Below are 115,343 nucleotides of genomic sequence, written 5' to 3'. Positions count from 1 at the left end.
TGCCTATGTAAAAGGGAAAGAGTTTGCGCCTCAAGGTGAAGCCTTTGAGAAAGCTGTTGCTTACTGGAAAACACTTCCTACTGATGCCGATGCTACTTTTGATAAAGAATATACGTTTGATGCTGAAGACATCGAACCTATGGTTACTTATGGTACCAACCCTGGAATGGGTATAAAAATAAATGCCAAAATCCCAGATTTAAGCGATGCTTCTTTTGAAAAGTCTTTGGAATATATGGACTTTAAAAAAGGAGAACTTATGCTAAACAAACCTATTAACTACGTGTTTATAGGAAGTTGCACCAACTCCCGAATTGAAGATTTTAGAGTTGCTGCCAACTATATAAAAGGTAAGCAAAAAGCCCCAAATGTAACTGCTTGGTTAGTTCCTGGAAGTAAGCAAGTAGAATCTCAAATAGAAGAAGAAGGCTTAAAAACAGTATTTGAAGCTGCTGGTTTTGAATTAAGACAACCTGGTTGCAGTGCATGTTTAGCCATGAACGATGATAAAATTCCTGAAGGCGAATACTGTGTTTCAACATCAAATAGAAATTTTGAAGGTAGACAAGGACAAGGCGCAAGGACTATTTTAGCAAGTCCACTAGTTGCCGCTGCAACTGCTGTAGAAGGAAAAATTGTTGATGTCACTAAAGCGTTAAGCCTAGAAGAAGAATTGATTTAAACATGGAAAAATTTACAACTTTACATAGTACTGCCATTCCGTTGGAAATTGAGAATATTGACACCGATCAAATTATTCCAGCGCGTTTTTTAAAGGCAACCGACAAACAAGGTTTTGGCGATAATGCATTTAGAGATTGGCGTTTTGATAAACAAGGAAACATCAACGAAGCCTTTGCTTTAAACAACCCAAAATATCATGGTAGCATATTGGTTGCTGGAGACAATTTTGGTTGCGGTTCTAGTCGTGAGCATGCTGCTTGGGCGCTTGCTGGTTATGGTTTTAAAGTAATTGTTTCTAGTTTTTTTGCCGATATTTTTAAAGGCAATGCTTTAAACAATGGCTTGTTGCCTTTACAAGTTTCTGAAGGGTTTTTAAAAGATTTGTTTGAGGTTATTAAAACCAATCCTGAAACAGTATTAACCGTGAATTTAGAAGCGCAAACCTTAACGGTTGATGGCTCAAATTTGCAAACCGATTTTGACATTGATCCTTACAAGAAAACTTGTATGATTAATGGCTATGATGATATTGATTATCTATTAAGTAAAAAAGAACAAATAGAAGCTTTTGAACTATCGCGTTAGCGATTGAGGCATTTGTTGAAGCTCTCCAGATGGTTACAATCTGGAAGCGACTGCCGAAAGCGCGACCCTTGTGGTAACGCCCAAAAAAGCAACAAAATAATAACTAAATAAAGAGAGCAGCGTGATTTGCTTTCGAAGGAAATGACTATGAAATTAAATATTGCAGTTTTATCAGGAGATGGTATTGGTCCAGAAGTTACAAAAGAAGCCATCAAGACATTGAAAGCGATAGCTCAAGAGTTTGACCATACGTTTAATTTTAAATCGGCTTCAGTTGGCGCTATTGCTATTGATGAAACTGGAGAACCGCTTCCTGATGCTACGCTAGATTTGTGCAAACACAGCGATGCTGTATTGTTTGGTGCCATTGGCGACCCAAAATATGATAATAATCCTAATGCAAAAGTGCGTCCGGAACAGGGATTACTTAAGCTACGTAAAGAGCTTGGTTTGTATGCAAACATTAGACCTGTTAAGGCTTACGACATGCTTTTAAGTCAGTCGCCATTGAAGGAAGAAAACATTAAAGGTACTGACATTAGTATTTATCGTGAATTGACTGGTGGTATTTATTTTGGTGAAAAACAATTAAGTGAAGATGGTAATATCGCTTCAGATTTGTGTGAATATTCTCGTGAAGAAATTGAGCGTATTACGCATTTAGCTTTTAAAGCTGCACAAACAAGACAAAAAAAGGTAACACTTGTTGATAAAGCCAATGTATTGGAAACGTCTCGTTTATGGCGCAATGTTGTAAAACAAGTTGCTGAAGACTATCCTGATGTAGTATTAGACTTTTTGTTTGTAGATAACGCTGCGATGCAATTGATATTAAATCCAAAACAGTTTGATGTTATTTTAACCGAAAATATGTTTGGTGATATTATTAGTGATGAAGCCAGTGTTATTGGTGGTAGCATTGGATTATTAGCTTCGGCATCGGTTGGTGATAAACACGCGATGTTTGAACCTATTCATGGATCGTATCCGCAAGCTACCGGAAAAGGTATTGCAAACCCTATAGCTTCTATTTTATCGGCTGCTATGTTACTTGATCATTTTGAGTTACATGAAGAAGCTGAAATGGTTAGAGAAGCTGTTGAAAAATCATTACAACTAGAAATCACAACACCTGATTTAAACAGTAAAAACAATACTATAACAACAAGTAAAGTTGGAGACTTTATTGAAGACTTTATTAATAACCCTAAAGATAGTAACCTAAATTTCGCGAATATTCATTTGGGTCAATCTACTATTATTTAGAGTGATTAATTATTTTTGATTAAAATCAGAAAAGCACCTTAAAAAAGGTGCTTTTTTTATTTCGGAAACTTCTCTTTTATCTTGTTCAGGCACAAATTACCAATACTTCCAATGTGTGTATGCTCTTTTGAGGTGTCTGGACTATAGGTTCCGCTTTGTACATCACCACCAATTTTTTGATAGGCTTCTCTAAAACTCATACCGTTTTCAACTAGTGTATTGATGTTGTCCACCGTAAATAAATACTGATATTTTTCATCGTTTAAGTCAATAGATTTTACTTCTATTTGTTTTATAGAATAGTTGAAAATCTCTAAAATATCTTGCATATCCATAATGGCAGAAATCATATTTTCTTTCAACAATTGATAATCTCTGTGATAACCACTTGGCAGATTATTGGTAATCAAAACCATCTCATGATGTAAGGCTTGAATTTTATTGCTCTTTCCTCTAATCAATTCGAAAACATCAGGATTTTTTTTATGAGGCATAATACTACTTCCTGTAGTTAACTCATCCGGAAAACTTATGAAACCAAAATTCTGACTCATATATAGGCAAATATCCATAGCAAAACGCGCCAATGTATTGGCTAAACTACCTAATGCTAATGCAATGGTACGTTCACTTTTTCCTCTACTCATTTGCGCTGCAACGACGTTGTATTTTAAAGTTGAAAACCCTAAAAGTTCTGTTGTTAATTGTCTGTCAATTGCAAATGAACTTCCGTAACCAGCTGCAGAACCTAGCGGATTTTGATCAACAGTTTTTAAAGCAGCATCTAACAAATACACATCGTCAATTAAGACTTCTGCATAGGTTGAAAACCATAACCCAAAAGATGATGGCATGGCAACTTGTAAATGCGTGTAACCTGGTAATAGTGCTTTTTTATGCGTTTCAGCTAACTCTAAAAGCGTTTCAAAAAAGTCTTTTGTTTTAGATTTTATATTGATTAATTCAGCTTTATAAAACAATTGCAATGCCACCAAAACTTGATCATTTCTAGAGCGTGCTGTATGGATTTTTTTACCAACGTCACCATAGGTTTTGGTGAGTTCAAATTCAATTTTTGAATGTACATCTTCAAACTGATTGTCTATGGTAAATGTTCCGTTTTCAATTTGTGATGCTAAATCCTGAAGTCCTTTTTCTAATTGTTGTAATTCTTCAGCAGTTAAAACACCAATCGTTTGCAACATTTTAGCATGCGCTAATGAGGCTTGAACATCGTACTTTGCGATATGCAAATCGATTTCACGATCATTACCAACTGTAAATTGTTCTATTTTTTTGTCTATGCTTATGCCTTTATCCCAGAGTTTCATAATTTATTCCTGCGAAAGCAGGAATCTCTGCTTTCTTTTTAGTTTAATTTTCTTTTTTGGATTCCGCATCAAGTGCGGAATGACAAACCTTTTATAAAATAACGCGATTCAACAATTCAATATAAATCTTTATGCCTTCTTCAATTTCATTGATATAAATAAATTCGTCTGCACTGTGTGATCGTGTACTATCTCCTGGTCCTAGTTTTAACGACGGACAGCTCAACACTGCTTGGTCTGATAAAGTTGGCGAACCGTAAGTGTTTCTTCCAATTTCAATACCAGCTTTTACCAAAGGATGATCAATTGGAATAGACGACGAATTCAGTTTTATACTTCGAGGAATGATGCTATCACAAGGCGCTTCTTGTTGTAAAACATCTACAATCTCTTGATTGGAATATTTATCATTCACACGAACATCTACCACCAAATCAACATTTGCAGGAACAGCATTGTGTTGCTTACCAGCATTGATTTGCGTCACAGTCATTTTTACAACACCCAAAGCTTCTGATGTTTTTGTAAACTCATAATTTTTAAACCATTCTAATACTGAAATCGTGTTATAAATTGCATTGTCATCGTTAGGATGTGCTGCATGACTTGGTGTGCCTTTTACTACAGCATCAAACACAACCAGACCTTTTTCGGCTACAGCCAAATGCATCAAGGTTGGTTCGCCTACAATAGCGACATCAACGTTCGGAATAACACTTAACATGCTATTCAAACCATTGTCACCACTGCTTTCTTCTTCGGCTGAAGCAACAATAACTAAATTGTATTTCAGATTTTTTTGCCCATAGAAATAAGCAAATGTTGCAAGCAAACTTACCAAACAACCACCAGCATCGTTGCTTCCTAAACCATACAATTTCCCATCTTCAACAATTGCTTTAAACGGATCTTTAGTATAACCATTATTTGGTTTTACCGTATCGTGATGCGAGTTTAAAAGCAACGTTGGTTTGGTCTCATCAAAATGTTTATTGATTGCCCAAACGTTATTCTTTGTGCGTTGATATGGTATGTTATGAAGCTGAAACCATTGCTCAATAAGTTGTGCAGTTTGGTCTTCTTCAGATGAAAACGAAGGTGTTTCTATCAGTTGTTTTAACAACGAAATGGCTTGTTCTGTTAACGTTGAAATCATTTTGAAATGGTTGTGTAGGTTGAATTTTTATCGAAAAGCATCTCTGGTTTTCCAATGCATACTTTTTGTACATTATGATTGACAGCATGCATACAATTATTAATTTTTGGCAGCATACCTTCCGATATAATTTGATTGTCTATCAATTGCTGAACGCTTTTTGAAGTTATTGATTCTATCACTGAATGGTCGTCATTAATATCTTTTAAAACACCGTTTTTTTCGAAACAGTAATACAATTCTGTTTTGAAAATTTGAGATAAACTAATAGCTAATTCTGATGCAATAGTATCTGCATTGGTGTTTAATAATTGTCCGTTTTTATCATGTGTAATGGCGCAAAACACTGGTGTTGCGTCATTTTCTAAAAGTAATTCTAAAGTTTTTGTATTCACTTGTTTTACATCTCCAACAAAACCGTAATCTATTGTTTTTACAGGTCTTTTGTCTGATACAATTGTGTTGCCATCTGCACCAGAAAACCCGATTGCATTACAGTTATTTGCTTGTAATTGTGCAACTATATTTTTATTGATTTTACCTGCGTAAACCATCGTAATAATATCCAAAGTTTCAGCATCGGTAATACGTCTGCCATCAATCATTTTTACTTCTACTTGCATTTGATTCGCAAGTTTTGTTGCTAATTTTCCGCCACCATGAACTAATAATTTTAGTCCTTCAATCTTGGAAAACTCTTTTAAAAACGTTTGTAATGCATCTTCGTTATCGATGATGTTTCCGCCTATTTTTATGACTTTTAGTGTTTTCATCTTAAACCTTCTAAAATCTGCTTCAACACAATTTGAGCTGCAAATGTTCTGTTATTGGCTTGCTTAATTACCACTGAATTTTCACTATCTAAAACTGCATCTTCAACAACAACATTACGTCTTACTGGTAAGCAATGCATAAATTTGGCGTTGCCCAACTTATCTTTTGTCATCATCCAATTTTCATCTTGATTTAATACTTTTCCATAGTCATTAAAATTGCTCCAGTTTTTCACATACACAAAATCGGCATCTTGCAACGCTTCTTTTTTGTTGTAATTGATTGGTGTTTCTTTAGTAATATTTTTATCTAACTCATAACCTTTTGGGTGTGTAATGGTGAAATCAATCTCTAAATTTTGCATCATTTCTACAAACGAATTCGCCACAGCTTGTGGTAACGCTTTAGGATGTGGTGCCCAAGACAATACAACTTTAGGTTTTGGTTTTTCTGCCAATTCAGTAATCGTAATCGCATCTGCCAAAGCTTGTAATGGATGCGCTGTCGCACTTTCCATGTTAACGATTGGTACTGTAGCATATTTTTCAAAACTTTTTAAAATGTATTCGCTTTGGTCTTTGGCTTTATCTGTTAATGTTGGAAATGCTCTAACCGCAATAATGTCTGCATACTGCGAAATCACTTGCGCTGCTTCTTTAATGTGTTCTGATGTGTTGGCATTCATAACGGTTCCGTCTTCAAATTCTAATTGCCAAGCATCGTTTACATTTAAAACCATCACATCCATTCCTAAATTCTTTGCTGCTTTTTCGGTACTTAATCTGGTACGTAAACTGGCATTAAAAAATAGCATGACCAAGGTTTTATGTTTACCTAAATCTTGAAATTCATAAGGATTCATTTTTAATAAAATAGCTTCCTTTATAGTTTCGTTTAGGTTAGAAATGTCTTTTATTTCGGTGTATTTTTTCATAATAATTAGGTCTCGACTGCGCTCGACCTGACAGTAAAATGTCTCCTCGAGCGCAGTCGAGAGGTTTTTATGTATTTAACTCAATTTTCAATGCTTCAAAAAAGTCATCAATGTGTTTTTTCTGAATGGTTAATGGTGGAAGAATTCGTAAAAGATTAGGGTTTTTGGCGCTTCCAGTAAACATGTGATGTTTATGAATCAGTTGTTTTCTTAATTCTGAAACAGGGAAATCAAACTCTAATCCTAACATTAATCCACGACCTTTAATACTTTTCAAGCTTGGTAATTCTTTAGCTTTTTCAATAAAATAAGCTGAAATTTCATTTGCATTTTCAAGCAGTTTTTCTTCCTCTAAAACTTCTAAAACCGAAAGTGATGCTGCGCAAGCCAAATGATTGCCGCCAAAGGTTGTTCCTAACAAACCAAAGCTAGGCTTGATGTTTGGATGAATTAAAATACCACCAATAGGAAAACCGTTGCCCATTCCTTTTGCGATAGAAATAATATCTGGTGAAATTTTATGCTTTTGAAAAGCAAAAAAATCGCCAGTTCTACCAAAACCAGATTGCACTTCGTCTGCGATCAAAATCGTGTTGTATTGCTTGCATAACGCTTCCAAACCTTGATAGAATTCAGTAGTGCTTTCGTCTAATCCGCCAACACCTTGAATACACTCGATAATTACTGCACAAGTTTTATCTTCCTTTAAAATATTTTCAACTGAAATTAAATCGCCTAACTCTACAAAATCAACTTCTAGTTGGGCATTGATTGGCGCCACAATTTTAGGATTATCTGTTGATGCAACTGCTGCAGAAGTACGACCATGAAATGAATTTTTAAAGGCTAACACTTTACTTTTTCCGTTGTGGAATGATGCTAATTTCAAAGCGTTTTCATTCGCTTCTGCACCAGAATTACACAAAAACAGTTGATAATCTTTACAACCTGAAAGCGCTTCTAACTTATCTGCCAAAGCTACTTGCACCGGATTTTGAATTGCATTACTGTAAAAACCCAATTTTGACACTTGATTAGAAATTGCAGACACATATTTTGGATGCGAATGTCCAATAGAAATCACTGCATGTCCACCATATAAGTCCAAATATTCTACATTATTTTCGTCGTAAACATAGACGTCTTTAGCCTTTACAGGTGTAATATCAAAAAGTGGATAAACGTTAAACAAACTCATATTTGTTCCTTTTTAATGTTGTTAATTTTATTAAACGACGCGACCATGCCTTGAATTAAAGACGAGCTTAATCCTTTGTGTTCCATCTCATTTAAACCTTCAATGGTACAACCTTTTGGCGTAGTCACAAGATCAATTTCTTCTTCTGGATGATTGCCATTTGTGATTAGTAAATTAGCTGCGCCTTCACAAGTGTACATCGCTAATTCTTGCGCTTCTTTTGAGTCAAATCCCAACTGAATTGCCGCTTGTGTCGTCGCTCTAATCAAGCGCATCCAAAATGCTATTCCGCTAGCGCAAACTACTGTAGCTGCTTGCATTTGCGCTTCAGGAATTACTAACGAATGTCCCAAACGATTAAAAATAGCTTGAGCAATTTTAATCCGTTTTTCACCTTGTGCATTGCTACATAAACAGGTCATAGATTTGCCAACAGCAATTGCTGTATTTGGCATAGCGCGAATGATAAACTGATCAGTCCCAATTTGTGCTTCAATTTTAGGAATCGTATAACCTGTAATTGTAGAAATCACGACATGCTTTTCGGTTAAAAAAGGTTTAATTTCATTTAAAATCGATTCGAAATGCGCTGGCTGAACCGCAAAAATCAAAATATCCGATTGTTGTACAGCCAAAACGTTATCAGTTGTAATCGTCACGTTTTTATAACCATCAAATTCAGATATACTATCTATATTTCGTTTGGTTAAATACAACGTCGTAATCGCATTGTTGGTGATTAATCCTTTGGCTATCGATTTCCCTAAATTTCCTGTACCTATGATTGCTATTTTCATTTGTTTGGTTGTTTTGTCATTCCTGCGCAGGCAGGAATCTATTTTCAAATTGTTCTTGTTGGCGTTACCACAAGGGTCGCGCTTTCCGTTATATCTTTTTATTTGACAACTTCTCGACTGCGCTCGAAGAGACAAATAAAAAGGATGCCACTTCAATCGCTAACGCACTGACGTCGTTTTAAAAATAACTCGCCTTTAATTTTAAACCAGCTGTTTCTTCAAAACCAAACATTAAATTCATGTTTTGCACGGCTTGTCCTGATGCGCCTTTTAGTAAATTATCAATTATGCTCGTCACCAATAATTTATCCTCGTGTTTATGTAAATGAAGTATGCAATTATTGGTGTTAACTACTTGTTTTAAATGAATGTTTTCATCTGAAATCAAAGTGAATTTTGCGTCTTTATAAAAGTCATTAAACAGCTGTTTGACATCTTCTATACTACCATCAAATTTTGTGTAAAGCGTTGCAAAAATTCCTCTTGAAAAATCACCTCGATTTGGCATAAAGTTGATCTGTGTATTGAAATTATCTTGTAACAATTTTACCGACTGATTAATTTCACCTAAATGCTGATGTGTAAAAGGTTTGTAATACGAAAAATTGTTATTTCGCCATGTAAAATGCGTAGTCGCAGATAATGATGTTCCTGCACCAGTTGCACCTGTAACTGCATTTACGTGCACATCTTCGATTAATGATCTTGCATTTGCTAAAGGCAATAATGCTAATTGTATGGCAGTTGCAAAACAACCAGGATTTGCAATATAATCCGCTTGTGTTATGTCCGATTTATTTAATTCAGGTAGACCGTAAACGAATGTTTTACCATCGAAAATTTTATCGTTTTCGAGTCTAAAATCGTTGCTTAAATCTATAATTTTGGTTTCAGCTGAAAATTCATTTTTACTTAAAAACGCTTTAGAATTTCCGTGACCTAAACATAAAAAGACAACATCTACATTTGGATTAATTTCATTTGAAAACGATACATCTTCACCAATTAAATCTTGATGTACTTTACCAATAGTATTGCCTGCATTGGATGTGCTGTACACAAAATCTATATTCACTTCAGGATGATTGATTAATATTCTAACCAACTCGCCTGCTGTGTAACCTGCGCCACCAATTATTCCTGCTTTAATCATAACTCTTGATTTACTTGTTGATAGATTTTGTTTTGATTACCAAAGATTTTAATGAATCCTTTAGCGTCTTCTGCAGTCCAACCTTTGTTTTCTTCTCCGTAACTTCCAAACTTCGCACTCATTAAATCATGTTTTGAAGAAATACCGTCTAATGTGAAATGGTATGGTTTTAAAGTCACAACCACTTCACCAGAAACTTTATCTTGACTACTTTCTAAAAAGGCCTCCATGTTTCGCATTACAGGATCTAAATATTGACCTTCATGTAAATGCATTCCATAAAAATTAGACAGATAATCCTTATGCTGTAATTGCCATTTGGTTAACACATGTTTTTCTAATAAATGATGTGCTTTAATGATGATTAAGGCAGCAGCAGCTTCAAAACCTACACGACCTTTTATACCAACAATGGTGTCTCCAACATGAATATCGCGACCAATTGCATAGGCAGACGCTAACGTATTTAAGACTTCAATATTAACTTCTGGACTGTTTTCGATTCCGTTTACAGCAACCAATTCACCTTTTAAAAAGGTTAACGAGACTTTTTCTGGATCAGAATGTTTTAATTGTGAAGGATAGGCTTCGCTAGGTAAAGGTTTTTCCGAAGTTAAGGTTTCTGATCCACCAACACTTGTTCCCCAAAGTCCTTTATTGATTGAGTACTTTGCTTTTTCCCAAGACATATCAATACCATTTTCTTTTAGATAATCAATTTCTTCCTGTCTGGTTAATTTTTGATCTCTGATAGGTGTGATAATTTCGGTTTCTGGTGCTAAAGTTTGAAAAATCATATCAAAACGCACTTGATCGTTTCCTGCGCCAGTACTACCATGCGCAATATATTTTGCATCTATACTTTTAGCGTATTTAATAATTTCGATTGCTTGGATAATACGCTCTGCACTTACCGATAATGGATACGTATTGTTTTTAAGTACGTTTCCAAAAATTAAATACTTAATTACTTTATTATAGTAAGACGCAATAGCGTCTATATTTTTGTAAGTAGCTACACCCATTTTAAAGGCGTTTGCTTCTATTTTGTTAATTTCTTCTTTTGTAAATCCGCCTGTATTTACACTTACCGCATGCACATCGTAACCTGCTTTTGATAGGCTAACTGCGCAATACGATGTATCTAATCCGCCACTATATGCTATGACTAATTTTTTACTCATTTTGCTTTTCTTTTTTTAGAAATCTGGTTTGTTTAATGCTTTTTAATCGCGTCCAGACTTTTTTATCGAATTTATGATTACTGGTTTTTTTCTCTTTTAATGGATCGTATAGCATACCAGTACACAAACACATTTTTTGTTCTGTACGTTGTAAAACGTCATAGTTTTTACAGGTTTGACAACCATTCCAAAAGGTTTGATCATCTGTTAATTCTGAAAACGTCACAGGTTTATAACCTAATTCGCTATTCATTTTCATTACAGCTAAACCTGTTGTGATACTAAATACTTTTGCGTTTGGGAATTTGGTACGCGAATGCTCAAAAATTTTCTTTTTGATTTGTTTAGCCAATCCTATATTTCTGAAATCTGGATGAACAATTAGTCCAGAATTTGCTACAAATTTTCCGTGACTCCATTGTTCTATGTAGCAAAAACCAGCAAATTTATCGCCATCTAAAGCAATGACAGCATTACCATTTTCCATCTTGGTAATGATATATTCTGGCTTTCGTTTTGCAATACCTGTACCCCTTACTTTTGCAGCTTCGGCAATGGTTTCACAAATAATTTCGGCATAAACGCTATGCGATTTGTTAGCAATAACAATTTCCATAATACAGACCGTGATAACGGTTATATTTTATTAATAAATTCTAGTTTTTGTTTTTTTTTTGAGATTCCTGTTTTATCAGGAATTATTTTTTTGAAAGAGGAACTGGACACACCTAAAGTTCCGAAAAATTAGACATACCCTTACGGGCGACGTGGAAAACGTCGACGTACTAAAACATGGTTATTAAGAGTAATAACTTGATGTTTTAAAAATGATATCTGTAAAGGGTTGTTCAATGTGGTAAAAAATAAAAATGTGTAACTAATTTGCTTGGTTTTGAGCATTAGCGACGTCGCTCACGAAGTGTTGAGCGTGTGGGTTGAATTTCCCTATTTCTATTTTTTGTTAAATTCATAGTGCTAAACTATAAATAAATTAAATACGACGGTTTAAAAATTGTTGATTTTAATCAAATTTTATGATTTTGTCAAAATAAGCACTTTTAATTGCTTAAAATTTAAAAAATTAGACTAAAAACTGAAATAAATCAGGCTTATTATTGAGATAGTCACCATAAAAATTTCTGTTTTTCATTTTGGTGATTAATGGTTCTAAATCTTCTTGAGATTTTAGCTCAATACCAACCACTGCCGAACCAGTATCGCGATTGGATTTTTTTGTATACTCAAAATGCGCAATATCATCGTTTGGACCTAAAATATCTACCACAAATTCTTTTAAAGCTCCAGCACGTTGTGGGAATTTCACAATGAAATAGTGCTTCAAATTTGAATACAACAATGCACGCTCTTTTATTTCAGCAGTACGTGTTATATCATTATTGCTACCACTTATTACACAAACAACATTTTTTCCTTTGATGTCTTCGGCAAACACATCTAAAGCAGCAATACTCAACGCGCCAGCAGGCTCAACTACAATAGCCTCTTTATTGTAAAGCTCTAAAATAGTCTGACAAATTTTCCCTTCAGGAATGGTAATCATATCGTCTAAATTCTGCTTACAAATATCAAAAGTTTTATCACCTACCTTTTTTACTGCAGCGCCATCTACAAAGTTCTCAATGTGTTCGAGCTCTGTATTCTCATCATTTTTAATTGATGTTGACATTGATGGTGCTCCAGTAGGTTCAACACCAATAATTTTTGTATTTGGAGACAATTGCTTAAAAATAGTTGACAAACCAGATGCTAATCCGCCACCACCAACAGGCACAAAAACATAATCTATAGGTTTTGGCGCTTGGTTAAACAATTCCCAACCTACGGTTGCTTGTCCTTCAATAACTTTTTCATCATTAAATGGATGAATAAAAGCCTTGCCTGTTTCTTGTTGCTCTCGCATAGCAGCATGGTAAGAATCATCAAACGTATCACCTTCTAAAACGACATTAATATAATCTTCGCCAAACATTTTTACCTGTTCAATTTTTTGGTTTGGTGTTGGCGAAGGCATATAAATTGTACCGTGAATTTTAAGCAATTTGCAAGATAAAGCCACACCTTGCGCATGATTTCCTGCACTGGCACAAACCACACCATTTTTTACTTCACTTTGAGACAATGAAGCCATTTTATTGTAAGCACCTCGAATTTTATACGAACGTACCATTTGCAAATCTTCGCGCTTAAACAAGATGTTGCTACCGTACAGTTTTGAATAGTATAAATTTGAGGTTAACGGTGTTTGATTTACTACCGATTTCAATTTATCAGCAGCAGCAATTACCGCTTCTAATGTTGGAAAATATGTGGTTTGTGTATCTTTCATTTGTTGTATTAAGATAAAACAGCTTCGGCTTTTATAGCTTCGGTTTTTATCACTTTCATGGCTGTCATTGCTGTACGTAAACGTTTACCTACAGTTTCGATAGAGTGACTTCTTATAGCTTCATTTACTTTTATCAATTCAATATTATCAACATCATTTTTAGTTGCAAATGGTTTCCCGACAACATCGGTTGAAACAGTTTTCATGAAATCTACCAATAATGGTTTTGCTGCATGATCGAATAAATAGCAACCATATTCGGCAGTATCTGAAATCACACGATTCATTTCGTATAACTTTTTACGAGCAATGGTATTTGCGATTAATGGTAACTCATGAAGCGATTCGTAATACGCAGAATCTTCAATAATCCCAGCACTAACCATTGTTTCGTAAGCTAATTCAACACCTGCTTTTACAAACGCAACCAATAATGTTCCGTGGTCAAAATACTCTTGTTCTGAAATAGTTTCAGACGTTAAAAGTGTTTTTTCAAAAGCTGTTTCGCCTGTAGCTTCACGCCACGTTAAAAGGTTAATGTCATCATTTGCCCAATCTTCCATCATGGTTTTAGAAAAATGACCAGAAATGATATCATCCATATGCTTTTGGAACAATGGTGCCATTATCACTTTCAATTCTTCAGAAAGTTTAAACGCTTCAATTTTTGCTGGGTTAGACAATCTATCCATCATATTGGTAATACCACCATGTTTTAAGGCTTCGGTAATAGTTTCCCAACCGTATTGAATCAATTTTGCTGCATATTCTGGCTCGATACCTTCTTCAACCATTTTATCGAAACATAAAATAGAACCTGTTTGCAACACACCACACAAGATGGTTTGCTCACCCATAAGATCGGACTTTACTTCAGCAACAAAAGAAGATTCTAAAACACCAGCGCGATCGCCACCAGTAGCCACAGCATAGGCTTTTGCTTGTGCCAACCCTTTTCCTTGCGGATCATTTTCTGGATGTACCGCAATAAGTGTTGGCACACCAAAACCACGTTTGTACTCCTCACGAACTTCGGTTCCAGGGCATTTTGGTGCCACCATAATTACGGTTAAATCTTCACGGACTTGCGTACCTTCTTCAACAATATTAAATCCGTGCGAGTAGCTTAATGTCGCTCCTTTTTTCATTAAAGGCATGACAGCGTTAACCACATTGGTGTGTTGTTTATCTGGTGTGAGGTTAAGTACTAAATCGGCAGTTGGAATTAACTCTTCGTAAGTTCCAACGTTGAAACCATTATCGGTTGCTTGTACATACGATTGGCGCTTTTCGGCAATGGCTTGTGGTCTTAAAGCATAAGAAATATCTAATCCAGAATCTCTCATATTTAAGCCTTGGTTAAGTCCTTGTGCACCGCAACCAACGATTACGATTTTCTTTCCTAATAAAACTTCAACGCCATCTTCAAATTCTGACGCTTCCATAAATCTACATTTTCCTAATTGTGCTAACTGTTCTCTTAATGATAATGTGTTAAAATAATTTGACATGATGTGTGTTTTAGTTTTTGAACGCTAGTAGCATTTCTGATATTTTCATTTCGTCTTTGGTCACAGCAATACGTCCTGATCGTACAAATTGCATGATGCCAAAAGGTTTTAATTTTTGATGTAATTCGTCTAACTCTTGTCGTCTTCCTGATTTTTCAAGGACAAAGAATTTCTTATTTACAGTAACAATATTAGCGTTACTGTCTTTAATGATGTTTTGAATTTGACGTTCGTCAAATAGCAAATCTGATTTTATTTTGAACAAGCAAGATTCTTGATGAATGGTTTCATCATCTGTATGATAAAACGCTTTAATGACTTCAACTTGCTTTTCTATTTGACCGATGATTTTCTTGATTTGTTCTTCGGTAACTTTTACAACGATTGTCCAGCGCGATACGCCTTTTATTTCGGAAACAGAAGACACAATACTTTCAATATTGATATGACGACGTTGAAAAATTGCCGAAATTCGGTTTAACAATCCAATATTATTTTCGGTGTAAATAGATACAGTATATATTTGGTTTTCTTGACTCATAATTAACTTAATCTTACATCTGAAACCGAAGCTCCAGTTGGTATCATTGGAAATACGTTATCTTCTTTTTCTACACAAACTTCTAGGAAGTAAGCCGAATCGCTTGCGATCATTTCTTTAACGGCATCAGCTAATTCTTCTCGTTTTGTGACGCGTTTAGCATCTATATGATAGCCTTTTGCAATCTGAACAAAATCTGGATTAACCAATTCGGTTGATGCATAACGTCTATCAAAAAACAGTTGTTGCCATTGACGAACCATTCCCAAGAAATCGTTATTTAAAACAACTATTTTCACAGGAACACGCGTTTGAAAAATAGTGCCTAATTCTTGAATGGTCATTTGATAACCACCATCTCCAATTATAGCCACAACTTCACGATTTGGCGCAGCCATTTTTGCACCAATTGCAGCTGGTAACGCAAATCCCATTGTACCCAAGCCACCAGAAGTAATGTTGCTTTTAGAAACTTTAAAATCGGCATAACGACAAGCAATCATTTGATGTTGACCAACGTCGCTAACAATAGCTGCTTCTCCTTTGGTTTCAGTATTGATTTGCTTTAAAACTTCACCCATTGTTAAGCCTTCTTTGGTTGGGTGCAAATCGTTTTTTATGACTTTTTCAAATTCAACATCATATAGCTTTTTAAACTCATTGTGCCAATTATCATGTGATTTTGCTTCTAAAAGAGGCAACAAAGCCGCTAAACTTGTTTTGGCATCACCTAAAACAGCAATGTCAGTTTTCACGTTTTTATCAACTTCAGCAGGATCAATTTCAAAATGAATAACTTTAGCTTGTTTTGCATAGGTTGCTAAATTTCCTGTAACTCGATCATCGAAACGCATACCAATTGCGATAAGCACATCGCACTCGTTGGTTAATTTATTAGGTGCATAATTACCATGCATACCAACCATACCAATATTTAAAGGATGTGATGTTGGAATTGCAGAAGCACCTAAAATAGTCCAAGCCGAAGGGATTCCTGCTTTTTCAATCACTGCTTTTAATTCTTCTTCAGCTTCACCCAAAATAACGCCTTGGCCCCAAACAATCATTGGTTTTTTCGCACTATTGATTAAGTCCGCAGCTGCTTTTACTTGCTCTGGTTGCGTTTCTGGAACAGGTTTATAACTACGAATTGCTTCGCAAGTTTTATATTCAAAATCGAATTCTTCAAATTGAGCATCTTTAGTAATATCGATTAACACAGGTCCAGGTCTTCCACTTTTAGCAATGTAAAATGCTTTTGCAATCACTTCAGGAATTTCAGATGCTTTTGTGATTTGATGATTCCACTTGGTTACTGGTGTAGAAATACCAATAATATCAGTTTCTTGAAACGCATCACTACCTAATAAATGTGATGCGACTTGACCTGTAATACAAACCATAGGTGTTGAATCTATTTGCGCATCGGCAATACCAGTAATTAGATTCGTAGCACCAGGACCAGACGTAGCCATTGCCACACCAACTTTTCCCGAAATGCGTGCAAAACCTTGAGCCGCGTGTGTTGCTCCTTGCTCATGGCGTGTTAGTACATGATGTAGTTTGTCTTGATACTTATATAATTCGTCATAAATTGGCATAATTGCACCACCAGGATAACCGTAGACCGTTTCGACGCCTTCTGCTAATAAACAACGCACCACAGCTTCACTTCCAGAAATGCGCGTTGATGTTACCACTTGTTTTTCGTCTTTTGTGATTGTTTGAGTATTCTCCATAGTCTACGTATTTAAAACTCATCTGTTACGCAACCTTGTGCAGCAGATGATACAGTTCTTGCATATTTGTAAAGTACACCTCTATCAAACTTTAATTTTGGTGCGACCCATTTTTCTCTTCGTTTTGCTAATTCTTCTTCTGAAACTTCTAATGAAATGGAATTGGTTTCTGCATCGATGGTTATCATATCTCCATCTTTAACCAAAGCGATTGTGCCACCTTCTTGAGCTTCTGGGGCAATATGTCCCACAACAAAACCGTGAGTTCCACCAGAAAAACGACCATCGGTAATTAAAGCGACTTCTTTTCCTAAACCAGCTCCCATAATAGCCGCAGTTGGTTTTAGCATTTCAGGCATTCCTGGACCACCTTTAGGACCTTCATATCGAATAACAACCACATCGCCTTTTTCTACTTTTCCATCGCGAATACCATCATTTGCTGCATATTCGCCTTCAAACACTTTTGCTTTTCCGATAAATTTTAAACCTTCTTTTCCTGTGATTTTAGCCACACTTCCTTCAGTGGCTAAATTTCCATAAAGCATACGTAAATGTCCTGTAGGTTTTATAGGTTCTTCTAGTGGCTTTATAACATCTTGCCCTTCGGTTAAATCATCAACATCCAATAAATTTTCAGCCACAGTTTTTCCAGTAACCGTTAAGCAATCACCATGAAGCAGTCCTTTTTTTAGTAAATATTTCATAACCGCAGGAATACCTCCAACAGCATGAACATCTTCCATAAGATATTTTCCGCTAGGTTTTAAATCGGCTAAAAATGGTGTGGTATCACTTATACGCTGAAAGTCTTCGAGTGTGAATTCTATTTTTGCTGCTCTAGCAATTGCCAAAAAGTGTAAAACGGCATTTGTAGATCCGCCAAGAATCGTTACCAATCGCACCGCATTTTCTAAAGATTTTTTAGAGATAATATCTGATGGTTTTATATCTTTTTCCAACAATAACCTAACAGCTTCTCCAGCTTTTACAGCCTCTTCTTTTTTCTCATTCCCTGTTGCAGGATTGGATGAGTTGAACGGTAACGCCATACCTAATGCTTCAATAGCCGAAGCCATTGTGTTTGCTGTATACATACCGCCACAAGCACCAGCTCCTGGACACGCTTTTTGAATTATGCTTTTGTATTCAGTTTCTGGTAATGTTCCTGCTACTTTTCCGCCCCAAGCTTCAAAGGCTGAAACTACATCTAATTTTTGTCCGTTGTGACAACCCGAATCAATAGTTCCACCATACACCAAAATGCTAGGTCTGTTTAAACGAATCATCGCCATTAAAGCCCCAGGCATATTTTTATCACAGCCTACAACAGTTACCAAACCATCATAACTCATGGCTTGCACCACTGTTTCCATAGAATCGGCAATAATATCACGAGAAGGTAATGAATAACGCATTCCAGGTGTTCCCATTGAAATACCATCACTAACACCAATGGTGTTAAAAATCAATCCAACAACATCTTCATTTTGCGTGCCTTGTTTTACCAATTTCGCCAAATCATTCAAATGCATATTACATGGGTTCCCTTCATAACCTGTGCTTGCTATACCTACTATTGGTTTTTCAAAATCAGCATCTGTCAATCCTATGGCATGCAACATGGCTTGTGCTGCAGGTTGAGTTGGATCTTGTGTTACGGTTTTACTGTATTTGTTTAATTTACTCATTATGTTTATTAATCTTCTAACCTTTTGGTTGTTCTAAAGTAATTTTTTGCAATGTTCTTTCTTTTTCATTGTAATATTTTCATCTAAACTCAACACTTTTAACAAGTATTTAAATAACTGAAAATCAATACTTTAGTTTAATGTGATTATGATGTTCAAAATTTGAATTTGATGCATAAAAAAATGCCTTCCGAAAAGAGGAAGGCATTTTTTTATAAAATATTACAACAATACCATTCCTCATCGATGCGAAATAATCACAACGATAATAATAGAAATGATATTAATAATTTGTCTGTTCATTTTTGTCTTATCAAATATGACACGTTTATTTAAAAAAAGCAAATCAAGAATTAAATTCTAGGTAAATCACCATCGCCTTTAAGTGGTAAATCTGATTTTCCCATAAGATATTTATCTACATGATGCGCTGCTTGTCTTCCTTCGGAAATCGCCCAAACTATTAACGACTGACCACGACGCATATCACCAGCTACAAACACATTATTAACATTGGTTTGATAGTTGGTTTCTGGCGCTTTTATATTAGTTCGCATATCGGTTTCTAGTCCAAACTGTTCTACCAAAGTTGTTTCGGAACCTGTAAAACCTAACGCTAAAAGTACCATATCGCAATCCCAATGTTTTTCACTATTAGGAACTTCTCGTAATTGAGGTCTTTGCCCTGGAGTTTTTACCCATTCTACCTCACAAGTCACCAAACCTGTTAAGTTTCCATCGATATCTTTTTTAAATGCTTTTGTTGAAATACTAAACACGCGCTCAACACCTTCTTTATGTGATGTACTTGTTCGTAAACGCATAGGCCAAAAAGGCCAAGGTTGAGCTTCTGGACGATCGATAGTTGGCTTACTTAATATTTCAAAATTAGTTACACTAACTGCTCCATGACGATTACTTGTTCCTATACAGTCACTTCCTGTATCGCCACCACCAATAACAATAACACGCTTTCCTTTTGCAGAAATTTCAGCTTCTTCAAAATTTTCACCACTAACACGTTTGTTGTTTTGCTTTAAAAAATCCATAGCTTGATAAACGCCTTTTGCATCAGCTCCTTGAATTGGCAAACCACGACGAACCGTTGCACCACCACAAAGCACGACAGCATCATGTTCTTTTTTTAACGCACTTGCATCTACATTAACACCAACATGCGCATTGGTTTCAAAAAGAATACCTTCTTCTTTCATAACCTCAACACGACGATCAATGATGTTCTTTTCCATTTTAAAATCTGGAATTCCATAACGAAGTAAGCCTCCTACTTTTGCATCGCGCTCATAAACCGTCACTGAATGACCAGCACGATTAAGCTGCTGCGCAGCTGCTAAACCTGCAGGTCCTGAACCTATAACCGCAACTTTTTTTCCTGTTCTAGATTTTGGTGGTTTTGCTGTAATCCATCCATTTTTAAAGGCTTCTTCAACAATGTTTTTTTCAATATTTTCAATAGTTACTGGATCTTCGTTAATTCCAAGCACACAAGCTTCTTCGCAAGGCGCTGGACACAAACGCCCTGTAAACTCTGGAAAGTTATTGGTTGCATGTAAAATTTCGGCTGCTTCTTTCCATTTTCCGTTATAAACCTTATCGTTAAAATCTGGTATTAAATTTCCTAAAGGACAACCACTATGACAGAAAGGGATACCACAATCCATACAGCGAGCGCCTTGATTTTCCACTCGACTTTTTGCCATTTTAACAGCAAACTCCTCATAATTTTTTAAACGCTCTTCTACAGGTTTGTAATCTTCAACCTCTCTTTTATATTCTAAAAATCCTGTTACTTTTCCCATGATTTATTGCGTTACTAATTTTTCTTGTTCTAATTTGATTAATGCCTGACGATATTCCTCTGGAAGTACTTTTAAAAATTTAGGCAAGTAGTTTTCCCATTGTTCTAAAATGCGTTGCGCTAAAGGACTTAACGATGCATTGTAGTGGTTTTCAATCAATTCTTTTAACTGTTTGATGTCTTCTACATTTGTAACTGGATCGATATTTAATCCTTCGCCATTACATCTACTTTCAAAAGTTTTATTTTCGTCTAAAATATAAGCGATTCCACCACTCATTCCAGCGCCAAAGTTCCTTCCTACTTCACCTAAAATCACAGCAACTCCACCTGTCATATACTCACAACCATGGTCGCCAATACCTTCAACAACCGCTTGCGCTCCAGAATTTCTAACACAGAAACGCTCTCCTGCCTTTCCGTTTATATAAACTTCACCAGAAGTTGCACCATACAAGGTTACGTTTCCTGTAATAATGTTATCCTCCGGAACAATGGTTGAATCTTCAGGAACACGAACAACTAATTTAGCCCCTGACAACCCTTTCCCCATATAATCATTGGTATTTCCATTGACAATCATGGTCAATCCTTTGGTTGCAAAAGCTCCAAAACTTTGTCCTGCTGAACCTGTAAAGTTTAAATTTAACGTATTTTCAGGCAAGCCTTGAGCACCATAAATTTTGGACACTTCGTTACTTATTATTGCACCAACAGCACGATTTACATTTCGGATATTGAAATCTAAATATGTTTTCTCCTTACGGAATAACGCTGGATGCGATTTCTCAATAATTTTAAAATCTAAATGCTTTTCTAAATCGTGATCTTGCGTTGTTGTATTATATAGTTTTGTTCCTGGTTTTGCAGGTACTTGATGAAGAATTGGTGTTAAATCTAAACCTTTGGCTTTGTAATGCTCTATAGCTTTTGTTCGACTTAATTTTTGCACTTGACCAACCATTTCATCTACAGTTCTAAAACCAAGTTTTGCCATGATTTGACGTAATTCTTCTGCAATGAAATACATGTAATTCACAACGTGTTCTGGTTTTCCTTTGAACTTTTTACGAAGCTCTGGGTTTTGCGTTGCAATGCCGACAGGACACGTATTAAGATGACACACGCGCATCATGATGCAACCCGAAGCTACCAAAGGTGCTGTTGCAAAACCGAATTCTTCAGCTCCTAACAAACACGCTATCGCTACATCTCGCCCTGTTTTTAATTGTCCGTCGCATTCTAAAACCACACGATTTCTCAAATCATTCATCACCAACGTTTGTTGCGCTTCAGCAATTCCTAATTCCCAAGGTAAACCTGCGTGCTTTAAAGATGTTAGTGGTGATGCTCCTGTTCCGCCATCAAAACCAGAAATTAAAACAACATCTGCTTTAGCTTTTACAACACCAGCAGCAACTGTTCCTACTCCAACTTCTGACACTAATTTCACATTAACACGTGCTTCTCTATTAGCAGATTTCAAATCGTAAATAAGTTGCGATAAATCTTCAATAGAATAAATATCGTGATGTGGTGGTGGTGAAATCAATCCTACATAAGGTGTGGAATTTCTTGTTTTGGCAATTGCCGGATTTACTTTTGGTCCTGGCAATTGTCCGCCTTCACCTGGTTTTGCACCTTGCGCTATTTTAATTTGTATTTCGTTGGCATTGGTTAGATAGTTAGAAGTCACGCCAAAACGACCTGAAGCCACCTGCTTTATTGCACTGTTTTTCCAGTCGCCAGCAGCATCTTTATAAAAACGTGTTTCATCTTCACCACCTTCTCCAGAGTTACTTTTACCACCAATACGATTCATTGCAATGGCTAAATTTTCATGAGCTTCTTTACTGATAGAACCATAAGACATAGCTCCTGTTTTAAAACGTTTCACAATTTCTGTCCAAGGCTCAACTTCTTCAATAGGAATTGGGTCGTAATTTGTAAATTCAAACAATCCACGAATAGTCATTAATGCTTTAGATTGATTGTTTACTAACTCTGAATATTCTTTATAGGTTGTTGGATTATTTTCTCTAACTGCTTGTTGTAATTTTGCAACCGATAACGGATTAAACATGTGCTTTTCGCCATTACGTCTCCAACGGTATTCGCCACCAATTTGCAAGTCTAAATCGCCAGCAATATCCTGCGTTTCAAAAGCCACTTGATAGCGTTTGTAGATTTCCTTTTCAAGCTCCATAAGTCCAACGCCTTCAATTCGCGTTGGTGTATTAGGGAAATATTTATTTACGACATTTGAGTTGATTCCGATACATTCAAACAGTTGCGCGCCTCGATAAGAATTTAATGTTGAAATCCCTATTTTGTTCATCACCTTTAAAATACCTTGACCAACGGCTTTGTTGTAATTTTGAATTGCTTCTTCAAACTCTAAATTTAAATCTGACAAATGACTTTCTATAATTTCATTTACCATATACGGATTGATTGCGCTAGCTCCAAACCCAAACAATAATGCAAAATGATGCACTTCGCGAGGTTCGGCAGACTCAATTATCAAACTTACTTTTGAACGTTTACCTAAACCATACAAACCATGGTTTACATAAGAACAAGCCAATAAAGCTGGAATTGGCGCTTTTCCTTGAGTGACATTTCTATCAGAAAGTACAATAATACTCACACCATTATCTATAGCTTTTGATGCTTGTTGCACCAATCTTTCAAGTGCTTTTTCTAGACCATTTGCACGTTCATTAACATCATAAAGCATTGAAATAACCTCAACACTATAATCTTCTTTGCCTTTGTAATTAATGAGTTTATCTAAATCTTGTTTTGAAATAACCGGATTTTGAATTTTTAATTTTCGACAGTGCTTTTCGTTAATATCAAACAGATTGTAATCGCTACCAAGTGTTAAACTGATATCTGTAATCATTTCTTCTCGAATACCATCTAAAGGCGGATTGGTAACCTGTGCAAACAACTGCTTAAAATAATTATAGATTAACTGCGGACGCTCTGACAACACTGCAACTGGCGTATCAGAACCCATAGAACCAATTGGCTCTTTTGCTTTGGAAGCCATTGGCAGAATAATGGTATTTACATCTTCTTGCGTGTATCCAAATATATGCTGACGTGTGTTTAGTTCAATTTCGTTATGTGTGATTTCATAATCACTATACTTTATATCTTTTAATCTGGTTAAATTTTCATCCAACCACTTACGATAAGGATACTTACTAACAATTTTATTTTTGATTTCTTCGTCATTTACAATACGACCTTCGTTCATATCAACCAAAAACATTTTTCCTGGTTCTAAACGTCCATGATATTCAACATTTTCAGGCTTAATATCCATAACTCCGGTTTCAGAAGACATAATCACGTAACCCGATTTTGTAACCGTATATCTTGATGGTCTCAATCCGTTTCTATCTAAAACCGCACCTATATAATTTCCATCCGTAAACGGAATAGACGCAGGACCATCCCATGGTTCCATAAGGCAAGAGTTGAATTCGTAGAAGGCTTTTTTCTCGTCAGACATGTCCTTGTATTTTTCCCAAGCTTCTGGCACCAACATCATCATAACTTCAGGAAGCGAACGACCTGTCATTAATAACAATTCTACAACCATATCCATTTGAGCAGAATCGGATTTCCCATCTAAAACCGTTGGGAAAATCTTTTTTATATCTGGTCCAAACCAATCGCTTTGCATAAGTTCTTCACGAGAAAACATACGCGACACATTTCCACGACGTGTATTGATTTCACCATTATGACACATATAACGGAACGGTTGTGCTAAATCCCAAGTTGGAAATGTATTGGTTGAAAATCGTTGATGCACCAAAGCCAGTTTAGCATCCAATAACGGATTCATTAAATCCTTATAATATAAACTGATGTCTTCGGGCTTTAAAAGTCCTTTATATATAATGGTTTTTGTAGATAAGCTTGGAAAGTAGAAATATGACGCTTGTGATAGTTTTGACCCATAAATATCATGCTCTGCAATTTTACGCGCAGCGAAAAGTTTTAAGTTGAACTCAAACTCGGTTTGTTCCTCGCTTGCTTTACCAACAAACACTTGTTTTATAGAAGGCTCTGCAGTTGCAGCAACTTGCCCTAAAACCGAACTATCTACAGGCACATTTCTCCAGCCCAAAATTTTAAGTCCCTGATTATTTATAGCATCCTCGAAAACATTAATACAATATTGCATTTGGTTTTCCTTTTTTGGTAAAAACATATTACCAACAGCATAACTACCTAACTCTGGAAGATTAAAATCACAGCTTTCCTTAAAAAACACATGAGGCACATCAATTAAAATACCTGCTCCATCTCCTGTTTTACCATCGGCATTTACAGCTCCTCGATGTTCCAGCTTAACAAGAATTTCTAATGCTTTGTGAATAATACCGTTAGAGCGATTACCTGTTAAACTACAAATAAATCCTGCTCCACAATTATCGTGTTCAAACTCTGGTAAATATAGTCCTTGTTTTTCCATAATAACCTACTACTTTTTGCTAATTTTAAACTTAGGACTTACTAATATATAAGGTATTTCACCATAAATAATAACGCTTGCTTTATTATTACGATATCCATATTTTAAAGGTTTTATAATTAGAATATCTCAAAAAACCACCTCTTAAAATATAAAATTCGCAATGATTATTTTTCAATAAAAAATTCATTTTAATGAATATCAATCAATCAAAATGAATTTTACATGCTATATTTTCATCTTTTTTTGAATAATATTAAATTTTTATTAAAAAATACATTTTCAAATTCTCAAAAAAATTAATATAAATTATTTAACCCTAATTTTTTTAGGGTATAAATTCATTATATAATAAAAATACACTTACACACCCTATTTTTTTAGGGGCAAATAATGTTTTTGCATAGTTTTACTTTTCTAAACAAAACTAACTTATTATGAAAAAAAGAATTACTCTCGTTTTGCTATTAATGACTGTAGTGAATTTTAACTTGAAAGCTCAAGAAGAAGAAACTGAGGACAAGAAAAAATTCTCATTTAATGGTAGTATCGACGCATACTATCGAGTTAATTTTGGAGCACCCAACGACGAAAACGCCATTTATCCAGGTTCCTCTTTTGCTAATTTACCTGGTTTTGCCTTAGGTATGGCTAATGTTGTAGCTTCATACGAAGGCGCAAAGGTAGGCTTTGTTGCCGATTTAGTCTTTGGACCAAGAGGTGAAGACGCTATTTTCAATTCTCCTTTATTAAGACCAGGAGGAAGTTCCAATATTGTAAATCAGCTATATGCTTATTGGAATGTAAGCGAAACTGTAACTCTTACTTTTGGTAATTTCAACACTTTTTTAGGCTATGAAGTTATTTCTCCAACAGGAAATTTCAACTATAGTACTTCTTACCTATTTTCTTATGGCCCTTTTAGCCATACAGGTCTTAAAGCCGACTTTGCCATTTCAGACGACTTTAGCTTTATGCTAGCTGTAATGAATCCAACAGATGCCACAGAATATAATCCAAATGGAAAATATGCTTTTGGCGCTCAAGTAGGGTACAAAGGACAGTACTTAAACTTCATTACTGATGATGGTGCATTTGAAATTGACTTCACAGGTGGTTTTGATCTGTCTGATGATTTTTACTTAGGAATCAATGGTGCTTACTTTGACAACGACGGAGTTGGTTTTGCAGGTGGAGCTATTTACCCTCAATACTCTACTTCTGACAAATTTACAATTGGACTAAGAGGCGAATATTTTGTTGAAAGTGGCGATTTTGGAGCTATTGGAACAGGTGTTGAAGACTCTAGCGTAATTGCCGCTACACTAACAGGAAGCTACGTTGTTGGAGACCTAACTATAAAACCTGAGCTAAGACTCGACAGTGCTTCTGATGACGCTTTTGTTGATACCGATTTAATGCCAACAAAAAGCCTTAGCTCATTTGTTTTAGCTGCGATTTACGCATTTTAAATCCACCATGAACTTAACTACTACTCTTAAACTAAATAATATTTAATTTTTTTATAATGACAACTTTATTTTCAATTACACACTTTTTATTAGCGCAAGATGCTACAGCTACCACAAAAAATCTGGAAGATGCTGTAAGCGCAATAAAAGGAGACATGAGTATGCTATGGATGCTTCTTGCAGGCATCTTAGTATTCTTTATGCAAGCTGGATTCACTCTAGTAGAATCCGGAATGACAAGATCTAAAAACGCTGTAAACATAGCAATGAAAAACCTCTTAGACATCTGCGTAGGTTCAATATCATTTTGGTTTATTGGATACTCATTAATGTATGGAGACTCTGAAAACGGATGGTTTTTTTGGAGCGGATTAATGCAAGGCGAAGGTGCTGACTTATTTTTCCAAACCATGTTTGCTGCCACAGCAGCAACAATAGTATCTGGAGCTATTGCAGGACGAACAAAATACACAACTTATGCTATCTTCTCGATAGTTATGACAGCTTTTATATATCCAATTGCAGGTGGCTGGGAATGGAATGGAGGATGGTTAAACAGCGAATCTATGCCAGCTGAGTTTATTGACTTTGCAGGTTCATCTATTGTACATTCAGTTGGTGGATGGGCAGCTTTAGTTGCTGCTTTTATGGTAGGTCCAAGAATTGGAAAGTTTGTAGACGGAAAAGTAATCCCTATTCCAGGTCACAACCAAGTACTAGCTACTTTAGGAGTATTTATTCTATGGTTAGGATGGTTTGGATTTAATGGAGGTTCTCAACTAGCTTGGGGAGGAGATGACTCTTCAGCAGCTTCAACAGTTGTTTTAATTACTAACCTTGCAGCTGCAGCAGGTGGTCTTGGAGCACTTATCACTACATGGATTTGGTACGGAAAACCAAACTTAGCTCAAACCTTAAATGGTGCTTTGGCTGGTTTAGTAAGTATTACTGCTGGTTGCGGAAACATGACAGCAGGCGGAGCTCTTTTAGCTGGTTTAATTGGAGGTGTTATTGTAGTATTCTCTATTGAATTTATTGAAAAGAAACTCAAAATTGATGATGCAATTGGAGCCGCATCAGTGCATGGTGTAGCTGGTGCTTGGGGAACTTTAGTTATTGGTCTTTGGGGAGTTGATGGTGATACTGGTATTGGACTATTTAATGGAGGTGGATTTGCGCAATTAGGCGCTCAAGCCATTGGAGTATTAGCTTACGCAGTTTGGGCAATCGTTTTATCTATAATTGTATTTGGTATTCTTAAATATACTTTTGGGTTACGTGTAACAGAAGAAGAAGAAATACAAGGTTTAGATATTTCTGAACATGGCTCAATTGCCTATCCAGGAAAAAGACAGAGAGAATACGATGAATAGACACATCGAAATCTACATGAAATTCCTACAACAATTGATTACTATTAATTATTAATTGCTCAAAAAACCTCGAAGATATTCTTCGAGGTTTTTTACTATCATATATTAAGAAGAAATATTAAGCTGAATTTCTACTAGCGTTTATATTACCAAATAAGGACCTCGTAACTATCTTTTCAAAAATTTGAATTTGAGCCTCATCTTTTACTTTTTCTTTTTGAAGTTCTTGCAACTTTTTAAGTGCATACTGCTGAATAGTCAACAGAGGCAACACAATAGACTCTCTAACTTCAATTGAAGCCTTACCAGACGGTTCATTTTCCATTAAAGTTTTATATCCTGTAAGCTTTAACAACAACCTCTTAGTGGTTTCATATTCTTGATAAATAATTTTCCAAAACTCTCCAAACTCCTCGTCTTCAGCCATGTATTTTGTTAAATCAAAAAAAGATTTAGATAATGACATCATACTGTTTTCGATAAGAGTTTTGAAAAAGCTAGACTCATTGTACAGTTTCTTTACTCTATCAAACTCATCATTATCTTCATAGTGTTTCAAAGCCGTACCAACCCCAAAAAATCCAGGAACATTTTGCTTTAACTGACTCCAAGAACCCACAAACGGAATTGCTCTCAAGTCTGAAAACACCAAAGCATCAGACTTCCCTCTTTTTGATGGTCTACTTCCAATATTGGTTTTAGCGTAATATTTTAGAGTACTCATACGTTCCAAATAAGGAATAAACATTGGATGACCTTTAAAATCCATATAAGTTTTTAGGCTTATTTTTGCCAAATCATCCATTACTGCTGTATTCGCTTCAGATAACAAATTGTTCTTCTCGTTCATTCTGTTATAAATACCAGAACTTATCAATTGCTCTAAGTTGTATTGCGACGAATCTAAGGTTCCAAAATTTGAACTTATGGTTTGCCCTTGTATAGTCAACTGCACTTCTTTATCTTCAATCGTTGGACCTAAAGATGCATAAAACTGATGTGTTTTTCCACCACCTCTAGCAGGTGGACCTCCTCTACCATCAAAGAAAATAACCGTAACATCATACTTTCTAGAGACCTTAGTTAATCGCTCTTTTGCCTTAAAGATTGCCCAATTTGCCATAAGATAACCACCATCTTTAGTTCCATCAGAAAACCCTAACATAATCGTTTGTTTATTACCTCTAGATTTTAAATGCGCTTTGTAAGCTGGGTTAGTATAGAGTTCCTCCATCACCAAATGCGCATTTTCTAAATCTGTTATGGTTTCAAATAGAGGGCCAATATCTACAGTAAGTTTATCTTGAAACGCAACCAATTTTAACATAGCATATAGCTGCATTACATTTAAAGTCGTTTGGTTATTACTGATAATGTATCGGTTTGCGGCACTTTCGCCATTATTATCTTGAATTTCTTTTATTGCTTTAATGGTATTTAAAGTCTTTAGCACTTCTTCATCTTCAAACAAGCCTAAATCGACACTTCCTTCAACTTTAGAAAGCACTTCAACTTGCTTTTCAGGAGACAACGTATTATAATCTTTTGGAAAAATAGCACTACCACTTTCAATAAGCCTATCCACCATTGCAGTAAACACCTTATCATGCGCTCTACTATCCTGTCTTATATCCAAGTTAGCAAAGTGAAAACCGAAAAGATGCGTTTTATTGATAAGACTAATTACATCTTTTTCATATAGAGACTGGTGCTCTTTATTTAAAATATTTTTGATGTCTTTAAGTTCAGACACAAACTCATCTAACTGAATGATAGACTTTGAATCGGCATCAACAAACGCATTATATAGTCTATGCTCTAAACTCGTGATTTTATCTTCAACATCCTTAAATGTTAGTTTTCTTCTCAACTTTCTTACATCTCTGTAATAGTTTTTAAGCACTGTTTGCTTTAAACGTTTTGCAACTTGTTTCGTAATTTCTGGAGTTACAAACGGGTTACCGTCTCTATCACCACCAGGCCAAAAGCCAATATTTATAATATCGTTTTTAACAGGTTTATCATCAAAAATATTCTGTTGAATATAATCGAAAATTGTTCCAAAGGAATGATAGAACACGTTTTCTAAATACCATATTAAACTTACAGCCTCATCATAAGGTGTTGGTTTTTTATGTTTAAAGAAAGGTGTTTTACCTAGTTGCGCCAACAAATCATTAATCAACAACAAATCATTGTTTTTAATAGCAGCTGATAAATCGGTAATAATCCCTAAAACCGAACCTGGATAAAACTGTGTAGGATGCGCTGTAAGCACTATTCTCACTTTAAATTCTTCGAGGTATTTTTGAAGCATCTCAGCATTATGCTCTGACACTACAGACTCTTTCAAGCTTCTCAGCGTACCAATACCATCCATATTATTCACAATTGGAAACGCTGCGTCTTCTATAGCATCAAAAAGCACCACTTGCCTCTCAATGTATTGTATAAACCTAAAAAGCAAATTTATTTGGCTTTCGTGCGAACGTCTCGCTTGATATTTTTTAAAAAAAGTATCTACAATGGTTGTTGGGTTATCTCCATTTTCAAAGCCCTTTTTACAGGTTTCATGAAACAGAGGCAATAAAACACCTGTTTTTGAAATAGCATCAAACGGCAAAGTCATAAATATACTATTGTATATCTGATACTTAGAGAGTACATTTTGCTTAAATCGGGTTAATTTAGGTGGTGTAGACATAATTTTAAATCTTATAAATGGTAACTATAAAAATACTCAAGCTAGAGCAAAAGACAAGAGCCTTTTCTGAATTTTACAGAATTATGAATTAAAAGCTATTAAACTGAAAATTATTTTTTAAAATCGAGATTCTATTCCATTTTTCTGAAAACCATTATTCATCAATAATGTACCACCTTTTAATTAAATGAATAAAAACCAAAGGTTTCTTTTTTAGACAAAGCGTTTTGCCATTATAATTTTATCTGTACATTTGTAGCCAAATTTAGAGGAGAGATTTGACTGATTGCAACCTCATTAAAAAATGCTAAAGGACAGTGTAAACTTCCTTTGACGCTTTCGTCAAATCCCTTCGTAATATTACATTTATTATTTATGGCGTATTTATTTACATCTGAAAGTGTATCAGAAGGACATCCAGATAAAGTAGCAGACCAAATTAGCGACGCACTAATAGACAACTTTTTAGCTTTTGACCCTGAGTCTAAAGTAGCTTGCGAAACCTTAGTAACTACAGGACAAGTAGTACTTGCTGGCGAAGTAAAATCGAATATTTATTTAGATGTTCAAAAAATAGCAAGAGATACTATTAATGCTATTGGCTACACTAAAGGCGAATACATGTTTGACGGAAATTCTTGTGGTGTTTTATCTGCTATTCATGAGCAATCAGATGATATCAATAGAGGTGTTGACAGAGCTTCTAAAGAAGAACAAGGTGCTGGCGACCAAGGAATGATGTTTGGTTACGCAACAAGAGAAACTGAAAACTTCATGCCTCTTGCTTTAGATTTATCTCACCGAATACTAAAAGAACTTGCTGATTTAAGAAGAGAACAAAAAGACATTACCTATTTAAGACCAGACTCTAAAAGTCAGGTTACCATTGAATATAGTGATGACAATATACCTCAACGCATAGACTCTATAGTGATATCTACACAGCATGACGATTTTGATAATGACGAAGCAATGCTTTCAAAAATAAGGAAAGATATTATCGATATCCTGATTCCTAGAGTTATTTCAAAATTACCTGAAGACATTCAAGCCTTGTTTAATGATGACATTACTTACCACATTAACCCAACTGGTAAATTTGTTATTGGTGGACCACATGGTGACACTGGTTTAACAGGACGAAAAATTATTGTTGATACTTATGGTGGAAAAGGTGCCCATGGTGGTGGTGCTTTTAGCGGAAAAGACCCAAGTAAAGTAGACAGAAGTGCAGCTTACGCAACCAGACACATTGCCAAAAACCTAGTTGCAGCTGGTGTTTGCGATGAAGTTTTAGTGCAAGTAAGTTATGCTATTGGAGTGGTTGAACCTATGGGAATTTTCATTGACACTTACGGTACTTGTCCGTTTAATATGACTGACGGAGAAATTGCCAATAAGGTTTCTGAAATTTTTGACATGCGTCCTGCTGCCATTGAATCTCGACTAAAACTTAGACAACCAATGTATAGCGAAACAGCTGCTTACGGACACATGGGACGAACTCCTGAAACTGTTTCCAAAACCTTTGAACAACCAAATGGTGAACCAATTACAGTTGATGTTGAATTGTTTACTTGGGAAAAACTTGATTATGTAGACAAAGTTAAAACTGCTTTTGGCTTATAAACTATAACATATTGAAGCTCAAAAAAAACCTCATAATTAAATTATGAGGTTTTTTTATTAATCTATTTTCAAGCTCTCAATAGGAACTCTCGTTAATTCTACATCTTCTTTATTTGTAGCATAAGACACATAAAGGTAATTATTCCAAATTACGCTTTTAGGGTAGCTATAACCTACTCGTTTATATTTACCTTCAAATCGCATAGGTTGTAAATCAGATTCGTTTCCGCTACGCAACAAAAAGGCTTTATCAAACAAAAAACCATCTTCACTAAGTGTTACAACTAATGGAATTCTTGTTTTGCTTCCTGAAGGATTATTGACCATAAACGCAGTTCCATCTGGTAAATTACCTGCACTCTGTTTTGCCCTGGAATCAGGAGTATCAACCAATTGAGGCATCGTCCATGTTACTCCATTGTCATAACTTACTGATGCCAATTTTTTAAACGTACTTTCTTGATCTCTAAACACCATAACTATAGCTTTGTCCTTTTTCCTGTAAAACCAACTAGGTTCAATTGCTCTACTCATATTTTTATCAGAAGGCAAATTTTTCATCTTTCCTGCTTGCCAACCAGATATTCCTAAAGGGTCATCAGTATAAAAAGGTGTGATTTTTAAACCAGGTTGCATATGAAAAGCAGTTACAACTCTTCTATTAGGCACTGCATGTACATCTTGCTCAATGATTCCTAAAATAGGATTTCCTAATTTATCAGTAACTTTTTTAGGAGTTGACCAATCTACTCCATTACTTGAAGTCATATACTCTGTATAACCTTGTTTAGGATTAGCTTCGTCTTTTGGCCATACACAAATGTAAGCCACAAGTGTTTCACCATTACTCCACCAACCTCCACTTGTAGTGATTTTTGAACTAGATGTTAATGTTAGCGCAATAGGTTTGCTCCAAACTTTTCCGTCATAACTTCTAGAATAAAACACTTGAGTATCTTCTCCATCTTCATCTACCGAAGAACTCTGCCATTGCGCATAGAGCATGTGTTTAAAAGGAAATAACACCACTCCATGATTGTATTTGTTTTCGTTCTCTGTAGGTGCAAAAATAGTAACTGTTTCTTTGTTTTTAGCCTCAGTAAGCCCAAGTGTATTGGGTTGGTTACTATCAAAAAGATTTGCTACATGAAAAGGTGCTGCTACTTCTTTTTCCTTACAGGTCAAAACCAACAAAGAAGCAACAACTAACGCATATACTTTTAATTTAGATTTAATCATCTAAACCTCCTCTTCGTTTTGGTGAACGTTGCTCAGGCCATATTTTTTGTTCTCCTGTTCTTGGGTCAATAGGCAATACAATTTTTTCTCTAGAAGCTAGATTAGGATCCTCTGATGCCATATAAGCCATAATTGCAGTTAAAATAACATTACTTCTTACGTCATCAAAAACAATTTTATCATAAGTATCTCTGTTGGTATGCCACGTATATTTTCGGTATGACCAATCTAAAGCACTCAAATAAAATGCAGGAACACCAGCCGCCACAAAAGATGCATTATCTGAGCCTCCACTACTAGGCGAACCAGGGAAATCGGTTTTTATTTGGTCTTTTATTTCTCTTGGAACAGGATACATCCATCTTGAAATATAGTCGTATGCATTTAAATATCCAGCACCAGAAATTTCTATAACGCGACCTGTACCATTATCCTGATTAAAAACAGCTTGTACATGTTCTACAATTTCAGGGTGGTCTTCAACAAACGCTCTTGATCCATTAAGACCTTGTTCTTCACTTCCCCAATGCCCTACTAAAATGGTACGCTTTGGGTTAGGATATACTTTTTTAAGGATTCGCATTACTTCCATCATTAAAATAGTACCTGTACCATTATCGGTTGCTCCTGTTGCACCATCCCAAGAATCTAAATGCGCTGAAAGAATAACATATTCGTTTGGCAATTCTTTTCCTTCTATTTTACCTATTGTATTAAAAGTTGGTACTACTCCTAAATCTTTGGATTGTGCAACTACTTTTAAAGTTGGCGTATTACCACTCTCAGCAAGTCTGTAAAGCATTGTATAATCTTCCATTTCAATATCTAAAGTTGGAATATTATCAGTACGTGAACTAAAAATTCTATTCACACCAAACCCTTTAGACCAATATGAAGACAATATTCCTGCTGCTCCTGCATCTTCAAAAGCTTTAATAATACCTCTTCTACCATAACCTGTTCTTGCTATATTTTGCAACCATTCCTTAGTCAATGAATCACGTTGTTGCTTCATACGTTCATAGGATGTTTCGGTTGCAAATTCTTCCCAATTTTCATCTGGTCGACCTGTAATTTGCTTCATAGAAGTTAGTACAAACTTCCCTTTTACATTTGGCAGCCATTTTACAAAATCTAAAGAATCTTTAATTCTAGGTATAGCAATTACCTCAGCCGTAATACCTTCTTGTGGTGTACTTGGACTCCAAGCTAACTGCATTCCTTCTAACGACTGCACTCTTGGTGATACCATATCCACATGAGTAATACCTCTTTCCCAAGCTTTCCATTCTCCCCATTGTTCGTTTTCTGCAGAAATTCCCCAATCATCATAGGTATCAACCACCCAATCATTGGCTTGTTTCATTTGAGGTGTCCCAACCAATCTTGGACCAATTACATCTAATAAATGGTGTGCTAAGGATTCTAATTGTGAATTTTCATTTGCTTCTTTAATAATGTCCTCAACTACTTTGTTTTCCTCTTTATTTTGAGAATACGCTGAAAATGTCATTAAAAACAAGGCTAGAAAAGTATTTCTAATTATTTTATTTGAAATCATACATTTATGGATTTGCTATTAATTTTAAGAACCGTAAGTTAAAACTATTTTTAAAATTGTGCCTCTAAATAAACGTTAAGACTGGAGAGAAACTAGTAAGTTTTCATGGAGGATTAACCGCGTTGATCCTACAAAGCTAAGCTTTGAAAACACAAAGACCTACAAAACAAAAAAAGCAAGCTTTATGTTTTGCTTGCTAGAATAATTTAATGAGATTCATAGGGGAATCTGCTCTTTTTATTGAGGATTAACTGCGTTGATCCTGCAAAGCTACGCTTTGAAAACACAAAGACCCACAAAACAAAAAAGCAAGCTTTATGTTTTGCTTGCTCTTTGTATTTATTCGTGGGGAGAGCAGGATTCGAACCTGCGAAGTTAAAAAACAACAGATTTACAGTCTGTCCTCGTTGGCCGCTTGAGTATCTCCCCAAAACCGTTGGCAAATATATTATTGTTTTTGTTCTGAACAAACAATAATTTATCAATTTGTAAAAAATATTACTTTTTACAACTCATATTGCAATCTAAAAGTTATAAAACGCGGTTGAATAAACGTTTCAGAACTGAATACCGAAATACTTCCTGCTCCATTGCTAACATTAGAATCAATATCTAATAAGTTTGAAGCTATTAGTGAGTATTCCCATTTAGCATCTCTGTCTTTTCTATAGCGTAATGAAGCATTCCAAGTTCTAAAAACATCTTTTTGTCCTTCGCCATTATCTTGTTCGTTATAGGTAAAGTCTGTTAAAAACGATACCGAATTCCAAATATAAGCATCAAACTCGATTGAAGGTGCATTTGTGGTGTAAGTTACACTATTTGTTCCTTGGTCATTTTTAGACACACTATATGCATATCTAAACGATACGTTTGGCGCTTCTCTAAAGTTTGTTCTAATTTCTGGAGTATAGCTTTGTGAAAAACTCTCATTTACAGATTGAGTTCCTTGAACAAATTGGTTGTTTTTACTGTAATTAAAATTTGCTCTTAAACTTGCTCTTACTTTACCAAAGGTACGTTGCACTCTACCAAAAAGAGATGCGCTTTCGTCGGCAAATCCAGAATTGAAATAAGTACTTGTTCTAATTACATTTTCAAAATTGGTTAATGAACGTATTTGATCTATGTTTTTACTATAATTTGCTCCAGCAAACACATTGGTATAATTAAACAAATTGAAACTATGATAAAACAAGCTCAAATTGTGCGAAAGGGCATTTTGCAATTCTGCATTACCATAATTAATACTATTGTAATTATTAAGCACTAACCCTTCAGCTATATTAGTAACATCAGTAAACGATGTATTCATTCGGTAATTAAAGGTTAAGCTTTCACTCTTTTTAAATTGAATTCTGGTTTCAAAATCTGGTAAAACCATAAAGAAATTATCGTCAAATAAGGTTTCGCCTGCTTGTGTGTTTTTATTGCTGTATGCATGTAACGACAGTCCTGGAGTAAAGGTAAATTTCCCTGATTTTAACCTATAATGTACACCAAGATAAATATCAGAAAAATTATACTCTACATCATTTATTGCAGTCAGCATATTGCCCTCTGCATCAGTAACCTGAGGTGTTGGGTCTAATTGTGTTCCGTCATCTAAAAACTGAAAGATATTAGAATTGAACTTTTGATTACTTAAAATCGTTCCTAAGGTAAAGTTGATGTTACTTTTTGAATTTAAAATATTGTAGTAATCCAATTTAGCATCTAATTGGTTGGATTTTACACGACGGTCTTGATTTAAATTATATGAAAACTGGTCTAAATCTAGCCCTAATCCTGATGCTGTAGTATCAAACGCATCTTGGTTTTCTTCGTCATCATTGTTTGTTGGGTCGTTAACCAATAGCGCATTGTAGAACGGATCTTCGTCTTTTATTAAATGTTGTGCTTCTAGAGCAAAAATATTATTCTCGTTTAACGTGTAGTAGTAGTTAAAATTCTGATTAATACTGAATGGTGAAGCTGTGTCAACCTGATCAGTATTACCTACTACAGATGAAAATAAATTTTGGCGCTCTTCATCATCAGAAAATCGTGCCAACACGTCATAATCTAATTGATTATTAACGTTTGGTTGGTATTTAGCGCTAAGCTTTGCCAAAAACTGGTTTGTTGCCTCTCTTCCTGTTTGTACAGTAGCTTCATCTGGCGGAATATTTGCCGACTCGTCTATTGGTGTATTTGGGTCGTCTTCAAACTCAATATAATCTATAAAACTCTCTTCTCTAGTTCGCATTCTAGAACTATTGTAAATAAGAAAACCGCTAAAATCCAATGATTTTTTAGGCGAATAGCTAAAGTTAGTTGCAATAAGTTTTGTAACAACTTCTTGAGCTCTTGAGATATTTGTCAATCCTCCTAATCCATTATCTCCTAAATTAATACTCGTTCCACTGGTTCTACTTGGCATTCTAAAACCACCTCCAAAGTTTCTTAAATCTCTATTAGTTAAAGCAACTTCACCAACATTATTCATATCTCCAATGATGTTGACACTGTATTTTGGACTGTAATAAAATAGTTTTGGTTGCACCAAATACAACTCATCATTAGGTGAAGGTGCAGTACCAGCTCCTAATGTAACATCACCAAACCAAAAATTCTCTTTTCCTTCTTTTAACTTAATGTTAATTGCAACGTTATCTTGATTGTTTTGAACACCACTAAGCTGACCAACTTCAGAATAGTTACGGAGTACTTGAACTTTATCTACTGCATTAGAAGGAATATTTTTGGTCGCTAATTTTGTGTCACCATCAAAAAAATCTTTTCCATTTACCATTAACTTACTCACTTCCTTCCCTTCAACCTCAATGGTTCCGTCGTCATTAACCTCAACTCCAGGTAGTTTTTTAAGGACATCTTCTAGCTTCCGTTCGGTTCCATTTTTAAAGGAATCAGCATTATAAATTAGTGTATCTCCTTTGACTGTTACTGGCATTTCGTAAACCAATTCAACCGCATCTAAACTATTATCAACTTTTAAAGTGAAGTCTTTTTTTAAATCGGCTTCTTTAGTGTTCAACAGCTCTTCGTAAGTTTTCATTCCAATATAACTCACCTGAATTTTGTATGCCGAATTTTTATCTAACGAAAGTTTAAAAAGTCCTTTATCATTAGTTACAGCATAAGACTCCAGAATTTTTGTTTCTTGATTAATTGCAACAACATTAGCAAGTTCAAGCGGAGTTCCTATACTGTCTTTTACTACACCTTCTACTTTTATTTGAGCAAAGGAATTGCTTGCTGCTAAGAGCAGCATGAACATAAAGATTTTTTTCATTTGATTTTTTAGTTGGGATTATTTAAACGTGAATTGATTAGAAACGTCTGTTACCACGACCTCCTCTGCCTCCATACATTTCGCGCATTTCTTCAATTTTATCTTTCATGATTTGGTTGTACTCTTCTCTTGTTACTTCTTTACCTTTTGAAGGCATTTTAATCTCTTCTTTTTCTTCAGGATTCATTACAATTTTAGAACACAATATTGTTGTTCTACCAGCATTAACCTCAAGAATTAAACCTGGTAATCCCCAATATTCTCCTGGACCTTGGTTCACTGGGATTTGTGGTGTATACCAAGCTGTAATGGTTATTTCTTTTGGCACTTCCAACTCACTCATTGGATCATCTCTATCTACTGAATCTTTAGATTTTTCTGCTTTTTCCTTTTCGTCATTGCCTCTATCTCTTCGTCTTCGCATATTCATAAAATCCATCTCATCTACTTTTTTTACAGCTGTAGCTTTATAACAAGTGTATTGACCAATTTGCTTGGTTTCTCCCTCCATTTTCCACTCTAGAGTTTCAAGCTCATCAACAACTAAAAACTGTTTTCCAAAAAACTCCTGTTCTTGTAAAAGCTTAGATTCCTTCACATTTTTGTATTGCGGACCACCTGTAAAACTACTCATCATTCCTCTCCATGGACCTCCTCCAGAACCTGGTGTTTCTAGCTTTTCTTCTTCTTTATATGTAGATTCTGTTCTATTAAAGGTTAGTATAAAGGTTTTTTCAAGCATGCTTTTCATACGCTCAGTAATCATCTTTTTTTGTTCTTCGCTCATTTGTCGACCTCCAAAATTATCCATGTCGACTGTAGTCTTAGATTGATAGATTGCTTTACCTTGAAATTCTTGAGCTAAAAGCGTGTTACTGAATAGTGTAATTAATACAACACAAAGTTTAATTGAGATTGATTTCATTGTTTTATGTCTAAAGAGTTTGTGTTAAAAATACAGTTTTAACTATTGTTAGACATCTAAAACAATTGAAAGTTTAATTGTAAAATGTTAAAATCCAATAAAATCAACCTCCTATTCTTATCTCAATCTCTTGTCCATCACCTTTTCCTCTTCTTGGGCTATAACGTTCTTTCATTTCTTCCATTTTCTTTTCCATAATTTTATCAAACTCTTCTTTAGTCACTTTTTTACCTTTTTTAGGCTCAGTGATTTCAACTTCATTTTTTGGATTGAGCACTATTTTACTACAAATGACAGTTTCTGACCCATCGTTTACCTCAAGAATTAAACCTGGGAGCCCATAATAATTACCAGGACCATTGTTTACAGGAATTTGAGGCGTATACCATGCTGTAATAGTTATGGTTTCCATTTCAGGTTCTTTTTCTTCATCTAGATCTTTATCACCATTAACACTAATACCTCCAACAATTTTTGGTCGCTCGCGAGTTATGGTTGCTTTATAGCAAGTGTATTCGCCAATGTTTTTAGTCTCTGAGCCAAATTGCCAATCAAGTTTTTTTAGCTCGTCTTTTATCAAAAAGATTTTTCCAAACACATCATTTTGATTAGTGTAGCGTTCTTCTTTTGTGTTTTTATACAGCACATCTGCTCCTCCTGTGTTTATCATTACTACTTCCATCCCACCAGGTTGAGGAGCTCCAAGCGATTCTTCTTCTTTATAAACCGATTCTTCTTTATTAAACGTAAGTATGTACGTTTTTTCAAACTGCTTTTTAAGCATATCCATCATTTTTTGATGCATTTCAGAGTTTACCTGAGTACTGTCTAGCTTAATATCTACTTTTCGTTTTGACTTGTAGGTTGCAACTCCTGTAAACTCTTGAGCACTTACTTTTGTTACAACCAACATCATAACACAAACCGTAAGCTTAATAAATGTGTTCATTCTATATTCGTTTTTTGATTAATACTTTACAAACTTAAGCCAACCCAAATGAGTATTAAGTTAACCAGTGTTAACGTGTGTTAACCGATTAGTTTTTATCTACTTTAACATTTACTTTTGACCTATGAATGATTCTAGATACCGAATAATATTATACTTCATAGTTACCGTAATACTCAGTACTATTGCGATACAAGTGTATTGGAATTATAAAAACTATTTAGCCAACAAGCAGCAACTTATTAAAGATGTTCAGGTGAGTTTAGATAAAGCTGTTGATGATTACTATGTTAATCTTGCTGAACAAACCACCATTGGATTTGCTTTTGAAGGCAATGACAAGGACGACTTTTTTGCCGAAGATCATAAGTTTGACTCCATTTTAAAGCAAATTGATATTACCCAAAAAAAGTTTAAAAACCTTGATAGCCTTAATCTTGAAACTACTGATGGCATTTCTATTTATAGAGGCGCTAATGTAGATTCAATTTTAAATGCAAAATGGGATCACAAAAAGCTGAATTCTATTGACATAAAAAAAGACTCTATAAAAGTAAAAGGGTTTGAATTGCTTACATCTAAAGTTGTTATTTCTATTTCAAATCACACGCTTGATGTTAAAAAAATTGACAGTTTAATAACTACTGACTTATCTCAAAAAAACATCACTATTGATTACACACTTGATTTTAATAGAGACAAAACAAAGAGGATAAAAGACACAATAACCGATTCAAAAAACATTTTAAACGTTGTTTCAAAATCTACGTTATTACCTAAAGGAAGCTCTCTAAATTTAAGTTTTGAAAATCAAACAAAGCTTATTTTAAAACGCATTTTTGGTGGTATTTTAATTTCTACATTGTTAATTCTGGCAGTGATAAGCTGTTTGTTTTATTTACTTAAAATCATCAAGCACCAAAAACAATTAGCTGAAGTAAAAAATGACCTCATTAGCAACATTACACACGAATTCAAAACACCTATTGCAACCATTGGTGTTGCACTTGAAAGCATTCAAAACTTTAATGTTATTGAAGATAAAGCTAAAACAAAAACGTATTTAGATTTATCAAACACGCAGCTTTCAAAATTAAACACTATGGTTGAAAAGTTACTAGAAACCGCTACACTTGATAGTGAAAATCTTGAGCTCAACAAAGACACTTATAACATCTCGGAAATTTTGACCACGAGTATTGAAAAACATCAACTTAACAGTGACAAAACCATAACTTTCAGTATACCTGAAAACATTTCGGCAAAAGTAGATGTGTTCCATTTTGAAAATGCCATCAATAATATTATTGACAATGCTATAAAATATGGTGGAGATGCGATTTCAATGTCGCTCGAGCAAAATCATTTTGCGTTTACCATTACTATTTCTGACAATGGAAACACGCTAACCAAAGCTAATAAAGACAAGATTTTCGAGAAATTTTACCGAGTTCCTAAGGGCAACACTCATGATGTTAAAGGTTTTGGAATTGGACTGTATTACACCAAAAAAATTGCAGAAAAACACAACGGAACTATCACTGTTGATTTAAAAAATAACATCACCTCATTTAAAATAACATTACCTAATGCCTAAAACCACCATTTTATTAGCCGAAGATGAGCCAGCACTTGGTCAAATTATTAAGGAAAGTCTTGAAACCAGAGACTTTAATGTTATTTTGTGTGATAATGGTGAAAAAGCATTTGAAAAATACCAGTCTGAAACTCCAGAAATTTTAGTCTTGGACGTTATGATGCCCAAAAAAGATGGATTTACATTAGCTAAAGACATTAGAGCAATTGATGATACAATTCCTATTATTTTTTTAACTGCCAAATCGCAAACGCAAGATGTTGTTGAGGGTTTTACCATAGGTGGAAATGATTACTTAAAAAAACCGTTTAGCATGGAAGAGCTTATTGTAAGAATTAACAATTTGCTAAACAGAACACAGGCACAAAAAACTTCAGAAGTATTAAAAATTGGAGATTATACGTTTGATTTCCCAAAGCAAACACTTCAATTTAACGCTGAAGAAAAATCACAACTCACACATAGAGAAGCGCATTTACTATTTCATTTAATTAAAAACAAAAACCAGGTTTTAGAGAGGTCTATCATCTTGAATAAACTTTGGGGAAATGACGATTTTTTCTCTGCAAGAAGCATGGACGTTTTTATCACTAAACTTCGAAAAAAACTATCTAAAGACGACACTATCCAAATCATAAACGTAAGAGGCTTTGGGTATAAACTCATTGGTTAATTTCATTTTCCTATTTTTATAGAAATATTCTCGGTTAACAATAAGTTAATAGAGTATTGTATTAAACTGTTTTCATCTTTTTATGGTAATTTAACTCTATGCAAATAAAATCGAAATTCCTTATTGCTGGAGCAATTATTGCCTTAATAGCCTTGACGAGCATGCAAGGGTATTTAACGTTCAACACCTTTGATCTTAGAAAAAAAAGCTTTGCAGTTGACTCTAGAACCAAAATAGGCGACATAATAAAAACCAAATATGTTGATTCATTATCGTGGCATTATCGTATGGATTTTGTAGACAAAATTCCTGATTATAAACGAAACCGAATTAGTAAAGAAGAACTCCTCGCAGATTTAAAGTTTTTTGCCAACGACAGGAACGACGAATTTACAGAATACTTCAATAAAGAAGCTGAGCGCTTGGGTTTAAACGAAAATATATTATTTAAAAAAGTAGCATCTTCAATTCAGCTTATTGATGAAAATGGAAACGTCGAAAACCTTCTTATAGAAGACAAAGATTCACCAATATTTTTAATTGGTACTGATTTCCTACTTGAAGAAGGATTACTCATTAATGCTTGGAACTGGACATTTGACAAAGGGTTTATAAATGACAATCATCAACTAGAATCTGTAACAGTTAAATATAGAGCTAGTATTTACATGAAAATTGTAGATTGGGATAAAATCATTTTTAAACAACTGCTGTTTCTTTTCTTAATTGCATTTTTACTGTTTCTTTTTGTAATATCCCTAGTAACATACTCTATTAGAAACTTATTTAAACATAAGCGCATTTCTGATATTAAAACTGACTTCATCAATAATATTACTCACGAACTAAAAACACCACTTTCAACTTTATCAATTGCCACCAAAACCTTAACCAATAGGTTTGCAAAAGACAATACAGATATTGCTAAAGAATCTATTGACACTATTAACAGACAAAATAAACGTCTTCAAAATTTAATTGATCAGGTAGTAGATAACAGTTTAGGGTATAACGACATTAATTTAAATCTCGAACAAGTTAGTCTGCCAGATTTTATTAATGAAGTGTGCGATGACTTTGCATTAACACTACCTACTAATATTCAATTTTTAAGAGATGTTGAAGTTAATGATACCGAAGTTGAAATTGACAAGTTTTTTCTTGGTACAGCTATAATTAATATTTTAAATAATGCCATAAAATTTGATGGCACAGTGCTTAAAATAAAGTATAACATCACTAACAACATGCATACTATTGCAATTTCTGATAATGGCATAGGCATCTCTAAAAAAAATAAAAAACTTATCTTTGATAAATTCTATAGAGTGAGCGAAAAAAACATGCACACCTACAAAGGCTTAGGCTTAGGCCTTTACTACTGTAGTCAAATTGTTAAAGCTCACCATGGAATAATAGACGTTGAAAGCAAAGTAAAAGAAGGCTCAACATTCTATATAAAAATTCCCGTAGAAAATGGAAAAGAGAATTTTATTAGCTGATGATGATATTGATTTTGGCACTACCCTAAAACAATATTTGGAGCTAAATAAGTTTGAAGTTGTTTGGGCAAAAGATGGCTCTGAAGCTTTAGATTTATTTAAAATGCACTCTTTTGACATATGCATTATTGATGTAATGATGCCTAAGCTAGATGGCTTTAAACTCTCAAAAAAACTCAGTAAGAAAAACCCCGAAACACCTTTTTTATTTTTAACTGCTCGTAAAGCTAAAGAAGACCGAATAAAAGGTTTAAGCTTAGGTGCTGATGATTATATTTCAAAACCATTTGATGTTGAGGAACTCATTTTAAGAATAAACAACATCATTAAAAGAACTAACCAGCAACAAACCATTAGCTTAGAGACTGATAAAGAAGAGCCAATTGCTATTGGCAAGTATTTATTTGACAGCAAAAATCTTACATTAAGTATAAATGGTAAAAGCGCTAAGATTACTGAAAAGGAAGCGCAGCTTATTTATTTTTTATTCACTAACAAAAATAAACTTATCCCTAGAGATGATATACTCGCAAAGGTTTGGGGACAAAGCAATTTTTTTTCTGGGAGAAGTATGGATGTATTTATTACAAGGGTAAGAAAACATCTAAAAGAAGACCCTAATATTAGTATTAATAGCGTTAGAGGTGTTGGACTAGAGTTTGTAATTAAAGATTAAAAAAACAAAAGCCAGTAAACTAAATTACTGGCCTTTTCCATGAAAAAAACTACTTTTTAGTAAAAAGTATTACGTTTAATTTTTTATAAACTTTTTAATAGCTGTATTTCCGTTTGCATCTTTAAGATTTACAAAATATATTCCATTAGCAAGATTAGATACATCAATAGTTTGTGTACTTAACTGTTGCGACAATATGTGGCTCCCATTAATACTATAAACATCAACTGTCTCAATAGTGTTACCACTTACATGTAATGTGTTTTTTACTGGGTTTGGATATATTTTAACTGAGCTGTTAAAATCATAATCATTAGCACTTAAAGAAGGATTATCCTCATAAGTAAAATTATCTATGTATAAATTATCAAAAGTTGTTGCAGCGTTGTACTTAAACACAATATAGTTGTCAGATCCAGCATAACTATCAAAGGTCACAGTTTTCTCATCCCATGCATCATCAGTCATATCTGCATCTAAAAATGTTTGATATGTAGTATATGTTGAAGCATCAGTAGGATCAGTCATAGTACCAATCTCTAAACCTCCATTGTGATCGTCATAAACATGGAAACGAATTTGTTTAGTGCTATCAAAATCAGACAACATAGGAGTAATTAAAAAGATATCTGAAGTTTCATCATTACCACTATACATTCTCACACTAATAGAACCTTCTTGAGCTTGAAAAGTACTGTATCTCACGTATGGGCTTGTTGATGCAGGATTAATTAAACTAGACCAACATGGTTCTATTTCAGCATTGTTAGCATTACCCTCAAAACCGTTAGTGAAAGTCCCTGATTCTGGCACACATAATGTCGTAAAATAAACTGGTCCAACCCATGGGCTTGTACCATTTGTATCACAATCAGCTCTTACATAAATTTCATAAGCAGTATTATCTGTAAGACTATTAAAATCGCTATTTGAAGTACTAGAAGAAGTTACAACACCTGATGCTGGCTCACCTGTTCCTGCAGGTTGCACAACATACTCCCAACTGTTTTGTCCTCCAAGAAAATTCCAACTAACCTCAACAGAAGCGTCTGTTACATTTTCAGCTACAACATTATACACTTCAGTACAAGCAGGTTGATCTGTAATTGTGACATCATCAATATAAAAAGCAATGCTTGCTCCAGTACCTGCTCCATGCTTAAGCACTACATACTCATCAGTACTTGCTGGTAAATTCACAAAATATTGAAGAAAGCTACCTGAGAAGCCACCAGTTGTTATTGGAAGTTCAGTTATTTCTTGAAAAGTGTTAGCATCCACAGGATCACTCATAGTACCAACTATTATATTAGCATCAGCATTCTCGCTATTCTTTTTAGCATAAAACTCTAGTCTATGCATACCATCATTAGCAGTAGTATGTTGAGGTAAAATAAGTAACACATTTGCACTAGCATCATTACCTGTATTCATTATAATTGCATTAGCTCCTGAGTTAGCATACGATGTAGAAGTATTTACCTCAACTAGAGGAGACCCAGAAGATGTAACGTTTTTGTTCCAGCAAAAAGGAAAATCAGCATCTGAATATAAATCAAAGTCTTCAGTAAAATTAGTTGCAAATGGCGCGCAAGCGGTTCTTATATCGTAAGGTCCAAACCAAGTGCTATAACCAGAACCATCACTACCTGCTGCATCACAATTAGCTCTAACAAAAATTCTATAAGGACTATTTGGTATAATTGCTTGTCCATCAGAATCCAATGTAATATTATTTGTAAGGGAACTTGTTACTATTGGAGTTTCTAATGCTGGATTAAAGTTTAAACTAGTTTGAACAATTACCATTTCCCATTCCGTTTGCACTTGAATATCTGGAGTAATTTCTAAGTCAAAAGAAACATCGGTAATATTACTTGCCTCTACATCTAGCACCTCAAAACAAGAAGGCTGTGTAGTAACAACTATATTGTCTAAATAAACAATCTTATTAAACGAAGCGGTTGTTTCTGGTTTAAATGCTAAATGACTTGCTGATGCATTTAACGGTACATTTACATAGTAAAGTGAATAGTTATTAGTGTTTTCAGAAGAGTTGATTAACGCAAAACTGTTAAGTTCTACAAATGTATTTTCGTCATTAGGGTCAGACATTAAACCAACTTTTATAACAGTTTCATCTGAACCTACTGAGTTTACTTTAGCTGCAAATTCTATTCTATGCATACCATCGGCAATAGTTGTACTCTCAGGAGAAACTAAAAGCATAGTATCATCATTACTCATTTGAATTTCATAGTAATTATCAGGAGAGTATGATTGCGTAGAGCTAGTATTTACTTTAAATATAGGCTCTGTTCCTGTTGAACTTGAAATTGTTGTCCAACAATAAGGAGTTACAAGTTCATCTGGCATGCTTTCAAAATTTTCAGAAAAATCATCTACTATACCACAAGCAGTTCTAAAAAATATTGGACCAATCCAATCACTCACACCATCAGTATCACAATCTGATCTCACATAAAACTCATATTCAGTATTATTAGTCAATCCTGGAACGTTTACCGAACTAGACGAAACACTAACAGGTGTAGCTGCGTCAGGATTACCAGTTCCTGGTGATTGCACAACATATTGCCACTCTAAAGCACTTGAGGTCCAGCTAACATTTACTGAAGTTTCATAAGTATCATCCACACTAATAGCACTTGGAGGATAACATGTAATTGCGTTAAAATCTAATTCAATATTCGCTCTGTAGTAATCTAAAATTCCAGAAGGTGGTGACGCAGGATCAGGATTAGTAAAATTATTTCCATAATGCAGCACTCTTCCACTAGCTTCTGAAAATCCTAAGTTGTGTGCAATAAAATCTTTAGAGTCATTATCATCTTGATTTTCGTCAACTACTATAACTAAGTTTGCTGTATTTGAGTAACTAAATGGTGTATCCAAAATTATAGACACCTCGTTATTATACACTGTAAATGTGCCTGCAAACACTTGTGTTAAGTTAGCTAAAGGAATCCAATCAGAATTAGAAGCAAAAGTATCATTAGCAGTTTCAGCCATATATACAACTATGTCATTTGAATTTTCTAAAACTCCATCAGTATAATATGTAATTTTTGAAATACTACCAGCTTGATTAATTTCTGACTGCAAATAAATACTCTGTGAGTAAGAATAATTATCGTCAGGATCAATAGGCAATTCTTGAAATGTACTTGTTGTAAGACCACCAAGCGTAACTTCATTAATTGATACCGTTTGTGCATTAGCAAAAAAGCTAAAGAACATAAGGGCAAGAAATAAGTAATTTTTTTTCATTGTATTAGTCTTTTAGTTTTAATTCTGAATTAACTTAGCTATCTTAAGACAACTCTAAGTTGAGTGTAAACTTATTCACTATTACTTATTTAACAAAGTAAACTAAGGTTAACGATAAGTTAACGGTACCTAAACACATTGAAAAAAAGTCTTTTTTTTTGACTTTTGTTACAAGACTAAAACAAATATGAATCATGACTAGAAAATTACTTTTACTCTTTGTTATTGCTTTTTCCCAAATTGTAAACGGACAAACTGATGAGCCTATTGGAGCTCCTGCTATACTTGCTTCAACATCTTATGTTTGTGAAAATGAAGAAACCGACAATTTTGTTGGGTTTACCAAATCTCCAGAATTTGCAACTTGTCCAGGTTATGATAATTGGGTTGACTCTTGGTATACATTTACACCAACTGAAACGCGTCAATATTCCATTGAAATTGAAGCTTTAACAGGAAGCATTTTTGATGTTAGAATAGGTGTTTTTTCTGGAACTATAGGCAACTTAAATAGTATGACTGGTTGTGCTACAAGGTATTTTAGCGCTACTTTAACTATGGGTCAAACTTATTACATTAACACCAGAGGAGCGAGTGCATCTACACAATATAGATTATGCGTTTATCCTTTTCCTGATGCGCCATCAAACGACGAACCTGCAAACGCTGATGTGTTGTTAGAGTCTACTTTTGATGTTTGCGAAAATGCATCTGTTGGATACACAACTAATGCAACTTATACTAGTGAAGCTGAATGCAGCACTTCAAATCCTGATGTGTGGTACAGCTTTACACCAACTGAAACTGGAGAGTATACTTTTAGAGCAGACCTTGTAAATGGTTCTACTCCTTTATACATAGGAGTATATGGCGGAACTCCTGGATTCTTAAACCCTTTCCTTGAAGAACCAACATCTCCAACCTTACAGTGTCAAGATATTGTTTTAGCCGATTTAACTGCTGGAGAAACTTATTATGTAAGCGTAACATCATCAAATTCATCACAAGCTATTTATTTTGAATTGTGTGCATACAAGTCACCTGATGCGCCATCGAACGATGATTGTTCAAACCCTATAGCACTAACAATTGGTCAGTCTTTTGAAGACAGTTACATAGTTGCTACCAATACATCTGCGTCAGTTAATCCGGGAAATTCTAATTTTCCTAACTGCGGAACCTTACCAGATTTTGGCATCTATGGTAAAGACGTATGGTTTTCGGTAGTGGTTCCTGCTTCAGGTAGCTTTACTATTGAAACTAGAGCAGAACCAACTGAAACTAATTTGAGTGACACTGCCATTGAAACTTATACTGGTTCTTGTGGAACAGAAACCTTAGAACCATTTCATTACAACCTACCTCCACCAAACACAGGAACTGCTTATTGCAGCAATCAATTTGTAATTGGAGGTAACGAATTTGCTGGTATGTTATTTACTAATAAAACTCCAGGAGAAACAGTAATAATAAGAGTTTGGGGTTGGGCTTATCAATTTGGCAAATTTAGAATTGCTGCCTACGATGCTACTTTAGGTGTTAACGAGTTTGACTTAAACAGTTTTAAATACTATCCAAACCCAACTAATAATGTATTGAATATAAAATACAACCAAAACATTAATAAAGTAACAGTAAACAGTATTATTGGAAAAGCTGTTTTAACTAAAGAAACCAATGCACAAGATGTAAGTGTAGATTTATCTAGTCTTGCTACTGGAATTTACATTGTAACCGTTAACTCTGGAGAAACTTCAACTAATTTTAAAGTTTTAAAAGAGTAGTATTAGATTAATAGCAACTTTAAAAAACACCTTTGTTTACAAAGGTGTTTTTTTATTTATGCAATATGGTTTGATTTTTGTACTTTTCATTTCGCAATGAAATGGATTAACTACATTTTTTTATTCCTTATATATTCTGGTTATGCTCAAGATAGTATACAGATAAAGCTTATAAATAGCTTAAAACTTGAAAAGGAAACGATTATTAGTATTGACGATTTTGAAACGCTTTACCATATTAAAAACAATACGTTTTATAAAACTTCAAATAATAAATCAATAAACTACAGCAATGTTCAATTAGGAAACATTACTTCTGCTAATGCTTTTAACCCATTAAAAATTAATCTGTTTTACAAGAGTTTTAATACTGTTGTTATTCTTGATAATCGTTTAGCCGAAATTTTCAAAATAGATTTTAATATGATGCAACCTTATAAAAATGTATCACATATTACTACTGGTTTTGACAATTCGCTTTGGGTTTTTAATCAAGATTTACAACAACTTGAACTTTATGATTATAAAATGAACAAGGTTAAGGTAAGATCGCTTCCTGTACAATCTAATGTACTCGATCTAAAAAGCAACTACAACTATTGCTGGATGCTTACCGAAAAGTACTTGTACAAGTACAATTATTTAGGAAGTCTTATTTCTAAAATGGAGAATAAAGGCTTCACTGAAATGGCTTTAAATAATGAAAATGTGGTTTTAAAAACTGATAATCAACTCTACTTTTTAGCAAGCAATAGTCAAGATGTTGTACCAATTCAAAGGTCAAAATTGTTAATAAATCAGTTTTTATTGGCCAATGAAACCTTGTATATTTACGACAGCAAAATCCTAAGTAAATTCCAACTAAAAATTAAATAAACATGCATGTTGCAGTAGCAGGAAACATTGGTGCAGGTAAAACAACTCTCACCAAATTATTAGCCAAACATTTTAACTGGGAACCACAATTAGAAGACGTAGTAGACAATCCGTATTTAGATGATTTTTACAACCAGATGGAGCGTTGGAGTTTTAACCTGCAGGTTTATTTTTTAAATTCTAGATTTAGACAAGTATTACAAATTCGCCAAAGCGGAAAAGACATTATACAGGACAGAACCATTTATGAAGATGCTCATATTTTTGCACCTAACCTTCATGCTATGGGATTGATGACCAATAGAGATTTTGAGAACTATCGTTCACTTTTTGATTTGATGGAATCTCTTGTTCAAGGTCCTGATTTGTTAATTTACCTTAGAAGCACTATTCCAAACTTAGTATCACAAATTCATAAACGTGGACGCGATTATGAAAACTCAATTAGCATTGATTATTTAAGTAGATTAAATGAACGTTACGAAGCTTGGATACATGGTTACGACAAAGGAAAACTACTTATCATTGATGTAGACAACCTAGATTTTGTTGCTAACCCTGAAGACCTTGGTTTTATCATTAATAAAATAGATGCCGAAATAAACGGTTTATTCTAAAGAATAAAAGACAAACAAAAAGCCACATCAAATTGATGTGGCTTTTTTGTAGTATAACTTTTGAAAACTAACTTTGTTTTTCAATTTCTTCAGTAACTGTTTTCTTAATTTTAACCTCAACATCATCAACAGTCTTATCATTGTTCATTGCTTCTACTTTAGCTTCAACTTCTTCAAGAGTACCTTCAATAATTTTTTCTTCAGTAGTGGTTTCTCCATTAACAGTTGTTGTTTTAGTTAAAACAGCTACAGCATTCCCTGTGGTTCCATCATCATTAATTTCAACGGTAATTTCTTTAGTAATATCATCGTTACCTGCTAAACCAGTTTCAGCAGTATGACCTCCTAAAATTGGAGCAATAACCAATCCTACTAAACATGTTAGCTTAATTAAAATATTCATTGATGGTCCTGATGTATCTTTAAAAGGATCTCCAACAGTATCACCAGTTACAGCAGCTTTATGCGCATCACTTCCTTTATAAGTCATTTCACCATTAATTTCAACTCCAGCTTCAAATGATTTTTTAGCGTTATCCCAAGCTCCTCCAGCATTGTTTTGGAAAATTGCCCACATTACACCACTAACACATACTCCTGCCATATAACCTCCTAATGGTTCAGCTCCAAAAATTAAACCAATTAGTATAGGAGTAATAATGGTGATTAAACCAGGTAAAATCATTTCTTTTAATGCTGCTTGTGTAGAAATATCAACACACTTTGCATACTCAGGAGTTCCTGTACCTTCCATAATTCCAGGAATTTCTTTAAACTGACGACGCACTTCATGCACCATTTCCATTGCAGCTTTTCCTACTGATTGCATTGCTAAAGCTGAGAAGATTACAGGAATCATTCCTCCAACAAATAACATTGCCAATACATCAGCTTTAAAAATGTTTATTCCATCAATTCCTGTAAACGTTACATACGCAGCAAATAGTGCTAATGCAGTTAATGCAGCAGAAGCAATAGCAAATCCTTTACCAACAGCTGCAGTTGTATTTCCTACTGAGTCTAAAATATCTGTACGCTCACGCACTTCAGGATCTAGCTCGCTCATTTCAGCAACACCACCTGCGTTATCTGCAATTGGTCCAAAAGCATCAATAGCTAACTGCATAGCTGTAGTAGCCATCATAGCAGATGCTGCTAAAGCAACACCATAAAATCCTGCTAATTCATACGATCCATAAATTGCAGCTGCAAATAAAATTACTGATGCAAATGTAGATTTCATCCCTACAGCTAAACCAGCAATAATGTTTGTTGCTGCTCCTGTTGAACTGTTTTGTACTATATCTAAAACTGGTTTTTTACCTAATGATGTAAAGTAAGCAGTAACTACCGAAATTAGTGCTCCAACAGCTAATCCTATACACGCTGACCAAAATACATTCATCGATGATACCTCTACATAACCTTCACCAAAGAACTTCATGCTCATAGTTTCAGGTAACATATATTTAATTAAGCCAAAACTAGCTGCTAAAGTTATAATGATAGCTACCCAGTTTCCTGTGTCTAATGCTTTTTGAACTTGAGCTTCTTTAGCATTATTACCAGAAATTTTCACTAAAAACGTTCCTATAATTGAAGCTAAAATACCTACACCTGCAATAACAATTGGCAACAAGATTGGTCCCATATTATTAAAGTCGTCAGTAAAAGGTGTATTGACTGACATATCTTTAATTAAGTAATTACCCAACACCATAGCTGCTAATACTGTTGCTACATAACTACCAAACAAATCGGCTCCCATACCAGCTACATCACCAACGTTATCTCCTACGTTATCTGCAATAGTTGCAGGATTACGAGGATCATCTTCAGGAATACCAGCTTCTACTTTACCAACTAAATCTGCACCAACATCGGCAGCTTTAGTGTAAATTCCACCACCTACACGTGCAAATAGTGCAATAGATTCAGCTCCTAATGAAAAACCTGCTAATGCCTCTAGAGCAATAGTCATTTCATCATAAAAAGAAGCTTCGCCAACAATAAACATTTTCATAAAAACAAAAAACAGTAAACTAAGTCCTAGTACTGCTAAACCAGCAACACCTAGTCCCATTACTGTTCCACCACCAAACGACACTTTAAGCGCTTGTGGTAAGCTTGTTTTTGCAGCTTCGGCAGTACGTGCGTTGGCTTCGGTTGCAACTCGCATACCAATGTTTCCTGCAAGAGCTGAAAAAATAGCTCCTATAATAAAAGCTACTATTATAATCCAATGTGTAGTATCAACAAAGTAAGATATTGCTCCAAGAGCTACAGATGCAATAACAACGAATATTGCTAACAATCTGTATTCGGCATTTAAAAAGGCTAGTGCACCTTCTTTAATTGATTTTGAAATGCCTTGCATTCTTTCGTTTCCAGGTGCTTGTTTTTTAACCCAAGACATCTTTACGAACATGAACAGTAATCCTACAATTGCCAATATCATTGGCACAAAAATCATATTTGATTCCATATTTTATTAATTTGATTAGTTTGTATCTTAACAAATGTAACAAAATGGATTAATATTAAAAAGCCCTTACACTTCTGCAGTGTAAGGGCTCTAAATTGCTATGTTACAAGCTATTTTATATTGTAAAGTTACCGTTTGCTTTGTGCTCACTGCTTTCGTAGCGCTCCACACATTTGTTAAGGATTTCGTATGCCTCTTTAGCATTTCCCCAACCACCAACATCAACTTTCTTTTCTTCTAAGTCTTTGTAAACCTGAAAAAAGTGTTCAATTTCTTTAATTCTATGTGGGTTTAAATCTTCAATATCGTTGTATTTATTCCAGATTGGGTCAGAAATTGGCACACATATTAATTTTTCATCTGGTCCTTTTTCATCTGTCATGTGAAACACACCTATTGGTTTTACTTCCATAACACACATTGGAAATGTTGGCTCTGTTCCTAATACTAAAACGTCTAGAGGATCTTGATCTAAAGCTAAAGTTTCAGGAATAAACCCATAATCTCCAGGATACATCATTGATGAAAACAACATACGATCAAATCTAATTTTTTTTAGTTCAAAATCGTATTCGTATTTATTTCTACTTCCTTTAGGGATTTCTATTAGTACATCAAAGGTCAATTTTCCTGCTGCTGTCATATTTTTATATTTGTTTTTCGGGCTGCAAATATAATGTAATGTTTGAGTTATGGCAATTAATTACCCTTGACTTTATCAAAAAAATAACCGTAATTTAACAGTGGATATGAATTATTAGGTCAATCCATATTTTTATTATTAGCTATTAGTTTGACCAAAACCTATGAATGAGATTCCAAATGAATTAAAAGACTTTTATGCCTCAATTGAAAATTTGAACTCATTAAGTATATGGAACATTCATCGAGAACTGAAAGCAACCGCTAAAATCAAAGGAGAGTGGGAAAAGAAAATTATTATAGAAAGAAAATCACTCAATTACAATCTAAATAAAGGCGAGTTAGTGACAAACGTTCAAGTCACAGATTCACAAGGTCAAATTACAACAATTGGTTTAGAAAAGGAGGACATAGAATATCTTAAACAGCGATTAGAATTTACACAAAATACTTGGCTAAAATCAAGATATTCTCATTTACTCTGGCAAGAAATTAAGCATCATAAATATGCTGAAATAGCTATTGATAATTATGTTGCTACAATCAATAGAATCAAATCGGAGGAAGCTCGTGAGTTGCCCATAATTCTTTCTGCAATTTTACATATATCAAAGAAAACAAAGAAGAAAATAGAAGTCGCCAAAGAAGTCGCAATTACGCTTGTTAATGACTTACCAAATTGGTTTAAACCAAATATTTTAAATTCTATTCTAGAAAATAATATCCTTACTAAACAGGAACTAAATGATATTGCTTTAAAATTACCAAGTTGGATTGAAGAAGAAAATCCTGTATCATATTTTTCAAATAAGCAAAAATTAGAAACTGGTATACGACTTTATAATTTACTAGAACTTCCGTTAAATGAACTGTATGAGTTATTAGCCAAAAACGAAGACTTAATTCTAGAACAGCATCAAGAGGATACAGACTTTGCAAAGTATACCACAATTGGAACAAAGGCAAAATATTTAAGACTTGCAGGTAAGCTGGAAGAAGCAGAAGAAAATCTTAAAGAGTATAATCGCCTTAAGCAAACGGTAAAACTCGGAAAAGTAAGTTGGCAACTTGGAGAAAAGGAAACAGAAATGTTTAATAGTTATCTCGATATGAAATCAAAAGTCATATTGGATATGCCAACAGAGGGAATACTTGCTTTCTTCTCAATTAATGAAGACATTCTAGTTGACCCAATTGAAAATCTAGAAAATGCCAAGAAAAGTATTAAAAACTCAATTCATAATTTATTTAGCACAAGTGTTTTTGATATAAACAGCAACTTCAAGAATTTAAAGGATTCAGAAAAAATTGATAAAGAAGTCATCCAGAGTTATACGATTTCCCACGGAGTTAAATGTTTCAGTCTCTTCCTAAAAGTTTTTGTAGACGGAATTTTAACAGGTAAACTCAATTATTACAAAATCTATGACTTTTTTGAATCTCAAACTTGGTATGGTACTAAATTCAAACGAGGAATGACCGATAATGAAATTGACCAAAACTCGAACTGGTTAACAATGCTTGCACCAGGAATCCATAATCTTTTTTCTCAATTTGAACTCTCGGTTTTAATGAATACTAATAAAATCAACAACTTCATTTTAGCAATGGATTCTTTGACTTTAAAATTCGAAGGTGCATTAAGAGACTTTATCAGATTGTCTGGAGGTAATACATCTACCTCTAAAAATGGAGAATTAAAAGAACAATTACTTGAGGAATTATTAGAAAACCAAACAACAAAAAAGTACTTTACAGAAAAGGACATTGAATTGTTTAAGTATACATTCACTAGAAAAGGAAAAAACTTGAGGAATAATATAGCTCATTCATTTTTAGAATTTTCTGATTACAATTTACAGGCTGTGACTTTAGTTTTTTTCTGTATTTTGAGACTTGGAAAATATACGTTTAACGAAAAAAACAACAGCTGACAATGGCTAAAAGTAATTATTAGTTATTGCCAACGCAACTAGCCATAACACGAACACGCTAAACGAACCTCTTAAAAATAAAACCCAAAGCTTCCTGTAACACCAAACTTTCGTGCGTCAGGTGTATCGAGATAATTTCCTCTAAAATTGAAGTCTATACGTAGTATTTTAAAAATATTACCTACACCAACGCTGTATTCGTAATACACCTCATCACTAGGTGCGTTGTAGATTAAACCTGAAGCATTAAGGTTGCGGTTTTCTTGTGAAATTTCTCCCCAAACACCACGTACGCCAACAATAGCTCTTAGATTATACTTTTTAAGAAATGGTATACGCGAAAATAATCGACCGTTAAAATTATGCTCTAAATGTAATGACGAATAGGTATCAGTTACAAACTCATAAAAATCTAACTGCGAGAAAGTGTTGTAAATAGAAAAATACGATTGGTTACCAGGAACTACACTTAACAACCCAAGCGGAACTTCGCCAAAGGTTTTACCTGCTTCAATAGTTGTGGTTAAGCGACCAAAACCACCAACTTGCCATGGTTGTATGTATGAAAACTGCAATTTGGTATAGTCAAAATCGCTACCAAAAACAGTACGATCTCCTTTGCTTAATTGAGCAAATAAACTTGCGTAATTATCATTGGCATTTCTGCGTTCTACACCAAAACCTGTCATTTTTCGTTTTGGGAAATACGATACCGAAAGCGTGCTTTCGTATTGTCTTATTTCGGATGAAATTCCTGTAGGAGATTCTTCATCAAAATAATCGAGACTAAAAGTTTCTGAAGCCGACTCTAAAGTTCTATAGTTAGCTCCTAGCCTAAACACAAGGTTTTTTACTGGCTCAATTTCTAACGAAAGCGTTGTTAAATTAATACTAGACAGCTTATCGTTAGGACTTGTACCAACCACAGCTGATGAGGCAAAACTACGTCCTAAAACATCGGTTGAATTGGTTAAACTCGCTCCTATTTGCTCTACATCTCTTCGGTTTCCACCAGAGAGAATAATACGATTCTTTTTATCTACCAACCATTTTCCTGAGATACCATATTTAAACTTATCGTCTCTAAAACCATAAGCCAAAAACCCTTCGAGCCTCCAAAGGTCGTTTGGTCCAAAATAGGTACGTCCTCCTGTTCTTACCCTTACACCTTCTACTTCATTATATCCAAACGTTGAAAAGATAGGTCCATAATCAAAATTAATACTCGGAAACTCAATGTAACCTGAAGCTAACACGCTACCAATATTGTAAAGTCGTTTAAACTTTTTTACGGTTTTTAAAGTGTCTAACATTTTGTAAACACCTTTTTCGTCTTTGTTGAGCGACTCTAGTCGGTTTTCTTCCCAAAAGGAATCATCACGATTGTAAACGTCTTCATTGTAGTTGTAAACCTCTTCGCTATAGAACTTTTCGTTTTTTTGTTTATCAAACTCGTAATTATCATACAAGGTGGTACGCTTACCGTAAATTCCACGAGATTTTTCTTTTTTGTTCAGCGCAAAATCTGACATAAAATAATCGCGCTTTATCAAAAACAACGAGTCATTAAGGACTTCAAACTCTTGCTCTATATAAATTTCTTTTACCCAGTTTATGTTAGCACTTTTAGAGGCTTGCAGATTAATTTCTTTGATAGCATAGGTAGTATCAGCAACCCAAAAATCACCTTTAAAAGTGAGTTCGTTTTTTCTACGTGGATAGTAAATAATGTTGTAACACCATTTGTTATCAATAAACGAACTATCAGAAAGCACGTAGTTGTAAGTGTTAATTCCTGTTTTAGAAATTGGGCTTACAAAGCTTTTATCAAAAAACTTAAGGTAGTTGTCGTAAATGTTATAATCGGAATATAGGTCGTCTACAAAATCGATAATCACCTGATTGTTGCTAAAACCAGAGTTTTTATTTCCTTTTAAATCTTCTTTCTCCTTGTCTAGCACATTATCGCCATAAACTCTACTTACGGCTTCATTAATAAATATTGGTAAGTAGGTTTTTCCTGTTACTCTTGAGGTGTCTACTTCTTCAAAAACAAACTCCATACCTCTAAACAGCTTGCTTTTTATAAGTGCACTATCAATAGTGTTTAAGTCAAACTCAACCTTTTCGTATTTATCGTACTCGTATTGCTTAAACTGATTGAGTCCGTTTTTACGCTTGTGTTCCCATATTTTCTTTAAAATGGCAATGGCTGGATTTTCTTCGGCTTTTTTAGATTGCTTTCCTGTAACAATTACAACCTCATCAAGTGCATCAGCCTCTTCTTTTAAAACCAAATTGAGCTCGTAGTTTACTCTTTTGGCAAGTGGCAACTCTAAAGTTTCGTAACCTAAAAAAGAAACGATGAGAGCATCCCAAGTAGTTTCAGATTCAAGATAAAATTTACCATTTTCGTTAGTGATTGTACCTTCGGTAGATCCTTTAAAAAGTACATTAGCAAAAGCAACAGGGTCGTTGTTTTCGTCTACTACATGACCACTAACTTTGGTCTGTGCCAATACGTTAGCAATTCCTAGGCAAAAAAATAGGGCTATTAATTTTATCTTCATAAGCAAAAAACTTCATCAACAATACTGCCAATGAAGTTTATATAACGCAAAAAAATGCGATTTATTTATACATTACCTTTTTTACTGCTTTTATTACATCGTTACTGTTAGGTAACCATTCTTCCAGAAGTACTGGAGAGTAAGGAGCAGGCGTATCGGCTGTGTTAATTTTTACAATTGGAGCATCTAAATAATCAAACGCTTCAGACTGTACTAAATATGTAATTTCAGTAGACACATTACCAAAAGGCCATGCTTCTTCAAGAATTACTAGTCTGTTTGTTTTCTTTACAGAAGTTATAATTGCTGCTCTATCCATTGGACGTACAGTACGCAAATCGATAATTTCACAAGAAATCCCTTCTTTTTCTAATTCATCAGCTGCTTTGTAAGCTTCTTTGATGATTTTTCCGAAAGAAACGATAGTAACATCAGTTCCTTCGCGTTTAATATCTGCAACTCCTAACGGAATTAAATATTCGCCTTCAGGAACTTCGCCTTTATCACCATACATTTGCTCACTTTCCATAAAAATTACTGGATCGTCATCACGAATAGCAGATTTTAATAATCCTTTTGCATCATAAGGGTTTGAAGGCACAACAACTTTTAAACCTGGAGTATTTGCAAACCAGCTTTCAAAAGCTTGAGAGTGTGTTGCAGCTAACTGTCCTGCAGAAGCTGTAGGTCCACGAAATACAATTGGACACTTAAATTGTCCACCAGACATTTGTCTGATTTTTGCTGCGTTGTTTATAATTTGGTCAATACCAACTAAAGAGAAATTGAATGTCATATACTCTACAATTGGTCTATTACCAGTCATTGTTGAGCCTACTGCAATTCCTGCAAAACCAAGCTCAGCAATTGGTGTGTCAATAACACGTTTAGGACCAAACTCGTCCAACATACCTTTTGATGCTTTATATGCACCATTATATTCAGCAACTTCTTCACCCATTAAGTAAACGCTTTCATCACGACGCATTTCTTCGCTCATGGCTTCACAAACTGCTTCTCTAAATTGAATAGTTTTCATTTATTATCTCTTTAAATCGGAAAGCAAAAATAGGAATATTTCATAAAAAATACACCTTATAATAATACATTGTTTCTTATTGGGTCTTCATTTTTAAATTGATGCTATTTTAAAACACTCAAATCGTATTTTGTTTTAAAGAATTCTTAAAATTTGTGCATCTTTTTTCAAAATTTCATCAATCGATCTTGAAATTATCTTTAAAAAGGAAAAAATATTATGCGTGCATAGTAAATATTCAAATTAAAATAATTAACTTCGTAACCTCAAAAAATTTTTAGTGTAAAACATAATAATAACGATATGAAAATATTAGTATGTATTAGTCATGTACCTGATACGACTTCAAAAATTAATTTTACGGATGGCGACACAAAATTTGACACAAATGGTGTACAATTTGTAATCAATCCTAATGACGAATTTGGATTAACTCGTGCTATGTGGTTTAAAGAAAAACAAGGTGCTAGCGTAGATGTTGTAAATGTTGGTGGTCCTGAAACTGAGCCTACACTTCGTAAGGCTTTAGCTATTGGAGCAGATACAGCTATAAGAGTTAACACTGAAGCTACAGACGGTTTTGCAGTCGCAAAGCAATTGGCAAATGTTGTAAAAAATGGTGGTTACGATTTAGTAATTGCTGGTCGTGAATCTATTGACTACAATGGAGGTATGGTTCCAGGAATGTTAGCTGGATTAACTAGCGCAAATTTTGTAAACAACTGTATTAGCCTTGAGGTTGATGGAACTTCCGCAAAAGCTGTAAGAGAAATTGATGGAGGAAAAGAAACTGTGTCTACAACTTTACCATTAGTAATTGGTGGTCAAAAAGGACTTGTTGAAGAAAGTGACTTACGTATTCCTAATATGAGAGGTATTATGATGGCTCGTAAAAAACCTCTTAACGTTGTAGAACCTGTTGATGCATCAGCTGAAACAGCTTCAGTTAAGTTTGAAAAACCAGCTCCAAAAGGTGCTGTTACTTTAGTAGATGCAGATAATGTTGGTGAATTAGTAAACCTACTTCACAACGAAGCAAAAGTCATTTAATTAACGTACAAAAAAGAAAAGATGTCAGTTTTAGTATATACAGAATCAGAACAAGGAAAATTTAAAAAAGTAGCGTTTGAAGTTGCTTCTTATGCAAAAGCTGTTGCAGACCAAATGGGAACAACAGTAACTGCAGTTACTATAAATGCCGATGACACATCAGCTTTAGGAAACTATGGCGTTGACAAAGTATTAAAAGTTAACGATGCTAGTTTAGATAAATTTAATGCCAATGCCTATGCAAGCATTATAAAACAAGCTACAGAAAAAGAAGATGCCAAAGTTGTTATTGTAAGCTCAAGTGCAGACAGCAAGTATTTAGCACCTCTTTTAGCAGTAGATTTAAATGCAGGTTTTGCATCTAACGTGGTTGAAGCGCCATCAAGCACTTCGCCATTTACAGTAAAACGTACTGCATTTACAAACAAAGCATTTAACATGACTACAATTAACTCTGATGTTAAATTAGTAGCTGTTTCAAAAAATGCTTTCGGATTAAAAGAAAATACTGCAAGTGCAGCTGCTGAAGATTTTTCAGCTTCAATTCCAGAAATAAAAGTACAAGTTGATGCTGTAGATAAAGTTACAGGTCAAGTTACTATTGCAGATGCTGAAGTTGTAGTATCTGGTGGACGTGGATTAAAAGGTCCAGAAAACTGGGGAATGATAGAAGAATTAGCAGATGTTCTTGGTGCTGCTACAGCATGCTCTAAACCTGTAAGTGATTTAGGTTGGAGACCACACAGTGAGCACGTAGGACAAACAGGAAAACCAGTAGCATCAAACTTATATATTGCAGTTGGAATTTCTGGAGCTATTCAGCATTTAGCAGGTATCAACGCATCAAAAGTAAAAGTAGTTATCAACACAGATCCTGAAGCACCTTTCTTTAAAGCTGCTGATTACGGAATTGTGGGTGATGCCTTTGAAGTTGTACCTAAATTAATAGAGAAATTAAAGGAATTTAAAGCTCAGCAATAAATAATTTTTTTATAAATTGTATTGTTAAAGGACTGTTTGAATTTGGTCTAAATCTCCAAATCTGTTAATTTCAGTTTGGTAAAGTCCTAATTTAAACAGTTCTTTGTGTTTTTAAATTTATGAGCTTAGTTCGTCTTAACATAAAGGGCATATCGTACAGCCAAACTCAAAATGGCGCTTACGCTTTGATTTTAAACGAAGTAGATGGTGACCGAAAACTTCCAATAGTTATTGGTGCTTTTGAAGCACAATCAATTGCCATTGCTTTAGAAAAAGAAATACGACCTCCTAGACCCTTAACACACGACCTTTTTAAAAATTTTGCTGACCGATTTGATATCGTTGTAAAGCAAGTTATCATTCACAAATTGGTAGATGGAGTGTTTTATTCAAGTTTAATTTGTGAACGTGATAAAATAGAGGAAATAATTGATGCAAGAACCAGTGATGCCATCGCTTTAGCTTTACGTTTTAACGCTCCTATTTTTACTTACAAAAATATTTTAGACAAAGCAGGTATTTACTTAAAAGTAAATCCTAAAAAAGACGAAGAAGAAGATAGTATCTTAATGGATGAATTAGTTGCTGAAGAAATTGAAGCTAGCGTTCATGAAAGCTACAAAGATAAATCTATTGAAGAATTACATTCACTTTTAGACGAAGCTGTAAATAATGAAGATTATGAAAAAGCAGCAAATATTCGTGACGAAATCTCAAAACGAGAGTAATACCTATTTTAAATTATGAGAAAGCAGTTTTTGTTTTTTGTTGCCCTATTTTTTCTTTTTACAACCCTAACCGTATCACAAAACCCAGAAACAGCAACTCAATTAGATACAATTGAACAAGTTACAGAAATTGTAACAGACTCTATAAATTCAATTAATGAAATTAAAGAAGTAATAGACACCGAAAACACTGCTATTACAACTGAAGACGCTACACCTGAAAGTACAATTATTCCTAGTCAAGGGTTTTCTTTCACTAGTCTTTGGAGAGGTGTATTAGGTATGATAAGTTTGGTTTTTATTGCTTTTTTATTCAGTAGTAATAAAAAAGCCATTAACTGGAGAATCGTAGGCATTGGTCTAGCTTTTCAATTACTAATTGCTGTTGGTGTATTAAAAGTTGAATTTGTCCAAACTATTTTTGACTTTATTGGAAAAATATTTGTTCAAATATTAGATTTCACAAGAGCAGGAAGTAAGTTTCTATTTGAAGGCTTAGTGGTTGATATGGATACCTTTGGATTTATTTTTGCATTCCAAGTACTGCCAACAATTATTTTCTTTTCGGCACTTACATCGGTTTTATTTTACCTAGGGATTATTCAAAAAGTTGTTAAGGCAATGGCTTGGTTACTTTCAAAAGCCCTAAGAATTTCAGGAGCTGAAAGTTTAAGTGTTGCAGGAAATATCTTTTTAGGACAAACCGAAGCACCTTTATTAATTAAAGCCTACTTAGAAAAAATGAACAAGTCCGAAATGCTACTTGTCATGATTGGTGGTATGGCTACCGTTGCTGGAGCTGTACTTGCAGCTTACATTGGTTTTCTTGGTGGTGACGATCCTGAATTAAGACTATTTTACGCAAAACACCTTTTAGCGGCATCAGTAATGGCTGCTCCAGGTGCTATAGTTATTTCAAAAATACTCTACCCTCAAACTGAAGAGGTAAATACAGATGTTTCTGTATCTCAAGATAAAATTGGTTCAAATATATTAGACGCTATTGCTAACGGAACTACCGAAGGTTTAAAACTTGCCGTTAATGTTGGCGCTATGCTTTTGGTGTTTGTAGCGTTTATAGCTATGATTAACTATGGATTTGGAAAAATAGGATATTTTACTGGTTTAAACTCTTGGATTGTTGAAAATACTAGATATGAGAGTTTATCATTAGAGTTTATCTTGGGCTATATTTTCTCTCCCTTAATGTGGTTAATTGGTGTTGCCAAAGAAGACATGGCGCTTATGGGACAGTTGCTAGGTATTAAATTAGCTGCAAGTGAATTTGTTGGGTACATTCAATTAGCAGACCTTAAAAACGCAGGAAACTCAATTCATTTAACATACGAAAAATCAATAATCATGGCAACTTACATGCTATGTGGTTTTGCTAATTTTGCATCTATTGGTATTCAAATTGGAGGTATTGGTTCTTTAGCTCCTGGACAGCGTAAAACCTTATCTAAATTTGGGATGAAAGCTTTAATTGGAGGTACAATTGCATCATTGATTTCAGCAACTATTGCTGGTATGATTATAGGTTAAAAACAGTTAATAACTTTTAATATTATTTAAGGGTTGAGTCATCGTGATTTAACCCTTTTTTCTATTTTTATTTTTCGAAAAGTCACAGAAATTATGAAGCAGTATTTAGATTTAGTAAAACACGTTTTAGAACACGGAAACGAAAAAGGAGATAGAACAGGAACAGGAACAAAAAGTGTTTTTGGTTATCAAATGCGTTTTGATTTAAGTGAAGGTTTCCCAATGGTAACAACTAAAAAACTACATCTTAAGTCAATAATTCATGAGTTACTGTGGTTTTTAAAAGGTGATACAAACATTAACTATTTAACCGAAAATGGCGTTCGTATTTGGAACGAATGGGCTGACGAAAATGGAGACTTAGGACCTGTTTACGGTCATCAATGGCGCAACTGGAATAGTGACGAAATTGACCAAATAAAGGAAGTGATTGAAACACTTAAAACCAACCCAAATAGCCGAAGAATGTTAGTTTCAGCTTGGAATCCTTCAGTGCTACCTGACACTTCTAAAAGCTTTAGTGAAAATGTTGCAAACGGTAAAGCTGCATTACCTCCTTGCCATGCGTTTTTTCAATTTTACGTAGCAAACGGAAAGCTATCTTGTCAACTTTATCAACGTAGTGCTGACATATTTTTAGGCGTTCCTTTCAATATTGCATCTTATGCATTGTTTACCATGATGATGGCTCAAGTGTGTGGTTATGAAGCTGGAGAATTTATACACACTTTTGGTGATGCTCATATTTACAGCAACCACTTCGAGCAACTAGAATTGCAGCTTTCTAGAGACCCAAGACCACTACCAAAAATGATTTTGAATCCTGAAGTAAAGGATATTTTTAGCTTTACTTTTGACGATTTCACTTTAGTGGATTATAATCCGCACCCACATATTAAAGGTGCTGTTGCTGTATAAACATGCTTAAAACACTAGTCTTTTTTACTTGCTTTTTATTTCTTACTAGTCTAAGCAATGCTCAAGATTCAATCACTAAACCTGAGAGCGAAAACGAATCTGAAATTATAGTGCTTGATGAAATTCCTATTTATCCTGGTTGTGAGCGAAAACGAAGTAATAAAAAACTAAAAAAATGCATGTCAGATAAAATTTCAAAATTCATCACTAAAAACTACAATCTTGATGTATTTAAAAGCCTTGACCTGCCAACAAGTGATTATACTGTTTATATTATTTTCAAATTAAATAAAGAAGGGGAAATTATAGAAGCTAAAGCAAGAGGTCCTCACCCAAAACTTGAAAAAGAGGCTGTAAGAGTTATTAATAGTTTACCAAAAATGACTCCTGGTAAAATTAAAGGGAAACCTGTTATTATTCCTTATTCAATACCTGTTTATCTTAGTAATAGATAAAACTATACAAAACAAAAAAAGCTTTCAATTTTTGAAAGCTTTTCTTCTAATCTGTTTTTTCAAAATTATAAATTTAAAACGCTGTTTTCAGCTCCTGCATAGTCATTCCATGCGTAGGCATCTGCAGCTTCATCGTTAGTATATGTACCATCTACAATATATCTAAATTCATAAGAGCTGTCTTTTTCTAAATCTACAGTACCTTTAAAAGTCCCGTTCTTTAACTTTTTAAGCTGAAAATCTTTTTTCTCTTTCCATTCGTTAAAGGTTCCTACTACTGTTACTTTTTTAGCTTCTTCAGCAGGTACAGAAAAAGTGACTTTACATACTGGTTTGCTTTTTAAGTATTGTTTTTTAATAGCCATAATTAAATGTATTTAATTCTATTTCAAAGCTATAAAAGAAAATCCTAGCTACAAACAATTCTTTGCATTTGAGACACGATTTATCATTTCGTTAAAAATGAGTTCATTTTAATTTAAAGTAAGAAAAAAAACATATTCTTTTTTGGCAGATATTCAACATTGCTATCGTTTGATTTTCAGAGCGTTTACCACTACAACGTTTGCACTTTCAAATACCTCAATTACCTGCACTTATGTTACAACGATTTCGCGACTTTTTACATCAATTAAACTCTATTACTTTAAAAAATAGACCTATAAAATCTTAAAAACTATATTATAAAAAAGACGTAAATTTACCTTTCAATTATTTCATGATTATGTTCGGAAAGAAAAAACAAAAACCTCAAATAGATAAAGAACAATTGGAGCTTATACAAAACGCTCAAAAACGCATTAAACAAAAAAAGCGCTTATATGCTCACTTTGTTGTGTTTTTAATTGGAGCTGTGTTTTTAATTGTTGCAAATACTGTTTTAGGTATTGGAAAAGACACTACCTTTTTTGGTATAGACTGGTTTGTATATGCAATACTTATTTGGTTGTTTCTTTTTATATATCACCTTTTCAATGTGTTTGTAACCCAAAAATTTATGGGAACAGCCTGGGAACAACAGCAATTAGACAAATTGGTTGCTAAACAACAAGAGCGTATTGAACAACTAAAACAAGGTTTTTTGAAAGAAGAAACACATATGGCAAAAACCCAAGCATATAATGAAGTTCAAAAACTTAAAAAAAGCAACAAGGCTAGTCAACTTACCATAATTGTTGCTGCTGGTGAAGATAATGCTATAGGAAAAGACAATGACCTTATTTGGCACTTAAGTAACGACCTTAAACGTTTTAAAAGTTTAACCTCTGGTCATCATATTATAATGGGTCGTAAGACTTTTGAAAGCTTTCCTAAACCGCTTCCTAACAGAACACATATAGTAATTACAAGACAAAACAACTATAAAGTACCAGATGGAGTAATTGTAGTTAATTCTTTAGAAGACGCTATTGATGCGGCTAAAAGTGACACACAACCGTTTATAATTGGTGGCGGAGAAATTTACAAACAATCCATTAATCTTGTTGATAAAATTGAACTTACAAGAGTACATGACACTTTTGAAGGTGCTGATACATTTTTTCCAGAAATAGATACTACCACTTGGAAAGAAATAGATAGAGAACGCCATGAAAAAGATGAAAAGCACAATCATGCGTTTTCTTTTATAACCTATGTAAGACAGTAAAAAAGTATACCTATCTCAAAATTAATGCTAATATCTTTTAAAGATATTATTCCTATTTTTGCAACATAAAATTTTAATACATGAAAGCATACATTTTTCCTGGTCAAGGTGCCCAATTTACTGGAATGGGATTAGACTTATATGAAAATTCACCTCTTGCTCAAGAACTTTTTGAACAAGCCAATGATATTCTTGGATTCTCTATAACTGATATAATGTTTGAAGGTTCTGCAGAAGACCTTAAAGAAACAAAAGTTACTCAACCTGCAATATTTTTACACTCAGTAATTTTAGCTAAAACCTTAGGTGATAGTTTTAAACCTGATATGGTTGCTGGCCACTCTTTAGGAGAGTTTTCGGCCTTGGTAGCAAATGGTACTTTAACTTTTAAAGATGGTTTAAAACTGGTATCGCAACGTGCTTTGGCAATGCAAAAAGCTTGCGAATTACAACCAAGCACAATGGCTGCAGTATTAGGATTGGATGATGATGTAGTTGAAAAAGTATGTGCAATGACAGAAGGTGTTGTAGTTGCTGCTAATTATAACTGCCCTGGACAATTGGTAATTTCAGGGGAAGTTGAAGCTATTAACAAAGCTTGTGAAACTTTAAAAGAAGAAGGAGCTCGTCGTGCATTAGTATTGCCTGTAGGTGGAGCATTTCACTCACCTTTAATGGAACCAGCAAGAGAAGAACTTGCTGCCGCTATTGAAAATACAATGTTTGGAAAACCAAACTGCCCAATATACCAAAACGTTACAGCAAATGCAGTAATTGATGAAGCTGCCATTAAAACCAATTTAATCTCTCAATTAACAGCTCCAGTAAGATGGACACAATCGGTACAACAAATGATTACTGATGGTGCAACATTATTTACTGAAGTTGGACCTGGAAAAGTATTACAAGGTTTAGTTAAAAAAATAAATAGAGAAGCTGAAACGGTTTCAGCAACTTTTGAGACTAACTCATAACTTATGAAACTATCTAGAAATTTAGCTATAATACTACTTATTGTAGTAAACATTGCTGTAGATCAAATATCTAAATTGATAGTTGATAGTAAAATGAATTTAGGTGAAACCATTGAAGTTTTTGGTAACACTTTTATTCTTCAATATGTAAAAAACTCAGGTGCCTTTTTAGGAATGGGTAGCGAACTAAACGACACATTACGTATTATACTTTTAATACTATTACCCGTTTTAGTATTAAGCTATCTTGTTTTTTATATTTTCAAAAACAAACATTTAGATAAATTAGCAATTATTGGTCTAAGTTGTATTGCAGGAGGTGGAATTGCTAATATTTTTGACCGTATTGCTTATGGCAAAGTAATAGATTTTCTTCATTTAGATTTTGGTGGAGTATTTAGAACCGGAATCTTCAATCTTGCCGATATATCAGTTACATCTGGGATGATATTATTACTTTTAGGAAGTTTTTTTACTAAGAAAAAAACAACAGTAGAATAAAAAAGTAAAAGCCTCTATTAAGAGGCTTTTTTTTATTTAGCTAAAATACAGTCTTCGCAATCTTTTACTTCACCATAGTATGTCTCTCTATATTTGTGAAGGGTTTTAAACGGAATACTTAAAAATTGCTTTTTAATATACGTTACATTTGTTTGTAATAAACCCATTTTTGGAGTGAATCGTGCTTCGGGTTTTGTCTGTCTTTTTATACTTATCAATTTCATTTTATTCATTTATCATTCAAGGCAAAGAAAGGCATCTTATATCCCAATTCAAAATAATTGAGGTTAAATCATTGTTAATCAATTTATTAAATACGAATATGATAATTTAATGCGCATATCGTTATGATATTTGTAGGAAAAACCAGCATCTATTGAAAATTCAAAAAATACTGGTCTTTCATAAAAAGCCTCAAGGAAATTACTTAATCTTTCAGATTTTACCTAAAACTTGTATTGAGTTAGACATGCTCAATAAAAGAACTTAACTCATTCCTAACTAACAGAAGTCAGGGTTAAGTTGATACTTTTTCCTTGAGACGTTGATAACTATATTACTATTGAAATAATTAAAAATACAACTGCAAAAAGGTAGGTGATAAATATTTTTAAAGGCTAATTCAAATCTATTTTTTTCACAATATGAATACAAAGCCTAATGAAACTATAGAATTTAGTTTTAGTTTGATGTATACAAACTACCTTTGCAATTGCATCACAAATGAAGCTATTTTGTCGATAAAAAAAGGTAAAGCCTATAATAGTTTACTCATTTTTCATTTACTGATTTCAAAAACTGTGAAGGTGTTAGAGAAGTTTCTTTCTTGAATGCTTTATTAAATGTAACCTTATTATTATAACCAACAGCATAAGCAACATCAATAATTTGAGTATTCTTATCGCTTAGCTTAAGCATTTGGATAGCTTCTTCAACTCTAAATTTATTAATTAGCTCAAAAAAGTTCATATTAAAATGCTCATTTATAATCTGAGATGTATTATGGCGAGATGTTTCGAGTTTCTCAGAAAGGCTTTCTAGGTTTAGACTGTTATCCATAAATATTTTATGATCTACCATAAGCGTAATCAAATTTTGCTTCAATTCATTGGACAACGATTTTGTTAATCCTGATTTTTGATACTTTGAAAAAAACTCAGTATTCTTTAAAATTATTTCTTTACTAAATACTTTAGGTTGCACTTGAGCCATATAGGAAATATAAAGCACCATTAAAGCCATAGCTACCACTACAATTTGATAAATAAAACTATATGCATTAAAAAACAGGCCACTAATTGATATACCATATATAAAATAAGACACTACAAAAAGCACATGCATTCTATACACTCCCTTCTTCCAAAAAGCGATTGCTTCTAAATTCTTGTATAGTTTAGACTTTGTACTCTTTAAATGATTTTTACTTATCAAAAATCCGTAGATAATTAACGACACTAACTTTGGGATAAAAACTATATAAAAAAACGAACTTTCAGTGTAAACACTACTTGTCCCTAATTGTATTTTCATTTTTTCTTCTAAAGGCAAACTATACAATGGGAATAAAAAGAAAAGTAATACCACTGTAGGTAAGAGGTGTAAAGCATCTAATGCTTTAAACTTATGTTGATTATTAATTCTTTTAAAGTAAAAGTACAGTAATGGACCATAAAGTAAAGCTACAGAAGCAGACATTAAATAGGTATGTGCATATTTAAGCTGATAATTGGTATTATAAAGCACAAAATCCAATATAAAAAAAGTATGAACAAGAATAAAACCACTCATTAAACTTGTACTAACTCTATCAGTATTCTTTGTAAAATTGAGGATTATAGCAACATAAAAACCAATAAGTGCAACGTAGAAATATAAAAAGTCTAAAACTCCATACTTTAAATTATAGGAGTCACTTAATTGTGCAACATCAATAGCAGTCATTGAAAAACAATTGGTTATAAACAAAGTAAAACCAATAGATAAAAGCAACCTTTTTATTTTTAAATGAAATTTCATTAGATTGAATTAGCCTTTTTAAAGTTATTCAATTTAATAATGAAACGCTCTTAAAAAATTGTTAATACACTGACTTAGTTACTGTTAAACTTTACAACAATAACAACACACGTATTACAGGTTTCTTATCTTTTTTTCCCAATTCCATGCAGAACGCATAGCATCGTCTAAAGTTAGTTCAGCTTTCCAACCTAATTCATTATTAGACTTTGACGTGTCAGCATAAGCTTTTGTAATATCACCTGCACGCCTAGGAGCAATCTTGTAATTAAGTTTTTCTCCAGACACCTTTTCAAAAGACTTAATAACTTCTAGCACTGAACTGCCTTTACCTGTTCCTATGTTAAAGACTTCGTAGTTAGAAGCATTGGTTTTATCAATTAGGCGTTGCAACGCAATAACATGAGCTTTTGCCAAATCAACCACATGAATATAGTCTCGTATACAGGTACCGTCAGGCGTTGGATAGTCATCTCCAAATACCGAAAGTTGCTCTCTAAGTCCAGCAGCTGTTTGAGTAATAAAAGGCACTAAATTTTGAGGAACACCAAGAGGTAACTCTCCTATTTTAGCACTCTCGTGCGCTCCAACTGGATTAAAATATCGCAAGGAAATTGCATTGAAATTATCATTAACCTTACAGGTATCTTTAATAATCTCCTCTCCTATTTGCTTTGTGTTTCCGTAAGGAGATTCAGCTGGTTTTACTGGTGCATTCTCAAGTATCGGCATAGCATCAGCTTGTCCGTATACTGTACATGAAGAACTAAAAATAAAGTTAGATGCTTGTAAACCTAAAACCGACTTAAGCATGTAAATAAGCGTATTTAAGTTGTTTTCATAATACAACAGAGGTTTCTCAACACTTTCGCCTACCGCTTTACTTGCTGCAAAATGAATTACACCTACAATATCTTTGTGAGCATTAAAAAATGTTTCAACTTTTAATTTATCTTTTAAATCTAGTTTTTCAAAGATTGGTGTTTTACCTGTAATTGCTGTAATGCCTTCAAGCACATCTATTGAGGAATTTGAAAGATCATCAATTATTACAACCTCAAAACCTTTGTTTTGTAATTCAACGACAGTATGCGAGCCTATAAATCCTAGTCCTCCAGTAACTAATACTTTCATTAATTGTTGTTTATGAAATTTATAACTGTATTTGTAATAAAGCTTATTTGTTCATCATCAAGCTCGGTGTGCATTGGTAACGAAATCACTTCTTTCACCAATTGATTGGTAACTTTAAAATCGGCTTCATTATATCTAGAATCCTTATACGCTTTTTGTAAATGCAACGGAATTGGATAATACACACCACATGGTATTCCGTTTTCATTTAAATGTTTAACCAAAGCATCTCTATCAGTATCTAAAACTCTCAATGTATATTGATGAAACACGTGATTATCTTCTGCTCCATCTCTATGAGGAGTAACAATTTTTTCTTGACCTTCAAATGCTTTGTCATAAGCATTAGCTGCTTTTATTCTTGCAGAATTATATGTATCTAAGTTTGGTAATTTAGCATTTAAAACTGCAGCTTGAACAGAATCTAAACGCGAGTTAACACCTACAACATCATGATGGTAACGCTCATACATACCATGATTTACAATTCCTCTAATAGTATGCGCTAAATCATCATCATTAGTGAAAATTGCACCTCCATCGCCATAACATCCTAAATTTTTAGATGGAAAAAATGAAGTTGAAGCCACATGACCTATTGTACCAACCTTAGCTTTTTTACCATTACTGTAAGTATAGGTTGCACCAATAGCTTGAGCATTATCTTCTATTACATAAAGGTTATGTTCTTGAGCAATTTCCATAATCGCTTCCATATTTGCACATTGTCCAAACAAATGCACAGGAACAATAGCTTTGGTTTTAGGAGTAATCGCTTTTTTAATAGCTTCAATATCGATATTAAAATTTTTCTCATCAACATCTACCAAAACAGGTGTCAACTGCAATAACGCAATAACCTCAACTGTTGCCGCAAATGTAAAATCAGCTGTTATAACCTCATCTCCTGGTTGTAATCCTAGTCCCATCATTGCAATTTGCAAAGCATCTGTTCCATTAGCACAAGGAATTACATGTTTTACGCCTAAATAATTTTCTAAATTACTTTGAAACTCATGAACCTTTGGCCCATTAATATATGCTGTAGAATCTAAAACTTCTAATATAGATTGATCTACTGTAGTTTTAATTTTTTCATATTGACCCTTAAGGTCAACCATTTGTATTTTTTTCATTCGAAATTTGTAATGAGTTGTAGAAAGTGTCAAAAAAACATTTGACGAGTAGCGAATTTACAAAATTCAATAACGACAGCCAATGAATTTAGTGTAAAGTAATGTATTTTAGCAAAAACATAATTTACGTGGGAATATTGTACAATCTTGGTATTTATTTTTTAGGTTTTATATTACAAATTGTAGCTTTATTTAATGAAAAAATAAGGCTAGGTGTTAAAGGTCGAAATGAAACATTTAAAAAACTAAACCAACACCTTAAAAAAGAAGACAATACACTTTGGTTTCATTGTGCTTCGTTAGGTGAATTTGAACAAGGCTTACCAGTTTTTAAAGAACTAAGAACACTTTACCCCAACCATAAAATCGTATTATCTTTTTTTTCTCCTTCAGGTTATGAAATAAGAAAAAACGCCGACGTTGCTGATCTTGTTGTGTACTTACCTTTAGACACAAAAAGTAATGCAAAACGGTTTATAGATTTAGTAAAACCTGAACTGACCATTTTTGTAAAATACGACATTTGGCCGAATATGTTGAATGCTCTAAACAAACGTAAATTAAGAGCTATTTTAATTTCGGCTACATTTAGAAAAAACCAATCTTACTTTAAGTTTTATGGTTCAAAAACTAAAAAAGCTTTACATACATTTGAACACATTTTTGTTCAAAACAAAAGTTCAAAAACTCTAGCAAACACTCTTGGTTTAAAAAATGTAACAGTTGCAGGTGATACTCGCTTTGATCGTGTTAACAATCAACTTAATCAAGATAACACTTTAGACTTTATCTCAAACTTTAAACAAGACAAACTCTGCGTAGTTATTGGCAGCTCATGGGCAGAAGATGAAGAGTTACTCATTAAGTTCATAAATAACAATCAAAATCTCGATGTTAAATATATTATTGCACCTCACAATATCAAAGCTGCTCAAATTCAAAATATTACTAAAAACCTAAATACTGAAACCGTTTTATTCTCACAAAAAGAGGGCAAATTACTTTCTAACTATTCGGTATTTGTGATAGACACTATTGGACTATTAAGTAAAATTTATGCTTATGCTGATATTGCTTATGTTGGAGGTGCAATGGGCAACACAGGTCTTCATAACATTTTAGAACCTGCTGTTTTTGGTGTCCCTATAATCATTGGAAGTAACTATAAAAACTTCCCAGAAGCATATGAAATGATTGACAATGGAGGGTTGATTTCTATCAAAAATTTCAATGAATTAGAAGATAAATTACAGTTGCTAATAGAAAATAAAGACAAAAGACTACAACAAGGCACACTAAATCTCAACTTTATTAAAAAAAATAAAGGTGCTGTAATCCAAATAATCAATTACATACGTAAATAGACTAATATTTTGAATAATCTTAATAAAAATGTTAATATTTGTTAAAATTTTTCATTGATTATTCATTATAAGTTATTAATTTCGTGTAACATATTTAACACTTAAAACTATTTTAAACAATGAAAAAATTATTATTACTTGTTTTGGCACTTGGATTGTCATTCACAGCATGTAGAGAAACAAAAGAGAAAGCAGATGAAGCTGGAGATGCAATAGAAAACGCAGCTGAAGCTACAGGTGACGCAGTTGAAGAAGCTGTTGAAGAGGCTGGAGAAGCTATGGACGATGCAGCTGATGCAACAGAAGAAGCTATTGATGATGCTGTTGACGCAGTAGAAGAAGCAGCTGATTCAGTTAAAGAAGGTGCTAAAGACGCTGTAAACGATGCAGCAGACAAAGCAAAAGAAGCAGTTAAAGGACACTAATTCTTTTAATGTCTTTAAAAATAAAAGCCTTACATTTCTGTAAGGCTTTTTTTATTTGTCATTATTTTAAGAACTACTATCAATATAAAATTTATAACTCATATAATTCAATAGGTAAGTTGTCTGGATCATTAAAGAACGTGAATTTCTTGTTGGTAAAAGGATCTATTCTAACACCTTCGTGTGTTATGTTTTTTGAATCTAAGTATTGTAAACTTTCCTCTAAGTTTTTTACACCAAAAGCAATATGACGTAATCCTGCCGCTTCTGGTTGCGATACGCGTTTTGGTGGATTAGGAAACGAAAACAACTCTATTTTATATTGATTATTTAATGCTAAATCTAACTTGTAAGAATCTCGGTCTTTGCGATAGACTTCATTTTTTATGCTAAAACCAAGAATGTCTGTATAAAAAGCTTTTGACGCTTCATAATTTGAACAGATTATGGCAATATGATGAACGGACTGTAACTGCATTATGAATTGAAATTTGGTAAAACAATATCGGAAATTTTATTTATCGCTTCATCTAAAGGTGTGTCTGATTTTCGTAAATGTAATGCCATGTGATTAACACCTGCTTCTTCGTAGGCTTTTAATAATTCGGTTAAATGATTAATACCAATTGCACCACCAAAACGATGTGGTTTAAAAGTCGCATTATCATCTTGTAATAGATTTAAATGAAATGCCGAAATATAAGGTTTGCAAGCCTGATCTGTATCGTACAATGCTTCGCACCATCGTTTACGGTTTAAATAGGTTTCCTCTGGTGTTCTTGGGTAATTAAACCAACCATTAGCATTTTTGGCAATCCACTCGAGACTTTGTCCGGAATGTCCTGCAACAACTAACGGAATCTGATGTTTTGGCTTTGGGTACACGGCAACACCTTTATTTAAAAACGGATATATGGTAGATAAATCGCTGTTGGTTTTCCAAGCCTCTTGCATAATATTAAGATGATCTCTAAACAATTTTGGTCGATCTTGATAATCTATGCCATACATAGGAAACTCAACAGGTCTATCACCTAAACCCAAGCCTAAAATAAGTCGGCTATCACTTAGATGTTCTATCGTAGCGGTTGCTTTTGCTAGTTTTATAGGTTGATGTAATGGTGAAACTATTGCAGCTGTACCTAACAACACATTTTTAGTTGCGGCAGATAAATACCCTAAATAACTTAAGGTGTCAAACAACTGTGCGCCATCACCAAAATTAGGATCGTAAACGGGTACTTCTCTAATCCAAACAGCAGCAAAACCAGCCTTATCAATTTGTTTAACGTACTGTAAATGCTTACTAATATCTGGCACACCAAATGGTCTACCGTCTTCTTTTCTTTTTTTATCGCCTTCTAAAGACCAATCGTTATCTAAAGGAAATTCAATACCAAGCGTCATTTTACCTGGTGTATATAGTTTATCAAAATTTTTCATAGCAATTTTTTCAATTCAATAACATCAGGTAACTATACAGCTACCTGATGTTGTTTTATTAAGCATTCCAAATACTGTCTGCGGTATAAGGACCGTTTTCAACTTCCCAAAATGTACCATCTATAAAGCGATGATGTTTATCTAAAGCTTCAATACGTTTCATATCGTCTTCTTTCAATTCAAAATGAATGGTATCAAAATTTTCTTGAAGACGTTTTGGGTTAACCGATTTTGGTATTACCGAAACACCACGTTGTATATCCCAAGCTAGAAGTACTTGAGCTGCTGTCATGTTATTAGCGGTTGCGATGTCGTTAATAGTCTTGTTTTTCAACAGATTTAAATCGTCATCTTCATTTGCACCAGAACCAATTGGCGCATAAGCCGTCATGTGAATGCGATGTGCTTTAGCGAATTCTAACAGTTTGTTTTGTTGTAAAAACGGATGCACTTCTACCTGAAGCATTTCTGGTAAATGTTTAGCATGATCAATAATGTCTGTTAAATCATTTTGGTTGAAATTACTCATCCCAATATGCTTAGTTAAACCTTGCTCTAAAGCATCTTCCATACCTTTCCAAGTGTCTGTAAGAGGTTTGTCTTCAAGCGGAATAAATTCTTCTGCTGTTTTAGGAAACTCGACACCTTTTTTAAAGGCAACTGGCCAATGGATAAGGTATAAATCTAAATACTCTAACTGTAAATCGTTTAAGGTGTTTTGTAACGCCGGAATAACGTTTTCTCTTCCATGAGAATCGCTCCATAATTTTGAAGTAATCCATAAGTCTTCACGTGTAACAATACCTTCTTTAATGGCATCTGCAATAGCGTTTCCTACTTCTTTTTCGTTACCATATACTGATGCACAATCAATATGTCTATATCCAATTTTTATAGCTTCGTATACAGACGTGTACACCTCATTAGGTTCTGATCTAAAGGTTCCAAGACCTAAAATTGGCATTTCGTCGCTATTTCTAAATTGTAAAGTTTTCATTGTTCTAAAGTTTTTCTTTTTTGTATAAAATTAAAGTGATTAAAAAGCCGACTATTACTAATATACTACCTACCCAAGGTGTTGCACCAACACCAAGTGAAGATTCAATAATAAGTCCGCCAACATAAGCGCCAATTGCAATACCTACATTAAAGGCTGCTATATTTAAAGCAGATGAAACATCTTCGGTTCCTGGTAAATATTTTTCAGACATTTTTACCACATACAATTGTAATGCTGGCACGTTAGAAAAGGCTAATATGCCCATAAAAAATAGTGTAACCACTGACCATATTTGGCTAGATGCTGTAAAATAAAGTATTAATAATACTATAGCTTGTAAGGCAAACATCACCATTAAAGCTTTTCCAGGTTTTTTATTAGATACTTTACCGCCAATTACATTTCCTAACGCTATAGCAATACCGTAAACTAGTAATAAAATACTCGTCATATTTGCTGAAAAACCAGTAACTTCTTCTAATAATGGTGCTAAATAAGTAAAGGTTACAAAAGTACCACCATAGCCTAAAGCTGTGATAGAAAGCACCAGTAAAATAGAACGATTTTTAAGTACTTTTAACTGATCTACAATACGAAGTGGTTTTGATGTTTTAATCGACGCTGGTACCAAAACGTAGCTTGCTACCGCACCAATAATTCCTAAGATAGCTACACCTACAAAGGTGGCACGCCATCCAAAATTTTGCCCTATATAGGTTCCTAATGGTACACCTGTAACAATTGCTACAGTTAAACCTGCAAACATTATAGAAATTGCAGAAGCACGCTTATCTTCCGGTACTAAACTAGCTGCAATTGTTGAGCCTATTGAAAAGAACACTCCATGCGCAAAACCAGTTAATATTCTAGCTAAAATTAGTAAGATAAAACTTGGCGCGATAGCTGCTAATCCGTTACCAATTATAAACAATAGCATTATTGCAATTAGCAGTCGTTTTCTTGCGATCTGGCTTGTTAAAGCAGTTAATACTGGCGCACCAATTGCAACACCAACTGCGTATAGACTTACTAATAAACCTGCAGAGGATATTGAGGTGTTTAAATCGTTTGCTACTGTTGGCAGTAAGCCAACAATAACAAACTCTGTAGTTCCTATACCAAATGCACTTATGGTTAATGCCCATAATGCAGCTGGTAAACTTTTACGTTTAGATTTAGTTTTTAAAGTTGCTGTTTGCGTTTCCATTTTTAGTGTTTATCCTCTAAAAGTTCTACAATTTTTTCTGCTGCTAATTTTGCAGAAGCAGGATTTTGACCTGTTACTAAACGTTCATCTACGCTTACTTTTTCTTGCCACATAGCTGCTTTATCTACAGTTGCACCACGTTCAATAAGTTTGTCTTCTAATGAAAATGGTACCACGTTTTCTAGTTCTACATTGGCTTCTTCTTCATTTGTAAATACGCTTACCGTTTTACCATCGACTAAATAATTACCATTAGATAATTTAATATTCACCAAAGCCGAAGGACCATGACAAACAGCTGCTACAATACCATCGTTTTCATAAATTTTTGCAGCAATTTTTGCTAGCTTTTTATTGTTTGGAAAATCCCACATTGTACCATGTCCACCTGCATAATAAATGGCATCGTAATCTTTAGCTTTTACTTTTGAAACTTTTAATGTGTTTTGAAGTTTATTCTGAAATGTTGCATCATTCCAATATTTATTATTCACTTCATCTTTAAGATCAAAACCATCTACTGGTGGATTGCCGCCTTCTGGACTTACTAAGGTGATTTCATAATTATTAGCTTCAAAAACCTCGTAAGCATGAGTAACTTCACTTAAATAATAACCAGTGTCTTTACCTGTATCACCTAATTCTTGATGACTTGAAAGCACCATTAATACGCTTGGTTTATCTTGTTTGTTTTGTGCTATTAAGGCAATGCTAAAAAGCAAAGCGATTGCTGAGAAATAAAATCTTGTTTTCATTGTTTTGTTTTTTGGTTTAAAATTCTGGTACAAAATTCAATGAAAAGCACTACTTGTGCGAGGATGTATGTCACGATTTTAAAGTGATGTATCGCAACAAAAAAATGTGATGTATATCACTTTTTTAACCTTTAAAACGGCTTAAGGTTTCTCTGGATACACCTAAATAGGCTGCAATCAGTTTTTTAGGTACACGCTGTACTAATTTTGGCAGTTTAAATAATAAAGCGTCGTAACGTTCTTCGGCAGTTTGTGTTAATAAAGACAGGATACGTTGCTGCAAACCAATAAATCCGTAATTAGATTTTATTCGGAAGAAATTTGCCATAGCTGGAATTTTTTGACAAATGGTTTCACGACTTTCTAAAGACAGACAGAAAAACTCAGAATCTTCAATACAATCTACAAAAATTGTGGCAGGTATTTGATGCTGAAATGCGTAGTAGTCGCTAACCCAATAATCTTCCATTGCAAACTGAAGAATGTGCTCACTACCTTTTTCATCTACAGCATAAGATTTTATAAGTCCGTTGATAATCCAAAATTCGCAATCTACAGGTTGTCCTGTTTGAATTAAAAACTGATGCTTTTTAAGTTTTTTATGTTCAAAATGAGGTGCAATAAAATTCCACTCTTCATCTGTAAGTGTTATAATTTCTTCAAAATGCTGCCTTAAGAGCTGGTATTTGTCTTGCATACTTCAAAAATAGAAATTATAAAGTTACAATTCTGCATGCCTCAAACTCTATTTCATTATAGCTGTCTTGAGTCCATTGGCTCAAACTTTTAAGAATTGGTAGTAAAGCTTTGCCTTTTTCAGATAAAGAATATTCTACACGTGGTGGTATTTCGGCATATTTCTTTCTGATAATAATGCCATCTTCTTCAAGCTCTCGTAATTGTTCTGTCAATACTTTTTTTGATATGGTAGGTGTAAACATTAAGAGTTTTCCAAAGCGTAAACTACCGTTTGCTAGTAGGTAAATTAAAATCGGTTTCCACTTATTTCCAATTACGTTCATCGCATGAACTAAAGAACATACATTCGGATTGTCAATTACCTTTCTTCCCATTAGTTACCATTTTGTAACCACTATTTAAGGTGGTTTATTTTATATTGGTTTCAAAAATAAACTATTATTAGTTTCTTTGCAATACTAATTTAAAATTTTATAACAATGAAAAATATTTTAATTATTAATGGTCATCAATATTATCCCTTTGCAGAAGGAAAATTAAATCAATCTTTTGTTGAAAAGCTATCAGCTCAATTAAAAGAGGCTAACTTAAACATAAAAACTACCGTAACTCAAAATGAATATAATGTAGATGAGGAAGTAGAAAAATTTCTTTGGGCAGATGTGGTATTTTTACAAACGCCTTTAAACTGGATGGGGATTACGTGGTCGTTTAAAAAATATATGGATGATGTATTTACTGCAGGTATGATGGGAAAACTATCGCAAGGTGATGGTCGTACTTCTGAAGCACCAAAAAAGAATTATGGTTTAGGTGGTTTGTTAAAAGGCAAATATATGATGTCTGTAACTGCAAATGCGCCTAAAGAGGCTTTTAACAATCCTGAGGAAGCTTTTTTTGCTGGTAAAAGTGAAGACGACTTGTTATTACCAATGCATCTCAACTTTAAATGGTTTGGTTTAGAGCCTTTAAAAACTTTTTTTGCTTACGATGTGATGAAAAATCCAGATATTGAAAATGACTTTGCAAGATTTGAAAAACATATAAATGAAGAGTTACTTCAAAAACTATAATCCATTAAGAGTTTTCACGTTTAATAAATCATAACTAATACAGATATAAAATGAATAGACCAACACCAAAGCACACAGCACCAAATTTAACTTTTCCAGTATTAGATGGTAACGAATGGCAGATTAACAATCAGCAACCAGAAAATTTCACTTTAGTGGTTTTTTATAGAGGTTTACATTGCCCATTGTGCAAAAAATATTTACAACAGTTAGAAGAGTTATTACCAGAATTTAAAGAAAGAGGCGTTAACGTTATTGCTGTAAGTATGGATTCTGAGTCTAGAGCACGCTTATCACGTCAAAAATGGGAACTATCAGAATTACAATTAGGTTATAACTTAGATTTAGAAACTGCTAAAAACTGGGGATTATATTTAAGTAAAGCTGTAAAAGACGGTGAACCAGACACATTTAGTGAACCAGGACTATTTTTAATAGATAATAACAATCAAGTCTATTATTCTGCTATAAATAGTAATCCTTGGGGAAGACCTTATTTACCGTCATTTGTAAAGGCTGTAGATTACATTGTGTCTTCAGGTTATCCTGCAAGAGGCGAAATGTTATAAATTTGTAATATGAATTACACCGAAAAAACATATTACTACGATTACGACAGTCCTATCATAAAAGATATTATAAAAGACGTCAAACATTTAACTTCTCAACAATATATTATAGAACAATTGTATCTAAAGGTTAGAGATGGTTGGCGTTATTTACCTTTTAATATTGGTTTAACTAAAGAACATTTTAAAGCTAGTAATATTGCAAAAAAACCAGATGGACATTGTATTGATAAAGCCATTTTATACATTGCTTGTTTACGCGCCTTTAATGTTCCTGCAAGGTTACATTTAGCTAAAGTATCTAACCACATTGCTACAGAGCGCTTAGAAAAAGTGATTGGCACTAACGAGCTGGCACCTCATGGTTTGGTAGATGTATTTTATAATGGTAAATGGGTTAAATGTTCGCCTGCGTTTAATAAAGAACTATGTACTATTTATAATGTAGATGTTTTAGATTTTAATGGTACCGAAGATGCAGTGTTGCAAGAATACAATAAAGACGACCATAAATTTATGACCTACATTGAAGATTATGGTCATTTTGAAGATGTGCCATTAGAATTTATAAAGGACACATTTAAATCAAATTATCCTAGTCTTTATGAAAGATTTAAAGATCAGGATCATATTACAGTTTAAAAGAAGAACTGTTTTTTTTAAAATACAAAAAGCCTTACATTTCTGTAAGGCTTTTTTTGTACTGAAGGCGGGACTTGAACCCGCACGACCTAATGGTCATTGGATTTTAAGTCCAACGTGTCTACCAATTCCACCACTTCAGCATGGTATTTTTTTCAAGGTTTAGAGCGAAAGACGGGATTTGAACCCGCGACCCTCACCTTGGCAAGGTGATGCTCTACCCCTGAGCTACTTTCGCAATATAGCAATTATTTAAAAGAACGTTTGTTATAATTGCGAGGGCAAATTTAAAACTTTTCTCAGAAACTCAAAGCCTTTTTGCAAAAAAAAAGAAACTTTTTTATGCGCGCTTCTTTTTCAGCAACATACGTTTTATCTCATTTAGTTTCATAAGCGCCTCAACAGGTGTTAAGGTATCAATATCAGTATTGACAATTTCTTCTTTAATCTGCTCTAAAAGAGGGTCATCTAAATTAAAAAAGCTTAACTGCATTTCGTTATCCAACGATTTCACCTTATCAGTTAACTCTTCACTAGAATGCGATTTTTCTAGTTGCTTTAATATTTTATTTGCTCTATGAATGACTTGCTGAGGCATTCCTGCCATTTTTGCAACGTGTATTCCAAAACTATGTTCACTACCTCCTTCAACTAGTTTTCTTAAAAACAATACATTATCTTTCAACTCTTTTACCGAAACATTAAAATTCTTAATGCGTTCAAAAGTTTCGGTCATTTCATTAAGCTCGTGATAGTGGGTTGCAAATAATGTTTTTGCTTTACTAGGATGTTCATGCAAATACTCACTTATTGCCCATGCAATTGAAATACCATCGTAAGTACTAGTTCCTCTACCTATTTCATCTAATAATACCAAACTACGTTCAGAAATATTATTTAAGATAGAAGCCGTCTCGTTCATTTCTACCATAAAAGTAGATTCTCCCATAGAGATATTATCACTTGCTCCTACTCGTGTAAATATTTTATCAACCAATCCTATGTTTGCTGATTCAGCAGGTACAAAACTTCCTATTTGAGCAAGTAAAACAATTAAAGCTGTTTGCCTTAATATGGCTGATTTACCTGACATGTTTGGCCCTGTAATCATAATGATTTGTTGATCTTCTCTATCCAAAAACACATCATTAGCAATGTAAGGTTCTCCATGAGGCAATTGTTTTTCAATAACAGGATGCCTTCCATTTTTTATGTCTAAAGCAAAAGTATCATCTATTTGAGGCTGAACGTAATTGTTTTCTGATGCTAACTGTGCAAAACCAGACAAACAATCTAACTGAGCGATTAAAGCTGCGTTTTTTTGAACCGGTTGAATAAACAATCCTATCCAACTTACTAATTCGGCAAACAATTGTTGCTCTATTGCTAAAATACGTTCTTCAGCACCTAATATTTTGGCTTCATACTCTTTAAGCTCTTCTGTAATGTAGCGTTCTGCACTTACTAAAGTTTGTTTACGTATCCAGTCTTGAGGAACTTTGTCTTTATGCGTATTTCTAACCTCAATATAATAACCAAATACATTGTTTGATGCTATTTTTAAAGAGGTAATTCCTGTGCGTTCACTTTCGCGCTCAAGCATGTTATCTAGGTATTCTTTCCCAGACGTAGATAAATCTCTAAGTTCTTTTAATTCTGAAGAAAAATCTGAAGAAATCGTATTTCCTTTTAAAATATTTACAGGAGCATCTTCATTAAGCGTTGACTTTATACGTTGCCTCAACTCTTCACAGGCCTCCAATTGATTTCCTATATGTTGCAATGCCTTATTTTCAGCTTGCATTGTTACTGCTTTTATAGGCACAATGGCTTCAAGAGCATTTTTAAGCTGCACCACTTCTCTAGGTGAAATTTTAGTGGTTGCCACTTTAGATATCAATCGCTCTACATCGCCTATTTGTTTTACATACGACTGTATTTTGGCAAGTATAGCAGGTTCTTTTAAAAAGTAGTTTACTACTTCATGTCGTTGCCTTATTTTATCAATATTCACCAATGGCAACGCTAACCAACGCTTTAACAAACGTCCTCCCATTGGAGAAATAGTTTTATCTATAACATCTACCAAAGTTACTGTCTGAGCATTGGTTGACTGATAAAGTTCTAGATTTTTTATGGTAAATCGATCCATCCACACATGTTCGTTTTGCGTTATGCGTTGAATGGATGTAATATGCTGTAATTTATGATGCTGAGTTTCTCCTAAATAATGAAGCACAGCTCCAGAAGCAACAATACCTTCAAACAAATCTTGTACCCCAAAACCTTTTAATGATTTGGTTTCAAAATGCTTTAACAGTGTTTCATTGGCATAATCGTCTTGAAAGACCCAATCTTCTAAATAAAACGTATGAAAATTGTCACCAAAAACTGTTTTAAACTCTTGACGTTTTGGCTTAGCGACCAACACTTCGCTAGGTTTAAAATTTTGAAGTAGTTTATCTACATACTCTGTATTGCCTTGAGAAATTAAAAACTCACCTGTTGACACATCTAAAAACGATACACCAATACTATTTCGACCAAAACATACAGCAGCCAAAAAGTTATTGGTCTTGGAGTGTAAAATATCATCGTTTAGAGCTACTCCAGGAGTTACAAGTTCAGTAACACCACGTTTTACAATAGTTTTGGTTTGTTTTGGATCTTCCAGCTGGTCGCAAATAGCAACACGCTCTCCAGCCTTAACCAGTTTTGGCAAATAAGTATTCATGGAGTGATGCGGAAAACCAGCTAATTCTATTTCGCTTTCACTACCTGCACCTCGTTTGGTTAAGATAATGTCCAGAATTTTTGCAGCCTTAACAGCATCTTCTCCAAAAGTTTCATAAAAATCACCAACTCTAAACAACAGCAACGCATCAGGATATTTTGCCTTTATAGCGTTGTATTGTTTCATCAAAGGCGTTTCTTTTTTAGCTTTTTTTGCCAATGGTAAAATGGTTTTTAAATGTTATTTTTGTTCGTATAATTCTCGATACATTTTGAATTACATTCAAAACACTCGAATTGACGTTCTTTTAATTTATGTCAGTTTGAGTGATTTTCAAAACATTGAAAATTGTATCGAAAACACCTAAAATTAAAGGATTGCTAATGTACTTATATTTTAAGGGTTTTTAAAACCTTGTAACTATAAGTTATTTACAATTATAGCGAGATTTTAACAAGGTTAAGTGTAACTAAATAGAAGGTTTTTTGCTTACGCGGAAACAAAACATAAATTTTTGATGCGAAAACTAAAAAATAGCGAACTAGACAGACTAAGTGTAGACGAATTTAAAGACAGTAAAAAAACACCTATCATTATTGTGTTAGACAACATACGAAGCTTAAACAATATTGGCTCAGTATTTAGAACTAGTGACGCGTTTTTAATTGAAAAAATATATCTCTGCGGTATTACAGCAACTCCACCACATAAAGACATCCATAAAACCGCTTTAGGGAGTACAGATACTGTACAATGGGAGTATGTTAAAGATACGCTTTCACTTATAGAAAAATTGCAATCTGAAGGGGTAAAAGTTTGTGCTATTGAACAAGCTGAACATGCCACTATGCTTAACACCTTTCAACCTGAAGCTAACACTACTTACGTTTTGGTTTTTGGCAACGAAGTAAAAGGTGTTGCTCAAAATGTGGTTAGCAAAAGTGATGTTGTTATTGAAATTCCTCAATATGGCACCAAACACTCTTTAAACATTTCGGTGAGTTGTGGTGTTGTGGTTTGGGATGTGTTTTCAAAGCTAAAAAAACTAAATTAAAGTTGCGAAACACAATATCTGATATGATTTTAAGTTCAATTTTTAATTGACAAAATATTTACCGTGAAAAAAACATCTCTCTTTATTTACCTCGCCCTTTTTATTAATTTTAGTTTTTCTCAAAACAATTCTTCTGAAATCAAAATCAAGAGTATTACTAAAACTGAAACTTACACAAACACTTCTTCCGATGGGAAAAAGTATGTTTTCACATCAGAAATTAATCAAACAACATATAATAGGGAAGGGAAAAAAATATCAAATATTAGAAACACGTACTTTAACGGTAAACCTTACAAAACTCTAATTACAGATTATCAATATGACGATAACGGAAGAATAAAACTTGAAAATAATTTTGTCGTCGAAGATTCTTTAAAATATTTTACCAATTATGATTACCAAAATAATCAGCTAGCAAAAAAAAGTTTTCGATTTATTGAAAATGAAAAAGAAAATGAATTTTTTGAAGCTTACACTTATAATAAAAATCATAAACTGATAAGCAGCCTATATTTTTATTCGAAAAAAGATATAGACTCCGATTTTTGTCAAACAAATCTCAAAGTTAAAAGCTTATACGATAAAAATGAAAAATGTGTAGAAATGGATTGGACTAAGTCTGACAGCTCATACAAGTACAACAAATACAAGTATAAGTGGAATAGAAAAAATTTGATCACAAAGGAAAAAGAGTATGATAAAAATGGAAGTTTTATTAAAACAACTTCATATAAATATTCATTTGACCAACACAACAATTGGATAGTAAAAAAACTTTATGTAAAAAAAGAGCTTGTTAAAACTTTCTACAGAGAAATAGAATACTACGAATAAAGGCTCTAAGCATTACTAAACCCAAAACACTACCTTAACCTGATAGGAATCCATACTTCTTCTTCATTTTCAATATTCATAGGATTGTAACTTGCTGGCAATTTTTCAAAATGCGGTCTGTAGTCCAACTCGTAATTATGTTTTGGCAACCAATCGTTTAGTACAAACTGCCAAACTTTAGGGAAATTTGCTAATGTTCCCTTGTAGTTAATTACTAAGTAATCACCTCCTTTTAAAACTAACGTTTCCATACCATTTGGTACACTGTTAAAATTAGCTACTTCAACTGCAAACCATTTATCAAAAGTAGCTTGAGGTGTTATTACTTTTAAATCTTGCTGTTTATAATCCTGTATCGAAAACGCATGTTCTCCTATCCTATTTAAAACTTCGTTCTTCCTAGGCATAAATGTTCTAGCTAGCTTACTCATTTCCATAGACATACTTTGAAATGTTACCGAAGCCTTCATACCAATAACCAAAACATCTTTTGCTGTTATAACCTTACAATCCATTAGAAATCTGCTCTAAAACCCATAAATAATCCTCTCTACTGCTCACAAAATCCTTATCTGAAATATCAATAATCTTTACGTTGAGCTCAGTTTGGTTTTTTAAAAACTCTAAATATCCAGCATTAATTTTTTCGAGATAGTCGTTATCTATATTCTGCTCATAATCTCTACCTCTCTTTTTTATGTTTTCTTGTAAGCGTTGAGTGTTTTGATACAAATAGACATACAATTCAGGTTTTGCAATGTCCTTATACATTAAGTAGAACAACTTTCGGTAGAGTTTAAATTCGTCTTCAGGTAATGTGATTTTTGAAAAAATCAACGATTTATAAATATCATAATCACTAACTATAAAATCTTTAAAGAGATCTAGCTGAGAAAGATCATCACTTATTTGTTGGTATCGATCTGCTAAAAAAGACATTTCCAAAGTAAAGGCATAGCGTTGCGCATCTTCGTAAAACTTTGGTAAAAACGGATTATCAGCAAAACGCTCTAAAATAAGTTTAGCATTGAAATCTTGGGCAATTTGAGTAGACAAACTGGTTTTTCCTGCTCCAATATTTCCTTCAACAGCAATATAGTTGTAACCTGACAACTTGTATTGCTTTATTGGATTTTTCAACCAAATATTTATGGCCTCAATAGCACTTTTATCGTCACAGTCTTGCAGTAATTCGGTAATACTTTTTTGATAAACAGGATGTTGATATTTTGGCGCAATATCAAATAATGGCTGCAACACAAACTTACGTTTATGCAGCTCTTTATGAGGTACAACAAGGTCTTTGCTTTCAATTATTTCGTCATTAAAAAACAAGACATCCAAATCGATAGTTCGTGCTTCGTATCCAGAATTTTCAGTACGCTGACGTCCTAATTGTGTTTCAATTTGCAACAATTGCTGTAACACATCTTGAGCTTCAAGAGGCGTTTCAATAAGCAAACATGTGTTTAAAAAGTCGTCGCTTTCAAAGCCTAAAGCAGGTGTATTGTACACTTTTGAAATAATATTTACCTTTCCTAATTGCTTAAAAATAAGATCTACAGCATCTTGCAGATGTTTTAATCTATCTCCTTTATTGCTCCCTAATGCGATGTAAACTTTGTTGGTATTGCTCATAACAGGCTTCAAAATAAGTAAAAGAAATTTTAATAGTTTATATTTACTAAACCTATTTATTCACAATTTAAAATGATTAACATTTGTTCATTAGAAAGAGATGTCACTTCGAGTATACCAAAGGAATCTTTGGTATGTATCGAGAAGTAATTTAACAGGATTAAAATGAAGGTTTATTATGTTTATATATTGATGTGTTCTGACAAAACCTATTACACAGGTATAACTTCTAATTTAGAAAAGAGAATTAATGAGCATAAAAATGGAAAACATTTAGACAGCTATACTTATAAGCGAAGACCTATTGATTTAGTTTATTTTGCTGAATTCACAAATGTTGATATAGCAATAAGTACAGAGAAACAAATAAAAAAGTGGTCAAAAGCAAAAAAGGAGGCTTTAATTAATAATGAATATGACAAGCTACCTAATTTATCAAAAAAGAAGTTTAATAAGTCTTAGTTCTCGATACATCCAGTCATTACTGACTAGACACTCGAACTGACAAAAACCATAATATCCCAATTTAAAATGACGTTAAAAGACAAACTTGCTTCACAACGAATTTACCTGCTCCTAGCTGCTTTGTTTATAACCTCCTTGGTGGTTTCTAATTTAATTTTTCAGAAGTTTTTTTATTGGTATCCTGTAGATGTTTCGGTTTTTGGAACAAAGCTTTTTGAAATTTCGGTTGGTATTTTACCCTATCCTGTTACGTTTTTAATTACCGACCTTATCAGTGAAATCTATGGAAAAAAGAGAGCTAACCAAGTTGTAGTTACTGGTATTTTTGCTTCGGTATTTTCGTTATTAATAATTTTTGCTGCCAACTCTGTTCCTGCTACTTCTTGGTCTTATGTTGACGATGCATTATTCTCAAAAGTATTCGGGAATTCTGCCATTGCTGTCTGCGCTAGTATGATGGCATATCTATTTGCTCAGTTTATCGATATTCAAATTTATCATTTCTGGAAACGCCTTACTAAAGGCAGACACTTATGGTTAAGAAACAATTTTTCTACTTGGTTTTCTCAATTTGTCGATACTTTTACAGTATTAATGCTTCTTTGTTCGTTTGATATTATTCCTTGGGAAAACTTCAAAGGCTTATTGGTTGCTGGCTTTTTGTTTAAAGTACTCGTCGCTTTATTTGACACTCCATTTTTATACCTTGGAGTATACTTGTTTAAAAGAAGGTTTAAGCTTAAAACCAATGAAGAACTTCAACTGCTCTAAAAATGTTAAAGTTTATTTAACCTTTTGACTTATTAAGTTTACGCGTGTCTAACTTAAAGATTGTTAAATTTGCTTTGCATCAACCAATCTGCTATTTTATACGTATATACTTACATAAACCAACTTATGACATGTCCAGTTTTTATAGATTACAAATTATCAATAATAACATTGAGGCATTGCATATAACCAACAACAAACACTAAAAATCATCTGATGAAAAAAGCATTAAAAATATTGGGTATAGTAATTCTTATAGTATTTCTACTCCTGTTAGCCATTCCGTTTGCGTTTCAATCTCAAATAAAGGATATGGTGAAAAACTTTATCAACCAAAACTTAAATGCTCATGTTGAGTTTAGCGATGTTAGCTTAAGCTTAATAAGGAGTTTCCCGCAAGCCCATGTAAATGTTGATGATTTGGTGATTACCAATTTTGAACCGTTTAAAGACGAAACCTTTGCAACTGCAAAGAATATTTCGTTTACCATGTCAGTAAAAGAACTTTTCAAAAAAGCCGATGAAGACCCAATTGTGGTTAACTCTATAACTGTCGATGAAGCTTTATTGACATTAAAAACCGATAAATTTGGAAACACAAACTACGATTTAGCCAAAAAAGACGACACAACAAATAACACTGACTCTTCAACTGAAAGCTCTAGTTTTTCGTTTGACATTGAAGATTATAGTATTAACAGTAGTGCATTAACTTATTTAGATGAAGGTGCCAATACCGAAATTTATGTTACTGAACTTAACCATAGCGGAAAAGGAACATTTTCAGCTGAAGCTTCTGAATTAGACACTAAAACCGAAGCCAATGTGAGTTTAAGTATGGATAGCACAAAATACTTAAATAATAACCACATAAAGTTAGATGCCTTAATTGGCTTAGACCTCAACAACCAAAAGTATACATTTAAGGACAACAAAGGTTACATTAACCAGTTACCACTTGAGTTTAAAGGGTATGTTCAGATGGTAGACGAAGGTCAAGAAATTGATATTACTTTTGAAAATCCGCAATCGTCATTCAAGGATTTCTTAGCAGTAATACCTGAAACCTACTCCAAAAACATTGATGATGTAGAAACCTCTGGAGATTTTAAAGTTTCTGGTGTTATTAAAGGTTTGGTTTCAGAAACCACTATACCAACATTAGATATTAGTATTTTATCTAACAATGCATCGTTTAAGTATCCTGATTTGCCAAAACGTGTTGAAAACATTACCATTGACACAGCTATAAAAAACACAACAGGAAATGTTGATGATACTTTTGTAGCTATAAACACCTTGAATTTTAAAATAGATCAAGACGTGTTTAAATCTTCGGCAACTATAAAAAACATTACAAAAAACATGTTGGTAAATGCTAATCTTGATGGAACCTTAAACCTGAGCAACATTACTAAAGCATACCCAATTGAGTTAGAAAATGAGTTAAGTGGTATTTTAAAAGGAAACCTAAATACTGCTTTTGATATGGAAGCGATTGAAAAAAACCAGTACGAACGTATAAAAAACAACGGTTCGGTAACAGTTTCAGATTTTATATTTTCTTCAGAAGATATTGTAAATCCAATTCATATTTCAAAAGCCGATGTTACTTTTAACCCAGGAACTGTAAGCCTTAACAATTTTAATGCAAAAACTGGAGAAAGCGACCTAAATGCCACAGGAACTATTAAAAACCTTATTGGATTTTTACTAAGCGACAAAAAACTACAAGGAAACTTTAATGTAAATTCTAACTATTTTGCAGTTAGTGATTTTATGGTTGCTAGTTCTGAAACAGAAGACACCAATAAAACTACTCCAGCTTCTGAATCATTAAAAATACCTGACTTTTTAGATTGCACCATAAACGCTAATGCTAAAACTGTTGTTTATGATAACTTAAACCTTAAAGATGTAAAAGGTGCTTTAGTGATAAAAGACCAAGAAGCAAAACTGCAAAACCTAACCTCATCCATTTTTGATGGTATTTTGGCAGTAACTGGAAACGTTTCTACCAAAGCTGATATACCAACTTTTAATCTTAGTTTAGGTGCAGATAGTTTTGACATTTCAAAATCATTTAAAGATTTACAATTGTTGCAAAGCTTAGCTCCAATTGCAAAAGCATTGCAAGGAAAACTTAATACTACTATTAATTTAGCTGGTAGTCTTGACAACGAGTTTTCGCCAAAATTAAGCTCAATTTCAGGTGATGCTTTTGCAGAATTGCTGACCACTAAAATAGACCCAAAAGAAGGCGAATTGTTAAGTAAGCTAGAAGGCGCTTTAAACTTTGTAGACTTCAGTAAACTCAACCTTAATGACATTAAAGCACAGTTAAAATTTGAAAATGGGAATGTCACTGTAAAGCCATTTAAACTATCCTATCAAGATATAGGTATTGAGGTTTCTGGTTCGCATAGTTTTGAAAAAACCATGTCGTATAACGCAGTATTTAATGTACCTGCAAAATACTTAGGAAGTGATGTAAACAGACTTATTGGAAAAATAAACGACAACGAGGTTAACAAAATCACTATTCCTGTTACTGCAAACATTACTGGTTCTTATACGAGTCCGAAAGTTTCTACCGATTTAACAAGTGGTGTTTCTAATCTTACAAAACAACTTATTGAGATTGAAAAGCAAAAATTACTTAACTCTGGAAAAGATAAAGTGAATGACTTACTTGGAAATCTTTTAGGTGGTGATAAAAATACCACTAACGAAACAACAAAAGACTCAACAGCTACTAAAACAGACACTACCACTACAAAAGACCCTGTTAAAGAAGGTGTTAAGAGCCTTTTAAATGGACTAATAAAAAACCGAAAGAAAACCGACAGTACCAAACAGCAGTAGTTTTTTAAGGTGTTTTTTAATTTTTATTGAAAGAAACAAGTATTTTCTTGCGTAACTCAATAAAAAAGTTAAGTTGTAGGTTCACATTTAAACACAAAGAATGATAAAAATTGTACTAAAAGAAGGAGAAAGTATAGAGCGTGCTTTAAAACGCTACAAGCGTAAACACAGAAATGTAAAGATTATGCAAAACCTAAGAGATGGTCAATTCTTTACAAAGCCTTCTGTAAAACGCAGACGCGAAATTCAAAAAGCCTCTTACATTCAGCATTTAAGAGATCAAGAAGAATATTAGTAGATACTAGCTTAAACGCTAATACCTACAAATAACCCTTCATTACTTCTTATATTGAAAACGGTTTGGTCTTCAAAAATAAGATACTGTCCTTTTATACCCTTTAAAGTTCCTGTATAGCTTTTAGCTTTTAAAAGATTTAAGCTCTTTGGCTTTTCAGGGTATTTAATTACAGGAAAATCTAAATTGGTTTCAGTATTACTTTCGATGAAATAATCTTTGGCTTCATCAGGAATGTATTGTTTTAATCGCTCTCGCCATTCTACTAAGTTTTCATCAACTATTTCGTTTTTCAACATGGTTCGCCAATTGGTTTTATCACTTACATGATCCTTTAAAGCGACTTCGGTAATACCTGCTAAATAACGATTAGGTACTTCAACGATTTCAATAGCTTCATGAGCGCCTTGATCAATCCATCGTGTTGGCACTTGCGATTTTCTAGTAACTCCAACCTTTACATTACTTGAGTTTGCCAAATACACTATATGTGGTTGCAATTGTACTTTCTTCTCATACTCCAAGTCCCTATCTTCTTTATCTAAATGTGCAGTACTTAATTCTGGTCGCATAATCCAATCCGCAGCCTGTGGAATATCAAAAAAACAGCTTTTACAAAACCCTTGTCTATAAATAGGTTTATCTAAACCACAATTTAAACATTGGTATTTTATAAATTGAATGGTAATAGTTTTATCCAACAACTGGTTCATATTCAAAAAGTCAGATTCAAATACCAAATAATATTGAATAGGATTAGCATATTCGCTTTCCATTTTTGTTAACACACCTTGGTAGGTCATAAAAAAAAGTATTATTTTTAGTTCAATAAATATAATGCAAATATGCCAATTCCTTTAGTAAATTCCATTGCTTCATGGTTTTTAAAAAAGCGATTTCATCAAATTGAACTGTTTTTAAAATACCCTAACGAAGTCCAAAACGAGTTGCTTTTAGAACTTGTTACTATGGCTAAAGACACCGAAATAGGGAAGAAATACGACTTTGAGTCAATTAAAAATTACAGCACTTTTGCTGAAAGAATTCCGGTTTCAACCTACGAGGATTATCATCAAGTTATTGAACGTTCCAGAAATGGTGAGCATAATATTTTTTGGCCTAGTCCTATAAAGTGGTTTGCTAAATCTAGCGGAACTACCAATGCTAAAAGTAAATTTATACCTGTTAGTTACGAATCTTTAGAAGATTGCCACTATGCTGCGAGTAAAGATTTACTTTGCATGTACCTCAACAATAACGAAGAATCTCAACTTTTTACAGGAAAAAGTCTAAGACTTGGAGGTAGTAAAGAACTTTATAAAGAAAACGGAACTGTTTTTGGCGACCTTTCTGCTATATTAATTGACAACATGCCTTTTTGGGCTGAATTTAGCAGTACACCAAGTAGCAAAGTATCTTTAATGAGTGATTGGGAAGTAAAAATGCAAGCCATTGTTGACGAAACCATAAATGAAAATGTAACAAGTCTTGCTGGTGTTCCTTCATGGATGCTTGTGCTACTTAACAACATTTTAGAAACCACTGGGAAAAAGAACATTTTTGAAATTTGGCCAAATCTAGAAGTTTATTTTCATGGAGGCGTGAGTTTTGTACCATATAGAGATCAATATAAAAGCATACTTCCAAATAAAAATTTTAAATACTACGAAATCTACAATGCTTCTGAGGGCTTTTTTGCTATTCAGGACCAAAACAATTCAAGCGAGCTACTACTAATGCTAGACTACGGAATTTTTTATGAGTTCATCCCAATGGATACTTACGGAACTCCTAAAGAAAAAATAATTCCGCTAAGCGAAGTTGAAAAAGACAAAAACTACGCAGTTATTATTACTACCAATGCAGGATTATGGCGTTATAAAATTGGTGATACAGTTAAATTTACTTCTATAAATCCATACAGAGTTAAGGTTTCCGGAAGGACAAAACATCATATTAATGTCTTTGGTGAAGAATTAATTATTGAAAATGCAGAAGATGCACTTAAAAAAGTATGTAGAAAAACCAAAGCTGAAATTGTTGATTATACAGCTGCTCCTATTTTTATGAAAGGCAAAGAAAAAGGAGCTCATGAGTGGCTAATTGAATTTAAAACGCCTCCTAAAGACATTGATTACTTTAACGAACTCTTTGACAATGCACTTAAAGCATTAAACTCTGACTACGAAGCTAAACGTTACAACAACATGACGCTTAATAAACCGCAAATACATGTAGCGCGTCAAAGTTTATTTTACGATTGGTTAAAACAACATAATAAGTTAGGAGGCCAACACAAAGTTCCTAGACTTTCAAACACTAGAGAATACATTGACGAATTACTTTCTTTGAATGGCACTTCTTAGACGAACGGTAAGTCGATGCGAATAAATCCGATAAACGACAATGTTAAAAACATCATAACGAATTTTTAGAGACCTTTATCCAAAACCTACTAAAAGTAGTTTTTATCTTACATTAATGCTGTTATATTTACACCTCGATAATCAAAAACCCCTTTTTAAAATTTTGATTAACTAATAGCACACAAAGCAAGATCAATTATATCAAAATAGATAAAAAAATTGTATTGCAATTATTAATTACCAAATAATCCGAATAAAAAAACCACTCTTTCGAGTGGCTTTTTATTTTTTAGGAAACTGCTTTTAGTTTCTTTAATGTTGTTTTGGTGAGCTTATCTTCGGCATAACTTTTTGTAACGTTAAGTTTCTTTTCTGTACCACTTGGCAACTCAAACATTGCATCGGTTAAAATTTCTTCACATAATGATCTTAAACCACGAGCTCCTAATTTATACTCAATAGCTTTTTCAACTATATAGTCTAAAGCACCATCAGTAATTGTAAATTCAATTTCATCCATTTCAAACAGTTTTTTATACTGTTTAATAATGGCATTTTTAGGCTCAGTTAAAATAGCTCTTAATGTTTTAGCATCTAAAGGATCCATATACGTAAGCACTGGAAGACGACCTATAATTTCAGGGATTAAACCAAAGTCTTTTAAATCTTTTGGAATAATGTATTGCAATAAATTATCAGAATCTAAAGTTACACCTTCTTGTACTGCCTTATAACCAATAGCAGCTAAGTTGAGGCGCTTTGAAATCTTCTTTTCAATACCATCAAAAGCTCCTCCTGCTATAAATAATATGTGTTCTGTATTTACTTCAATAAATTTTTGGTCAGGATGCTTACGACCTCCTTTTGGTGGCACATTAACAACTGTTCCTTCTAATAGCTTTAATAAAGCTTGCTGAACACCTTCTCCTGAAACATCTCTAGTTATTGATGGGTTATCGCTTTTACGAGCAATCTTATCTATTTCATCAATAAATACAATACCTTTTTCAGCTTTCTCTAGATTGTAATCAGCAGCTTGCAATAATCGTGTTAAAATACTTTCAACATCTTCTCCAACATAACCTGCTTCGGTTAACACTGTAGCGTCAACAATTGCTAATGGTACATTTAGCATTTTTGCAACTGTTTTAGCCATTAAGGTTTTTCCTGTTCCTGTTTGACCAACCATAACGATATTTGACTTTTGAATTTCAATATCATCGTCACTTGGTGGTTGCAATAAACGTTTGTAATGGTTGTATACTGCAACAGACATCACTTTTTTGGTATATTCTTGTCCAATGATGTATTCATCTAAAAACGACTTGATTTGTTGAGGTTTTTTCAACATCAATTCAGATGATAACTCAGCATTGTTGTTTTGTTTAGATTCTTCTAGTACAATGCCATGAGCTTGCTCAATACACCTATCGCATATATGCGCATCCAATCCTGCTATTAACAGATTGGTTTCTGGCTTTTTCCTACCACAAAATGAACATTCTAATTCTTCCTTTGCCATGTGCTATTAATTTTCTTAAACTATTATGAAATGATTATTTGGTTGAACCTAATACTTCGTCAATCATTCCATACTCTTTAGCCTTATCAGCTTTCATCCAGTAATCACGATCACTATCTTCGTAAATTTTGTCGTAATCTTGACCTGAATGCTTACTAATAATTTTATAAAGTTCTTCTTTTAAGGTTAAAATCTCACGCGCTGTAATTTCAATATCACTTGCTTGACCTTGCGCACCTCCTAATGGTTGGTGAATCATCACTCTTGAGTGTGTTAATCCGCTACGCTTACCCTTTTCACCAGCACATAATAATACTGCTCCCATTGATGCTGCCATACCTGTACATATTGTAGCTACATCTGGTTTAATAAGCTGCATAGTATCATAAATACCTAAACCTGCATATACGCTTCCTCCTGGTGAATTGATATATATTTGAATGTCTTTAGAAGCATCTGTACTTTCTAAGAACAATAATTGCGCTTGAATAATATTTGCTACTTGATCGTTGATAGCTGTACCCATAAAGATGATACGATCCATCATTAAACGAGAAAACACATCAAAAATTGCGATATTCATTTGACGCTCTTCAATAATATTAGGCGTTAAGTTTGTAGGATACATACTACTAATTATCTTATTGTAATATGTGCTGCTAATACCTTGGTCTTTTATTGCGAATTTTTCAAATTCTTTTCCGAAATCCATATATTTTTTCAATAAATTATTTAGTAAAAAAAAAGCGTAAAACCTCACAGTTTTACGCTATAAATATAATCATTTATTCTGTAATGCTTAACTGTAAAATTCTTTTACAAAATCATCGTAAGTTATCTCTTTTACTTTAAGATTTGCTTCTTCTTTGTAAAGGTTTAACAGTTTTTGACTCATTAACTGCTCAGACAAGCGTTTAACCTCGTCTTGATTTGATAAAATACGAGCTGCAATATCATCTAATTCTTTATCTGATGGATCCATTTGACCAAATTGTGCCATTTGCACTTTAATCATTTCTCTTGCGTGTGCTTTAAGATCGTCAAACGTTACTTGAAGGTTGTGCTTTTCAATAAGTTTACCTTCAATTAATTGGTAACGCATGCTTTTTTCAGACTTTTCATACTCTTCTTTAGCTTGGTCTGCATCCATTTGCTCTTCACCTGCAGTTTGCATCCATTTTTGCAAGAAAGACGCTGGTAAATCAAACTTAGTATTTTCAACTAAATACTCAGTAACATCGTTAAGTAATTTTTGATCACCTTGTTGTGCAAATTGCTTTTCAGAATCTACTTTTATTTTCTCTTTTAATTCAGTTACTGATGTTACTACATCTTTACCAAATAATTTATCAAATAACTCTTGGTCTAAATCAGCCAACTCACGAGTATTAATTTCGTTGATTGTAAATGTTACCTCAATGTCCAATCCGTGAGCATCATCATGAGATACTTTTAAGAAGTGCATTAAATCGTGGTCGTCATTAAACAATCCTTTTGTTTTTAAAGTAATAACATCACCAACTTTAGAACCTACAAATTTCTTTTCGGTTGCTTTACCTTTAAACTTATCTAAAGTAATAGTTGCTGTATTGTTGATTTCTTTCTCTTCGTTTACAAATACACCTGTAATTTCAGAATCTTTAGCAACAGTATCTTGAGATACTAATTTACCATACTGCTTTCTGATATGCTCAACTTGGTCATCTAACATTTTATCATTAGCAACAATATTGTATTGTGTAATTGCTTTTTTAGATTTTAAGTTTACTTCAAACTCAGGTGCTAAACCTAATTCAAACTCAAAAGAAAAATTATCAGCATCCCAATCCAAATCGTCTTGCGGTTTTGGTAATGGGTTACCTAAAACGTCTAGTTTTTCTTCAGTTAAATACTTGTTTAAAGAATCTTGTAAAAGCTTGTTAACTTCATCTACCAAAACTGCTTTTCCGTATTGCTTCTTCACCATTGTCATTGGCACATGTCCTTTTCTAAATCCAGGAATGTTAGCCGACTTACGGTAATCTGAAAGGATTTTTTCTACCTTATCGCTGTAATCTTCTTTAGCGATATCTACTTTCACAACAGCATTTAATGCATCAATGTTTTCTCTTGTAATATTCATTATAGAATCAAATAAAAATTGGGTTGCAAAAGTACATATTTTTTACAACCCAACAAAGTTTTTAAGATGTTGAAATTCAGACTATTTTTTATCTTCTTTTAAAATAGAATGTAGTATAGATTGAAGTATCGACAAAAGTATACTAAATAGAATGGCTGTCCATATACTATTTACTGCGAAACCATCAATGAGTTTATCTGCTAAAAGCACCATTAACGCGTTAATAATGAGTAAAAACAAGCCTAAGGTCACCACTGTTATTGGCAAAGTTAGAATAACCAAAATTGGCTTTACCAAAAGGTTTAAAACCGCCAAAACAACAGCCACAATAAGTGCTGTTACAAATTGGTTTCCTGTTAAATCTACTCCTGGTAAAAAGTATGCCAAGACAAAAACTGCCACAGCAGTTAATAATAATCTAAATAAGAGATTCATAATTATATGTTTTTACTAAAGTTACAAATATTAAATGATGAATTGCATAACTTCATTAAAAAAATCATCTGGGTTTTCGGCATGCAACCAATGTCCCGCATTAGCAATCGTTACAATGTTTACATTAGAAAAATGCTGTTTTATGATAGTTTCGTCTTGTAAAGCGATGTATTCAGACTTGTCTCCTCTTAAAAAAAGCGTCTCTTTTTCAAACTTTGCATGAAGCGGTAATGCTTCGCCAACTTCTGAAACATTCTCTTTTAACACTTGAAGATTCATACGTAATGCCAACTGACCTTTTTCTTTCCAATATAAGTTTTTAAGTAAAAACTGACGTGTTCCAAAATCAGACACATAGTTTGCTAGCTGTTTATCGGCTGCTCCTCTACTTTTAATTTCAGAAAAATCTAAACTACTTAATCCTTCTAAAATAGCATCGTGATGTATTGGGTAAAATCTAGGAGAAATATCTGCAACTATTAATTTTGAGACCAAATTGGGGTTTTGTGTTGCAAATAGCATTGCTGTTTTTCCTCCCATTGAATGCCCTAACACAATTGCTTCAGAAAGATTATGCGCTTCAAAATAATGACGCAAATCTTCTGATAGGGTTTCATAATCAAAATTGTCATCATGAAAACTATGACCATGATTTCGTTGGTCTACAAGATGAACTTCAAATCCTTCTTCGCTAATTTTTTTACCAAGCGTTTTCCAGTTGTCACTCATTCCTAAAAATCCATGAAGAATAACAAAGGGCTTTCCTTGACCTAATATATTGGAGTGTAATTTCATATTTTCGTTTTTATAATGAGAGGTCTCGCCTACGCTAAAACCGACAAAAAAGTTATAATTACTTAAGTCTTTGCAAATACATTTGCACCACGTTTTCTATTCCTAAATAAAGACTTTCAGCAATTAATGCATGTCCAATAGACACCTCTAAAAGGTTTGGTATGTTATCTTTAAAAAACTTAATATTTTCTAATGACAAATCGTGTCCTGCATTAATACCTAAATTTAATTCATTTGCTAAAACTGCACATTCAGTATAAGGTTGTATTGCTTGTTCGTTACCTAAACTATATTGATGCGCAAAAGCTTCGGTATATAACTCAATTCTATCAGTACCAGTATCTTTAGCTCCTTCAATTTGCTTTAGCTCAGGGTCTACAAAAATTGATGTTCGTATTCCGTTGTTTTTAAATTCTTTGATAACATCTACTAAAAACTCTTTGTGCTTAATAGTGTCCCAACCTGCATTTGAAGTTATAGCATCTTCAGCATCAGGAACCAAAGTAACTTGTGTAGGCTTTACTTCTAAAACGATATCTATAAATTTTTGGATTGGGTTTCCTTCAATATTATACTCAGTATGCACCACAGGTTTTAAATCATAAACATCTTGATAACGAATATGTCTTTCATCTGGTCTTGGGTGAATTGTTACTCCTTGAGAGCCAAAACGCTGTACGTCTTTAGCAAACTGAACCACATTAGGAACATCGCCTCCTCTAGAATTTCGTAACGTAGCAATCTTATTAATATTTACACTTAACTTTGTCATTGACTTTATTTTTTGGACTAGCAAAAATACAAACTACTTAGTGCTTTTTGTAGTTATTTTTAATTAATTTGCAATAAGAAAATTTGCAAAAATGCCATTACAACAATACATCATAAACGATATTAAACCTTTAAACATTCATGACAAAGTGAGTGATTTTAAGTTATTGTTTAATGAACTAACCTACTCTCATATTCCTGTAGAAAATGATGGTGTTTATTTGGGTTGTGTTTCTGAAACTGATGTACATTGTTTTGATAATAGTAAAGAAATATCAGAATTCAACTATGCTATTGAAGGTTTTTTTGTTAGGTCTTTTACTACTTGGTTAGATGTTTTAGAGGCTTTTGCTCAAAATTCGTGCAATATTATGCCAGTACTTAATGAGCAGAACACCTATTTAGGATATTACGAACTAAATGACATTATCGGCTTGTTTAACGAAACTCCTTTTTTTGCTGAACCAGGTGGAATTTTAATTATTGAAAAAGGCATAAACGATTATTCTTTTAGTGAAATAAGCCAAATTATTGAATCTAATGATGCTAAACTTTTAGGTGCTTTTATTTCTAAAATTGAAAGTGATGTTGCTCAAATCACTTTAAAAATTGGAAACGCTGGCTTAAATGATGTGATGCAAACCTTTAGAAGGTACAGCTACAATATAGTTTCTGGACATGAAGAAGACACTTATATTGAAAACCTTAAAGAGCGTTCAGAATATTTAAAAAAATACCTCAATATATAGTCAATGAAAATAGCTGTTTACGGTCAATATTATCATAACAATACGCAATCGAGTATTGAAACCTTGTTTGGCTTTCTGTCTAAAAAAGAAGTTGAGGTATATATTGAAAAGGATTTCTTCAACATTCTAAAAGAAGAAAACGAAAAAGACATAAAAGCGTTTAAGATTTTTAAAACCTTAGATAACAGTTACAATCTTTTAATAAGTATTGGTGGTGACGGAACCATTTTACGTGCTATAACCCATGTAAGAGATCTTTCAATCCCAATAGTAGGTATTAATACAGGTCGCTTAGGTTTTTTGGCTACTATTCAAACAAATGAAATTGAACATGCCATTGACGAAATATTAAATGGCAACTATAAAATTTCTGAAAGAACATTACTAAGCGTTACCACTTTACCAGAAAACAAAGATTTAGTGGAAACTAATTTTGCATTAAATGAAATAGCAGTAAGTAGAAAAAACACAACTTCTATGATTACTGTTGAAACGCATTTAGACGATGAATACCTAACATCTTATTGGGCTGATGGTTTAATAATTTCAACACCTACAGGCTCTACTGGATATTCACTAAGTTGTGGAGGACCAGTAATAACACCTGGAGCAAACAATTTGGTAATAACACCTATTGCGCCACATAATTTAAACGCAAGACCTTTTGTTATACCTGACACCACTGACATACAATTAAAAATTGACGGAAGAGAAGACCATTATTTAATTTCGTTAGACTCAAGAATTGCCACACTGCACAATTCAACAATTGTTACCATAAAAAAAGCCGACTTTAAAATAAAAATGGTTGAACTGCTTGATGAAAGCTTTATTGATACACTTAGAAAAAAGATGCTTTGGGGAGAAGACAAGCGTAATTAAACAATAAAACCTCATAATTACTGTTTATCTGTAATACAAATTGTTATAGGCTAATCAATTTACTATATTTGCAAACTTTTAAAAATTTATGAGGTATTTAACCATAATTTTATTTAGTATTATTTTCTCGCAAACGGCTCAATCTCAAATCTATGAAATTGGCGTGTTTGGAGGAGGAAGTAATTTTATTGGAGACGTTGGTAAAACTAATTATATCTCACCAAACCAAAGTGCTTTTGGAGCTATTTTAAAATGGAACCGAAGCCCAAGACACTCATGGAGAGTATCAGTAATTTATGCTGGTTTGGAAGGTATCGATGCTAAATCTGACGACCCAAGACGACAAGAACGCGATTATTCCTTTGATAATAATATATTTGAAATTTCAGCAGGAATGGAGTTTACGTTTTTTGATTTTAATTTGCATGAATACGATAATAAAACCACACCATATTTATATACAGGAATTACATCTGGAAGACATAGCAACTTTTATTTTGACAATAATGGAGAAATAGTTGGAGAAGGCACTTACAGTTGGGCTTTTGGTATACCTATGGTTTTGGGCGTAAAAACAACCTTAACAGATCACCTTATTTTAGGTGCTGAAATTGGCGCACGCTATACGTTTTCTGATGAGTTAGATGGAAGTGTTCCTGATTTTGACAACGAACACCCACTATCTTTTGGAAACACCAATAGTAACGACTGGTATGTTTTTACAGGTTTTACGTTAACATATACTTTTGGTAGAAGACCTTGTTACTGCGATTTTTAGTATGAGTTTAAAAGAAAAAATACTTACAGATAAGCTTCCTAAGCACGTTGCCATAATTATGGACGGTAATGGTCGTTGGGCAAAACAAAAAGGAATGCTTAGAGTAATTGGTCATGAAAACGGTACTAAATCTGTAAGAGAAGTTGTTGAAGCCAGCGCTGAGTTAGGCATAAACTGCTTAACCCTATATGCTTTTTCTACTGAAAACTGGAACAGACCAAAAGTTGAGGTTCAAACCTTAATGAAGTTATTAGTAAAATCCTTAAAAAAGGAAATCAAAACACTTCAAGACAACAACATAAAGCTAAACGCTATCGGAAATCTTAATGATTTGCCAAAAAAAGCACATAACGAACTGTTAGATGTTATAGAAAAAACCAAAAATAATTCTAGAATGACATTAACTCTAGCCCTTAGCTATGGCGCTAGAGAAGAAATAACGAGTGTTATTAAAGATTTAGCAAATAAAGTTAAAAATAATATAATTTCTTCTGAAAATATTGACGAATCAATTATAAATAAGCATCTTTACACGCAAAATTTACCTGACGTAGATTTATTGATTCGAACTAGCGGTGAGCAAAGAATCAGTAATTTTCTTCTTTGGCAAATTGCTTATGCCGAATTGTATTTTACCGATATACTTTGGCCTGATTTTAAAAAACAAGATTTTTACGAAGCTTTGATTAATTATCAAAATAGAGAACGACGATTTGGAAAAACAAGTGAACAAATTAGCTAAAAAACTACCCTTGAAAACCTTTACTAATATATTTTTTATTGCACTTTTCTTTCTTTTTTCAAGTGTAGCAATAGCGCAAGAGCCAACTTACAACACAGGTCAAAAGTACATAATTGGAGATATTACCGTAACTGGTAATACTAGTTTTGGTTCTCAAACCATTATTTCATTTTCAAGATTAAATAAAGGTGATGAAATTGTAATTCCTGGTGAAAAAATAAGTAACGCTATTAAAAGGTTATGGGGTTCTAATTTGTTTAGCAGTATTGATATTTACCTTGTAAGACTAGAAGGAAACACTGCTTATCTAGAAATAAACTTAGAAGACTTACCAGAGCTTAACGAAGTAACTATTGATGGTATTAAAAAATCTAAAAAAGAAGCTGTTATTACTGAAAACAAGCTTACCAAAGGTGCTAAGGTTACTGAAAACTTAATTACTACAACAAGAAATTACCTTACCAATAAATACAAGAAAAACGGTTTCTTAAACACAAAAGTTACTGTAAACACTAAAGAAGTAATTGACTCTATTCAAAAAAGTAGAGTTGATATGTCAATAAAAATTGATAAAGGTGAAAAGGTAAAAATCAAAAAAATCAACTTCATAGGCAATGAAAAAATAGCTGATAAAAAGCTAAGAAAAGCCATGAAGAATACTAAGCAAAAAAACCCAATACGTATATTAAAACGTTCTAAATACATTCAAGAAGATTACAAAGAAGACCTTGTGAGTATTATAGATAAGTATAAAGAAAACGGTTATAGAGATGCTCGTATACTATCTGACTCTATAATTATTAATGATGACAAAACCATCTCTCTAAATATAAATGTAGAAGAAGGAGAACAGTACAAATTTGGTAAAATAACCTTTGTTGGTAACAGTGTATATACTGACCAGCAATTAGCAAGTGTGCTTAAGATAAAAGAAGGTTCTACATACAATGGTGTTGAATTAAGAAAACGTATTGCTGACGATACTAAACCTGATGCTATTGATTTAACAAACCTATATCAAAATAATGGTTACCTATTCTCAACAATAAACCCTGTTGAAGTAAGTGCTGATGGTAACGTTATTGATATGGAAATTAGAATCTCTGAAGGTAAACCAGCATATTTTAATAACGTTTCAGTATCTGGAAACGACAAAACAAACGACCATGTAGTTTATCGTGAACTTAGAACTAAGCCAGGTCAACTTTACAGCAAGCAAAATGTAATTAGAACTATTAGAGAGCTTGGTCAATTAGGATTTTTTGATGCTCAACAACTAGTTCCTAACATGAAAAATTTTAATACTGTAGATGGTACTGTTGATATTGAATATGAAGTTGTAGAGAGAGGATCAAGCCAAATAGAACTACAAGGTGGTTATGGTGGTGGAGGCTTCATTGGTACTTTAGGATTGTCTTTCAATAATTTCTCAATGAAAGATATCTTTAAAAAAGATGCCTACAAACCTGTACCAATGGGAGATGGTCAAAGTTTAGCTTTAAGACTACAAGCAAGTAGATTTTTCCAAACCTATAGTTTTTCATTTTCTGAGCCTTGGTTAGGTGGTAAACGTCCTTTACAGTTATCAACATCTATATCTCATACTAAACAGTTTTTATATAATGCAGTGACAAGAGATGCTGATAAAGACAGACGTTTTAACATTACAGGAGTTTCAGTGGGTCTGTCAAAACGTTTAACATTCCCTGATGATTATTTCCATTTATCTCAAGCAATCAGCTTTCAGCATTATAACCTAAAAAATTACAACACAGGATTATTTACATTTGGTGACGGTTATTCAAACAACTTAGCCTATACTGTTGGTTTAAGTAGAAATAACACAACTGCTGACCCAATATATCCAATGGGAGGTTCAAATTTTGCAGTTTCTGCTAAACTATCTTTACCATATTCTTTGTTTAACAATGTAGATTATAAAGCCTTAAAAGAAGAAAGAGATGGCTTAGATCCAACTGATGAAGATGATTCAGTTAGAATTAGCGAAATTGACCAACAGCGTTATAATTGGTTAGAGTTTTACAAAGTAAAGTTTAAAGGAGATTGGTATACAAGAATCGTTGATAAACTAGTAATAAAGTCTGGTTTAGAATTTGGTTTCTTAGGAGCATATAATAATGATAGAGGTGTTATTCCATTTGAACGCTTCTTCTTAGGAGGAGACGGTTTAGGTAACTACTCTTTAGACGGAAGAGAAGTTGTTCAGCTTAGAGGTTACCCTAACCAATCATTATCATCTACTGATGGAGGAACTATCTACAATAAGTTTTCTATGGAAATACGTTATCCAATCACATTGGGTGCACAGGCTAAAATTTATGGATTAGGATTTATTGAAGGTGGTGCTTCTTTTGATAACTTTAGAGATTATAACCCTTTTAACATTAACAGATCTGCAGGTTTTGGTCTAAGAATATTTATGCCAGCATTTGGATTATTAGGTATTGATTTCGGACACGGGTTTGATGCTCTTCCAGGAGAAACTACTAAAAATGGATGGGAAACCCACTTTATTATTGGACAGCAATTTTAACTTTGGCACGATATTTTCTAATATCCTTTTGAAGGTTTTAACTAGAGTGTTAAAATTTTTAAGAATATATTTCGTTAATTTGAATAATATTAGTTTAAATGACGGAATAACAAATAAAATCTGTCATTTTAAATTTATAGATGCTTTCAATAAATCAAAAATATAACAGATGAAAAATAAAGTTCTTTTTTTACTGGCAATTATAGGTCTTATAAGCCTTAATTCTAATGCGCAACGTGGTGTTAGAATTGGCTATATAGACACCGAATATATTTTACAAAACGTCCCTGAGTACCAAGATGCAACGTTACAGCTAGACAAAAAGGTTCAACAATGGAAAACCGAAATTGACCAACGTCTTAATGTGATCGAGCAAAAAAAGACTCAGCTTAATAATGAGCGTGTGCTTTTAACAAAAGAACTGTATGAAGAACGTTTGGAAGATATTACTTTTGAAGAAAATGAAATATTAGATTACCAACAAAAACGTTTTGGTCCAAATGGTGATTTAATGATTCAAAAGCGACAGTTAATTCAGCCTATTCAAGATCAAATTTTTGCAGCTGTACAAGAAATAGCTGCTAATAGAAAGTATGATTTTGTATTTGACAAATCAGCTGATGTAGTTATGCTTTATTCTGCTGAACGTTTTGATATTAGTGAACTTGTAATAAGAAGTATTACACGTTCTGCAAAAAGAACTCAAGCTCAAAACAAAGCTGAACGAAGAGCTGCTGAAGATGAAGATGTAGTTCCTGAAATAAATGAAGAGCTAGAAGCAAGAGAAAAAGCACTAGAAGAGAAAAAAGCTGCTCGTGAAAAAGCAATTGAAGATCGAAGAGCAGAGCAAATGGCTAGAAGAGATTCAATAAAAGCTGCAGCACAAGCTAAAAGAGAAAAAATGCTAGAAGAACGCGCTAAAGCAAAAGCTAAAAACGATAGTATTAAAAACAGTAAAAAAGAAGGTGTAAAGACTGATGGAGATACAACTGGTAAAACAGCTGCTGAAATTGCCGAAGAGAAAAGACAACAAAAAATAGCAGATAGAGAAGCTAGAAAAAAGGCATTAGAAGAAAGAAGAAAAAAAATAATAGCCGATAGAGAAAAAGCTAAAAAAGAACGAGAGGAACAGAAAAAAGAAAAAGACTCTGTACCTAGTGATAATGATAATAACTAAAAGCAAACAATAATTATAACACGTAATACTTTAAAAATGAAACAATTTAAGACCCTTTTATTTGCAGCTATACTTTTTTTAGGAGCTACTTCTTTTTCAGTAGCGCAAAGTAAAGTTGCTCATATTAACACAAATGAGTTAATTAAAGATATGCCAGAAATGAAAGCTGCTAAAGCTGAAATTGAAAAGCTTACTAAAACTTATGAGGCTGAGATAAAAACAATGGCAACAGAACTTCAAAACAAAATGAAGCAATACAATGCTGAAGCTGAAACTAAAACTGAAGAAGAGAACATGAAAAGAGCTGAAGAAGTTCAAACTATGGAGCAAGGTATTCGTCAGTACCAAGGGCAAGCTCAAAAAGATCTTGCTGAAAAAGAGGCTGCATTGTTAAAACCAATTTTTACTAAAGCTAAGGAAGCTATTGAAAAAGTTGCTGCTGCTCAAGGTTTTGATTATGTACTAGACGCTAGTGAAGGTGGTGGCGTATTAGTATCTAAAGGAAAAAATCTTTTACCTGACGTAAAGAAAGAGTTAGGATTTTAATAATCACTAATAAAAACACAAAGAAAGCCGCTTTTATAAAAGCGGCTTTTTTATTTTTGTAATAATGAGTACACAACCTATAGGTATATTTGATTCTGGTGTTGGTGGCACCTCTATATGGAAAGAGATAAATTTGCTCTTGCCTAATGAAAACACTATATATCTAGCTGATAGTAAAAATGCTCCTTATGGCTTAAAAAGCAAGTCTGAAATTATAGATTTAAGTATAAAAAACACTGAGTACTTACTTAAAAAAAACTGCAAAATAATTGTAGTAGCTTGCAATACAGCTACTACAAATGCTATTAAAGTTTTAAGAGAAAACTACCAAATACCTTTTATTGGTATTGAACCTGCAATAAAACCTGCATCTTTAAATACACAAACAAAAGCTATAGGTATTTTAGCTACAAAAGGAACACTTTCAAGCGAGTTATTTCATAAAACCACAAACTTATACAGTAGTGGCATAACCATTATTGAACAAGTAGGAAATGGCCTCGTAGAGCTTATTGAACGAGGTGAAATACAATCAGAGGCTATGAAATCACTTTTAAAAACTTACCTACAGCCAATGATTGAAGCTAATATAGATTACTTGGTTTTAGGTTGTACACATTATCCTTATCTTATGCCTTTACTGCTTGAGATCCTTCCTAAGCATGTAAAAATTATAGACTCTGGTGAGGCTGTTGCACGACAAACAAAATTTATTTTAGAGACCAAACAGTTACTTAATCAAATCCCTATTTCGACTAACTATGAGTTTTATAGTAATACAGATACAAGTGTTATGAAAACACTTTTAAATGGTGATTATACTGCTGAGCAATTAGACTTTTAATCTTCTTTAAACCAACTAGAATACTTTACATAATTATTGGCTATTCTATCAATTTCTCCTGAAATTAATTCTTTACTAATGTCTTTAACTTTTTTAGCTGGTACGCCTGCATAAATGCTTCCTGCTTCTACTCTAGTGTTTTGAGTTACTACTGCTCCTGCTGCAATAATACTATTGCTTTCCACAACACAGTCGTCCATAACAATACTTCCCATACCAATAAGTACGTTATCATGAATGGTACATCCATGAACAATAGCATTATGACCAATCGACACATTATTTCCTATAGTGGTTGGTGACTTTTGGTAGGTTGCATGTATTACAGCTCCATCTTGCACATTTACTTTATTACCCATTTTTATAAAATGAACATCGCCACGTATAACAGCATTAAACCACACACTACATTGATTACCCATAGTAACTTCTCCAACAATAGTCGCGTTTTCTGCGATGTAGCAATCGCTTGGTATTTGAGGTTGTTTTCCTTTTACTGGTTTTATGATTGGCATAACTTCTTATTTAAAATATGATAACAATTCAGACTTTTTAGATGCTGAAACCATTATTTGCTTTCCGTTACTAAGTATAACGCTACCTCCTTTTCCTTTTACATATTTGGTAACCTCGTTGACATTTACCAAATAGCTTTTATGCACTCTAGCAAAACTACTATCACTTAATGCATCTTCAAAATACTTTAAAGTTTTACTCACTAATTTCTTTTTATCAGTATTCAAATAGATTTCGGTATAGTTATCATCAGCTTTACAGTATAAAATATCTGCTGTGTTCAAAACTTCAAATCCATCTTGTTGCGGAATGGTTATTTTTCCATTGACGCTATTTGTTTTAGGAACCAAAACTTGGTCTTGGAGTGCGTCTTCTTTAGTTTTAATTTCAGTAACATAATCTACCGCTTTTATAAGTTCATCTATTGAAATAGGCTTCATTAAATAATACGAAGCATGAGCATTTAAAGCTTCAATTGCATAATGGTTGTATGCTGTTACAAAAACGGTTTCAAAATCTATATCACCAACTTTATCTAATAAGTCAAAAGCATTACCATAAGGCATTTCAACATCAAGAAACACTAAATCCAAGTCATTATTTCTTATGAGTACCAAAGCTTCATCAACATTTGCTGCCTCACCCAATACGTCTACATTTGGGCAATACTTTTTTAAGTAGTTTTTTAAAATATCTCTACTGGTTTCTTCGTCTTCTACTATAATTGATTTTAGTTTCATATTGTATATGTTGGAAGTTTAAAATTAGAAGTAAATCTTCTAATTTCAATCTTTTTTTAAAGTTACAACTACTTTTGTTCCTGCATCTTCAGCATCTTGAAAATCGTCAATAAAAACATCAACTTTATCTTTGTACATAGCATTTAAAATAGCAACTCGCTTTTTAATATTACCCATACCTTTTGAGTTTTGTTTTTGTTGATGCTCTGTCTTTAAAGCTTTTGAACGCTCACGTCCTATACCATCATCGGCTATTGTAATAGTGATTTCGTCATTGCTTTTAGGTGAAATTGTTATACTTAAATGTCCTTTTTCGGTTTTATACCTTAGTCCATGCCATACTGCATTTTCAATATAAGGTTGCAATAACATTGGAGGGATTTGATAATCGTGAACATTAATGGCTTCATCTACATTGATACTGTAATCGAACTTATCTTTAAATCTAAAATGCTCTAGCTTTGTATATAGCTGTAACAATTCTATTTCTTTTTCTAACGGAATAAAGTCTTCTTCACTATTCTCCAAAACAGCTCTCATAAGATGTGAAAAATCTGATAAATACTTGTTAGCAGTACGTTCATCATTTGAAGCTATAAAACTATTTACCGAGTTTAGCGCATTAAAAATAAAATGCGGATTCATTTGACTTCGCAACGATTTTAAAGCGAGTAAGTTGTTTGCTAATCGTTGTTGCTTGATGTACTTAAACATAAAATAAGCCGTTACCAACAGCAATACCAAACCACCAATTAATGAGTAAATTATAAGTTGTTGACGCTTGTTACGCTCAATAGTAAGTTGGTATTTACTTTCAGAAAGTTCTCTGTCACTCTCCAAACTACTAATACGGTTTTGCTTTTCGGCAATGTTTCTATTAAAACGTGCTATTTGGGAAATTTCCTGTTCCTTTTTTATATAAAGTTCGTCTACAGCTTGCGTATATTCTTCAAAAGCAGCTTTTGCCTTGTCATAATCGCCTGCGTCTTCATACACATCAGACAATCGTCTTAATCCGTCTTTTTTTACAATTAAATCTTCTTTTGAGTCAGCTTCTTTTATACTCTTTTCAAAATAGGTAATAGCACTGTCGTAATCTTTTTTCAAAAAGTAAGCATTTCCTATTTTATAGTTTTGCTTTTGGGGTGTAATCGCACTTTCATTTTCAATTATTGAATCTTTTGCAATGTCTTCAATATCTTCTAAAGCTTGTTTTCTAAGCTCAATTTCATCAGTATAATTTTGATTAAGATTATTGAACTCTGCCACTACCACTTTTTCTTCAACCGATCGTTTTATATTCTCCTGTGAAGCAAGATTAAGTGAATTAGAGAAAAACCCTTGTGCTTTATCAACTTGCCCACTTGCGTTATAGGCTTGTGCAATTTTAGAGTTTAAATCTGTAACCTTTGGAGTGATTAAGTGCTTTTGAGCGACGTTTAATCCGTTTTTATAGTTGTCAATAGCAGCATTGTAATTTTTGATATTCATATACGTATCTCCAAACCCTTCATACAATGTTACCAACTGATAATTTGATAATTCTGCTTTATTAATAGCATTAAAAGTTTCTAAACTTTCTTGATAGTTCTTGTTTAGTCTATAGGCTAAACCTAGTTTTAATTTGGCCTCATTGGTTTCAAAATTTTGAAGGCTTATTCGGTAATTGGTAGTTGCAAGATCGTACTGTTTCCATTCTTTATAAATATCAGCAAGAAGTTCATAAGCCTCTGCGTTTTGTTTTACTGAATTACTATTTTCTAATGCTTCAGTAACAAATTGAATCCCCTTTTCGGCATCTTTCTTTAAATAATATGAAGCCGAATCAATCATTGCGTTATAAGTAACTAAATTGTTTTTTCGCTTATTTAAATTCTTTTGGTAGGGAGAAACTGCTTGCTCAACTTCAATAATAATCCTATCACCAGAAGTAATAGTGTGGTAAACTGTTTCAAAATCTTTATGCCTTACAACAAGTTCGTCACCTTTTTTAACATGTATTCTAAATTTACCATCAACATCAGTCATGGTATATGCGCCTCCATTTACTTCAATATTAACTCGTGCAATAGGCTCAAACGAAGCTTTTTCACGTACCTCGCCTCTTATTAAAAAAGTTGGTTCATCAACCTTATTTTTACTAACCTGAGCTATCGTAAAACTGGTAAAACTAGTAAATAGAATAATGACTAAATATGTTACTATTTTTTTCATTCAAAAAATTCAATTGAATAAACATACATACTTTAATTGAGTATTTAAAATCAAAACTGCTCACTTGTTCATAAATCCGCTTCTTAAATGACAGTTTCACTCAATTTTAAAAGCTCTTTACTCATTTATAATACGTGTTTACTCATTGTTGTTTTTTCTGTAAAAAAGTTGATTCCAGCTTTACAGCATTAATCATAAAAACGGATAAAAAATGAGAACTATTTTAAAATCAGTAGCATTAGTCTTGTGCATTGTAGCATTTACCTCCTGCAATGCCAACACTAAAAAAGAAAGCAATCTTGCAATTGCAGAACATAAAGTAACCGATCAACCTAGTAAGCAATTTATAAAAGTAGCACTTCTACTAGACACCAGTAACAGTATGGATGGGTTGATTGATCAGGCTAAAGCACAACTTTGGGAAATTGTTAATGAGCTTTCATATGCAAAGTGTGATGACAACAAACCAAACTTACAAATTGCACTTTACGAGTATGGAAACGACAACCTTAATGGAGATGAAGGTTATATAAGACAAGTTTTAGCATTTAGTAACGACTTAGACGAAATCTCAAAGCAACTATTCTCACTAACAACCAATGGTGGAAATGAATACTGCGGACACGTTATTCAAACTTCATTAAATCAGTTAAAATGGGGCTCAAATGCAGATGACCTAAAGCTCATTTTTATTGCAGGAAACGAACCTTTTACTCAAGGTAGAGTTAACTATAAAACTGCTGCAAAATTAGCTCATGATAAAGACGTAACTATAAACACTATTTTTTGTGGAGATTATAACCAAGGTATTTCAGGATATTGGAAAGATGGTGCAGACTTAGCCCATGGTGATTATATGGCAATAAACCACAACATAAAAACCACCTACGTTGCCACACCTTTTGATGACGATATTTTAAAACTCAATCAAAAACTTAACAACACCTATGTAGCTTATGGCAATTACGGTAAAGAAAAAATGGCACTTCAAAGAGAACAAGATACTAATGCCGAAAGCTACAGTAGTGCCAATGCTGTAAGCAGAACTGTAAGCAAAAGCTCTCATTTGTATCTAAATTCAACTTGGGATTTAGTTGATGCTCTAAGCGACAAAAACTTTAGTTTCGACGATTTAAAAGAATCCGATTTACCTGCTGAGTTAAAAGGCAAAACCAAATCTGAAATTAAGGCTTATGTTACTAAGAAAAAACAAGAGCGTGAAGACATTCAAAAAAACATACAAGACCTAAACGAAAAAAGAAGAGTGTATATTCAATCACAACAAAAAGAAAATGACAACGGATTGGAAAGTGCAATGATTAAAGCCATTAAAACACAAGCCAAAGCCAAAAAGTATAAATGGTAATTATGGTGTTTGCATTGCAACTTATAGGATTACAATGCAACGTGCTTTCGGTAGTCGCTATCAAAGATGAGCTCCAACAACTACCTCAATCACTAACACAAATAAAAAAGTCTCGATTTTGTCGAGACTTTTTTATTTTTTTATGTTTAGTTAATTGCAGGGCAATTACATTCATATCTTTCTCGTTTACAACCAAAGTTATACCCTAAAGTAATTTGGTGAAAACCTCCATTGTTAAACACTACAGAGTTTGCTTGGTAAGAATACGTGTAAGCAAATACAAAGTTGTTATAATCAACACCTATAAACGGTGTAATATATTGTAGTTTTTGACTGCTCACTCCAGAACCATCTAAAAACTCTGCACCATCTAAACTTCTTCTGTAAGATAAACCACCCCAAACTTTACCAAAGTCCATTTCTTTATAAACCTTAGCGTTTATATCGATAGATGACTCTTCAGTTGCATCACGATACATAAACATTATAGAAGGCTCATAACTCCATTCGCTACCATATTTTCCAAAAACATGTCCAGCTGAAAATAAGTACGTTCTTAAGTTATCATAACTCAATCCTTGCTCATTAAAGTTTATTCCCTCGTTTTTAAGTAAATTCTTTATAGTTGCATGCGCATAAAAATCATATAAATGATATGAGAACCCAAAATCAACATTAAAGTTCGTAGCACTTTGCTCGATACCTGCTATAATTGGGTCAAAACCTTCATCTAAAAAAGCAGTTTCGTCTAATTTATACTGAATTAATCCGGCACTTAAACCAAATGACAGCATGTTTAAGTCTATCTCATTACGAGAGAACATAATGTGGTGAGCATACGTAAAATAGGCTCCAGTTTGAGAATGATAACCATTCTTATCATTATAAACAATACCTCCAATTGCAGATGGAGAATCTCCAATTCTACTATTAATACTTAATGTTTGTAAACTTGGGGCATCATCTTGACCAAACCATTGTTGTCGTGCTGTTAATCTTACTTTAGCACAATTAGCAACACCAGCCATTGAAGGATGAATAAGATAATAATTATCCGTTAAATAATCTGAGTAAACTGGAAGCCCTTCTTGGGCTACTCCAAATTTTGTAACTAATGCTAAAATTGCTATTAAACAATACTTTTTTAAGTTCATATCAATAAATTATCGTTTCAAAGTAAAGTGAGCTTTAAACTCTTTTCTCTGCCCACCAATTGGTTCGTCGTACTCTACTACAAACCAGTAATCACTTGATGGCA

97 protein-coding genes and 3 tRNA genes (1 of these 100 running past the window's edge) are annotated in these 115,343 nt (G+C 33.5%); 44 read left to right on the top strand and 56 right to left on the bottom strand.

Features of this window, described 5'->3' with window-relative positions; translation table 11 throughout:
- The 3 genes from leuC to leuB form a co-directional block, all read left to right on the top strand.
- Positions 1-682, top strand: partial view of a 3-isopropylmalate dehydratase large subunit gene (gene leuC, locus A8975_RS12460; protein ID WP_134200871.1) — the 3' portion only. Its footprint begins 719 nt before the window's first position; the window shows 682 of its 1,401 coding nt (coding positions 720-1,401); its start codon lies off the left edge, out of view; its stop codon occupies positions 680-682.
- Positions 683-684: 2 nt separating this feature from the next.
- Positions 685-1,269 (top strand): 3-isopropylmalate dehydratase small subunit, encoded by a 585-nt coding sequence (gene leuD, locus A8975_RS12455; RefSeq protein ID WP_134200869.1) that lies wholly within the window; start codon positions 685-687, stop codon positions 1,267-1,269.
- A gap of 147 nt (positions 1,270-1,416) precedes the next feature.
- A complete protein-coding gene (gene leuB, locus A8975_RS12450) occupies positions 1,417-2,535 on the top strand; it encodes a 3-isopropylmalate dehydrogenase (RefSeq protein ID WP_134200867.1) in 1,119 nt (372 codons plus the stop codon).
- A 56-nt stretch (positions 2,536-2,591) separates the two neighbouring features.
- Here leuB and argH read toward each other — a convergent pair whose 3' ends face one another.
- The 16 genes from argH to gltB all read right to left on the bottom strand — a co-directional run bounded on the left by argH (position 2,592) and on the right by gltB (position 25,208).
- A complete protein-coding gene (argH, locus tag A8975_RS12445) occupies positions 2,592-3,866 on the bottom strand; it encodes an argininosuccinate lyase (protein ID WP_134200865.1) in 1,275 nt (424 codons plus the stop codon).
- A gap of 91 nt (positions 3,867-3,957) precedes the next feature.
- Positions 3,958-5,022: a M20 family metallo-hydrolase gene (locus A8975_RS12440; protein ID WP_134200863.1), complete on the bottom strand. Its 1,065-nt coding sequence runs from the start codon at positions 5,020-5,022 to the stop codon at positions 3,958-3,960.
- Complete coding sequence (gene argB / locus A8975_RS12435; protein WP_134200861.1) at positions 5,019-5,795, bottom strand: acetylglutamate kinase; 777 nt, start codon at positions 5,793-5,795, stop codon at positions 5,019-5,021. Before argB ends, A8975_RS12440 begins: the two co-directional genes overlap by 4 nt.
- Positions 5,792-6,730, bottom strand: a complete 939-nt coding sequence (locus A8975_RS12430) for an N-acetylornithine carbamoyltransferase (protein ID WP_134200859.1) — start codon at positions 6,728-6,730, stop codon at positions 5,792-5,794. The genes argB and A8975_RS12430 overlap by 4 nt, the downstream gene beginning before the upstream one ends.
- Before the next feature lie 67 nt (positions 6,731-6,797).
- A complete protein-coding gene (locus A8975_RS12425) occupies positions 6,798-7,928 on the bottom strand; it encodes an aspartate aminotransferase family protein (RefSeq protein ID WP_134200857.1) in 1,131 nt (376 codons plus the stop codon).
- Entirely contained in the window at positions 7,925-8,725 is an 801-nt protein-coding gene (gene proC / locus A8975_RS12420; RefSeq protein WP_134200855.1) for a pyrroline-5-carboxylate reductase, read from the bottom strand. The genes A8975_RS12425 and proC overlap by 4 nt, the downstream gene beginning before the upstream one ends.
- A 178-nt stretch (positions 8,726-8,903) precedes the next feature.
- Entirely contained in the window at positions 8,904-9,878 is a 975-nt protein-coding gene (gene argC, locus A8975_RS12415; RefSeq protein WP_134200853.1) for an N-acetyl-gamma-glutamyl-phosphate reductase, read from the bottom strand.
- Positions 9,875-11,062, bottom strand: a complete 1,188-nt coding sequence (locus tag A8975_RS12410; protein WP_134200851.1) for an argininosuccinate synthase — start codon at positions 11,060-11,062, stop codon at positions 9,875-9,877. The genes argC and A8975_RS12410 overlap by 4 nt, the downstream gene beginning before the upstream one ends.
- Positions 11,055-11,678 (bottom strand): GNAT family N-acetyltransferase, encoded by a 624-nt coding sequence (locus A8975_RS12405; RefSeq protein ID WP_134200849.1) that lies wholly within the window; start codon positions 11,676-11,678, stop codon positions 11,055-11,057. Before A8975_RS12405 ends, A8975_RS12410 begins: the two co-directional genes overlap by 8 nt.
- A 465-nt stretch (positions 11,679-12,143) precedes the next feature.
- Positions 12,144-13,409 carry a threonine ammonia-lyase IlvA gene (gene ilvA / locus A8975_RS12400; protein WP_131508906.1) on the bottom strand — a complete coding sequence of 422 codons (1,266 nt, stop codon included), beginning with the start codon at positions 13,407-13,409 and terminating at the stop codon, positions 12,144-12,146.
- An 8-nt stretch (positions 13,410-13,417) separates the two neighbouring features.
- The gene (gene ilvC / locus A8975_RS12395; RefSeq protein ID WP_134200847.1) at positions 13,418-14,920 is read right to left on the bottom strand and encodes a ketol-acid reductoisomerase; all 1,503 of its coding nucleotides are present in this window, start codon (positions 14,918-14,920) and stop codon (positions 13,418-13,420) included.
- A gap of 10 nt (positions 14,921-14,930) precedes the next feature.
- The gene (ilvN, locus tag A8975_RS12390) at positions 14,931-15,461 is read right to left on the bottom strand and encodes an acetolactate synthase small subunit (protein ID WP_131508904.1); all 531 of its coding nucleotides are present in this window, start codon (positions 15,459-15,461) and stop codon (positions 14,931-14,933) included.
- Positions 15,462-15,463: 2 nt separating this feature from the next.
- The gene (gene ilvB / locus A8975_RS12385) at positions 15,464-17,200 is read right to left on the bottom strand and encodes a biosynthetic-type acetolactate synthase large subunit (RefSeq protein WP_134200845.1); all 1,737 of its coding nucleotides are present in this window, start codon (positions 17,198-17,200) and stop codon (positions 15,464-15,466) included.
- Positions 17,201-17,211: 11 nt separating this feature from the next.
- Entirely contained in the window at positions 17,212-18,891 is a 1,680-nt protein-coding gene (gene ilvD, locus A8975_RS12380; protein ID WP_134200843.1) for a dihydroxy-acid dehydratase, read from the bottom strand.
- A 353-nt stretch (positions 18,892-19,244) separates the two neighbouring features.
- Positions 19,245-20,711, bottom strand: coding sequence for a glutamate synthase subunit beta (locus tag A8975_RS12375; RefSeq protein WP_134200841.1), 1,467 nt, complete (start codon positions 20,709-20,711; stop codon positions 19,245-19,247).
- Between the two features lie 3 nt (positions 20,712-20,714).
- Positions 20,715-25,208, bottom strand: coding sequence for a glutamate synthase large subunit (gene gltB, locus A8975_RS12370; RefSeq protein ID WP_134200839.1), 4,494 nt, complete (start codon positions 25,206-25,208; stop codon positions 20,715-20,717).
- A gap of 437 nt (positions 25,209-25,645) precedes the next feature.
- Here gltB and A8975_RS12365 point away from each other — a divergent pair, with 437 nt between their 5' ends.
- Both A8975_RS12365 and A8975_RS12360 read left to right on the top strand, forming a co-directional pair.
- On the top strand, positions 25,646-26,680 hold the full coding sequence (locus A8975_RS12365) for a porin (protein ID WP_131508899.1): 1,035 nt from the start codon (positions 25,646-25,648) through the stop codon (positions 26,678-26,680).
- A 56-nt stretch (positions 26,681-26,736) separates the two neighbouring features.
- Positions 26,737-28,053, top strand: a complete 1,317-nt coding sequence (locus A8975_RS12360) for an ammonium transporter (protein WP_187347866.1) — start codon at positions 26,737-26,739, stop codon at positions 28,051-28,053.
- A 118-nt stretch (positions 28,054-28,171) separates the two neighbouring features.
- On the opposite strand, the gene A8975_RS12355 is transcribed toward A8975_RS12360, so the two are convergent.
- On the bottom strand, positions 28,172-30,757 hold the full coding sequence (locus A8975_RS12355; RefSeq protein ID WP_134200837.1) for a phosphoenolpyruvate carboxylase: 2,586 nt from the start codon (positions 30,755-30,757) through the stop codon (positions 28,172-28,174).
- Positions 30,758-31,132: 375 nt separating this feature from the next.
- On the opposite strand from A8975_RS12355, the gene metK reads away from it, so the two are divergent.
- Positions 31,133-32,386, top strand: coding sequence for a methionine adenosyltransferase (gene metK, locus A8975_RS12350; RefSeq protein WP_129761117.1), 1,254 nt, complete (start codon positions 31,133-31,135; stop codon positions 32,384-32,386).
- Between the two features lie 57 nt (positions 32,387-32,443).
- Here the strand turns inward: metK and A8975_RS12345 are convergent, their stop codons facing one another.
- From A8975_RS12345 to A8975_RS12320, 6 genes are all read right to left on the bottom strand, one after another.
- Positions 32,444-33,625 (bottom strand): sialidase family protein, encoded by a 1,182-nt coding sequence (locus A8975_RS12345; protein ID WP_134200835.1) that lies wholly within the window; start codon positions 33,623-33,625, stop codon positions 32,444-32,446.
- The gene (locus tag A8975_RS12340) at positions 33,618-35,186 is read right to left on the bottom strand and encodes a M20/M25/M40 family metallo-hydrolase (RefSeq protein ID WP_134200833.1); all 1,569 of its coding nucleotides are present in this window, start codon (positions 35,184-35,186) and stop codon (positions 33,618-33,620) included. The genes A8975_RS12345 and A8975_RS12340 overlap by 8 nt, the downstream gene beginning before the upstream one ends.
- A gap of 346 nt (positions 35,187-35,532) precedes the next feature.
- A tRNA-Tyr gene (locus A8975_RS12335) sits at positions 35,533-35,615 on the bottom strand.
- Positions 35,616-35,691: 76 nt separating this feature from the next.
- Positions 35,692-38,481: a TonB-dependent receptor gene (locus A8975_RS12330; protein ID WP_134200831.1), complete on the bottom strand. Its 2,790-nt coding sequence runs from the start codon at positions 38,479-38,481 to the stop codon at positions 35,692-35,694.
- Between the two features lie 37 nt (positions 38,482-38,518).
- On the bottom strand, positions 38,519-39,406 hold the full coding sequence (locus tag A8975_RS12325) for a GLPGLI family protein (RefSeq protein ID WP_131508893.1): 888 nt from the start codon (positions 39,404-39,406) through the stop codon (positions 38,519-38,521).
- Positions 39,407-39,509: 103 nt separating this feature from the next.
- Complete coding sequence (locus A8975_RS12320; RefSeq protein ID WP_134200829.1) at positions 39,510-40,355, bottom strand: GLPGLI family protein; 846 nt, start codon at positions 40,353-40,355, stop codon at positions 39,510-39,512.
- 124 nt (positions 40,356-40,479) lie between these two features.
- Here A8975_RS12320 and A8975_RS12315 point away from each other — a divergent pair, with 124 nt between their 5' ends.
- The 4 genes from A8975_RS12315 to A8975_RS12300 all read left to right on the top strand — a co-directional run bounded on the left by A8975_RS12315 (position 40,480) and on the right by A8975_RS12300 (position 44,803).
- Positions 40,480-41,952 (top strand): sensor histidine kinase, encoded by a 1,473-nt coding sequence (locus A8975_RS12315; RefSeq protein ID WP_134200827.1) that lies wholly within the window; start codon positions 40,480-40,482, stop codon positions 41,950-41,952.
- Entirely contained in the window at positions 41,945-42,625 is a 681-nt protein-coding gene (locus A8975_RS12310; RefSeq protein WP_134200825.1) for a response regulator transcription factor, read from the top strand. The genes A8975_RS12315 and A8975_RS12310 overlap by 8 nt, the downstream gene beginning before the upstream one ends.
- 98 nt (positions 42,626-42,723) lie before the next feature.
- On the top strand, positions 42,724-44,127 hold the full coding sequence (locus A8975_RS12305) for a sensor histidine kinase (protein ID WP_134200823.1): 1,404 nt from the start codon (positions 42,724-42,726) through the stop codon (positions 44,125-44,127).
- Positions 44,102-44,803, top strand: coding sequence for a response regulator transcription factor (locus A8975_RS12300; protein WP_131508887.1), 702 nt, complete (start codon positions 44,102-44,104; stop codon positions 44,801-44,803). The genes A8975_RS12305 and A8975_RS12300 overlap by 26 nt, the downstream gene beginning before the upstream one ends.
- 75 nt (positions 44,804-44,878) lie before the next feature.
- On the opposite strand, the gene A8975_RS12295 is transcribed toward A8975_RS12300, so the two are convergent.
- Positions 44,879-48,094, bottom strand: coding sequence for a T9SS-dependent choice-of-anchor J family protein (locus A8975_RS12295; protein ID WP_134200821.1), 3,216 nt, complete (start codon positions 48,092-48,094; stop codon positions 44,879-44,881).
- A 194-nt stretch (positions 48,095-48,288) separates the two neighbouring features.
- On the opposite strand from A8975_RS12295, the gene A8975_RS12290 reads away from it, so the two are divergent.
- From A8975_RS12290 to A8975_RS12280, 3 genes are all read left to right on the top strand, one after another.
- Positions 48,289-49,878 carry a T9SS type A sorting domain-containing protein gene (locus A8975_RS12290; protein ID WP_134200819.1) on the top strand — a complete coding sequence of 530 codons (1,590 nt, stop codon included), beginning with the start codon at positions 48,289-48,291 and terminating at the stop codon, positions 49,876-49,878.
- A 96-nt stretch (positions 49,879-49,974) separates the two neighbouring features.
- On the top strand, positions 49,975-50,754 hold the full coding sequence (locus A8975_RS12285) for a hypothetical protein (protein ID WP_134200817.1): 780 nt from the start codon (positions 49,975-49,977) through the stop codon (positions 50,752-50,754).
- A gap of 2 nt (positions 50,755-50,756) precedes the next feature.
- A complete protein-coding gene (locus A8975_RS12280) occupies positions 50,757-51,371 on the top strand; it encodes a deoxynucleoside kinase (protein WP_129761130.1) in 615 nt (204 codons plus the stop codon).
- Between the two features lie 67 nt (positions 51,372-51,438).
- Here the strand turns inward: A8975_RS12280 and A8975_RS12275 are convergent, their stop codons facing one another.
- A complete protein-coding gene (locus A8975_RS12275) occupies positions 51,439-53,856 on the bottom strand; it encodes a sodium-translocating pyrophosphatase (RefSeq protein ID WP_129761131.1) in 2,418 nt (805 codons plus the stop codon).
- 115 nt (positions 53,857-53,971) lie between these two features.
- A complete protein-coding gene (locus A8975_RS12270) occupies positions 53,972-54,499 on the bottom strand; it encodes an inorganic diphosphatase (protein ID WP_129761132.1) in 528 nt (175 codons plus the stop codon).
- A gap of 163 nt (positions 54,500-54,662) precedes the next feature.
- Between A8975_RS12270 and A8975_RS12265 the strand changes: the two genes are divergently transcribed.
- Positions 54,663-56,432 carry a DUF4209 domain-containing protein gene (locus tag A8975_RS12265; protein ID WP_134200815.1) on the top strand — a complete coding sequence of 590 codons (1,770 nt, stop codon included), beginning with the start codon at positions 54,663-54,665 and terminating at the stop codon, positions 56,430-56,432.
- A gap of 71 nt (positions 56,433-56,503) precedes the next feature.
- On the opposite strand, the gene A8975_RS12260 is transcribed toward A8975_RS12265, so the two are convergent.
- Together A8975_RS12260 and A8975_RS12255 are read right to left on the bottom strand one after the other, a co-directional pair.
- A complete protein-coding gene (locus A8975_RS12260) occupies positions 56,504-59,002 on the bottom strand; it encodes a DUF5686 family protein (protein ID WP_131508881.1) in 2,499 nt (832 codons plus the stop codon).
- 61 nt (positions 59,003-59,063) lie between these two features.
- Positions 59,064-60,041 (bottom strand): pyruvate dehydrogenase complex E1 component subunit beta, encoded by a 978-nt coding sequence (locus tag A8975_RS12255; protein WP_131508880.1) that lies wholly within the window; start codon positions 60,039-60,041, stop codon positions 59,064-59,066.
- 303 nt (positions 60,042-60,344) lie between these two features.
- On the opposite strand from A8975_RS12255, the gene A8975_RS12250 reads away from it, so the two are divergent.
- The 6 genes from A8975_RS12250 (at position 60,345) to A8975_RS12225 (ending at position 65,718) form a co-directional block, all read left to right on the top strand.
- Entirely contained in the window at positions 60,345-61,091 is a 747-nt protein-coding gene (locus A8975_RS12250; RefSeq protein WP_134200813.1) for an electron transfer flavoprotein subunit beta/FixA family protein, read from the top strand.
- 21 nt (positions 61,092-61,112) lie between these two features.
- Positions 61,113-62,072 carry an electron transfer flavoprotein subunit alpha/FixB family protein gene (locus A8975_RS12245; protein ID WP_129761137.1) on the top strand — a complete coding sequence of 320 codons (960 nt, stop codon included), beginning with the start codon at positions 61,113-61,115 and terminating at the stop codon, positions 62,070-62,072.
- 119 nt (positions 62,073-62,191) lie between these two features.
- Positions 62,192-62,800 carry a bifunctional nuclease family protein gene (locus tag A8975_RS12240; RefSeq protein WP_129761138.1) on the top strand — a complete coding sequence of 203 codons (609 nt, stop codon included), beginning with the start codon at positions 62,192-62,194 and terminating at the stop codon, positions 62,798-62,800.
- Positions 62,801-62,815: 15 nt separating this feature from the next.
- Positions 62,816-64,345 carry a NupC/NupG family nucleoside CNT transporter gene (locus tag A8975_RS12235; protein ID WP_243832984.1) on the top strand — a complete coding sequence of 510 codons (1,530 nt, stop codon included), beginning with the start codon at positions 62,816-62,818 and terminating at the stop codon, positions 64,343-64,345.
- A gap of 93 nt (positions 64,346-64,438) precedes the next feature.
- Positions 64,439-65,263, top strand: a complete 825-nt coding sequence (locus A8975_RS12230) for a thymidylate synthase (RefSeq protein WP_134200811.1) — start codon at positions 64,439-64,441, stop codon at positions 65,261-65,263.
- 2 nt (positions 65,264-65,265) lie between these two features.
- On the top strand, positions 65,266-65,718 hold the full coding sequence (locus A8975_RS12225) for an energy transducer TonB (protein ID WP_134200809.1): 453 nt from the start codon (positions 65,266-65,268) through the stop codon (positions 65,716-65,718).
- A 65-nt stretch (positions 65,719-65,783) separates the two neighbouring features.
- On the opposite strand, the gene A8975_RS12220 is transcribed toward A8975_RS12225, so the two are convergent.
- On the bottom strand, positions 65,784-66,083 hold the full coding sequence (locus A8975_RS12220) for an isoamylase early set domain-containing protein (protein WP_134200807.1): 300 nt from the start codon (positions 66,081-66,083) through the stop codon (positions 65,784-65,786).
- Between the two features lie 359 nt (positions 66,084-66,442).
- On the opposite strand from A8975_RS12220, the gene A8975_RS12215 reads away from it, so the two are divergent.
- The 3 genes from A8975_RS12215 (at position 66,443) to lspA (ending at position 68,841) form a co-directional block, all read left to right on the top strand.
- Positions 66,443-67,366 carry a dihydrofolate reductase gene (locus A8975_RS12215; protein ID WP_134200805.1) on the top strand — a complete coding sequence of 308 codons (924 nt, stop codon included), beginning with the start codon at positions 66,443-66,445 and terminating at the stop codon, positions 67,364-67,366.
- A gap of 80 nt (positions 67,367-67,446) precedes the next feature.
- A complete protein-coding gene (gene fabD, locus A8975_RS12210; protein WP_134200803.1) occupies positions 67,447-68,340 on the top strand; it encodes an ACP S-malonyltransferase in 894 nt (297 codons plus the stop codon).
- A 3-nt stretch (positions 68,341-68,343) separates the two neighbouring features.
- A complete protein-coding gene (gene lspA, locus A8975_RS12205; protein ID WP_134200801.1) occupies positions 68,344-68,841 on the top strand; it encodes a signal peptidase II in 498 nt (165 codons plus the stop codon).
- Between the two features lie 32 nt (positions 68,842-68,873).
- Here the strand turns inward: lspA and A8975_RS12200 are convergent, their stop codons facing one another.
- The 4 genes from A8975_RS12200 to A8975_RS12185 all read right to left on the bottom strand — a co-directional run bounded on the left by A8975_RS12200 (position 68,874) and on the right by A8975_RS12185 (position 73,130).
- Entirely contained in the window at positions 68,874-69,065 is a 192-nt protein-coding gene (locus tag A8975_RS12200; RefSeq protein WP_129761145.1) for a hypothetical protein, read from the bottom strand.
- 547 nt (positions 69,066-69,612) lie between these two features.
- Positions 69,613-70,860 carry a helix-turn-helix domain-containing protein gene (locus A8975_RS12195; protein WP_134200799.1) on the bottom strand — a complete coding sequence of 416 codons (1,248 nt, stop codon included), beginning with the start codon at positions 70,858-70,860 and terminating at the stop codon, positions 69,613-69,615.
- Positions 70,861-70,974: 114 nt separating this feature from the next.
- A complete protein-coding gene (galE, locus tag A8975_RS12190) occupies positions 70,975-71,994 on the bottom strand; it encodes a UDP-glucose 4-epimerase GalE (RefSeq protein ID WP_134200797.1) in 1,020 nt (339 codons plus the stop codon).
- Positions 71,994-73,130 carry a DegT/DnrJ/EryC1/StrS family aminotransferase gene (locus A8975_RS12185; protein WP_134200795.1) on the bottom strand — a complete coding sequence of 379 codons (1,137 nt, stop codon included), beginning with the start codon at positions 73,128-73,130 and terminating at the stop codon, positions 71,994-71,996. The genes galE and A8975_RS12185 overlap by 1 nt, the downstream gene beginning before the upstream one ends.
- A gap of 128 nt (positions 73,131-73,258) precedes the next feature.
- Between A8975_RS12185 and A8975_RS12180 the strand changes: the two genes are divergently transcribed.
- Positions 73,259-74,494, top strand: coding sequence for a 3-deoxy-D-manno-octulosonic acid transferase (locus tag A8975_RS12180; protein WP_134200793.1), 1,236 nt, complete (start codon positions 73,259-73,261; stop codon positions 74,492-74,494).
- Between the two features lie 119 nt (positions 74,495-74,613).
- Positions 74,614-74,919: a hypothetical protein gene (locus A8975_RS12175; RefSeq protein WP_129761150.1), complete on the top strand. Its 306-nt coding sequence runs from the start codon at positions 74,614-74,616 to the stop codon at positions 74,917-74,919.
- A 91-nt stretch (positions 74,920-75,010) separates the two neighbouring features.
- Here A8975_RS12175 and A8975_RS12170 read toward each other — a convergent pair whose 3' ends face one another.
- From A8975_RS12170 to A8975_RS12140, 7 genes are all read right to left on the bottom strand, one after another.
- Positions 75,011-75,397 (bottom strand): VOC family protein, encoded by a 387-nt coding sequence (locus A8975_RS12170; protein WP_134200791.1) that lies wholly within the window; start codon positions 75,395-75,397, stop codon positions 75,011-75,013.
- Positions 75,397-76,362, bottom strand: coding sequence for a TIGR03571 family LLM class oxidoreductase (locus A8975_RS12165; protein WP_134200789.1), 966 nt, complete (start codon positions 76,360-76,362; stop codon positions 75,397-75,399). The genes A8975_RS12170 and A8975_RS12165 overlap by 1 nt, the downstream gene beginning before the upstream one ends.
- A gap of 58 nt (positions 76,363-76,420) precedes the next feature.
- Entirely contained in the window at positions 76,421-77,359 is a 939-nt protein-coding gene (locus A8975_RS12160) for an aldo/keto reductase (protein ID WP_134200787.1), read from the bottom strand.
- A gap of 4 nt (positions 77,360-77,363) precedes the next feature.
- On the bottom strand, positions 77,364-78,569 hold the full coding sequence (locus A8975_RS12155; RefSeq protein ID WP_134200785.1) for an MFS transporter: 1,206 nt from the start codon (positions 78,567-78,569) through the stop codon (positions 77,364-77,366).
- Positions 78,570-78,571: 2 nt separating this feature from the next.
- Positions 78,572-79,324, bottom strand: coding sequence for a type 1 glutamine amidotransferase domain-containing protein (locus tag A8975_RS12150; RefSeq protein ID WP_134200783.1), 753 nt, complete (start codon positions 79,322-79,324; stop codon positions 78,572-78,574).
- Positions 79,325-79,448: 124 nt separating this feature from the next.
- Positions 79,449-80,021, bottom strand: a complete 573-nt coding sequence (locus A8975_RS12145; protein WP_134200781.1) for a Crp/Fnr family transcriptional regulator — start codon at positions 80,019-80,021, stop codon at positions 79,449-79,451.
- Positions 80,022-80,037: 16 nt separating this feature from the next.
- Positions 80,038-80,397 (bottom strand): winged helix-turn-helix transcriptional regulator, encoded by a 360-nt coding sequence (locus A8975_RS12140; protein ID WP_027880631.1) that lies wholly within the window; start codon positions 80,395-80,397, stop codon positions 80,038-80,040.
- A gap of 105 nt (positions 80,398-80,502) precedes the next feature.
- Between A8975_RS12140 and A8975_RS12135 the strand changes: the two genes are divergently transcribed.
- From A8975_RS12135 to A8975_RS12125, 3 genes are read left to right on the top strand one after another with little or no spacing between them, the layout of a single operon-like run.
- The gene (locus tag A8975_RS12135; protein WP_134200779.1) at positions 80,503-81,096 is read left to right on the top strand and encodes an NAD(P)H-dependent oxidoreductase; all 594 of its coding nucleotides are present in this window, start codon (positions 80,503-80,505) and stop codon (positions 81,094-81,096) included.
- Positions 81,097-81,146: 50 nt separating this feature from the next.
- Positions 81,147-81,665 carry a peroxiredoxin-like family protein gene (locus A8975_RS12130; protein ID WP_134200777.1) on the top strand — a complete coding sequence of 173 codons (519 nt, stop codon included), beginning with the start codon at positions 81,147-81,149 and terminating at the stop codon, positions 81,663-81,665.
- Between the two features lie 9 nt (positions 81,666-81,674).
- Positions 81,675-82,307: a transglutaminase-like domain-containing protein gene (locus A8975_RS12125; protein ID WP_134200775.1), complete on the top strand. Its 633-nt coding sequence runs from the start codon at positions 81,675-81,677 to the stop codon at positions 82,305-82,307.
- A gap of 59 nt (positions 82,308-82,366) precedes the next feature.
- Here the strand turns inward: A8975_RS12125 and A8975_RS12120 are convergent.
- From A8975_RS12120 to mutS, 3 genes are all read right to left on the bottom strand, one after another.
- Positions 82,367-82,450: transfer RNA gene (locus A8975_RS12120), tRNA-Leu, on the bottom strand.
- Between the two features lie 23 nt (positions 82,451-82,473).
- A tRNA-Gly gene (locus A8975_RS12115) sits at positions 82,474-82,545 on the bottom strand.
- 102 nt (positions 82,546-82,647) lie between these two features.
- Positions 82,648-85,260: a DNA mismatch repair protein MutS gene (mutS, locus tag A8975_RS12110; protein WP_134200773.1), complete on the bottom strand. Its 2,613-nt coding sequence runs from the start codon at positions 85,258-85,260 to the stop codon at positions 82,648-82,650.
- Between the two features lie 298 nt (positions 85,261-85,558).
- Here mutS and A8975_RS12105 point away from each other — a divergent pair, with 298 nt between their 5' ends.
- Positions 85,559-86,095, top strand: coding sequence for an RNA methyltransferase (locus A8975_RS12105; RefSeq protein ID WP_131508861.1), 537 nt, complete (start codon positions 85,559-85,561; stop codon positions 86,093-86,095).
- Between the two features lie 63 nt (positions 86,096-86,158).
- On the top strand, positions 86,159-86,932 hold the full coding sequence (locus A8975_RS12100; protein WP_134200771.1) for a hypothetical protein: 774 nt from the start codon (positions 86,159-86,161) through the stop codon (positions 86,930-86,932).
- A gap of 29 nt (positions 86,933-86,961) precedes the next feature.
- Here the strand turns inward: A8975_RS12100 and A8975_RS12095 are convergent, their stop codons facing one another.
- Both A8975_RS12095 and folK read right to left on the bottom strand, forming a co-directional pair.
- Positions 86,962-87,447 (bottom strand): GyrI-like domain-containing protein, encoded by a 486-nt coding sequence (locus A8975_RS12095; protein ID WP_134200769.1) that lies wholly within the window; start codon positions 87,445-87,447, stop codon positions 86,962-86,964.
- A complete protein-coding gene (gene folK / locus A8975_RS12090; protein ID WP_134200767.1) occupies positions 87,437-88,570 on the bottom strand; it encodes a 2-amino-4-hydroxy-6-hydroxymethyldihydropteridine diphosphokinase in 1,134 nt (377 codons plus the stop codon). The genes A8975_RS12095 and folK overlap by 11 nt, the downstream gene beginning before the upstream one ends.
- A gap of 165 nt (positions 88,571-88,735) precedes the next feature.
- Between folK and A8975_RS12085 the strand changes: the two genes are divergently transcribed.
- The 4 genes from A8975_RS12085 to rpsU all read left to right on the top strand — a co-directional run bounded on the left by A8975_RS12085 (position 88,736) and on the right by rpsU (position 92,966).
- Positions 88,736-89,032, top strand: coding sequence for a GIY-YIG nuclease family protein (locus tag A8975_RS12085; protein ID WP_129761156.1), 297 nt, complete (start codon positions 88,736-88,738; stop codon positions 89,030-89,032).
- A 69-nt stretch (positions 89,033-89,101) separates the two neighbouring features.
- Positions 89,102-89,806 (top strand): queuosine precursor transporter, encoded by a 705-nt coding sequence (locus tag A8975_RS12080; protein ID WP_134200765.1) that lies wholly within the window; start codon positions 89,102-89,104, stop codon positions 89,804-89,806.
- A 216-nt stretch (positions 89,807-90,022) separates the two neighbouring features.
- On the top strand, positions 90,023-92,671 hold the full coding sequence (locus A8975_RS12075) for an AsmA-like C-terminal region-containing protein (RefSeq protein ID WP_134200763.1): 2,649 nt from the start codon (positions 90,023-90,025) through the stop codon (positions 92,669-92,671).
- A 100-nt stretch (positions 92,672-92,771) separates the two neighbouring features.
- On the top strand, positions 92,772-92,966 hold the full coding sequence (gene rpsU, locus A8975_RS12070; RefSeq protein ID WP_129761159.1) for a 30S ribosomal protein S21: 195 nt from the start codon (positions 92,772-92,774) through the stop codon (positions 92,964-92,966).
- 11 nt (positions 92,967-92,977) lie between these two features.
- Here rpsU and A8975_RS12065 read toward each other — a convergent pair whose 3' ends face one another.
- Positions 92,978-93,769, bottom strand: coding sequence for a DUF2797 domain-containing protein (locus tag A8975_RS12065; protein WP_129761160.1), 792 nt, complete (start codon positions 93,767-93,769; stop codon positions 92,978-92,980).
- Between the two features lie 42 nt (positions 93,770-93,811).
- Between A8975_RS12065 and A8975_RS12060 the strand changes: the two genes are divergently transcribed.
- Positions 93,812-95,332, top strand: a complete 1,521-nt coding sequence (locus tag A8975_RS12060; RefSeq protein ID WP_131508856.1) for a GH3 auxin-responsive promoter family protein — start codon at positions 93,812-93,814, stop codon at positions 95,330-95,332.
- Positions 95,333-95,621: 289 nt separating this feature from the next.
- On the opposite strand, the gene clpX is transcribed toward A8975_RS12060, so the two are convergent.
- From clpX to A8975_RS12030, 6 genes are all read right to left on the bottom strand, one after another.
- On the bottom strand, positions 95,622-96,854 hold the full coding sequence (gene clpX, locus A8975_RS12055) for an ATP-dependent Clp protease ATP-binding subunit ClpX (protein WP_129761162.1): 1,233 nt from the start codon (positions 96,852-96,854) through the stop codon (positions 95,622-95,624).
- 34 nt (positions 96,855-96,888) lie between these two features.
- Entirely contained in the window at positions 96,889-97,566 is a 678-nt protein-coding gene (gene clpP, locus A8975_RS12050; protein ID WP_129761163.1) for an ATP-dependent Clp endopeptidase proteolytic subunit ClpP, read from the bottom strand.
- A gap of 87 nt (positions 97,567-97,653) precedes the next feature.
- Positions 97,654-98,976: a trigger factor gene (tig, locus tag A8975_RS12045; protein WP_134200761.1), complete on the bottom strand. Its 1,323-nt coding sequence runs from the start codon at positions 98,974-98,976 to the stop codon at positions 97,654-97,656.
- Positions 98,977-99,057: 81 nt separating this feature from the next.
- Complete coding sequence (locus tag A8975_RS12040; RefSeq protein ID WP_134200759.1) at positions 99,058-99,411, bottom strand: phage holin family protein; 354 nt, start codon at positions 99,409-99,411, stop codon at positions 99,058-99,060.
- A 30-nt stretch (positions 99,412-99,441) separates the two neighbouring features.
- Positions 99,442-100,206 (bottom strand): alpha/beta fold hydrolase, encoded by a 765-nt coding sequence (locus tag A8975_RS12035; RefSeq protein WP_134200757.1) that lies wholly within the window; start codon positions 100,204-100,206, stop codon positions 99,442-99,444.
- A gap of 58 nt (positions 100,207-100,264) precedes the next feature.
- Positions 100,265-100,978 (bottom strand): pyridoxine 5'-phosphate synthase, encoded by a 714-nt coding sequence (locus tag A8975_RS12030; protein ID WP_134200755.1) that lies wholly within the window; start codon positions 100,976-100,978, stop codon positions 100,265-100,267.
- Positions 100,979-101,069: 91 nt separating this feature from the next.
- On the opposite strand from A8975_RS12030, the gene A8975_RS12025 reads away from it, so the two are divergent.
- From A8975_RS12025 to murI, 8 genes are all read left to right on the top strand, one after another.
- Positions 101,070-101,726 carry a CBS domain-containing protein gene (locus A8975_RS12025; RefSeq protein WP_129761168.1) on the top strand — a complete coding sequence of 219 codons (657 nt, stop codon included), beginning with the start codon at positions 101,070-101,072 and terminating at the stop codon, positions 101,724-101,726.
- Between the two features lie 3 nt (positions 101,727-101,729).
- Entirely contained in the window at positions 101,730-102,608 is an 879-nt protein-coding gene (locus A8975_RS12020; protein ID WP_134200752.1) for an NAD kinase, read from the top strand.
- 88 nt (positions 102,609-102,696) lie between these two features.
- A complete protein-coding gene (locus A8975_RS12015) occupies positions 102,697-103,386 on the top strand; it encodes a DUF6089 family protein (RefSeq protein ID WP_129761170.1) in 690 nt (229 codons plus the stop codon).
- A 1-nt stretch (position 103,387) separates the two neighbouring features.
- The gene (locus A8975_RS12010) at positions 103,388-104,128 is read left to right on the top strand and encodes an isoprenyl transferase (protein WP_129761190.1); all 741 of its coding nucleotides are present in this window, start codon (positions 103,388-103,390) and stop codon (positions 104,126-104,128) included.
- A 10-nt stretch (positions 104,129-104,138) separates the two neighbouring features.
- A complete protein-coding gene (gene bamA / locus A8975_RS12005) occupies positions 104,139-106,682 on the top strand; it encodes an outer membrane protein assembly factor BamA (protein ID WP_238155824.1) in 2,544 nt (847 codons plus the stop codon).
- 169 nt (positions 106,683-106,851) lie between these two features.
- A complete protein-coding gene (locus A8975_RS12000) occupies positions 106,852-107,859 on the top strand; it encodes an OmpH family outer membrane protein (RefSeq protein ID WP_131508849.1) in 1,008 nt (335 codons plus the stop codon).
- A 36-nt stretch (positions 107,860-107,895) separates the two neighbouring features.
- Positions 107,896-108,405, top strand: a complete 510-nt coding sequence (locus tag A8975_RS11995; protein ID WP_129761173.1) for an OmpH family outer membrane protein — start codon at positions 107,896-107,898, stop codon at positions 108,403-108,405.
- A gap of 64 nt (positions 108,406-108,469) precedes the next feature.
- Positions 108,470-109,249, top strand: a complete 780-nt coding sequence (murI, locus tag A8975_RS11990) for a glutamate racemase (RefSeq protein ID WP_134200750.1) — start codon at positions 108,470-108,472, stop codon at positions 109,247-109,249.
- On the opposite strand, the gene A8975_RS11985 is transcribed toward murI, so the two are convergent.
- The 3 genes from A8975_RS11985 to A8975_RS11975 are packed head-to-tail and all read right to left on the bottom strand — an operon-like array spanning position 109,246 to position 112,719.
- Positions 109,246-109,764, bottom strand: coding sequence for a gamma carbonic anhydrase family protein (locus A8975_RS11985; RefSeq protein ID WP_129761175.1), 519 nt, complete (start codon positions 109,762-109,764; stop codon positions 109,246-109,248). The genes murI and A8975_RS11985 overlap by 4 nt on opposite strands.
- A 6-nt stretch (positions 109,765-109,770) precedes the next feature.
- A complete protein-coding gene (locus A8975_RS11980; RefSeq protein WP_134200748.1) occupies positions 109,771-110,505 on the bottom strand; it encodes a LytR/AlgR family response regulator transcription factor in 735 nt (244 codons plus the stop codon).
- 45 nt (positions 110,506-110,550) lie between these two features.
- Positions 110,551-112,719, bottom strand: coding sequence for a histidine kinase (locus tag A8975_RS11975; protein WP_134200746.1), 2,169 nt, complete (start codon positions 112,717-112,719; stop codon positions 110,551-110,553).
- A gap of 211 nt (positions 112,720-112,930) precedes the next feature.
- On the opposite strand from A8975_RS11975, the gene A8975_RS11970 reads away from it, so the two are divergent.
- The gene (locus tag A8975_RS11970; RefSeq protein ID WP_134200744.1) at positions 112,931-114,085 is read left to right on the top strand and encodes a vWA domain-containing protein; all 1,155 of its coding nucleotides are present in this window, start codon (positions 112,931-112,933) and stop codon (positions 114,083-114,085) included.
- A 146-nt stretch (positions 114,086-114,231) separates the two neighbouring features.
- Here the strand turns inward: A8975_RS11970 and A8975_RS11965 are convergent, their stop codons facing one another.
- The gene (locus A8975_RS11965; RefSeq protein WP_129761179.1) at positions 114,232-115,239 is read right to left on the bottom strand and encodes a type IX secretion system membrane protein PorP/SprF; all 1,008 of its coding nucleotides are present in this window, start codon (positions 115,237-115,239) and stop codon (positions 114,232-114,234) included.
- Positions 115,240-115,343 lie beyond the last annotated feature (104 nt).

Source organism: Meridianimaribacter flavus (assembly GCF_004366715.1).
Taxonomy (GTDB): Bacteria; Bacteroidota; Bacteroidia; order Flavobacteriales; family Flavobacteriaceae; genus Gaetbulibacter_B; species Gaetbulibacter_B jejuensis.
This window is presented reverse-complemented; position numbering and strand designations above follow the sequence as displayed.

Coding starts and splice junctions, on each gene's coding strand:
- A8975_RS12035 (WP_134200757.1), bottom strand. CDS start 100,206: ATGAAATTACACTCCAATATATTAGGTCAAGGAAAGCCCTTTGTTATT.
- A8975_RS11995 (WP_129761173.1), top strand. CDS start 107,896: ATGAAACAATTTAAGACCCTTTTATTTGCAGCTATACTTTTTTTAGGA.
- proC (WP_134200855.1), bottom strand. CDS start 8,725: ATGAAAATAGCAATCATAGGTACAGGAAATTTAGGGAAATCGATAGCC.
- A8975_RS12375 (WP_134200841.1), bottom strand. CDS start 20,711: ATGGGAAAAGTAACAGGATTTTTAGAATATAAAAGAGAGGTTGAAGAT.
- lspA (WP_134200801.1), top strand. CDS start 68,344: ATGAAACTATCTAGAAATTTAGCTATAATACTACTTATTGTAGTAAAC.
- A8975_RS12405 (WP_134200849.1), bottom strand. CDS start 11,678: ATGGAAATTGTTATTGCTAACAAATCGCATAGCGTTTATGCCGAAATT.
- tig (WP_134200761.1), bottom strand. CDS start 98,976: ATGAATATTACAAGAGAAAACATTGATGCATTAAATGCTGTTGTGAAA.
- A8975_RS12215 (WP_134200805.1), top strand. CDS start 66,443: ATGTTCGGAAAGAAAAAACAAAAACCTCAAATAGATAAAGAACAATTG.
- A8975_RS12410 (WP_134200851.1), bottom strand. CDS start 11,062: ATGAGTAAAAAATTAGTCATAGCATATAGTGGCGGATTAGATACATCG.
- A8975_RS12140 (WP_027880631.1), bottom strand. CDS start 80,397: ATGGGAAGAAAGGTAATTGACAATCCGAATGTATGTTCTTTAGTTCAT.
- A8975_RS12320 (WP_134200829.1), bottom strand. CDS start 40,355: ATGAACACATTTATTAAGCTTACGGTTTGTGTTATGATGTTGGTTGTA.
- A8975_RS12135 (WP_134200779.1), top strand. CDS start 80,503: ATGAAAAATATTTTAATTATTAATGGTCATCAATATTATCCCTTTGCA.
- A8975_RS12325 (WP_131508893.1), bottom strand. CDS start 39,406: ATGAAATCAATCTCAATTAAACTTTGTGTTGTATTAATTACACTATTC.
- A8975_RS12235 (WP_243832984.1), top strand. CDS start 62,816: ATGAGAAAGCAGTTTTTGTTTTTTGTTGCCCTATTTTTTCTTTTTACA.
- murI (WP_134200750.1), top strand. CDS start 108,470: ATGAGTACACAACCTATAGGTATATTTGATTCTGGTGTTGGTGGCACC.
- A8975_RS11970 (WP_134200744.1), top strand. CDS start 112,931: ATGAGAACTATTTTAAAATCAGTAGCATTAGTCTTGTGCATTGTAGCA.
- A8975_RS12200 (WP_129761145.1), bottom strand. CDS start 69,065: ATGAAATTGATAAGTATAAAAAGACAGACAAAACCCGAAGCACGATTC.
- ilvD (WP_134200843.1), bottom strand. CDS start 18,891: ATGAGTAAATTAAACAAATACAGTAAAACCGTAACACAAGATCCAACT.
- leuB (WP_134200867.1), top strand. CDS start 1,417: ATGAAATTAAATATTGCAGTTTTATCAGGAGATGGTATTGGTCCAGAA.
- gltB (WP_134200839.1), bottom strand. CDS start 25,208: ATGGAAAAACAAGGACTATATTTACCAGAGTTTGAACACGATAATTGT.
- A8975_RS12145 (WP_134200781.1), bottom strand. CDS start 80,021: ATGCAAGACAAATACCAGCTCTTAAGGCAGCATTTTGAAGAAATTATA.
- A8975_RS12165 (WP_134200789.1), bottom strand. CDS start 76,362: ATGAAAAATTTTGATAAACTATATACACCAGGTAAAATGACGCTTGGT.
- clpX (WP_129761162.1), bottom strand. CDS start 96,854: ATGGCAAAGGAAGAATTAGAATGTTCATTTTGTGGTAGGAAAAAGCCA.
- A8975_RS12080 (WP_134200765.1), top strand. CDS start 89,102: ATGACGTTAAAAGACAAACTTGCTTCACAACGAATTTACCTGCTCCTA.
- leuD (WP_134200869.1), top strand. CDS start 685: ATGGAAAAATTTACAACTTTACATAGTACTGCCATTCCGTTGGAAATT.
- A8975_RS12175 (WP_129761150.1), top strand. CDS start 74,614: ATGAAAAAATTATTATTACTTGTTTTGGCACTTGGATTGTCATTCACA.
- A8975_RS12270 (WP_129761132.1), bottom strand. CDS start 54,499: ATGACAGCAGCAGGAAAATTGACCTTTGATGTACTAATAGAAATCCCT.
- ilvB (WP_134200845.1), bottom strand. CDS start 17,200: ATGGAGAATACTCAAACAATCACAAAAGACGAAAAACAAGTGGTAACA.
- A8975_RS12365 (WP_131508899.1), top strand. CDS start 25,646: ATGAAAAAAAGAATTACTCTCGTTTTGCTATTAATGACTGTAGTGAAT.
- A8975_RS12285 (WP_134200817.1), top strand. CDS start 49,975: ATGAAATGGATTAACTACATTTTTTTATTCCTTATATATTCTGGTTAT.
- galE (WP_134200797.1), bottom strand. CDS start 71,994: ATGAAAGTATTAGTTACTGGAGGACTAGGATTTATAGGCTCGCATACT.
- A8975_RS12030 (WP_134200755.1), bottom strand. CDS start 100,978: ATGACAAAGTTAAGTGTAAATATTAATAAGATTGCTACGTTACGAAAT.
- A8975_RS12260 (WP_131508881.1), bottom strand. CDS start 59,002: ATGAAGATAAAATTAATAGCCCTATTTTTTTGCCTAGGAATTGCTAAC.
- A8975_RS12295 (WP_134200821.1), bottom strand. CDS start 48,094: ATGAAAAAAAATTACTTATTTCTTGCCCTTATGTTCTTTAGCTTTTTT.
- A8975_RS12025 (WP_129761168.1), top strand. CDS start 101,070: ATGCCATTACAACAATACATCATAAACGATATTAAACCTTTAAACATT.
- A8975_RS12195 (WP_134200799.1), bottom strand. CDS start 70,860: ATGAAATTTCATTTAAAAATAAAAAGGTTGCTTTTATCTATTGGTTTT.
- A8975_RS12360 (WP_187347866.1), top strand. CDS start 26,737: ATGACAACTTTATTTTCAATTACACACTTTTTATTAGCGCAAGATGCT.
- A8975_RS12430 (WP_134200859.1), bottom strand. CDS start 6,730: ATGAAAAAATACACCGAAATAAAAGACATTTCTAACCTAAACGAAACT.
- A8975_RS12015 (WP_129761170.1), top strand. CDS start 102,697: ATGAGGTATTTAACCATAATTTTATTTAGTATTATTTTCTCGCAAACG.
- A8975_RS12245 (WP_129761137.1), top strand. CDS start 61,113: ATGTCAGTTTTAGTATATACAGAATCAGAACAAGGAAAATTTAAAAAA.
- A8975_RS12310 (WP_134200825.1), top strand. CDS start 41,945: ATGCCTAAAACCACCATTTTATTAGCCGAAGATGAGCCAGCACTTGGT.
- ilvN (WP_131508904.1), bottom strand. CDS start 15,461: ATGAGTCAAGAAAACCAAATATATACTGTATCTATTTACACCGAAAAT.
- A8975_RS12130 (WP_134200777.1), top strand. CDS start 81,147: ATGAATAGACCAACACCAAAGCACACAGCACCAAATTTAACTTTTCCA.
- ilvC (WP_134200847.1), bottom strand. CDS start 14,920: ATGTCAAATTATTTTAACACATTATCATTAAGAGAACAGTTAGCACAA.
- argC (WP_134200853.1), bottom strand. CDS start 9,878: ATGATTAAAGCAGGAATAATTGGTGGCGCAGGTTACACAGCAGGCGAG.
- A8975_RS12155 (WP_134200785.1), bottom strand. CDS start 78,569: ATGGAAACGCAAACAGCAACTTTAAAAACTAAATCTAAACGTAAAAGT.
- A8975_RS12240 (WP_129761138.1), top strand. CDS start 62,192: ATGAGCTTAGTTCGTCTTAACATAAAGGGCATATCGTACAGCCAAACT.
- folK (WP_134200767.1), bottom strand. CDS start 88,570: ATGAGCAATACCAACAAAGTTTACATCGCATTAGGGAGCAATAAAGGA.
- A8975_RS12230 (WP_134200811.1), top strand. CDS start 64,439: ATGAAGCAGTATTTAGATTTAGTAAAACACGTTTTAGAACACGGAAAC.
- argB (WP_134200861.1), bottom strand. CDS start 5,795: ATGAAAACACTAAAAGTCATAAAAATAGGCGGAAACATCATCGATAAC.
- A8975_RS12105 (WP_131508861.1), top strand. CDS start 85,559: ATGCGAAAACTAAAAAATAGCGAACTAGACAGACTAAGTGTAGACGAA.
- A8975_RS11965 (WP_129761179.1), bottom strand. CDS start 115,239: ATGAACTTAAAAAAGTATTGTTTAATAGCAATTTTAGCATTAGTTACA.
- argH (WP_134200865.1), bottom strand. CDS start 3,866: ATGAAACTCTGGGATAAAGGCATAAGCATAGACAAAAAAATAGAACAA.
- A8975_RS12075 (WP_134200763.1), top strand. CDS start 90,023: ATGAAAAAAGCATTAAAAATATTGGGTATAGTAATTCTTATAGTATTT.
- A8975_RS12060 (WP_131508856.1), top strand. CDS start 93,812: ATGCCAATTCCTTTAGTAAATTCCATTGCTTCATGGTTTTTAAAAAAG.
- A8975_RS12150 (WP_134200783.1), bottom strand. CDS start 79,324: ATGAAAACAAGATTTTATTTCTCAGCAATCGCTTTGCTTTTTAGCATT.
- A8975_RS12065 (WP_129761160.1), bottom strand. CDS start 93,769: ATGACCTACCAAGGTGTGTTAACAAAAATGGAAAGCGAATATGCTAAT.
- A8975_RS12315 (WP_134200827.1), top strand. CDS start 40,480: ATGAATGATTCTAGATACCGAATAATATTATACTTCATAGTTACCGTA.
- A8975_RS12290 (WP_134200819.1), top strand. CDS start 48,289: ATGACTAGAAAATTACTTTTACTCTTTGTTATTGCTTTTTCCCAAATT.
- A8975_RS12095 (WP_134200769.1), bottom strand. CDS start 87,447: ATGGATTGTAAGGTTATAACAGCAAAAGATGTTTTGGTTATTGGTATG.
- A8975_RS12250 (WP_134200813.1), top strand. CDS start 60,345: ATGAAAATATTAGTATGTATTAGTCATGTACCTGATACGACTTCAAAA.
- A8975_RS12305 (WP_134200823.1), top strand. CDS start 42,724: ATGCAAATAAAATCGAAATTCCTTATTGCTGGAGCAATTATTGCCTTA.
- A8975_RS12340 (WP_134200833.1), bottom strand. CDS start 35,186: ATGATTTCAAATAAAATAATTAGAAATACTTTTCTAGCCTTGTTTTTA.
- A8975_RS11975 (WP_134200746.1), bottom strand. CDS start 112,719: ATGAAAAAAATAGTAACATATTTAGTCATTATTCTATTTACTAGTTTT.
- A8975_RS11985 (WP_129761175.1), bottom strand. CDS start 109,764: ATGCCAATCATAAAACCAGTAAAAGGAAAACAACCTCAAATACCAAGC.
- A8975_RS12300 (WP_131508887.1), top strand. CDS start 44,102: ATGGAAAAGAGAATTTTATTAGCTGATGATGATATTGATTTTGGCACT.
- A8975_RS12160 (WP_134200787.1), bottom strand. CDS start 77,359: ATGAAAACTTTACAATTTAGAAATAGCGACGAAATGCCAATTTTAGGT.
- A8975_RS12000 (WP_131508849.1), top strand. CDS start 106,852: ATGAAAAATAAAGTTCTTTTTTTACTGGCAATTATAGGTCTTATAAGC.
- clpP (WP_129761163.1), bottom strand. CDS start 97,566: ATGGATTTCGGAAAAGAATTTGAAAAATTCGCAATAAAAGACCAAGGT.
- A8975_RS12125 (WP_134200775.1), top strand. CDS start 81,675: ATGAATTACACCGAAAAAACATATTACTACGATTACGACAGTCCTATC.
- A8975_RS12020 (WP_134200752.1), top strand. CDS start 101,730: ATGAAAATAGCTGTTTACGGTCAATATTATCATAACAATACGCAATCG.
- A8975_RS12225 (WP_134200809.1), top strand. CDS start 65,266: ATGCTTAAAACACTAGTCTTTTTTACTTGCTTTTTATTTCTTACTAGT.
- A8975_RS12040 (WP_134200759.1), bottom strand. CDS start 99,411: ATGAATCTCTTATTTAGATTATTATTAACTGCTGTGGCAGTTTTTGTC.
- metK (WP_129761117.1), top strand. CDS start 31,133: ATGGCGTATTTATTTACATCTGAAAGTGTATCAGAAGGACATCCAGAT.
- A8975_RS12010 (WP_129761190.1), top strand. CDS start 103,388: ATGAGTTTAAAAGAAAAAATACTTACAGATAAGCTTCCTAAGCACGTT.
- A8975_RS12275 (WP_129761131.1), bottom strand. CDS start 53,856: ATGGAATCAAATATGATTTTTGTGCCAATGATATTGGCAATTGTAGGA.
- ilvA (WP_131508906.1), bottom strand. CDS start 13,409: ATGAAAGATACACAAACCACATATTTTCCAACATTAGAAGCGGTAATT.
- A8975_RS12330 (WP_134200831.1), bottom strand. CDS start 38,481: ATGAAAAAAATCTTTATGTTCATGCTGCTCTTAGCAGCAAGCAATTCC.
- A8975_RS12280 (WP_129761130.1), top strand. CDS start 50,757: ATGCATGTTGCAGTAGCAGGAAACATTGGTGCAGGTAAAACAACTCTC.
- A8975_RS12085 (WP_129761156.1), top strand. CDS start 88,736: ATGAAGGTTTATTATGTTTATATATTGATGTGTTCTGACAAAACCTAT.
- A8975_RS12220 (WP_134200807.1), bottom strand. CDS start 66,083: ATGGCTATTAAAAAACAATACTTAAAAAGCAAACCAGTATGTAAAGTC.
- A8975_RS12265 (WP_134200815.1), top strand. CDS start 54,663: ATGAATGAGATTCCAAATGAATTAAAAGACTTTTATGCCTCAATTGAA.
- A8975_RS12345 (WP_134200835.1), bottom strand. CDS start 33,625: ATGATTAAATCTAAATTAAAAGTATATGCGTTAGTTGTTGCTTCTTTG.
- A8975_RS12185 (WP_134200795.1), bottom strand. CDS start 73,130: ATGAAAAAAATACAAATGGTTGACCTTAAGGGTCAATATGAAAAAATT.
- A8975_RS12170 (WP_134200791.1), bottom strand. CDS start 75,397: ATGCAGTTACAGTCCGTTCATCATATTGCCATAATCTGTTCAAATTAT.
- fabD (WP_134200803.1), top strand. CDS start 67,447: ATGAAAGCATACATTTTTCCTGGTCAAGGTGCCCAATTTACTGGAATG.
- A8975_RS11980 (WP_134200748.1), bottom strand. CDS start 110,505: ATGAAACTAAAATCAATTATAGTAGAAGACGAAGAAACCAGTAGAGAT.
- A8975_RS12255 (WP_131508880.1), bottom strand. CDS start 60,041: ATGAAAACTATTCAATTTAGAGAAGCAGTTTGTGAAGCCATGAGCGAA.
- A8975_RS12425 (WP_134200857.1), bottom strand. CDS start 7,928: ATGAGTTTGTTTAACGTTTATCCACTTTTTGATATTACACCTGTAAAG.
- A8975_RS12355 (WP_134200837.1), bottom strand. CDS start 30,757: ATGTCTACACCACCTAAATTAACCCGATTTAAGCAAAATGTACTCTCT.
- A8975_RS12440 (WP_134200863.1), bottom strand. CDS start 5,022: ATGATTTCAACGTTAACAGAACAAGCCATTTCGTTGTTAAAACAACTG.
- rpsU (WP_129761159.1), top strand. CDS start 92,772: ATGATAAAAATTGTACTAAAAGAAGGAGAAAGTATAGAGCGTGCTTTA.